The sequence below is a fragment of the Streptomyces sp. NPDC025638 genome, assembly GCF_055558775.1.
In genome coordinates, this window is the sequence record NZ_JBVHLX010000024.1 from 1 (window position 1) to 114,323 (window position 114,323).

The following is a 114,323-nucleotide window of genomic DNA, read 5'->3' on the forward strand; positions in this document are numbered from 1 at the left end:
GCGATGCGCTGGGTCGCCAAGAACGTGGTCGCCGCGGGCCTGGCCTCCCGCTGCGAGGTCCAGGTCGCCTACGCGATCGGCAAGGCCGAGCCCGTCGGTCTCTTCGTCGAGACCTTCGGCACCCACAAGATCGAGCCCGAGAAGATCGAGAAGGCGATCGACGAGGTCTTCGACCTCCGTCCGGCCGCGATCATCCGCGACCTCGACCTGCTCCGCCCGATCTACGCCCAGACCGCGGCGTACGGCCACTTCGGCCGCGAACTCCCCGACTTCACCTGGGAGCGCACGGACCGCGTGGACGCGCTGCGCAAGGCCGCGGGGCTGTAAGCCCCGAGTGCCGCCTCCCGCCGAGGTCCGGCTTCCCTTCGGGGGCCGGGCCTCGGCGTTTCACAACACGGCTGATTCACCGGCCGGGAAAATGGCTCGCGGGCGATCCGTCACGCCCTTACGGTGGGGATCTCTCGGTGCGATGACCGCGGTTACTTCGGTGGAGTGCGCTTCGTGCGTGCGGTGAAACTGGCTTTGCACAGACCGTTGTCGACTGGATCTCGGGAGAACGACGCCGCCCGGTGCGAGGGTCACGGGTACTTCAACTTCCGGAATGATTTCCACGCAGGTTCGAATCCTGCTGCCGGTCCTGGACCGGTATGGCCGAGCGGCCCAAGGCAGAAGTCAGCGCCTGACGGCGGCCGTGGCCGGGTTGATCTCGGGCGGGCGTCGGTTGTCAGTGGCTTTTGGTAAAAATGCAAGCGTGAGCAGCGAGAACGGGCAGGGGGACGGCGGGGCCGAAGCGGCGCCGCCGGAGCAGCTCGCGCTCATCCGGGAGAGCGTGCGGGGCGCCAAGGTGCCGCGGGCCAAGCCCCGGACCTGGCGCGGGGCCGCGCTCGCCAAGGAGCTGCCCGTCGCACGAGTGCTGGTCGACAAGGGCGTGCTCCACCTCGACCGGTACTTCGACTACGCCGTGCCCGAGGAACTGGATGCCGAGGCCCAGCCCGGGGTGCGGGTGCGGGTGCGGTTCGGCGCCGGCCGGCATCGCGTGCGGGACGGGCGCCGCGAGGGCGGCGGGCTCATCGACGGCTTCCTCGTGGAGCGGCGGGCCGAGTCCGACTACTCGGGGCCGCTGGCCGCGCTGGCCCAGGTGGTGTCGCCCGAACCCGTGCTGAGCGCAGAGCTCCTCGGCCTGGCCAGGGCCGTCGCCGACCGGTACGCGGGCAGCCTCGCCGATGTGCTGCAACTGGCCGTGCCACCGCGCAGCGCGCGAGCCGAACAGCGCCCCTCGCCCCCGCCACTGCCCCCGCCGGCGGCGCCCGACGCCGGGTCCTGGTCCCGGTACGAGCACGGGCCGGCGTTCGTCGAGTCGCTGGCTTCGGGCGGCGCGCCCCGTGCCGTGTGGAACGCGCTGCCCGGACCGGAGTGGAGCGAGGAGCTCGCGCGGGCTGTCGCGGCGACGCTCGCCTCGGGACGCGGCGCGCTCGTCGTCGTACCGGACGGACGGGCCGCCGCCCGGGTCGACGCGGCGCTGACCGCGCTGCTCGGCGAGGGACGCCATGCGCTGCTCACCGCCGACGCCGGGCCCGAGAAGCGATACGCACAATGGCTCGCCGTGCGGCGGGGTTCCGTGCGAGCCGTCGTCGGCACGCGGGCCGCCATCTTCGCGCCCGTGCAGGACCTCGGACTGGTCGCCATCTGGGACGACGGGGACGACAGCCACAGCGAGCAGCACGCGCCGCAGCCGCACGCCCGGGATGTGCTCCTGCTGCGCGCGGCCCTGGACAGGTGCGGCTTCCTGCTGGGCGGCTGGAGCTGCACCGTGGAGGCCGCACAGCTCGTGGAGAACGGCTGGGCGCGCCCCCTGATCGCGGGCCGGGAGCAGGTGCGGCGGGCCGCGCCCCTTGTGCGGACGGTGGGGGACGGCGACCTCGCCCGGGACGAGGCCGCCCGTGCCGCCCGGCTGCCGACGCTGGCCTGGCAGACGGTCCGGGAGGGACTCAAGCACGGGCCGGTCCTCGTGCAGGTGCCCCGGCGGGGGTATGTGCCGCGCATGGCCTGTGCCCAGTGCCGGGCGCCCGCGCGGTGCCGGCACTGTTCCGGGCCGTTGGAGGCGCGGGACGCGGGGGCGTTGCGGTGCGGGTGGTGCGGTCGCGAGGAGGGTGCCTGGCACTGTCCGGAGTGCGGCGGCTTCCGGCTGCGGGCCCAGGTCGTGGGGGCGCGGCGGACCGCCGAGGAACTGGGGCGGGCCTTTCCCGCCGTACCGGTGCGCACCTCGGGGCGGGAGCACGTGCTGGACACGGTGCCGGGGACTCCCGCGCTGGTCGTGAGCACACCCGGGGCCGAACCCGTCGCCGAGGGCGGCTATGCGGCGGCCCTGCTGCTGGACGGCTGGGCCATGCTGGGCCGTCCCGACCTGCGGGCCGGAGAGGACGCGCTGCGCCGGTGGATCGGTGCCTGTGCGCTCGTACGGCCGCAGGGGGACCGGGGCACCGTGGTGGTCGTCGCCGAGCCGACGCTGCGACCGGTGCAGGCGCTGGTGCGCTGGGACCCCGTCGGACACGCGGTGCGGGAGCTGTCCGAGCGAGCGGAGCTGGGATTTCCGCCGGTGTCCCGGATGGCCGCGGTGTCGGGCACGGCGGAGGCCGTCGCGGAGTTCCTGCACACGGTCGAACTGCCGTCGGACGCCGAGGTGTTGGGGCCCGTGCCGATGCCGGTCACCCTTCCGGGGCGACCGAGGCGGACCGGGGCGCCACCGCCCGGGGAGCACTGGGAGCGCGCGCTCGTGCGGGTGCCGCCGGGAAGCGGGGCGGCGCTGGCATCCGCGCTGAAATCGGCGCAGGCCGCGCGGATGGCGCGGGGGAGCGGGAGCGGGGAGGCCGTACGGGTGCGGATCGATCCGCCGGACATCGGGTGAGGTACGCGGAGGTCGGGTCGGGCTCGCGGACAACGGGTGAGACCCGCAGGGGTGGGATGGGGCCCGCGGACATCGGGTCGGGCTGGCGGCCATCGGATGGGACCCGCGGAGGTCGGGTGGGGCCCGCGGTCATCGGGTCGGGCTGGCGGCCATCGGGTGAGACCCGCGGAGGTCGGGTCAGGCTCACGGCCATCGGGTGAGACCCGCGGTCATCGGGTCGGGCTGGCGGCCATCGGATGGGACCCGCGGAGGTCGGGGTGAAGCCCACGGCCATTGGGTCAGGCCCACGGATGTCGGGTGAGGCCCACGGATGTCGGGTGAAGCCCTCGGCGGCGGGGTGAGGCCCGGCGTGCGGCTGCCCTCCCGGATGCCTGCCGGGAGGGCGGCGTGAGGGTGCGTCAGCCGTTGCGCGGGCTGGGGAAGGCCGTCGGCCTGGCCTCGTCGCGGAGCGTGGGGCTGCCCGCGGTGGGCTGGGTCGGCATGGAGCGGGCCGCGGGGACCGTGGGGACCGCGGGGAGGCCGGTGTTCACATTGAGCGTGCGGGTCCCGGACGGCTCCGTGGTGCGCTCGGCCTCGGCGGCCGCCTGGGCCGCGGCGCGCCGGGCGCCGTAACGGCGGTGCACCGCCTGCTTGGTGACGCCGAGTGCGGAGCCCACCGCGTCCCACGAGAAGCCGAGCGAGCGGTCGAAGTCCACGGCGGCCGTGACCAGGGTCTCGACGCTGTCCCGGAGTTCCTGCGCGAGACGCACGGTCGGGGCGGGGGCGCGTCCGTAGACGACGAAGCCCGTGGAGGGGCCGGAGCGGCGCGGGCGGTAGACGTTGCCCAACTGGGCGGTGAGCGTGCGCAGTGCGTCCACCTGGCGGCGGACCCGCTCGATGTCCCGCACCAGCAAGTGCAGGCTGGCCCGGGCCTGGGCGTCGTGGGTTGCGTGGTCGGCCATGAACAAGCCTCTCGAACCGGCGTTGAAAGGAATTGGGCCGCCGAATGCGGCCCTTTGTGGTCAACTCTTTCTTGACCAACGCGTTTGCGCTCCGCTGGTCACGGTGTGGGGGCGTACGGGCATATGCGTACGCCGGTTTGCCCACCCGTGCACCACCTGTCTCCAGTCAGGTGAAAAACCGGCGTGTGCCGTGGAGGTTGCTCGCCGTCGGCGGACTTGCGTGCGTGGTCATAGACTTGGGGGCTGCCCGCCAGTCGCCACCGCCCGAGAGGCCCGAACCCTTCCATGAAGCTCGTCTTCGCCGGTACCCCCGAGGTCGCCGTTCCCGCCCTGGACGCTCTCATCGCCTCCGGGCGGCACGAGGTGGCAGCCGTCGTCACGCGGCCCGACGCGCCGGCCGGGCGCGGGCGCAGGCTGGTCGCGTCACCCGTGGCCGAGCGGGCGGAGGAGGCCGGGATCGAGGTGCTGAAGCCGCTCAAGCCGCGGGACCCCGAGTTCCTGGAGCGGCTCGCGCAGATCGCCCCGGACTGCTGTCCCGTGGTCGCCTACGGAGCCCTGCTGCCCCGCGTCGCCCTCGACGTCCCCGCCCACGGCTGGGTCAACCTGCACTTCTCGCTGCTGCCCGCCTGGCGCGGGGCGGCGCCCGTGCAGCACTCCATCATGGCGGGGGACGAGATCACGGGTGCCTCCACCTTCCTCATCGAGGAGGGGCTGGACTCGGGGCCGGTGTACGGGACCGTCACCGAGGAGATCCGGCCCACCGACACCAGCGGCGACCTGCTCACCCGGCTCGCCTTCGCCGGTGCCGGGCTGCTCGCCGCGACCATGGACGGCATCGAGGACGGCTCGCTCAAGGCCGTGCCGCAGCCGGCCGACGGCATCACCCTGGCGCCGAAGATCACCGTCGAGGACGCCCGGATCGACTGGGCCGTCCCGGCCCTGCGCGTCGACCGGGTGGTGCGCGGCTGCACCCCGGCCCCCGGCGCCTGGACCACCTTCCGCGGCGAACGGCTCAAGCTCGTCCACGCCACGCCCGTACCGGAGCGGACCGATCTGCTGCCGGGGCAGCTGGCCGTCGGCAAGAACAGCGTGCACGTGGGCACCGGGTCCTACGCCGTGGAGCTGCTTTGGGTGCAGGCCCAGGGCAAGAAGCCGATGCGGGCGGCGGACTGGGCGCGTGGGGTGCGGATCGCGGTGGGCGAGACGCTGGGCGGCTGAAGCACGGCCCCGGCCCCTCCCGTCGGGGATTTCCCGGCGTACGTGGCGGCACCGCGCAGGCCCCCGGGACGTACGCTGGGATCTGCACCCATCCCACATCCGGAGCACCTTTTTCGTGAGTGAGCAGTCCCGGCGGCCTCGCAAGCCCGCCAAGCCCTACCGCCGTCCCCAGAAGGACCCCGTCCGCATCCTCGCGTTCGAGGCCCTGCGCGCCGTGGACGAGCGGGACGCGTACGCCAACCTCGTCCTGCCCCCGCTGCTGCGGAAGGCGCGGGAGAAGGAGGGCCCCGACAAGTTCGACGGCCGGGACGCCGCCCTCGCCACTGAGCTGGTATACGGGACACTGCGCCGGCAGGGCACGTACGACGCGGTGATCGCCGCCTGCGTCGACCGGCCGCTGCGGGAGGTCGACCCGCCGGTCCTCGACGTGCTCAGCCTCGGTGCGCACCAGCTGCTCGGGACCCGCATCCCGACGCACGCCGCCGTGTCCGCCTCCGTCGAGCTCGCGCGCGTCGTCCTCGGCGACGGGCGGGCCAAGTTCGTCAACGCCGTGCTCCGCAAGGTCGCCCAGCACGACCTCGACGGGTGGCTGGAGCGGGTCGCGCCGCCCTACGACGAGGATCCCGAGGACCATCTCGCCGTCGTGCACTCGCACCCCCGCTGGGTCGTCTCCGCGCTGTGGGACTCGCTCGGCGGCGGGCGGGCCGGGATCGAGGACCTGCTGGAGGCCGACAACGAGCGGCCCGAGGTGACCCTCGTCGCCCGGCCCGGGCGGGCCACGGCCGAGGAGCTGCTCCGCGAGGAGGCCGCCGTGCCGGGGCGCTGGTCGCCGTATGCCGTGCGGCTCGCCGAGGGCGGGGAGCCGGGCGCCGTCGAGGCCGTCCGGGAGGGCCGGGCCGGTGTACAGGACGAGGGCAGCCAGCTGGTCGCCCTCGCACTCGCCAACGCGCCGCTGGAGGGCCCGGACGAGAAGTGGCTCGACGGATGCGCGGGGCCCGGCGGCAAGGCCGCACTGCTGGCCGCGCTCGCCGCCGAACGCGGGGCCGCGCTGCTCGCCTCCGAGAAGCAGCCGCACCGCGCCGGCCTGGTGGCGAAGGCCCTGGCCGGCAACCCGGGGCCGTACCAGGTCATCGCCGCCGACGGGACCCGGCCGCCGTGGCGGCCCGGCACCTTCGACCGTGTGCTGATGGACGTGCCGTGCACCGGTCTCGGCGCCCTGCGCAGACGGCCCGAGGCCAGGTGGCGCCGCCGCCCGGAGGACCTGGACAACTTCGCGCCGCTGCAGCGCGCCCTGCTGCGCACCGCGCTCGACTCGGTGCGGGTCGGCGGGGTCGTCGGCTACGCCACCTGCTCGCCGCACCTCGCCGAGACCCGTGCCGTGGTCCAGGACCTGCTCAAGCAGCGCCCGGACACCGAACTCGTCGACGCCCGCCCGCTGCTGCCCGGCGTACCGGCCCTCGGCGACGGACCCGACGTACAGCTGTGGCCGCATCTGCACGGCACCGACGCCATGTATCTGGCGCTCATCCGCCGGACCGGCTGACCTCGGACTCGCGCACGACCGGGACCTCACCGTCCTCGTGCGCGAGCCGGTGCGGCCACCACACCTTCCGGCCGGCGTCCAGGAACAGCGCCGTGACCAGCACCGACCGTACGACGAAGGTGTCCAGGAGGACGCCGAGGGCGACGGCGAAGCCGATCTCCGCGAAGGCCACCATGGGCAGGGTGCCGAGCGCGGCGAACGTCCCGGCCAGGACCAGGCCCGCGGACGTGATGACCGCTCCGGTCGCCGCCAGGCCCGTCACCACGCCGGGCCGGGTGCCCTGGCGGGCGGTCTCCTCGCGGATGCGGGTGGTCAGGAAGATGTTGTAGTCGATGCCCAGGGCCACCAGGAACACGAAGACGAACAGCGGGAAGTCCGTCTGCTCGCCCGCGTAGTCGAAGACGTGCCGGAAGGCGAGGGCGCTGGCGCCGAGGGCCGCCGCGAAGGACAGCACCACCGTGCCGATCAGCAGCAGCGGCGCCACCAGGGACCGCAGCAGCGCGCCCAGGATCAGCAGCACGACCAGCAGGACCGCCGGGATGATCAGCACATTGTCGTGCGTGGTCGCCCGCTCCATGTCCAGCAGGGCCGCGGTGCCGCCGCCCACCTGCGCGTCGGCGCCCGGCAGCGCGTGGACGGCGTCGCGCACACGCTCGACGGTGTGCTTGGCCGCCTTGCTGTCGGACGGGTCGGTCAGGGTCGCCTCGAACAGGACCTTGCCGTCGTACGAGGGTTTCGTCCCGGGCGGGACGGTGACGCTGTCCGGCGCGACACCGCGCGTACCGGCGACCGCCTGCCGCACCTGGTCGCCCTGCGCCCGGTCCGCCACGACCACCAGCGGGTCGCCGCTGCCCGCCGGGAAGTACCGCTGCGACACCTTCTGCCCGGTGATCGAGTCGGGGGTGCCGGTGAAGGCGTCCGCGTTGCCGATGCCGTCGGCGCGGAGCTGGAGGAGGCCCAGCGAGAGGACGGCCAGCGCCAGGGCGGTGGCGCCCCAGACGACCCGGGGCCGGTGGCTGATGCCGCGGCCCATACGGGCCCAGACGCCCCGCTCGGTCGGGTCGGACGAGCCGAAGTGCGGGACGACAGGCCAGAAGATCCAGCGGCCGACGAGCAGGAGCAGGGCCGGAAAGAGCGTGAGCATGGCCAGCAGCGCGACCGCCACGCCGAGCGCGGCGACCGGGCCCAGGCCGCGGGTGGAGTTCATCTCGGCGGCCAGCAGCACCAGCATGCTCAGCACCACGGTGGCGCCCGAGGCGAGCACCGCGGGGCCCGCGCGGTGCAGAGCCAGCGCCATCGCCTCGTGCCGGTCCTCGTGGCGGCGCAGCTCCTCCCGGTAGCGGGCGACGAGGAGCAGCGCGTAGTCGGTCCCGGCTCCGAAGACCAGCACGGTGAGGATGCCCGCGCTCTGGCCGTTGACGGTCAGGCCCGCGTGCCGGGCCAGGAGATAGATCAGCGCCTGCGACGTGAACAGGGCGACGACCACCGCGACGAGGGGCACGAAGAGCAGGACCGGGCTGCGGTAGGTCAGCAGCAGCATCACGATCACGACGCCCATCGCCGAGAGCAGCAGCGTGGAGTCGATGCCCTCGAAGGCCTTGGAGAAGTCGGCGGAGGTGCCGCCCGGCCCGGTGATGTGGACCGCGAGCCCGCCCGTGCTCCTGCCCACCCGGTCGCGCAGGGTGTCGACGGCCGGGGCGAGCTCGGACCAGCCTTTGGCGTCCATCGTGATGGGCACGTAGATCTGGGCGGCCTTCGGCGCGGAAGCACTGTCGTAGACGGGTCCGCGTGTCTCGGCGCCGCGGATGCCGTGCGCGGTCAGGCCCTTGATCTCCTGGACGTCCCGCGCGATCCGCTGCTTGTCCCGCGTCGTGAGTCCGCCGTCGCGGGCGAACACGACGACCGCCGGTATCTGCTCGGGCCGGAAGTGGTTGGAGGTGTCTAGCACCTGGGTGGATTCCGCGGACCCGGGCAGCCAGGAGGCGGCGTCGTTGTCCTGGGCGTCCGTGAGCTTCTGGGCGAGTGGGCCCGCGAGCACGAGCGCCAGCAGCCAGAGGGCCACTATCAGCCACTTGCTGCGACGTCCGGTCAGGAATTTGATGAGCCCCTGGCGCACATGGCGCCCGTGGTCGTCCGATGGCGCCCCCCTCGGGCCCTGCCGTCACCTTCCCGCCTGCCCGGCAGGGCCCAGCCGCACGTAGAGCCGGTGGGCCGCCCAGCATGGCACGGCCCCGTCCGCAGGGCACCTGATTTGCAGAATGGTCTGTACCGTCGTGATCCAGCCGGGGACCGAGGCGAACATCCGTGCCCGGACATGGCAGGCTTGGGTCATGGCCGTGCAGATCAACCCCAGCATCCTGTCCGCCGATTTCGCCCGCCTCGCGGAGGAGGCGAAGGCGGTGCAGGGAGCCGACTGGCTCCACGTCGACGTGATGGACAACCATTTCGTCCCGAACCTCACGCTCGGCGTGCCGGTCGTAGAGTCCCTGGCGCGTGCGACGGACACGCCGCTGGACTGCCATCTGATGATCGAGGACGCCGATCGGTGGGCGCCCCAGTACGTCGAAGCGGGTGCCTCGTCCGTCACCTTCCACGTCGAGGCGGCCGCCGCCCCGGTGCGGCTGGCCCGCGAGATCCGCGCCAAGGGCGCGCGTGCCTCCATGGCGCTCAAGCCCGCGACGCCCATCGAGCCGTACGAGGACCTGCTCCCCGAGCTCGACATGCTGCTGATCATGACGGTCGAGCCGGGCTTCGGCGGTCAGGCGTTCCTGGACATCATGCTTCCGAAGATCCGCCGCACGCGTCAGCTGATCGAGAAGCACGGTCTCGAACTCTGGCTGCAGGTCGACGGAGGAGTCTCCGCGTCCACGATCGAGCGGTGTGCGGACGCGGGCGCCGATGTCTTTGTCGCCGGTTCGGCGGTGTACGGGGCGAACGACCCGGCAGATGCGGTACGTGCGCTCCGCGCCCAGGCGGAGACGGCCACCGCCAAGGCGTCCTGGGCATGCGACCACTGAGCCACAACGACGTGAACAGCTAAGGGAACGGCGCCCATCAGGGCGGATCAGTCGCGCCGGATCTGCAAGGATGAACGGCGAATCCAGAGTGTGAACAGCAGTGAGGAGAACGCCGTGTCGGGTATGTCGGCGGGCCGGTCAGCCATGCGGATGGGACCCGCTGAGCTGGTGCAGGCGGCGGCCATGGCCCGCCGCTTCTACCTCGAGGGCAAGTCCAAGATCCAGATCGCGGAGGAGTTCGGCGTCAGCCGCTTCAAAGTGGCCCGGGTTCTGGAGACTGCCCTCGAACGGGATCTCGTACGCATCGAGATCCGCGTGCCGGCCGAGCTGGACGCCGAGCGCTCCGACGCGCTCCGTGCCCGCTACGGCCTGAGGCACGCCGTCGTGGTCGAATCCCCGGCCGAGGCCGAGGAGACCCCCGACCCCGAGAACCTCGGCGAGGTGGCGGCCGACCTGCTCGGCGAGCTCGTCAACGAGGGGGACGTCCTCGGACTGGCCTGGGGCCGGTCCACCATCCACATGGCGGCGGCGCTCGACCGGCTGCCGCCGTGCACGGTGGTGCAGCTGACGGGCGTGTACGACGCCGGGACCGCCGAGCGCGGCTCCGTCGAGGCCGTCCGCCGCGCCGCCCAGGTGTCCGGCGGCGACGCGCACCCCATCTACGCGCCGATGCTGCTGCCGGACGCGGCCACCGCGGCCGCGCTGCGCCACCAGACCGGGATCGCCCGGGCCTTCGAGTACTTCGACAAGGTCACGGTCGCCTGTGTCTCCATCGGCTCCTGGGAGCCGGGCATCTCGACGGTGCACGACATGCTCAGCGACGAGGAGCGGGCGCACTACGCCTCGCTCGGTGTCGCCGCCGAGATGTCCGCGCATCTCTTCGACGCCGAGGGCCGACGCGTCGGCCGGGACCTGGGGGAGCGGTGCATCACGGTCAAGGCCGACCAGCTCCGTCGTATCCCCGAGGTCGTGGCGATCGCCGGCGGCCAGCGCAAGGCGTCCGCGATCGACGCGGTGCTGCGGTCGGGTCTGGTCACCAGCCTGGTGACGGACACGTCGGCGGCGGACTATCTGATGACCGCGGGCCCCACGCCGAAGCCCGCCCTGAACCGGGCGGACCCGGACGGCGCCTGAGGGCGGCCCGCGGCAGGTCATGAGGGGACGGCCGTCACAGCACCGACAGCGTGCTGCTGCGGTTCGTCCCCCGCGTGCTTTCCGATGATCATTACGACACATTCAGGACGGTGCTGAGATGACGAGCCGGCGGGTGGTGACGCTGGACCTCGGCGGGGTCGCCGACAAGGCCGCGTTCATGGACCGCTTCGCGCGGACCCTGGCCCTGCCCGACTGGTTCGGCCGCAACTGGGACGCGCTCGCCGACAGCCTCGGCGACCCCTCGTTCTGGCCGCCGGACGCGGCCGAGAACGGGCTGCTCCTCGTCGTCGGCGGCTGGCTGGAGTACGCGGCGGCCCGGCCCGACGAGTGGGCGGTGGCACTGGAGGTGTTCACCGAGGCGTCCGGCCGCGGACCCCTCCTGACGGTGGCGCTGGCGCTGGGCTGACCGGGGCCGGTTCGGCAGATCCTCCGAACGCCCTTTGACCTGCCTGGATGATTTGACCGGGCATCGCATTCCGGCCGTCATGGGACAATGAAGTACGTGCTTCTCCCCCGGGCTGACCTGTCCGGGGGTCACCTCTGATCGACTGGGATGTGCGGCACGTGCGTTTCCTCAATGACATCCAGCCCGCGTACGACCTGACGTACGACGACGTGTTCATGGTGCCGAGCCGCTCCGCGGTCGGCTCGCGTCAGGGCGTGGACCTCAGCTCCCCGGACGGCACGGGCACCACGATCCCGCTGGTCGTCGCCAACATGACCGCGATCGCGGGCCGCCGGATGGCGGAGACCGTGGCCCGGCGCGGCGGCCTGGTGGTGATTCCCCAGGACATCCCGATCGACGTCGTCACCGATGTCGTCTCCTGGGTCAAGAGCCGCCATCTGGTCCTCGACACGCCGATCGTGCTGGCCCCGCACCAGACCGTCGCCGACGCGCTGGGTCTGCTGTCCAAGCGGGCGCACAACGCCGGCGTGGTCGTCGACGAGGACGGCCGCCCGATCGGTGTCGTCACCGACCGGGACCTGACCGGCGTCGACCGCTTCACCCAGCTCACCGAGATCATGTCGACGGACCTGCTGCTGCTCGACGCCGACATCGCGCCGCGCGAGGCCTTCAACACCCTCGACGGGCACAACCGCCGCTACGCCCCGGCCGTGGACAAGGACGGCAGGCTCGCCGGCATCCTCACCCGCAAGGGCGCCCTGCGCGCCACGCTCTACACCCCGGCCACCGACGCCAACGGCAAGCTGCGCATCGCCGCCGCCGTCGGCATCAACGGCGATGTGGCGGGCAAGGCCAAGCAGCTGCTCGACGCGGGCGTCGACACGCTGGTCATCGACACCGCGCACGGCCACCAGGAGTCGATGATCAGCGCCATCAAGCTGGTGCGCGACCTCGACCCGCAGGTGCCGATCGTGGCGGGCAACATCGTCTCCGTCGAGGGCGTCAAGGATCTGATCGACGCCGGCGCGGACATCATCAAGGTCGGTGTCGGCCCCGGCGCCATGTGCACCACCCGGATGATGACCGGTGTCGGCCGGCCGCAGTTCTCCGCGGTCCTGGAGTGCGCTGCCGAGGCGAAGAAGTACGGCAAGCACGTCTGGGCCGACGGCGGTGTCCGGCACCCGCGCGATGTCGCGATGGCGCTCGCGGCCGGTGCGTCCAACGTGATGGTCGGCTCGTGGTTCGCGGGCACCTACGAGTCGCCGGGCGACCTGCAGCAGGACGCCGACGGCCGACTGTACAAGGAGTCGTACGGCATGGCGTCCGCGCGCGCGGTGCGCAACCGCACGTCGGAGGAGTCGGCCTACGACCGTGCCCGCAAGGCGCTGTTCGAGGAGGGCATCTCCACCTCCCGGATGTTCCTCGACCCGGTCCGTCCGGGCGTCGAGGACCTGATCGACTCGATCATCGCGGGCGTCCGTTCCTCGTGCACCTACGCCGGCGCGGCCTCCCTGGAGGAGTTCGCCGAGAAGGCCATCGTCGGCATCCAGAGCGCGGCGGGCTACGCCGAGGGCGAGCCGCTGCACGCCAGTTGGAGCTGAGTCGGCACCCTGCTTCCACGCGGCCCCCGTCCTCCCGGCACCCGGGAGGACGGGGCCGTCGGCGTCTGTGTGAACCGTGCTTCCGAGGCCTGTGCGCAACGCTCGAAAGCCATGGCGCAACAAATGGACACGCTCCACGGATGAACGCAATGATCTTGCGGGTATGCGCAAGGTTGCTGCATTACGCCCGTAAAGCCCTGGCTCATAGGGTGCTGCGCTGTACGTGGTGTGGCGGGGACCCCGCTCGGTGGGTTCCTGCCCTCGCAGGAATGCCTCCGGTCCCCGCCACCCTGAGTGGCAGCGATAAGGAGCCAGCGCGTGCTCGACCAAGGCGCACCCCCGCAGAACCGTAGAGAGACCGCATCAGCATCCCCGGGCGTTGCCGCGGGCCTCATGCGTCGCAAGCCCGTGGAAAGCCTGGTCGCGGAGGGCGGCCAGGGCGAGGGAGGCACGCTCCGGCGCTCCCTCGGCCTGTGGCAGCTGACGATGATCAGCATCGGTGCCACGCTCGGCACCGGCATCTTCGTCGTCCTCGGCGACGCCGTTCCGGAGGCCGGTCCCGCGGTCACCCTGGCCTTTGTGATCGCCGGTCTCACGGCGCTGTTCTCGGCCCTGTCGTACGCCGAGCTGGCGGGCAGCATCCCGGTCGCCGGCTCCTCCTACTCGTATGCGTACGCAACGATGGGTGAGCTGGTCGCCTGGGTCTGCGGCTGGTGCCTCGTGCTGGAGTACGGCGTGTCGGTGGCCGCGGTCGCCGTCGGCTGGGGCGAGTACCTGAACGAGCTGCTGGACGGCACCATAGGCGTCACCATCCCGGCCGCCCTGTCCTCGGCGCCCGGCGAGGGCAACGGCATCATCAACCTGCCCGCCCTGATCGTCGTTCTCCTGGCGATGGTGTTCCTGCTCGGTGGCGCACGTGAGTCCGCCCGGGCCAACACGATCATGGTGTGCGTGAAGATCGCCGCCCTGGTGCTCTTCTGCTCCATCGGTTTCATGGGCTTCAAGTCCGGCAACTACGCCGACTTCATGCCGCTCGGCATGGCCGGGGTCAGCGCCGCCGGTGCCACGCTGTTCTTCTCGTACATCGGCTTCGACGCCGCCTCCACCGCCGGTGAGGAGGCGAAGAACCCCAAGCGGGACCTTCCGCGGGCGATCATGCTGTCGCTGATCATCGTGACCGCGCTGTACGTGCTCGTCGCGGCCGTCGCCGTCGGCGCCTGGAACTGGAAGAAGTTCGACGGCTCGGAGGCCACCCTCGCCGCGATCATGAACGATGTCAGCGGCCAGACCTTCTGGGGCACGCTGCTCGCCCTGGGCGCGGTCATCTCCATCGCGAGCGTGGTGCTCACCGTGCTCTACGGCCAGACCCGCATCCTGTTCGCGATGTCCCGCGACGGTCTGGTGCCCAAGGCGCTCGGCAAGGTCCACCCGAAGACCGGTGCCCCCCGCCTCAACACGGTGATCGTGTCCCTGTTCTGCGGTGTGCTCGGCGCGCTCATCCCGCTGGGCAAGCTCGTCGACGCCACCAGCATCGGCACGCTGTTCGCCTTCGGGCTGGTCAACATCGCGGTCGTCATCCTGCGGTACCGGCGGCCGGAGCTGGAGCGCACGTTCAAGGTGCCGTTCGGGCCGGTTCTGCCGGTGCTGGGCTTCCTGTTCTGCGCGTACAACATGTTCAGCCTCGACACCGTCACATGGGTCGTCTTCGGGTGCTGGATGGCTGCCGGACTCGTGTTCTACTTCCTGTACGGCTACCGCCGTTCCCGACTCGCAACACCTGAGAGCTGATCAACCCACTGTGCTGAACGATCTCGACGAACGCATCGTGCACGCCCTCGCCGAGGACGCCCGCCGCTCCTACGCGGACATCGGGCAGTTGGTCGGCCTGTCCGCGCCCGCCGTGAAGCGGCGCGTGGACCGGCTGCGGGCCACCGGAGCCATCACCGGTTTCACCGTACGGGTCGACCCGGCGGCGCTCGGCTGGGAGACCGAGGGGTTCGTCGAGATCTACTGCCGGCGCAACACCTCGCCGGAGACCATCCAGCGGGGTCTGGAGCGCTACCAGGAGGTCGTGGCCGCCTCCACCGTCACCGGTGAGGCGGACGCGGTCGCCCAGGTCTTCGCCTCCGACATGCGCCACTTCGAGCGCGTGCTGGAGCGGATCGCGGGGGAGCCGTTCGTGGAACGAACCAAGTCCGTCCTGGTGCTCTCGCCGCTGCTGCGGAGATTCTCCTCGGGTTCGCCCACCTGAGCCGCGCTATGCGTAGCGGCGGCCGACCGAGGTGAGGAGGCGGCGTACGGCCAGGGCGTGGCCGCCGGTACCGATGACGGCGAAGCGGTAGAGCGTGCCGAGGGGGCCGGGGAAGCGGGCCCGGGTTTCGGCTCGTAGCAGGGTGTGGCCGGGGCCGGCCGCGTCCAGGTGGAAGACCAGGGCGTAGGTCGAGAAGCGGTGGCGTCCGGCGAGGACCAGTTCGCGGCCCGGGCGCGCGGAGACCACCCGGAACCCGGCGAACACCGAGCCCTCGGCCGGTGGGCGGCGTGGCCCGGACACCGTGTGATCGGCGGCGCCGACCAGGCGTGCGTAGCCGGTTGCGCGCGGGCGGGAGAACGAGTGGTCCAGGACGTCGCCGAGACCGCGCCAGACGGCGTCGGGCTGCGCCGCGACGAGGGTCGTGTGCTCGTCGACGAACGGCAGTGCGGCGATCGCGGCGGGCTTCATTCGGGCTCCCCTCAGTCGGCCGTCTTGCGGGCCAGGGCGTTGCTCCCGATCGAATTGTGCACACTGAAGCTCACGGCGTCCGAGCGGTAGCGGTCGTCCGACCACTCCACCGGGCGCCCTTCACGGGTCGTCGTCACCCTGCGGACCCGCAGCAGGGGGCTGGTGCGGCGGATGCCGAGCAGCTCGGCGTCCTGGGCGCTCGCCGCCACCGCGTCGATGACGTGCTCGCCGTAGGCGAAGACCAGGCCCGTGTCCTCGAAGAGCCGCTGGGTGACGGACGGGCAGTCCGGCTCGATGGCCTCGACGGCCGGGGCGATCCAGTCGGCGTACACGGTCCGCTCCAGCAGGACCGGCTCGCCGTCCAGACCGCGCACCCGCAGGACGTGCAACACGGGCGTCCCCGCGCGCAGTTGGAGGCGGACGGCGTCCTCCTTGGTCGCCGGGCGGTGCTCCTGCGCGACGACATGACCCGTCGCCTCACGGCCCATCGCCCGTGCCCACTGCGCGAAGCTGCGCAGTTCCTCGAAGCTCTGGCTGCGACGGCTGGCCAGCACCACCCTGCGGGCGCCCTGGCGGGAACCGATGAGTCCCTCGGTGGTGAGGGTCGCGACGGCCTGGCGCAAGGTGCCGCGTGAGACGCCGTACTGCGCGGCGAGTTCCGTCTCCGAGGGCAGCCGACTGCCGACTGTGTACTCCTCGCGGTCGATCGCCCGTCGCAGTTCATCGGCGATCTCCTCGTGTCGCGCAGTCATGCTTCCCCTCTGAGTAGATCGCTGTGCACAGCGTGACCAGCCTAATCGAGACCTGAGCGTGATCTGAAACGGTCTGGATTGTGCACACAACAAGCGGTCAAAGTTTCTCCGTGGTTTACAGACAGGACACCCGGAGCGGGCGTACTGTGACGCAACTTGTTCAGACAAGTTGTCGTCGTCTCACCTCCCCGCTCGTGTGCACCCCTGGAGTGACCGTGACAGTGTTCCTGCCGCGAACCGCCGTTCTCAGCGGTGGCCTCGCCGTAGCCGCCGCACTCGCCCTCAGCGCCTGCGGCGCCGCCCCCGACAACGCGTCGACCACCGCCGACGGCAAGAACGCCGCAACCGCCACCTCCGCCGCCGACCTCGGCGGCATGGACGCGCTGGTCAAGGCCGCCAAGAAGGAAGGCACCCTCCACGCCATCGCCCTGCCCCGCGACTGGGCCAACTACGGCGCCCTGATCGACGGCTTCCAGAAGAAGTACGGCATCAAGATCGAGGTCGAGAGCCCCGACGGCTCCAGCCAGGACGAGATCAACGCCGTGACCTCCCGCAAGGGCCAGGACCGGGCCCCCGACGTGCTCGACCTCGGCAGCTCCTTCGCGCTCAGCGCCGCCCAGCAGGGCCTGCTCGCGCCGTACAAGGTGGCCTCCTACGGCGACATCCCGGCCGCGCAGAAGGACGCGCAGGCCCGCTGGTACAACGACTACGGCGGCTACATCTCCATCGGCTGCGACGCCAAGCGCGTCAAGAACTGCCCGACCACCTTCAAGGACCTGCTCAAGCCGGAGTACAAGGGCCAGGTCGCCCTCAACGGCAACCCCACCAAGTCCGGTTCGGCCTTCGGCGGCGTCTACGCGGCCGCCCTCGCGAACGGCGGCTCGTTCGACGACATCCAGCCCGGCCTCGACTTCTTCGGCAAGCTCAAGAAGAACGGCAACTACACGCCCGTCGAGTCGACCCCGGCCACCGTCGAGAAGGGCGAGACGCCGATCAGCATCGACTGGGACTACCTGAACGCCGGCTACGCCGAGGAGTTCAAGTCCAAGGGCGTGGACTGGAAGGTCGCGGTGCCCACCGACGGCCAGTTCTCCCAGTTCTACTCCCAGGCCATCAACAAGGACGCCCCGCACCCGGCGGCCGCCCGCCTGTGGCAGGAGTACCTCTACAGCGCCGAGGGCCAGAACCTGTGGCTCAAGGGCTACGCCCGCCCGGCCCTGATGACCTCCCTGGACAAGGCCGGCACCCTCGACAAGACGGCCGCCGCCAAGCTCCCGAAGGTCTCCGGTACGCCCGCCTTCCCGACCGAGGCCCAGCAGAGCAAGGCCAAGACGGTCATCGCGCAGGGCTGGTCGAAGGCCGTCGCCGGATGACCACCGCTCTCACGAGGGTGGACACGGCGCCGCTCGCTTCGCAGAAGCGGCGGCGCCGTGCCCCCGGCTGGCTCGCCGTCGTCCCGCTGCTCGTGTTCACCGCGATCGCCTTCGGGATCCCCGCCCTCGCCATGCTGAACGGCGCCTTCACCGTCAAGGACCAGACGACGGGCGCCAGTTCGTACACCGCCGAGAACCTGACCACCTCGCTGCAGGGGCCGTACCTCACCGCCCTGGTCGGCAGCGTCAAACTGTCCGCCGTCTCCGCCGCCCTCGCCACGCTGCTCGGGCTGCCGCTCGCCCAGGCCGTCGTGACCTCGCGGTCGCGCGCGCTGCGCGAGGCCGTGCTCACCGCCTCCGGCGTCCTCGCCAACTTCGGCGGTGTCCCGCTGGCCTTCGCCTTCGTCGCCACCCTCGGCAACGCCGGTGTGCTGACCGTGCACCTGGGACTTACGGACAAGGGCTGGGACCTCTACAGCTTCTGGGGTCTGGTGCTGGTCTACCTCTACTTCCTGATCCCGCTGATGGTCCTGACCATCACCCCGGCCCTGGACGGCCTGCGCTCCCAGTGGCGCGAGGCCGCCCGGAACAACGGCGCCACCACCGTCCAGTACTGGCGGCACGTCGCCCTGCCGGTGCTCGCGCCCTCCCTGCTCGGCGGCCTCGTCCTGCTCTTCGGCAGCGCCTTCGCCGCCTACGCCACCGCCGCCGCGATGGTCGGCAGCGCGGTCCCGCTGGTCACCCTGCAGATCGCCGACGCCATCTCCGGCAACGTGCTGGTCGGGCAGGAGAACGTGGCACTCGCCCTCAGCCTCGACATGGTCCTGGTCGCGGGTGTGGTGATGGCCGTGTATCTGCCCCTGCAACGACGGAGCGCCCGATGGCTCGACGCCTGACCCCCTGGCGGTGGGCCGTCCTCGGCCTGGCCGCGCTCTACTTCCTGGTCCCGCTGGGCGCCTCCGTGATCTTCACGGTGGACGTGCCCGGGCAGGGTGTCACCTTCGACGCCTACACGCAGATCGTCTCCGCCGACGGGTTCGTCTCCAGCCTGCTGCTCTCCCTGGAGCTGGCCGCGGCCACCATCGCCGTCGTCCTGCTGCTGATGGTGCCCGCCGTGGTCGCGCTGCGGCTCGGCGCGCCCCGGCTGCGGCCGGTCGTCGAGGTGGTGTGCTCGCTGCCGCTGGTCGTGCCGCCGATCGCGTTCGTCGCCGGGATCGCGACCGTCCTGAAGTGGGGTCCCGACCACCTGTCCCGGACCCCGCTGTTCCAGACGTTCGTGGCGATCCAGAACCCGAGCTTCCCGGTCGTGCTGGTCCTCGCCTACGTCGTGATGGCGCTGCCCTTCGTGTACCGGGCGCTGGACTCCGGGCTGCGCGCGATCGACGTCCGCACCCTCGTCGAGGCCGCCCGCAGCTGCGGCGCCTCCTGGCCGCAGGCCCTGGTCCGGGCCGTCCTGCCCAATCTGCGCGGGGCGCTGCTGAACGCGGCCTTTCTCACGCTGGCGCTGGTGCTCGGCGAGTTCACCGTGGCCCGGCTGCTGGGCTTCCAGCCCTTCGCCGTGTGGATCTACAACGTCGGCGGCTCGCAGGCCCAGCTGTCCGTCGCCGTGTCCGTGCTGAGCCTGCTCGTCACATGGGCCCTGCTCCTCGCGCTCGCCGGTGCCGGCGGGCGTACCCGAACCGCTTCGTCCCGGGGATGAACCAATGACCGCCACCACGCTCGACACGACCGTCACGGAGAAGGCCGCCACGGTCGAATTCCGTGGCCTTCGCCGGGAGTTCGGGTCTACCGTCGCCCTCGACGGACTCGACCTCGCCGTGCGGCCGGGCGAGTTCCTCGCGCTGCTCGGCCCGTCCGGCTGCGGCAAGACCACCGCGCTGCGCATGCTCGCCGGGTTCGAACACCCGGACTCCGGCGCCGTGCTGGTGGACGGCGAGGACGTCACCCACGTCCCGGCCCACCGCCGTGACGCCGGGATGGTCTTCCAGTCGTACAGCCTCTTCCCGCATCTCAACGCGGTCGACAACGTCGCCTTCGGGCTGCGCATGCGCAAGGTGCGTACGGCCGAACGGCGTTCGCGTGCCGCCGAGTTGCTGGAGCTGGTCGGCCTGGGCGACAAGGGGGAGCGGTTCCCGCACCAGCTCTCCGGCGGCCAGCAGCAGCGCATCGCGCTGGCCCGCGCGCTCGCCCTGCGCCCGCGCGTGCTGCTGCTCGACGAGCCGCTGTCGGCGCTCGACGCCAAGGTACGGCTGACCCTGCGCGAGGAGATCCGCAGACTCCAGCAGGAACTCGGCATCACCACACTCTTCGTGACGCACGATCAGGAGGAGGCGCTGTCCGTCGCCGACCGGGTCGCCGTCATGCGCGCCGGACGGCTCGAACAGTGCGCCGCCCCCGCCGAGCTGTACGGCCGGCCCGCCACCGCCTTCGTCGCCGAGTTCGTCGGCACGATGAGCCGCATCCCGGGCGTCCTGAAGGACGGCTCGGTCGAGGTGCTCGGGCAGCGGCTGCAGGTGGACGGCGAGGGGCCTGCCGTGACCGAGGTCGACGTGCTGGTGCGGCCCGAGGCCGTCCGGGTGGCCGCGGACGACGAGGGCACCGCGCGCGTCGTCGCCACGGCCTTCCTGGGCGCGGTCGTCCGGGTGAGCGTCAGGCTCGCCGACGGCACCGAGGCCAAGGCCGACCTGCCCGCGCACGAGGCGGCCGGACTCGGCGCCGGAGCCGCGGTGAGCGTGTCGCTGCCGGAGCGCCCGGTGCTCGTGGCCGAGCGAAGCGACCGGTAGCGGACGCACCGACCGGTCGGCGCAGTTGTCAGTTCTGTCAGTGAAGAAAGAGAGAAACGTGACCCCCCACCCCCGACTCCCGCTCCAGGCCGTTCTGTTCGACATGGACGGCACGCTCGTCGACACCGAGCGACTGTGGTGGGAGGCGGTGGAGCAGGTCGCCGGACGCCCGCTGACCGAGGCGGACCAGCCGGAGGTGCTCGGCCGTGCCGTCGAGGACACCGCCGAGTGGCTCGGCGCGGCCACCGGCAGGCCGGCCGACGGCATCGCACGGGAGCTGCACCGGGAGTTCGTCGCCCGGGTCCGCACCGGCATCGTGCCACGCCCCGGCGCGCTCGACCTGCTGGACGCCCTCGCCCGCGACGGCGTGCCCACCGCCCTGGTGACCGCGTCCCCACGCGCGGTCGCCGACACCGTGCTCGAAGCCCTCGGCGCCGGCCGCTTCGCCGCCTCCGTCACCGCCGACGACACTGGCCGCACCAAGCCCGCCCCGGATCCCTACCTCGCCGCCTGCCGCGCGCTCGGTGTCGACCCGGCGGCCTGCGTGGCGGTCGAGGACACCAGTACCGGTGTCAGTTCGGCGGAGGCGGCCGGGTGCGCCGTCCTCGCCGTGCCGTCCCTCGCGCCGATCGAGGCGGCGCCCGGCCGGACCGTACGCGACAGCCTCGTCGCAGTCACCCCGGAGGATCTGCGAGACATGGTCGGATACGAACTGCGCGTCATGACCTGGAACCTGTGGCTCGGCGGCAGCCCGGTCGACGACCACCGCGCCAAGCAGCTCAAGGCGATCCTGGAGAGCGGCGTCGACGTGGTGGGCCTCCAGGAGACCGGCGGCACCGCGGCCCAGGAGCTCGCCGACGCGCTGGGCTGGCACCACCACCGGGCCGGGGAGAACCTGGGCGTCATCAGCCGCCACCCGGTCACCGCCCGCTTCGGCGACCCGGACGTCGGCTTCTACGGCGCCGCCGGGGTCCGGATCGAGATCGCTCCGGGCCGCGAGGTCGACGTCTGGACCGCCCATCTCCACTACACGCCGTACGGTCCCTACGAGTCCGCCTTCGACGCTCTCCCGTCGGACGTGCTCGTCGCCCACGAGGAGGTCCGGCTCGCGCAGATGCAGGACGCCCTGGACCGGATCGCCGAGTCGAACGCCGACGGCGTGCCCGTCGTCCTCGTCGGCGACTTCAACTGCCCCTCCCACCTGGACTGGCCCGACGTCGAGTGGCCGGTGACGAAGGCGGCGGAGCGGGCGGGGCTGCGCGACTCCTACCGGGAGGCCCACCCCAACCCGGACACGGCCCCCGGCCACACCTGGTCCCCGATCCATCCGGTGCACGAGGACGGCAGCGGCCGGCCCGAGCCGCAGGACCGGATCGACTACGTCCTGCACCGGGGGCTGACGGTGCTCGCCTCCCGGACGGTGGTCAGCGGAATCCCGCGCCCCTGGCCCGACGTCGCGGGCAACGACTGGCCCTCGGACCACGCCGCGGTGGTCACCAGGTTCTCGGTGCCCGGGAACTGAGCCGGGGCCACCCGGGAACTGAGCCGCGGTCACCAGGGAACTGCCCCGGGGTTACCCGGGGCAACCATTGCGGTGCAGGTGGCGATCCCGTAGGTTGTGCCGGACTTTCTACTGACTGGTAACACCGGCAGGTATTCCATGCGCTGGCCCGTCGGCCGTCCCACCACCGTCCGCACCCGGATCGTGGCACTCGCACTCGCTCCGGTCGTCGCCCTGATGGCACTGTGGAGCTTCGCCATGGTGTCCGTCACCGGGGAACTGCGTGCGCTGATCCGGCTCCAGGGGGTGTACGAGGACTTCGGCACCCCCGTGGACACGGCGATCGGCCAGATCCAGATCGAACGGCGGCTCTCGGCCACCTACCTGGGCGCGGGCCACGACACGGCCGCCGCCGGGAACCTGCTGGCCCAGCAGCGCCGCACCGACCGCGCCGTGAGCGCCATGCGCGACGCGATCCGGGACGGCGACCGCAGCCGGCTCAGCGACCGGCAGCGGGAGACGCTCGACGCGATGCTCCACGCCACCGACGGACTGGACGAGCTGCGGGACCGCGTGCTGGCCCGGCGGATCTCCTGGGACCGGGCCGTCACCGAGTACGGCGCGCTCGTCGAGCCCGGCTTCGACGTCCAGTCCACGCTCACCGCCCTGCAGGCCGGGCAGCTCGCCCGGGAGGCGCAGGTCGTCATCGAGCTGGTGCGGGTGCGGGAGTTCGTCTCCCGCGAGGACGCCCTGGTCGCCGGGGCACGGGCCGCGGGGACGCTGTCCGACCGGCAGTACGACACCCTGACCGCGACGATCGAGGACCGGCGGGTCTTCGAGCGGACGTATGTGCCGGACCTGCCGTCCGACTCGCGCGCCCTGTTCGAGGAGTTCCAGCGCGGCGACCTGTACCGCTCGCTGCTGCGGGGCGAGGACGCGCTGCTGCGGGCCGGTCCGGCACACGCCGGGGAGGCCGTCGCCGCCGGCACCTGGCGGACGACCAGCGACCGGGCCGTCAAGCGCTATATGCAGCTGTGCACCCGCTCCGCCGAGAACTCGGCCGCGCGCGGGCGGGCGTTCGCCTACCAGGAGCTGACCAAGGCGGTCGTCGTCGCGGTGGCCGGGCTGGCCGCCGTGGGAGTGTCCCTGTGGTTCGCGGTGCGCGGCGCCCGGCGGATCTCCCGCCGCCTGGAGACGCTGCGGGACACCGCCGACGTGCTGACCACCCGGCAACTGCCGGACGTGATGCGACGGCTGAGTGCCGGTGAGGACGTGGACGCGGTCGCGGAGGCACCGCCGCTGGCCGCCGACGAGGTACGGGCCGACGAGATCGGCCAGGTCGGCCGGTCCTTCAACGCCGCGCGCCTGGCCGCCGTCGAGGCGGCCGTCAAGCAGGCCACCCTGCGGCGCGGGCTGTTCGCGGTGCTCCTCAACATCGCCCGCCGCAATCAGGCGCTCGTCCATCGCCAGCTCAAGCTCGTCGACACGCTGGAGCGGCGCACCGAGGATCCGGACATCCTGCGCCAGCTGTTCCGCATCGACCACCTGACCACGCGTATGCGCCGGCACGCGGAGAGCCTGATCATCCTGTCCGGCGCGGTGCCAGGGCGCAGATGGCGACGTCCGGTGCCGGTCGCGGACGTCGTGTCGGCCGCGGTGGGCGAGATCGAGGACTACACGCGCGTGGTGGTCCCGCCGATGGCCGAGGTCGGGGTCGCGGCGGACGCCGTCGCCGACGTGGTGCATCTGATCGCCGAGCTCCTGGAGAACGCCACGGTGTTCTCGCCGCCGCACACGCAGGTCACCCTGCGCACCGGCCGGGCGTCCGGCGGCTTCGTCCTGGAGCTGGACGACCGGGGCCTCGGCCTCGACCCCGACCAGCTCGCCGACGCCCATCGGACCCTCACGGACCCCGACGCGTTCGACCCGACCCGGCACGACCGGCTCGGCCTGTACGTCGTGGGCCGCCTCGCCGCCCGCCACGGCATCCAGGTCACCCTGCGGGACTCGCCGTACGGCGGCACGACCGCGGTGGTACTGCTGCCGTCGACGCTCCTGGCGGAGCTGGAGCCCGAGGCAGGCGACGGGAGCGCGGAGCCGGACACGCCGGTACGCAGCCTGCCGTCACGGCGCGGATCGGGCGCCCCCGGCCGCGCGGAGCGGCCACGGGCAAAGGTCACGGCGCCCCAGCACGGTCGAGCCGACGGCCACTCGGCGGACGCCGACCGGGCGGAGGACGGCCGGACGCGGGCTTCGCTCGCCGAGCACGGCCGGGTGCAGGACCTGACGGCCGAGCCCGGTCGGGTGATGCGCCTGGTGACGGAGGGCGGCCAGGTGAGCGGGCCGAGGGAGGGCGCAAGCCCTGCTCCCGACGCGGGCGCTCCCGCTCCCGACGCGGGCGCTCCCGCTCCCGACGCGGGCGCTCCCGCCCTGCCCACCCGCGTTCGGCAGGCCTCGCTCGCCGCACCGCTGCGCGATGACCCGCCGCCCCGAGATGCCGCCCCGGAGCGTGAGGTCGACGCCGAGGAGATGCGGGCGGTCTTCGGCGCCTTCCAGCGCGGCCTCGAACGGGGCCGCAAGGGCCTGCCCACGACCACAGACGCCGACGAAGGGACGGACGCCGACGATGCACGGTGACGAGACGACACACGGTGACGCACAGACCCATGAGCACCGGGCCGGAGCACCCGACGCCGGCCTCGGCTGGCTGCTCGACGACCTCGTGGCCAGGACCGAACACGTCCGCCAGGCCGTGCTCCTCACCGCGGACGGCCTGCCGCTGAGCGCCTCGGAGGGCATGCGCAGACGGGACATCGAGCACCTCGCCGCCGTCTGCTCCGGCTTCCACAGCCTGGCCCGCTCGGCGGGGGAGCGGTTCGAGGCCGGAGAGGTACGGCAGACGATGGTGATGCTCGACGACGCCTACCTCTTCATCACCCCGGCCGGCCACGGCAGCCGCCTGGCCGTGCTCAGCGAGGTGCAGACCGACGTCGGACAGCTGGCCCACGAGATGGCGCTGCTCGTCCGCCGCCTCGGCCGCCACCTGGACGCCGCCGCACGCTCGGCCACCTGATCCGGCCGTGAGCGACGACCACTGGTACGAGGACGAGACCGGGTCGATGGTGCGCCCCTACACCGTCACCCGGGGCCGCACCCGGCCCTCGGAGCGGCACACCATCGACCTGATGTCCCGGGTCACCGTCCTGGACACGGACACGGCACAGCCGGGCGTCGACCACGCCCGCACCGCCCTGCTCGACCTGGTGCGCCGCGGCCCGCGCCCGGTCGTCGAGCTCGCCGCGGACGCCGACCTGCCCCTGACCGTCGTACGCGTGCTGCTCGGCGATCTGGCCGAGGCCGGGCTGGTGCGCATCGACGAGCCGCGCCGTCTGCCGGTCTCCGGACCCGCGGCCGACCCGGAGCTGCTCCAGGAGATCGTCGAGCGACTGCGCGAGCTCTGACACCGACGGCGTTCGTACGGCGCCCACATCGGGGCGTATGCGCAGGTCAGGCCGCCGGGCCGGTGCCAGTGGGCCAGGATCGCCCGGATCCGTGGCCCGCGGGCACGCAACGAATCGCCGCTCGGTGCCGGGTGCACGCAATGAACCGCTCACCGGCGCGCAACGGCTCCTCCTTGTCCGGCCGAGTCCGCCGAACGTACCTTCTAACTGGCCCCCAAACCCCTCCGTACCGGTGAGGAACACGCATGCGCACCGCCCTGCTCCAGAGCTCCGGCCGCCCCGGCTCGACCGTCGAGAACCTCAAGGTCCTCGACGAGGCCGCGGGCCGTGCCGCCGCCGCGGGCGCCGCGCTGCTCTCCACGCCGGAGATGTTCCTCACCGGGTACGCGATCGGCGACGACATCGGCCGCCTGGCCGAGCCCGCCGACGGCGACTCGGCCGACGCGATCGCCGACCTCGCCGGCCGGCACGGTCTGGCCATCGCCTACGGCTACCCGGAGCGCGACGGCGACACGGTCCACAACTCCGTCCAGCTGATCTCCGCGGACGGCACCCGCCTCGCGAACTACCGCAAGACCCACCTCTTCGGCTGCTTCGAGCGCGACCACTTCACCCCGGGCGACCAGCCCGTCGTCCAGGCCGAGCTGAACGGCCTGACCGTCGGCCTGATGATCTGCTACGACGTCGAGTTCCCGGAGAACGTCCGCGCCCACGCCCTGGCCGGCACCGACCTCCTCGTCGTGCCGACGGCGCAGATGCATCCGTTCCAGTTCGTCGCCGAGTCCCTCGTCCCGGTGCGGGCCTGGGAGAACCAGATGTACGTGGCGTACGTCAACCGGGTCGGTCCGGAGGGCGAGTTCGAGTTCGTCGGACTGTCCGTCCTCGCCGGTCCCGACGGAGTCGCCCGCACCCGGGCCGGCCGCGCCGAGGAGCTCGTCCTCGCCGACGTCGACCCCGCCTTCCTGGCCGCCTCCCGCGAGGCGAACCCGTATCTGCGGGACCGCCGCCCCGGCCTCTACGGGTCGCTCGTCTGAACCTCCCGACCCCACGAACACCTCTCCCCCGAACCTCCCCCAGAACTTCCCCCGAGTTCTTCCCGCGCAAGGAGTCCGTACCCCATGACGTCCACGGTGCCCAACGCCGTCCAGCACGCCGACGAGCAGCAGCCGCCGATCACCATGTTCGGCCCGGACTTCCCGTACGCGTACGACGACTTCCTCGCCCACCCGGCGGGCCTCGGCCAGGTCCCCGCGACCGAGCACGGCACCGAGGTCGCGGTCGTCGGCGGCGGTCTGTCCGGCATCGTGGCCGCCTACGAGCTGATGAAGATGGGCCTCAAGCCCGTCGTCTACGAGGCCGACCAGCTCGGCGGCCGGCTGCGCACCGTCGGCTTCGAGGGCTGCGACGAGTCGCTCAACTGCGAGCTGGGCGCGATGCGCTTCCCGCCGTCCTCCACCGCCCTCCAGCACTACATCGACCTGGTCGGCCTGGAGACCAAGGCCTTCCCCAACCCCCTTGCCGAGGCGACGCCTTCGACCGTCGTCGACCTCAAGGGTGAGTCGCACTACGCCGAGACCATCGACGACCTGCCGCAGGTCTACCGTGACGTCGCCGAGGCCTGGAACAAGTGCCTCGACGAGGGCGCCGACTTCTCCGACATGAACCGCGCCATGCGCGAGCGGGACGTGCCGCGCATCCGCGAGATCTGGGCGAAGCTGGTCGAGAAGCTCGACAACCAGACCTTCTACGGCTTCCTCTGCGAGTCCGAGGCCTTCAAGTCCTTCCGGCACCGCGAGATCTTCGGCCAGGTCGGCTTCGGCACCGGCGGCTGGGACACCGACTTCCCGAACTCCATCCTGGAGATCCTGCGCGTCGTCTACACCGAGGCCGACGACCACCACCGCGGCATCGTCGGCGGCTCCCAGCAGCTGCCGGTGCGGCTGTGGGAGCGCGAGCCGGAGAAGATCGTGCACTGGGCCTACGGCACCTCGCTGAAGACCCTGCACGAGAACGGCGAGCCGCGCCCGGCCGTGACCCGGCTGCACCGCACCGCGGGCAACCAGATCACGGTGACCGACGCGAACGGCGACATCCGCACCTTCAAGGCGGCCATCTTCACTGCCCAGTCCTGGATGCTGCTGTCCAAGATCGCCTGTGACGACTCGCTCTTCCCGATCGACCACTGGACGGCCATCGAGCGGACCCACTACATGGAGTCCTCGAAGCTCTTCGTGCCGGTGGACCGGCCGTTCTGGCTGGACAAGGACGAGGAGACCGGCCGGGACGTCATGTCGATGACGCTCACCGACCGTATGACGCGCGGCACCTACCTCCTGGACGACGGTCCGGACAAGCCCGCCGTCATCTGCCTCTCCTACACCTGGTGCGACGACAGCCTGAAGTGGCTGCCGCTGTCCGCGAACGAGCGGATGGAGGTCATGCTGAAGTCGCTCGGCGAGATCTACCCCAAGGTCGACATCAGGAAGCACATCATCGGCAACCCGGTGACCGTCTCCTGGGAGAACGAGCCCTACTTCATGGGCGCGTTCAAGGCCAACCTGCCCGGCCACTACCGCTACCAGCGCCGCCTGTACACCCACTTCATGCAGGACCGGCTGCCCGAGGACAAGCGCGGCATCTTCCTGGCCGGCGACGACATCTCCTGGACGGCCGGCTGGGCCGAGGGTGCCGTCCAGACCGCGCTGAACGCGGTCTGGGGCGTCATGCACCACTTCGGCGGCACGACCGACGCGGCCAACCCGGGCCCGGGTGACGTCTACGACGAGATCGCGCCGGTCGAGCTCCCCGAGGACTAGGAGAGGACTGGGGCAGGACCGGGCCAGGACCAGGCCCTGTCCTACACCCCGGCGTCCTACACCCCGGCCGCGCGGGCCTTCTCGTAGACCTCCGCCGCGACCTCCTTGAGCTCCTGAGCGTCCCGCGCGGAGTCCTGGAGGTCGACGAGGATCTCCTCCAGGCCGATCGCCGCGTGCGCGACCAGGTCCTCCACGATCTGGTCCGCGTTGCCCTGGAAGGGGCGGCGGTCGGGGCCGTCGTAGGGCTTGGCCGAGTAGGCGGCGTTCACCCGCAGGACCGTCTGGACCGGCTCCTTGCGCCCGCGCTCGGCCGCCAGGTCCTGCAGTTGGGCCCACTGGGCGGCGATCTGCTCGACGCCCATGCCCACCGGCAGCCAGCCGTCGGCGTGGTCGACGAGCCGGGTCAGCGCCCGCTTGTTGCTCGCGGCCAGCAGGATGGGGATCGGCCGGGCGGGCTTGGGCCCGACCACGGCCGACTCGATCTTGGTGAGCCGGCCGTCGTAGCGCACCGGGTCGGGGCCCCACACCGCGCGGCAGACCTCGATGGTCTCGTCGAGCACCTTGCCGCGCTCCGCGATCGGCCGGATGCCGGCGGCCGCGTACTCGTCCAGCGACCAGCCCGTGCCGAAGCCGGCGATCACCCGGCCGCCGCTCGCCGCGTCCAGTGTGGCGAGGGATTTGGCCAGCTGGAACGGCTGGTGCAGGGGCGCGACCAGCACGCTCGAACCCAGCCGGACGCGCTCGGTCGCCGCGGCGGCGAGCGTCAGCGTGACCAGCGGCTCGGCCACACCGCGGTAGGAGTCCGGCCAGGGCATGCCCTCGATGCCGTACAGGCCCTGGGTCGCGGGCTCCGGGAACAGGGCCCGCTCGTACACCCACAGACTGTCGTATCCGATCCCCTCGGCGGTGCGTGCCACATCTGGCACGTCCTTGCCGAGGGCGTACTGCCGATTCTGCGGAAGGCTGAGTCCGAGCCTGGTCGCCATGTGCCGAGTGCTCCTTCGCGATCGGTTTCAGCTTCAACCTACAGTGATCACCGCGGAGTTCCGGTGAGGCGTGGCGGGGATGGCCGGATCGGGTCGCGTCAGTCGGCGAGCGGGGTCAGCAGCATGCGCCCCGCGAAGCCCACGGCCGCGTCGAGTCGCTCGGTGAACTCCTCGGCGACGTCCTCGAACCGGCGCAGCGCCCACAGGGCCCGCGCCGCCGACCAGGTGGCCTCCCGGGCGCGCTCCAGGCTCCACGAGCCCAGCAGATGGGTGAGCGGGTCGGCGATCTGGAGCAGATCGGGGCCGGGCATCAGATCCTCGCGGATGCGCTCCTCCAGCGATACGAGGAGGTCGCCCACGCGGTCGAACTCGTCCTCCAGATCGGCCGGTTCGCAGCCGAGCGTACGACAGGTGTCCACGACGGCGAGCGCCAGATCGTGGCCGATGTGCGCGTTGATGCCCGCGAGGGCGAACTGCAGGGGTCGTACACCGGGATGGCGGCGGAGCTGGAACAGCGGGCGCCAGCAGGCAGGCGGACGGCGGTCGTCCGCGACCGCGTCCACGGCGGCGAGATACCGCTCCGCGAACCGCACGTCCAGCGCTGTCGCCGCCCGCGAGTCCGCGAACTGCCCCGCGTCCAGGCGCCGTTCGACCTCCTCGGTGACGGACAGGTAGACGCGGTTGAACACCGCGACCCCGTCCCGCTCGGGCAGGGCGGAGTCCAGGGCGCGCATCCGGGCGACGACGGTGTCGACGGAAGCGGTGAAGTGTTCCAACTGCGCCATGGGGGAAGAGTCCCAGCCCTGGGCCGACCGGCGTGCCGACGGGCCCGGTGCTTCCCCACAACGGGGGAACGCCCGCGGGCCGCAGGCTCGGCCGCACCCCCACCCTGAACACCGGCGAGCGGCGCATCGACGCCTACCTGTGGGTGAAGCCGCCGGGGGAGTCGGACGGCTGCAGGGCGGCGGCCGGGACGTTCACCCCGTCGTACGCCTACGAACTGGCGCGGTCGGTCTCCTCGTCGTAGGACGACGTGCCCTCGTCCAGCAGGGGCTCCTGGACCTTGAGGTGGGCGGGTGCCATGAGGCGCAGTGCGTGGTAGCCGGTGATGACCACCAGCGTGCCCAGCGCGATACCGCTGAGGGAGAAGTCGGCGGTGAACTTCATGGTGACGTTGCCGACGCCGATGATGATGCCCGCGGCGGCCGGTACGAGGTTCAGCGGGTTGCGCAGATCGACCCGGGCGTTGGTCCAGATCTGCGCTCCGAGCAGGCCGATCATGCCGTACAGGATGACGGTGATGCCGCCGAGGACACCGCCCGGGATCGCGGCGACGACCGCGCCGAACTTGGGGCAGAGGCCGAAGAGGAGCGCGAAGCCGGCGGCGGCCCAGTACGCGGCGGTCGAGTAGACGCGGGTCGCGGCCATCACGCCGATGTTCTCGGAGTACGTGGTGTTGGGCGGGCCGCCCACCGCGGTGGACAGCATCGACGCCACGCCGTCGGCCGAGATCGCCGTGCCGAGCTTGTCGTCGAGCCGCTCGCCGGTCATCTCGCCGACCGCCTTGACGTGTCCGGCGTTCTCGGCGACCAGGGCGATGACGACCGGGAGCGCGACCAGGACCGCGGACCACTGGAAGGACGGGCCGTGGAAGGACGGCAGCCCGATCCAGTCGGCCCTGCCGACACCGGAGAGGTCGAGCCGCCAGTGATCGGTGAGCCTGCCGCTCGCGTCCACCGAGTGGATCTTCCCGAAGATCTGGTCGAAGGCCCAGGAGATGCCGTACCCGAAGAGCAGGCCCAGGAAGATCGCGATGCGGGACCAGAATCCACGCAGACAGACGACCGCCAGACCGGTGAACAGCATCACCAGCAGCGCCGTCCACTGGTCCTGCGGCCAGTACGTGGACGCGGTCACCGGGGCGAGGTTGAAGCCGATCAGCATCACGACCGCGCCGGTGACGATCGGCGGCATCGTGGCATGGATGATCCGCGCTCCGAAGCGCTGCACCGCGAGCCCGGCCAGGAACAGCGCGACGCCGACCACGAAGACCGCGCCGGTCACGGTCGCGCTCGTGCCGCCCTGCGCGCGGATCACCGCGGCCACGCCCACGAAGGAGAGCGAGCAGCCCAGATAGCTGGGGATCCGGCCGCGGGTGGCGAGCAGGAAGATCACGGTCGCGACGCCGGACATCATGATCGCGAGGTTGGGGTCCAGTCCCATCAGGACGGGGGCCACGAAGGACGCGCCGAACATGGCCACCACGTGCTGGGCGCCGAGTCCCGCCGTGCGCGGCCAGGAGAGCCGTTCGTCGGGGCGTACCACCGCTCCGGGCTCGGGCGTGCGCCCGTCGCCGTGCAGCTTCCAGCGGACGCCGAGGTTCATGTGGGACTTCGCTTTCTCTGTACGTGAAGACGGTACGGACCATTGTCAGGGGTACCTGGTGGTTCTACGCTCACACGGTCCTACTCATGAACTGCGTTCACATTTATGATCGGAGTGTCTTGATGAGTGGAAGACCCCGTGTGGCCCTGATCATGGCCGCCATGGCGGCTTTCGCGGCCATGGCCGTCCCCTCCGCCTCCGCACGCGCGGTCCCGAAGACCCCGGACACCGCAGTCCTCGACGGCGCCCGGCTCCAGGAGGCCCGGACCCGGCTGGACCACGGCGACCCCCGGCTGCGCGCCGCGCTGGAGAAGCTGACCGCCCGCGCCGACGCCTGGCTCGGCCAGGGCCCCTGGACGGTGGTCGACAAACCCAGGCCCGCCCCAGGCGGCGACGTCCACGACTATCTGAGCCAGGCCCCCTACTGGTGGCCCACCCGCACTCCGACGGCCGACAACCCATGGGGCTGCCCCTACGTCCAGCGCGACGGGCAGCGCAATCCCGAGGTGGACAGCGGCACCGACCGCCAGGACGTCGAGAAGGTCTTCGACTCGACGTACGACCTCTCGCTCGCCTGGTACTACACGGGCAGGCGGGAGTACGCCGAGAAGGCCGGGCAGGTCCTGCGCACCTGGTTCCTCGACCCGGCGACCCGGATGAACCCCAACCTGAACCATGCGCAGTTCATCCCGTGCAAGTACGACGGCAGGGCCATCGGCATCATCGACTTCTCGCAGTCCTACACCAGCGTCGTCGACGCGCTCGCCGTACTCGCCACCGGCGCCCCCGGCTGGACGGCCGCCGACCGCACCGGCATGGGGCGATGGAACTCCGACTTCCTCGACTGGCTGAGGAACAGCGACTTCGGCAGGCAGGAGAGCGCGGCCGGCAACAACCACGGCACCTTCTACGACATGCAGCTCGCCGCCCTCGCGTACGCGACCGGCGACAAGGCCCTCGCCCGGCGCACGGTGCTCGACGCGCGCGCCAGGCGCATCGATCCGCAGATCGCGGCCGACGGCAGCCAGCCGCAGGAGCTGGCGCGCACCCGGAGCTGGCACTACTCGACCTTCGACCTGGTCGCGTACACCCGGCTCGCGGCCATCGGACGGCATGTGGGCGTGAACCTCTGGGCCTACCGGGGGCCGGACGGCCAGAGCCTGTTCAAGGCCCTGGACTATCTGCTGCCCGCGGCCACCGGGGCCGCCGCCTGGCCGCACCCGGAGCTGGAGTTCCACCGGTACGCGGCGAGCGACGTCGTCCACGCGGCCGCCGACGCGGGCGACGCGGCGGCGAAGAAGGCGGTCCCGAAGCTGGAGACGCCACCCGGCGGCGACCTCTGGCCGCTGCGGCCCGCCGCCGAGCAGCTGGACTCGATCGCGGGCTGACCAGGGGGCCTTCCCGACCGGGACTCCTGAGCGCTCGCTTAGGATGGGGTGTCCCCACCGCCCCACCCGCACGCTCAGGAGTCCCTCCCGTGACCGCCGAAGCCCCGATCGCCCCCGCCTTGTCGTACGGCCGGCTGATACCCGTCACCGTCCACTTCGACGACCTCGACGCGCTCGGACTGCTGCACAACGCCCGCTATCCGCTGATGGTCGAGCGCGCCTGGACCGAGCTGTGGAACGAGTACGGCATCCGCTTCGACGGCGACTGGGAGGCCGCCGGCGACGCCTGCAACGCGGTCAAGGAACTGCGGATCGGCTACGAGGCACCGGTGACCAGGCCGGGTACCTACGCCGTCCACCTGTGGCTGGAGCGGCTCGGCAACACCGGCCTGACCTACGGCTTCCGCTTCTGCTCGGCCGACGGAGCGGTGACCTACGCCCACGGCACCCGGGTCCTGGTGCGGCTGGACGCGGCGACGCTGCGCCCGGCGCCGTGGAGCGAGGGCTTCAGGGCCGCGGGTCGGGAACTGCTGCGGCCCGCGCACTGACCTCGGTCCTGCCGCCGCGCCCGCCGACCCGGAGCACGCCCGCGAAGACCACGAGTCCGCAGGCCAGCGCGGTGACTAGGGCGAACGACACCACCAGGCTCGTCGCCTGCGCCACCCCGCCGATCAGGCTGGGCGCGATCAGGCCCGAGGTGTAGGTGATGGTCGCCACGCCCGCTATGGCCTGACTGGGGTTCGGTCCGCTGTGTCCGGCCGCCGCGAAGCACAGCGGTACGACGACCGCGATCCCGAGGCCCATCAGCGCGAACCCGGCCATCGCCACGGCGGGATGGCCCGCGACGACGATCAGCAGCCCGCCGACGACGGTGAGAACGCCCCCGGTGCGCACGGTGCGGACCGCGCCGAACCGGTTCACCACCGCGTCCCCGGCGATCCGGGCCACCGCCATGGTCAGCATGAATCCGGTCGTCGCCACCGCCGCCAGGCCGGCCGAACTGTCCAGCCGGTCGCGCAGGAACACTGCCGACCAGTCCAGGCTGGCTCCCTCGGCGAACACCGCGCAGAAGCCGACCGCGCCGATCAGCAGCGCCGACCTGGGCGGCAGCGCGAACCTCGGCGGCGGCTCCTCGTCCTCGGCGGGCTGAACGTCCAGGACCCGGCCGGCGGCCAGGATGCCGAGTGCCGTGAGTGTGGCCGCCGCGAGGGCGAAGTGCAGGCGCGCGTCGGATCCGAGGTGGGCGGCGAGGGTGCCGGCCGCGGAGCCGATCAGCGCGCCCGCGCTCCACATGCCGTGCAGCCCGGACATGATCGACCTGTCGAGCAGCCGCTCCACCTCGACGCCGAGCGCGTTCATGGCCACGTCGGCCATGCCCGCGCTCGCCCCGTAGACGAACATGGCGAGGCACAGCGTGTACAGGTTCGGCGCCAGCGACGGAAGGACAAGGGACAGCGTCCACAGGACGATCAGCCCGCGCAGGGCGGTCCGGCTGCCGAAGCGGTGACTGATCCGGCCCGCCAGCGGCATCGAGCACGAGGCGCCGAACGCCGTGAAGGCCAGCGCGAACCCGAGCTGCCCCGCCCCGAGCGAGGCGTGGTCCTGGATCCATGGCACGCGGGTCGCGAACGAGCCGGTGACGGCGCCGTGCACGGCGAACACGGCCGCCACGGCGTACCGGGCGCGCCTCACCTCACGCTGGTCGAAGACCACGTCACTCATGTTGCAGCCCCTCCCCGGATGGGTGTCACCCCGCTGGTACCCGCTGTAAACTATCAGGGACCCTTCCTGATAGATAGGCACTATGCGGCCGGGCACGGAGCGCCGGTCTGGGAGGATTCGCGTCATGCCCGCATCACCGAGCACCGCCCGGGCCATCAACGACCGGCTCGCGCTGCGGCTGTTGCAGCGCGAAGGCCCACTGACGGCAGGCCAGTTGAAACAGCTGACCGGGCTGTCCCGGCCCACGGTCGCCGACCTCGTCGAACGCCTCACCGCGTCCGGCCTGATCACGGTCGTCGGGGAGGCGGGTGAGCAGCGCCGCGGCCCGAACGCCCGGCTGTACGGCATCGTCGCCGACCGGGCCCATCTGGCCGCGCTCGACGTCCGCACCGCGAGCGTGTCCGTGCTGGTGTCCGACCTGCTCGGCCGGGTGCTCGCCGAGGCCGCCGGGCCGATCGGCGGGGACACCGGGACCGGGCCCGCGCTGGAGCAGGCGACGGCGCTGGTGGAACGGGCGGTGAAGGAAGCCCAGGTCGAACGCCTGCACACCGTCGGGATCGGCGCGCCGGGGCTCATCGACCCCGCCACCGGGGAGCTCCGCGACTCGGCGGGCCTGCCCGCCTGGCACCGCCGGCTGGTCGCCGCGCTCCAGGAACGCTTCCCCGAGGCCCGCGTCAGCGTCGAGAACGAGACCAACCTCGCCGCCCTGGCCGAGCAGCAGGAGGGCGTGGCCCGGGACCGCGACACCTTCGTCCTCCTCTGGCTGGGCCACAGCCCGGGCGCGGCCGTCGTCCTCGACGGCAGACTCCGCCGCGGGGCCTCCGGCGGCACGGGCGAGATCGGCTTCCTACCGGTCCCGGGCACCCCGGCCCTCCCCTCCGCCACGGACTGCGAGGGCGGCTACCACTCACTGGTCGGATCGACGGCAATCGCCCAACTGGCGACCGACCACGGGCTGTGGGACAGCACCGCAGACCCGTCCGGGCCGGGCGCGGTGGCGGGGTTGGTGCGGGGGTTGGTGGAGATGGTCGGGGATGCCGCCGGCCGTGGCGCCGACGGTGCGGGCGCGGATGGCGGTGAGGGCCACGCGACCTCCGGCCGCGGGGAAGGCGGCGCGGAGCGCCTGCTCTCGGCCCGCTCTGCAGGTGATCGCGGCGGCGGCGGTGGCGTGGGTCTCGGCGTCTCGGCCTGCGGTGAGGGTGGTGAGGTCGGTGATGTGGGTCGCGTGGCTTCCGGCGTTGGCGGCGTGGGTGACGGGAGCGGCGGTGCGGGCCGTGAGGCCGTAGGTCGTGGTGAGGGTGGTGAGGTCGGGGACGGAGGCTGTGGTGTCCCCTCCGTGGCTGTGGACCGTGTGGCCGCCGCTCGTTTTCTCGATGACCTTGCCGAGCGGATTGCCCTCGGTGTGGCCTCCGTCGTCGCCATCCTGGATCCGGGGTGCGTGGTCCTCGGCGGTGAGGTCGGGAAGGCCGGGGGAGGGGTGCTCGCCAGGCGGGTGGAGGAGCGGATCCGTCGGATGTCGCCGCTGGTCACCGAGGTGCGGGCGAGTGGTCTCGGTGGCTCGGCCGTACTGCGCGGCGCCCTGCTGACAGCGCGGGAGCGGGCCCAGGACGAGCTCTTCGCACCGCCGGAGCGGTAGCCCCGGGCCCGCTGCCCTCACCTGCCGCTGCCGCTGCCGCCGCCGTCCCCGAACCGGCCGGCCAGATACTCCTCGAACGTCCCCTTGCCCACCGCCCGCTCGGGCGTGAGGTGGCCGCCGTTCCGGAAGGCCCGGGCCGTTCTGCCGGGCAGGGGGAGCGACACCACCGGGCGGCGCCGACCGGTCGCCTTCAGATAGGCGCGGGCCAGGGAGTCGAGCGTCCGTACCTCCGGTCCGCCCATGTCCGCGACCCGTCCGGCGGGCGCCCCGGCCGCCAACTCGGCCAGCCGGTCCGCCACTTCGGCCACCTCGATCGGCTGGTCCGAGATCCCGGCCGGAAGCAGCATCACGGGCGGCTTGGCCAGTGTCTGGAACAGCTGCGCCGGCAGATCGTGGAACTGCGTCGCCCGCAGCACCGTCCAGCCCAGCCCCGACTCCTCGACCAGCTTCTCCACGGCGAGCTTGGACTTGTAGTAGCCGAGAGGCACCCGGTCGATGCCGACGATCGAGATGTAGACGAGATGGCGGACACCGGCCCGCCGCGCCGCCGCGATCAGGTTCCGTGCCGCTCCCTCGTCGCCCTTCGGCGAGCTCGCGCAGTGCACGACGGTGTCCACGCCCGCGACGGCCGTGTCCAGGCCGGCCCCGCCTTTGCGCAGGTCGACGGCGTAGGGCTGAGTGCTCCGGCTGAGCACCCGCACCTCGTGCCCGCCGGCGCGCAGCCGCTCGACGACGAGCCGGCCGAGGGTTCCGGTGCCGCCGGTAACCAGGATCGTGGTCATGCTGTTGAGCCTTTCGGACGCCGTGCGCCCCGGGGTGGAGCGCCCTTCGTCAGCTGAGACCGGACAGCCCCCGCGAGATGTGACAGTCCCGCGGAACATTTTCAGGAACGTGCCAGCTGACGCCGTACGAAGTCCAGCTTGTCCGGGTTCACCACGGCCCGCGCGTGCGCGATCAGCCCGTCCCGCAGCTCGAAGCAGACGACACCGACCAGCGAGTCGCCGTCCCACACGACCAGCGCGCTCGCGCCGTTGACCTCGGCCGCCGTGTAGGAGAAGCCCGCCGTGAACCGCACGGCCCCGCCCGCCAGGAAGCGCAGGACCTTGTCACGGCCCTCGATCGGCCGCCGGGCCGCCGAGACCTTGCCGCCGCCGTCGCTCCACCAGGTCACCTCGGCCGCGAGCAGTTTCTCCAGGCCGGCCAGATCGCCGTCGCGGGACGCCGTGATGAACGAGGCGACGAGCTTCTCCTGCTGTTCGGGAGCCGGATCGAAGCGCCCCTGTGGTGCCGCCACCCGCTGCACCGCCCGCCGGTACAGCTGACGGCAGTTGGCCTCGCCCAGGTCCAGCAGGCCGGCGATCTCCCGGTGTCCGTAGCCGAACGCCTCCCGCAGCACGTACACCGCCCGCTCGGTCGGCGTCAGCCGCTCCAGCAGGACCAGCATGGCCATCGACACCGCGTCCCGCTGCTCCGCCGACTCCAGAGGCCCGAGGGCGCCGTCGGAGGTGATCACCGGCTCCGGCAGCCAGTCCCCGACGTACTGCTCGCGCCGGGCGCGGGCCGAGGTCAGCCGGTTGAGGCAGAGGTTGGTGACCGTTCTGGCCAGCCAGGCCGACGGATGCTCGATGTGCGTGCGGTCCGCGCCGTCGAAACGCACGAACGCGTCCTGGACCGTGTCCTCGGCCTCCTCGGCGGAACCGAGCATCCGATAGGCCAGACCGAACAGGCGTGGTCGGTGGGCCTCGAATTCCTCGGCGATCGGCGTCGTCGTCATGCGCTCACCCTGCCAGAGCGGCCGGAACGGCAGCAGCGCGCGGCGACCCGGCGGCGGGCAAGGGCCGTCGTCACCGCCGCCGGGCCCGCCCGAACACTAAAAGGACTAGACCATTCAGTCAATGGGTTGCACACCAGGATCCGACGGATCGTCAGCGGACCGTGGAAGTCCAGGGATACGGTCTGTGAGCCACCCCACACGCCTCGTCTGTATGGATGACGATCGGGCGTGGCACACTGGCCCTGTACCAGAAGCAGCGCACTCCGGGGTCGGTGAAAGTCCGAACCGGCGGTTACAGTCCGCGACCCGGTCGCTTCCAGCGGCCGGTTGACCAGGTGAAATTCCTGGACCGACGGTTAAAGTCCGGATGGGAGGCAGTGCGCGGCGGGCGGGCATGCACCTGTGCGCGCCGCCGTATCTGGGCTCGTCCGCGGTTGGACGGGTCCCTTTCGGCGTCGGCAGAGCTCACGGTCTTGCTCACCCGTACATTCTGTCGTCATCGACAGGCCCCGGAGTCCGTGCCCCAATGTGGCAGGAGGACCCGGGAAGTGTTCACCGGAATCGTCGAAGAGCTGGGTGAAGTCACCGCCGTCGAGAACCTCGGCGACGCCTCCCGCTTCCGACTGCGTGGCCCCGTAGTGACCGAGGGCGCGCAGCACGGCGACTCCATCGCCGTGAACGGGGTCTGTCTCACCGTCGTGGAGCACGAGGGCGACGAGTTCACCGCCGATGTCATGGCCGAGACCCTGGACCGCTCCAGCCTGGGCGTCCTCACCGTCGGCTCCCGCGTCAACCTGGAGCGCCCCACCGCCGTCGGCGCGCGCCTCGGTGGGCACATCGTGCAGGGGCACGTGGACGGCACCGGCCGGGTACTGGAGCGCAAGCCCTCCGAGAACTGGGAGATCGTGAAGGTCTCGCTGCCCGCGGACCTCGCCCGCTATGTCGTCGAGAAGGGCTCCATCACCGTCGACGGCATCAGCCTCACCGTCGTCGAGGCCGGCCCGGACTACTTCACCGTCAGCCTCATCCCCACCACCCTCGCCCTGACCACGCTCGGCCTCAAGCAGCCCGGCGACCCGGTCAACCTCGAGGTCGACGTCATCGCCAAGTACGTCGAGCGGCTGCTCGCGGCCGGTCAGGGGGCAGAGCGGTGAGCTGGCTGAACTCCGAGGCGTTCGTCCTGTTCGGCCAGCACATCATCTGGTCGGACATGGCCGGCAACATCCTCGGCCTCATCACGCTCGCCCTCGGCTGGCGCCGCTCCCTGCTGACCTGGCCGGTGCAGTTCCTCTCCGGCCTCGTCCTCTTCGCGGCCTTCTACGGCCACCTCGCGGGCAGCGCCGGCAAGCAGGTCGTCGTCATGGCCGTCGCGCTCTACGGCTGGTGGCAGTGGAACCGGAACAAGGGCCGGACCGAGGACGGCGGCGACGGCCACATCACCCCGCGGTTCGCCACCTGGCGCGAGCGCGCCGCGATGGCCGCCGCCGCGGCCGTCGGCACCGTCGCGGTGGCCCTGCTCTTCAAGGCGTACCCGACCCTGTCCTGGGACCCTTGGCCGGACGCCTACATCTTCGTCGGCACCGTCGTCGCCATGTACGCGCAGGCCCGCGGCATGGTCGAGTTCTGGATCGCCTGGCTGCTCGTCGACCTGGTCGGCGTGCCGCTGAACTTCGCCAACGGCTACGCCTTCTCCGGCTTCGTCTACGTCATATACGGCGCACTCGTCCTGTGGGGCATGCGCGACTGGTGGCTGCGCTCCCGCAAGGACGCGCGGCCCGTCCTGGAAGGAGCGCCGGCATGACTGCCCGCCCGTCACCCACCACCACCCTGAACGGGGCGCTGCGCGCCACCCCTTCGATCCCGCCGCTGCTCTACAGCACCGACTCCCCCGAGCACATCGAGGACTTCAGGCTCGACTCCGTCGAGCAGGCCATCGCCGACATCGCCGCCGGCCGCCCGATCGTGGTCGTCGACGACGAGGACCGGGAGAACGAGGGCGACCTCGTCATCGCCGCCGAGAAGGCGACCCCCGAGATCATCGCCTTCATGATGAGCGAGTGCCGCGGACTGATCTGCGCGCCCATGGAGGGCGAGGAACTGGACCGGCTGCGGCTGCCGCAGATGGTCGAGGACAACACCGAGTCGATGAAGACCGCGTTCACCGTCTCCGTGGACGCCTCCGCCGCCCACGGTGTGAGCACCGGCATCTCGGCCTCGGACCGTGCGACCACGCTCCAACTGCTGGCGAGCGGCACGGCGGAGCCCACCGACTTCGTGCGCCCCGGCCATGTCTTCCCGCTGCGCGCCCGGCCCGGTGGGGTCCTGGTCCGCAACGGCCACACGGAGGCGGCCGTCGACCTCGCCCGCCTCGCGGGCCTGCGCCCGGCCGGCGCGATCGTGGAGATCGCCGGCGAGGACGGCCGCATGCTGCGCCTGCCCGAGCTGATCCCGTTCGCCCGCAAGCACGGCCTGACGATCATCTCCATCGAGGATCTGATCGCCTACCGCCGCGGCGCCGAGCCCACCGTGCGCCGTGAGGCCGAGGTCCATCTGCCCACCAAGCACGGCGCGTTCACCGCGTACGGCTACCGCGCCACCGCCGACGGCGTCGAGCACGTCGCCCTCGTCCACGGTGAGATCGGCGACGGCGAGGACGTCCTCGTCCGCGTCCACTCCGAATGCCTCACCGGCGACGTCTTCGGCTCCGCGCGCTGCGACTGCGGTCCCCAGCTGGACGCCTCGCTGGAGCGCATCCAGGAGGAGGGCCGGGGCGTGGTGGTCTACCTGCGCGGGCACGAGGGCCGCGGCATCGGGCTGCTGTCCAAGCTGCGCGCCTACGAACTGCAGGAACAGGGCCACGACACCCTCGACGCCAACCTCGAACTCGGCCTGCCCGCCGACGCCCGCGACTACGGCGCGGGCGCGGAGATCCTGGCCGATCTCGGCGTGCGCAGCCTGCGGCTGATGACCAACAACCCCGACAAGACCGAAGCGCTGCTGCGCCACGGACTCAAGGTCACCGGGCGCGAGCCGATGCCCGTACAGGCGGGCGAGCACAACCTCCGCTACCTGCGCACCAAGCGGGACCGGATGGGTCACGACCTGCCCTGGCTGGACACACCTACCGTGACAGCTTCCGTGGCCGCGTCCGCGGCCACCTGTGGCAACCAGTAAGAACAGCACTGAGGAGAGACGTGAGCGGCAAGGGTGCACCGGAACTGTCCGTACGCAACGCGAGCGACCTGCGGGTGGCCGTCATCGCGGCGCAGTGGCACGAGAAGGTGATGGACGGTCTGGTGGACGGCGCCCTGCGCGCCCTGCGCGACCTGGGGATCGACGAGCCGACCCTGCTGCGGGTCCCCGGCAGCTGGGAGCTCCCGGTCGCCGCCAAGGCCCTCGCGGGCCGCGGCTACGACGCGGTCGTCGCGCTCGGCGTCGTCATCCGCGGCGGCACCCCCCACTTCGACTACGTGTGCCAGGGCGTCACCCAGGGCCTGACCCAGGTCTCCGTGCAGACCGGCGTCCCCGTCGGCTTCGGCCTGCTCACCTGTGACAACGAGGAGCAGGCCCTGGACCGGGCGGGTCTGGAGGGCTCCAACGAGGACAAGGGGCACGAGGCGGTGACGGCGGCGGTGGCGACCGCGATCACCCTCCGCTCAGTATCTGAACCCTGGCACTAGGGGATCGCCTGAACCGCGTAGGGTGGGGCCATCATGTCCAAGAAGACGTTCGAGGAGCTCTTCACCGAGCTCCAGCACAAGGCCGCCCACGGCGATCCCGCCACGTCCCGCACCGCCGAACTGGTCGGAAAGGGCGTCCATGCCATCGGTAAGAAGGTCGTCGAGGAGGCCGCCGAGGTCTGGATGGCCGCCGAGTACGAGGGCAAGGAGGCGGCAGCCGAGGAGATCTCCCAGCTGCTGTACCACGTCCAGGTGATGATGGTCGCCCGCGGGATCTCGCTGGACGACGTCTATGCCCACCTCTGAGCCGTAAGAGCACTTCGCGCACCGTACGCACGAACAGCACCCCGTACGCACGAACAAAGGAAGCCGACCTCATGCTGCGCATCGCCGTCCCCAACAAGGGTTCACTGTCCGGCCCTGCGGCGGAGATGCTGCATGAGGCCGGCTACCGGCAGCGCCGGGAGTCCAAGGAACTGCGGATCGTCGACCCGGCGAACGATGTCGAGTTCTTCTACCTCCGCCCCCGCGACATCGCGATCTACGTGTCCTCCGGCCGGCTCGACATCGGCATCACCGGCCGCGATCTGCTCGTGGACTCCGGCGCCAACGCCGAGGAGATCCTGCCGCTCGGCTTCGCCCGCTCCACCTTCCGCTACGCCACCAAGCCCGGCACGGCCAAGAGCGTCGAGGACCTGAACGGCCTGACGGTCGCCACCTCCTACGAGGGCATCGTCGCCAAGCACCTGGCCGACAACGGCGTCGACGCCTCCGTCGTCCACCTCGACGGCGCCGTCGAGACCGCCATCGAGCTGGGGGTCGCCGAGATCATCGCGGACGTCGTGGAGACCGGCACCTCGCTGCGCAACGCGGGCCTGGAGGTCTTCGGCGAGCCGATCATGACGTCCGAGGCGGTGGTGATCCGCCGCACCGGTGCCGACGCCGAGGAATCCAAGGTCCAGCAGTTCCTGCGCCGCCTCCAGGGCGTCCTGGTGGCCCGGACCTACGTGATGATGGACTACGACTGCCGCGTCGAACAGCTGGAGAAGGCCGTCGCCCTCACCCCGGGCCTGGAGTCCCCCACCATCTCCCCCCTGCACAACGAGGGCTGGGTCGCCGTCCGCGCCATGGTCCCCGCCAAGGACGCCCAGCGGATCATGGACGACCTGTACGCCATCGGCGCCCGGGCCATCCTGACCACGGCCATCCACGCCTGCCGCCTCTGATCCCGGGAGGCCGCGCACCGATGTCCGACCAGACCCCCCTTCCCACCCTCCCCGTCACCTTCCGGCCGGGCCGCACCCGTGCGATTCTGCTCACAGCCGGCATCGCGATCTTCGTGGTCGTCTCGGGCGTCGCCCTGCTGCTGGAGCAGCTCGGCCCGGGGGAGCGGCTCAGCTTCATCCTCACCGGCGGCCTCATCTTCTGGGTGCTGGCCCTGCTCGCCCGGGTGAAGGTCGTCGCCGACGAGTCCGGCGTCACTGTGGTGAACATCGCCAGCAAACGGCACCTGGAATGGGCGGAAATCCTTCAGGTGAACCTTCGCCCCGGCGACCCCTGGGTGTTCCTGAACCTCAGCGACGGCACCAGCCTGCCCGCGCTCGGCATCCAGCCGGGCGTCGCCAAGCAGCGCGCCATCGCCGACGCGCGTACGCTGCGGGCGCTCGCCGAGGCCCGCGCCATACACGATCCCGGGCAAGATCGGGGCTGACTCGGGGTCGTCCACCCTGCCGCATCGGCCCGTGTCTTGATTAATCTGGTGGCGGAGGCGTTTACGTTGCGCCTCCGCCCCTGTGGCGCCGGCCGGCGCGCAGGGGTTCCTGCTACCCGAGGAGTGACTCCCTCCAGCGATGGACGGATCGTCCTGTAGTACCTGCGCCGCCCCCTCCCGACATAGCGCGGAGGCGGCGGCATCATGACCATCCCCCTGCTGCTCCTCGGAGCGGCGTTCCTGCTGATCCTGGCCAACGGATTCTTCGTGGCGGCCGAGTTCGGCCTGGTGACGGTCGAGCGACCGGAAGCCGAGAAGGCCGCGGCCGAGGGCGACAAACGCGCCCGTACGGTCGTCGAGGCCCTCAAGGAGCTGTCCTTCCAGCTCTCCGGCACCCAGCTCGGCATCACCATCACCTCCCTCGTCGTCGGCATGCTCGCCGAACCGGCCCTCGCGGGGCTCCTGAGCGGCCCGTTCGCCGCGATCGGCGTTCCGGACGGGGCGGTGTCCGGCGTCGCCGTGGTCGTCGGCATGCTGCTCGCCTCGGCGATCCAGATGGTGATCGGCGAACTCGTACCCAAGAACTGGGCGGTGTCCAAGCCCCTGCAGGTCGCGCGGTTCGTCGCCGGCCCGCAGCACCGCTTCTCCCGGCTGTTCCGCCCGGTGATCTCCGGCCTGAACACGGTCGCCAACCGGCTCGTGCGCGCCCTGGGCGTGGAACCCACCGAGGAGCTGGCCTCCGCCCGCACCCCCGGCGAGCTCGTCTCGCTGGCCCGGCACTCCGCCCAGGCCGGCGCCCTGGAGCAGGACACGGCCGATCTCTTCGTACGGACGCTGTCCCTCGGCGAGCTGACCGCGCAGCACGTCATGACCCCGCGCGTGAAGGTCAGCGCGCTCCAGGACTCGGCCACCGCCGAGGACGTGGTCAATCTGACCCGGGCCACCGGCCTGTCCCGCTTCCCCGTCTACCGGGAGAAGATCGACGAGATCGTCGGCATGGTCCACCTCAAGGACGCCCTGGCGATCGCGTCGGGCGACCGGCTGCGTACCCCGGTCGGCCGTATCGCGAGCAAGGCGCTGCTGGTGCCCGAGACGCTCCCCGTACAGCCGCTGCTCGCGCGTCTGCGCAGCGAGCAGCCCATCGCGGTCGTCGTCGACGAGTACGGCGGCACGGCGGGCGTGGTCACCCTGGAGGACATCGTCGAGGAACTCGTCGGCGAGGTCCGCGACGAGCACGACCGGCCGGACGCGCCCGAACTCGCCGCGGCCCCGCCGCAGGACGGCAGGCCCGCCTGGGACGTCGACGGCAGCGTCCGGGTCGACATCCTGCAGCGCATAGGCCTGGACGTGCCCGAGGGCCCCTACGAGACCGTCGCCGGCCTGGTGGCCGATCTGCTCGGCCGTATCCCGGCGCCCGGCGACAAGGCGGAACTGCCCGGCTGGCGGCTGTCGGTGCGCCAGGTCGGGCACTACCGCGCGGAGCGGGTCCGGCTGGTCCGGACGGCCGCGACGGTGAACGTCATGGAGGCCGTGCGATGAGCGTGCTCCAATTGGTCTTCGCCATGCTGCTCGTGCTCGCCAACGGCTTCTTCGTCGGCGCCGAGTTCGCGCTCGTGTCCGTGCGCCGCAGCCAGATCGAACCGCTCGGCACCGCACGGGCCCGCCAGGTGCTGTACGGCCTGGAGCGGCTGCCGCAGATGATGGCCGCCGCCCAGTTCGGCATCACCGTCTGCTCGCTGACCCTGGGCGCGGTCGCCGAGCCCACGGTGGCCCATCTGCTTGAACCCGTGTTCGAGGCGATTCATCTTCCCGACGGCGTGATTCACCCGCTCGGGTATGTCATCGCCCTCGCCGCCGTGGTCTTCTTCCACCTGGTCATCGGCGAGATGGTGCCGAAGAACCTCGCGATGGCGGCGCCGGAGAAGGCCGCGCTGTGGCTCAGCCCGGGGCTGGTCGCCTTCGCCCGCGTCTGCCGGCCGATCACGGTGGCCCTCGGCGCCTGCGCCCAGGGCATCCTGCGGCTCTTCCGCGTCGAGCCGAAGGACGAGGTGGAGGCCGTCGTCACCAGCGAGCAGCTCAACCGGCTGCTGGAGGACTCCGGCCAGGCCGGCCTCCTCGCCCCCGAGGAGCAGGAGCGCCTGGAGGACGCGTTGGAACTGGGCTCGCGCCCGGTCACCGATGTGCTGCTCAGGCGTGAGTCACTGGTGACGGTGACTCCGTCGGTCACCGCGGGGGATATCGTCCGGCTCACCGCCCGGACGGGGTACTCGCGCTTCCCCGTGGCCGCGGAGAAGGGCGCCTTCATGGGCTACGTGCACGTGAAGGACGTACTGGACCTGGAGGACTCGGACCGGGCCGTACCGCAGCACGTCTGGCGGCCCATGACCACCCTCCGGTGCGAGCTGCCGCTCGACGACGCGCTGACGGTGATGCGGCGCGCCGCGACGCACCTGGCCCAGGTGGCCGACGCGTCCGGCAAGGTACTCGGCCTGGTCGCGCTGGAGGACGTACTGGAGCTCCTGGTCGGCGAGGTCCGCGACCCGGCCCACCGCGCGACCCCGGAACCGAGGGTGACAGAACCCCGAGCAAGCGACGAACCGGAGGAGGCACTGGCCGGCTGAGCGCGTCCGGCGGGGCCTGGGTGTCGCGGGTGACTGCGGCCGCCTGAACCTGCGGTTCCGCCGGGGCTGCGGGCGCGTGCCGGCCGTGGGCCGGTGCGGTTCGCGGATGTGCGTGGGCCCTGGGGGTAACGGTGCGTGCCGGCCGATGGGTCTGTGGGCGCCGCTGGGCCGTACGGGCCGGCGGGCGCGTGTGCGGTCGCTTCGTGGATTCCCGGGGGGCATACGGACGCGTGTTGGCCGCGGGCCCGTGCGGTTCGCGGCTGCCTGGGCCCTCCACGGCCCCGACGGTATCGGAGTGCTGCTGGACGCGGTGCAGGGGCGGGCCGGTCCCGGGTGCCGTCGGCCGACCAGGGGCCCGAGGCTGATCGACCACGAAGATCCACCTCGCCTGTGCCGGTGCCCGTCGGCCACCGGCCGGCCCAGGCCCCGTGCGCCGCGGGTCCCCGGGGTCCCCGCGCCTGCGGGCCGCCGGTCTCGTGGCTCCCCGTGGCCCGCGGAGGGGCGGACCACGGGGTCGCGTCACATGGCCGACGGGTCCTGTGGGCCCCGGCCCGACAGGACCTCCCCGTATGCCTGCATCAGGTCCGGGAGTCGGAGGGTCGCCAGGTCGTCGCGGGACAGCACGCCGGGGTAGGTCGACAGACGCAGATCCCGGTAGGCGCAGCTCTTCTCGTACAGCGTCCGCAGGAACCGCCCGTTCCCCAGCTCGTCGATCCACCCCTGGTCGACGACGTGCCCGGCGATGGACCGCAGCTCGTCCAGGGCCTCCTCGTCCCACACGTCGCCGTTCTCCGCGGCGAGCACCTCACCGATCGAGGTGAGTTCGAGGGGCCGGTACGAGGGGAAGTCGACGCGGGTCGTGAAGCGGGAGGACAGGCCCGGGTTGGCGGCCAGCAGACGGTCCATGCCCTCCGGGTAGCCGGCCAGGATCACCACCAGGTGGTCCCGGTTGTCCTCGGCCCGCTTGAGGAGCACCTGCAGGGCCTCGTCGCCGTATGCGTCGCCCTTGCCGTAGCCCGAGTTGGAGAGCGAGTACGCCTCGTCGACGAACAGCACACCGCCGATCGCGGAGTCGATCAGCTCGTTGGCCTTGACCGCGGTCTGGCCCAGGTACTCGCCGACGAGGTCCGCCCGCTGGGCCTCCACCAGATGGTCGCCGCCGAGCAGGCCGAGGGCGTAGAAGACACGTCCCAGGATGCGGGCCACCGTGGTCTTGCCGGTGCCCGAGGGGCCGGAGAAGACGAAGTGGCGCTTCGGCGGCTGCACCGGCAGCCCCTGCCCGGCCCGCAGCCGCGCCATGTTCAACTGGGCAGAGAGCGCCTTGACCTGGCGTTTGACGGGCTCCAGCCCCACCATGCGCTCCAGCTCGGCGAGCGCCTCCTCCAGCAGCGCGGGGTCGGTGGGCCCGGCGGGCAGGGGTGAGGGTACGACGGTCTTCTCCCGCACCACCGGGTCGCTCACCGACGACAGCGGACCGACGGCCGGCAGATCCGGCTCCGGGAACCGCAGGTCTCGGGCCTCGGTGCCGAAGAGCGGATCGAGCACATCGGGACCGTCCACGCTGTCCTGCCCGGCGCCGGTGAGCGTGATCGCCGCGAGGCCGGCCGCGTCGTCGTACCCGTCGCCCTCGGCGATCGCGGCCAGCCGGGCCGAGGTGTCCATGAACGCGGGGTCGACCCGGTGCACGGCCCGGTACAGCGGCAGCGCCGCCGCACTGCGCCCCGTGCCCTCGTGGGCCCGGGCCAGCCAGTACCGCAGCTCCTTGCGCTGGGGCTGTTCGCTGCGGCACCGCATCAGGGCCGCCGACAGCAGCGGCTCCGCCTGCCCGTACATCTCCAGCCGGACCCGTGCCATGCCGCCGAACAGGCCCGCCTCGATGCCGAGCATCGTGTCGTCGAGCAGCGTGTCGGTGTGCCGGACCAGCTGCTCCCAGTCCTTGACCAGATAGGCCCGGCAGGCGTGCAGAAAGCGGACCTGCGGGTCGGTGTCCACGGGCGGGAGTCCGGCGAGCGCCCGGTCCAGCTCCGGGACGTGGCGGCCGTCCAGCCAGTGCGAGGCGTGCGCGAGCAGCAGGTCGCGCGGGCTCTCCAGCACTGGCTGCACCCACCAGCCCAGCCAGTACCAGGAGTTGAGCGTGCGGCGGTGGCGGGCGCGCTGCTCCCCGAAGCGGTCCCGGTGCCGGAACATCCTGAGCAGCGCGGTCGTCGTGTCGACGCGCAGCGCGTGCAGCCCGAGCCAGCCGTCGGCCATGCCGGGATCCATCCGCACCGCGGTGCGGAACTCCTCCTCCGCCTGCGGATAGGCGCCCATCGTGTAGGCGTCCACGCCTCGCAGCCAGGCGAGGTCGGCCGGGGCCTCGGGGCCCTGCGTGCCGAAGTCCATCACGTCCCCCACAAACCGCGCCCCCATAGGTTCACCACCGGGCAGTCGCCCGACGGCCGCCGTGGTCGAACCGCTGTGCCGCGGACCGGAGTTGAAGGTGCGCGAAGCAGCCGTACGAAGGTCGCACCGAGGGCATCGTACCTGCGGGCCGGGTGCCCGCCGAAGGGTGCCGCACGGGCCGTTTGACGAGGTGGGAGCAGACGGGGCGCACAGGGTTCGGTGACCGAGGGTGAGCGAATCGGTGCGCGTGGCTTCCGGAAAACGGGCTCTGGGCAGAACGAAGCCCCCGATCACGGGGGAACAACCGGGGGCTTCGCGTCCATGGGGCGGCTCCAATGACCGCTCATTGAGAACGTAAGTCCTGTACGGCCCCCCGGTCAAGCCGAGTTGAGGCAGTCGAACAAGTTCCCAGGAAGGGTCTTCACAAGTTCAGCACACAGCGGACGGTCCGTCACGGTGGGTGACTTCCTGGTCCGGTCCAGTGGTACCACCAGGGCCCGGCAGCACCTCGTACCCCTTCTGTGACTGCAGTACCAGAAGGTCGGCGTACGGCCGTGAGGGGTCCTCGGCGAAGTGCCGGTGTTCCGCCCGGACCCACCTGGCCCAGAAGTCCCGCTGCTCGGCTCCGTCCCGCAGGCGGCCGCGTGTCCAGGAGTCCTCGTGGGGCATTTCCATCCACAGCAGTCGCGCCAGATGCGGACGCAGCGCCCGGCGGCCGGCGCCGACGCCCTCGATCAGGATCACGGGCGTGGGCGGCAGCGCACGGGGCGGGCCGAAGGCGTGGGCGCGCCAGTCGTAGGGTGCGTACGATGCGGTCTCGCCGCGGCCGAGCGGTTCGATCACCTGCGCCAGCAGGCGCCCGGTCCACTCGAAGAGCTCGTCGTGGCTGGCGATGTCGTCGAGATGCAGCACCGGCGCCCCGCCCAGCGCGGCGGCCAGGCGGCCGGTGAACGTGGACTTCCCGGAGCCGGCGTGCCCGTCGACGGCGATCAGGCGGACCGGTCCGCAGGACGGGGGGAGTTCGCTCAGGCGGGCGGCGAGGTCGTGAATGGCGATTCCCGAGGTGTGATGCGGTGTGGGGTGTTTTCCGGAAACATTCTAGTAGCGGCGTATAGCGGCCGGGGCGCTGGGTGGAAAAACGTATCACCTTGAACTACTCGCCAGTCGGCCGCCAATCGTTTCATCAATATTCTGAATCGGCTGACCGATATGTCGAATTCGCCGTATCCGGTGTGCCCGGCGCTGAGTAAGGTGCCTGGTGCGCAACTGCGATGCGTCGTAACGGGGACGGACAGGGGAAGATGGCCGCGGAGTTATTCGAGGGGCAGTATGTGTGGCATCCGGCGGCCGACGACCGTGTCCTCGCGAGCGTATGCGTCGACGTACGCGCCGGAAGATATCTGAGTGCCCACGAGGCCCTGACCGAGACCCGCACAGACTTCGGCCTGCGCGCCCACCGCTCCCTCGTCGTGGCCTCCGAGGCCGCCGGCACCGACCTCGTCGAGCGCTGGCTCGCCGAGGAACCGACCCCCGAAGCGGCCCTGATGTGGGCCCGGGTGGCCGTACTGCGCGCGATCCGCGCCGCCGACGCCCATGACGAGCGGGCCGAGGCCCTGGAACGGATCGCGCTGGCCGCCTGCGACCGGGCCGCCGTCATGGCCCCCGCCGACCCCACGCCCTGGGTCGCCAAGCTGGCCATGACCCGGCTGCACCGCCTGCGCGATCCCGCCCCCAACGGCCTGCTCACCGCCCCGCCCGGACCGTGGCGGCTGTTCGCGCACATCCTGACGCTCGACCCGTTCAACCGCGAGGCTCACCACCGCTTCCTCTCCTTCTTCTTCACCCGCCACGGCGGCTCGGTGAACGCGGCCTGGGACGTGGCCGCCTTCCTCAGCCAGCGGGCCCCCGCCGACTCGCCGCTGCGGCTGCTTCCCCTCGTTGCCCTGGTGGAGAGCTACAACCCCACCCAGTTGCTCGCCGACCGCGTCTGGGAGCAGCCCCAGTGGCGCTCCACCGCCCTCGCGATCTACCACAACTGGCTGCCGACGGTGGCCGGTTACCGCTTCACCCCGGTGCTCGACCTGGCTTACCTCGCACACGCGCTGGTCATGGCCCAGTGCGAGTTCGAGGCTCGGGCGGTCTTCACGGCGATGGGGCCGTACGCCTCGCGCATGCCCTGGAGCGTCTTCGGCGAACCCGAGGAACAGCTCTCCCGGGCCCGGCGCCTATGCGGCCTGCCCGTGCCGGGTGCCGCCTGACGTCCCGCTCGTCCCCTACTGAGAGAAAGGTCGATCAGTGTCAGAACGGATATCGACTCCACGGGCCAGGGCTCGTGGGGGAGAAGGCCCGATCGTGCTCGACGACGATGCGACCCTGCATGCGATGGGTTATCCGCGGAAACTCACCCGCCGATTCCAGGCGTTCGACAATTTCGCGATCTCCTTCACCATCATCAATATCCTCTCGGGTATTTTCTCGTCCTTCGGCTTCGGTATGAACGCGGGTGGCCCCCGTGTTCTCGTCTTCGGCTGGATCGGCGTTTCCGTCATGGTGCTGTTCATCGGTGCCGCCATGGCGGAGGTCGCGTCGGCCTATCCGACGAGCGGGGCGCTGTATTTCTCCGCCGGTAAACTCGCCAAGCGGCACAAGGGCGCCTGGTCCTGGTACACGGGCTGGCTGAACTTCGTGGGCCAGATCGGCGGCACCGCCGCCACCGGATACGCGGCCGCCACCTTCATCCAGGCCTTCATCGCCCTGCAGTGGTCGTCGTACGTGCCGACCGCGCATCAGACGGTCCTGATCACGGCCTTGGTCATCGTGCTCCAGGGGCTCGCCAACACCTACACGGTCCAGCTGGTCGCCATCCTGAACCGGATTTCCGTGTGGTGGCTGCTGATCGGACTCGTGGTGATCGTGAGCACACTGATCGTGATGCCGGACCACCACCAGTCGGCGTCGTTCGTGACGCATTTCGTGAACAACACCGGTTTCACCAACGGACTTTACGGCGGCATGCTCGGCCTGCTGGTCACCAGCTGGACGTTCACCGGCTTCGACGGCAGCTTCCACATGTCGGAGGAAACGGTGCGCGCGACGGTCAACGCGCCGAAGGGGATCACTCGTTCGATAGGTTATTCGGCGATCACCGGCCTGATCCTGATGCTGGCACTGGTCTACAGCATTAGCGACTACGACAAGGTCGCGGGCTCGTCCGCGCCGCCCGTGCAGATTCTCATCGACGGGCTCGGCATGGGCTGGGCCAAGGCGCTGCTGCTGGTCGTGATCGGCGCGATGCTCTTCTGCGGCCTGGCCAACCTCACCAGCAACACCCGGCAGATCTTCGCCTTCTCCCGGGACGGCGCCATGCCCGGCTCGCGCCTGTGGCACTCGGTCTCGCCCCGCACCCGTACCCCCGTGAAGGCCGTGTGGCTCGCGGTGGCCTGCTCCCTGGCCCTGGTGCTGCCGGGCTGGTGGTCGCACACCGCGTTCACCGCCATCGTCAGTGTCAACGTTGTCGGGCTCTTCCTCGCCTACGCAGTGCCGATCTTCCTGCGGCTGCGGCTCGGCGACGAGTTCCAGCACGGGCCCTGGCACCTGGGCCGCTGGGGCCGGCCGATCGGCTGGCTGGCGGTGACCTGGATCGTGCTCAGCAGTGTCCTCTTCATGCTGCCGCAGGCCTCGCCGATCACCGTCGACTCCTTCAACTACGCGCCGATCGCGCTCGCCGTCGTCCTGATCGTGGCCACGGTGTGGTGGTTCGCCACCGCCCGCCGCCGCTTCCAGGGGCCGGTCAGCTACGGCCGTCCGGACGAGGTCGCGGCGATGGACCTCATCTGACCCACGCGCCACGGATTCCGGCGCACGTCACCAGCGTGCGCCGGGACCGTGCGGCCCACCCGGGTGCTGCCAGTGGGTGAGACCAATATTCATGGGCGTGGCATGGGCCGAAGTGCTGGCAGGGGCATGGCGTCTCGGCCATAGTTGGCGCACTGCTGCCACTCGGACACCGGGGGTCATCCGCCCATGAGCAGAGCCGAACAGCCGTCCCGCAGAACCGTTCTGGCCGCGGCGGTCGCCGCCGCGGTGGCCGGTGGCACGGGCCCTGCGGCCGCCGTGACCGCCTCCACGCACGACACCGACGACGCGGGCCCCACCCGCCTTGTCGACAACCGTGCCTGGATCACCTACAGCGACTGGCGCTCCGGCAGCTGCAAGGGCGTCCGGGCCGTCGCGGGCAGCCGCCCGGCCGTGATGATCGCCACCCCGGCGGGCACCGTGGACTACCCGGACCCGCACACCGGCACCACGGCCGCCTGGGAGTACGCCACCTGGACCTCGCCGGTCCACCGGCTGAGCGTCCCCGCCACCGAGGCGATCGCCTCCTGGAACGCGCACACCCCGGCCGGCACCTGGCTCCAGGTCGAGCTGACCGGCACCTACTCCGACGGCACGGCGACGCCCTGGTACGTGATGGGCCGCTGGGCGGCCGGCGACCAGGACATCAAGCGGACCTCGGTGGACGACCAGACCGACGGCAAGAGCACCATCTGGACGGACACCTTCGCCATCGACGACGCCTCCACCGGCCTGCGCCTGGTGTCGTACCGGCTGCGGCTGACCCTGTACCGCAGGCCGGGCACCAAGCTCACCCCCACCGTCTGGCGGCTCGGCGCCATGGGCTCCGACATCCCCGACCGCTTCACCGTCGCGGCCTCCACGCCGGGGCTGGCCCAGGAACTGAGCGTCCCGCGCTACTCCCAGGAGATCCACAAGGGGCAGTACCCCGAGTACGACAACGGCGGCGAGGCCTGGTGCAGCCCCACCTCCTCGCAGATGATCATCGAGTACTGGGGCGGCCGGCTCACCCCCGAGCAGCTCGCCTGGGTCGATCCGTCGTACGCCGACCCGCAGGTGTGCCACGCGGCCCGGTACACCTACGACTACCAGTACGCGGGCTGCGGCAACTGGCCGTTCAACGCCGCCTACGCGGCCACCTTCGACGGCCTCCAGGGCGTGGTCACCCGGCTCGGCTCGCTCACCGACCTGGAGATGCTGATCGCGGCCGGTATCCCGGCCATAACGTCCCAGTCCTTCCTCAAGACCGAGCTGACGGGCGCCGGTTACGGCACCTCGGGCCATCTGATGACGGTGATCGGCTTCACCGCCGAGGGCGATGTGATCGCCAACGACCCGGCCTCGCCGAGCGACGAGGCGGTGCGGCGGGTGTACCTGAGGAGGGAGTTCGAGAACATCTGGCTGCGGACCAAGCGGTACAACGCCAGCGGCAAGGTCGTCTCCGGTACGGGTGGCGTCTGCTACCTGTACTTCCCGGCACATCCGAGCCCGCGCCGGCGCAAGGCCCTTGCGGCGGTGGGGGTGCGCTGACCGTGTGACCAACGTCTCCGCCGCACAAGCCGTCGCGGGTGGCAAGGTGGACAGATCGGTGGGGGGAATCCACCTGTACGTCCGACCTCAGCGAGACACCATGACCGCACACTCAGCCACCGCCACCCGCGTCCGCACCGGCGGGCCCAAGGACGACGGCCCGAAGATCGTCGAGCACATCCTGGGGTGGGTCCTGGTCGCGGTCGTCGCCATGCTCGTCACCCGGCTCGGACTGCTGTGACCTGACGCTGTGACCTGACACATTGCCGACCTGACATACTTCGGGTGTCCCGCCGCCCGTTGAGACCAGGGTCTGAATTGAATATCAGTCAACAGCCTGCCGCCGTCCGCCCCCGGGCGCGCGGAACCGAGCGCTCTGTGGCGCGTCGGGCAGAACTCATCGGCATCGGGCGGAAGTTGTTCTCCGACACGTCGTACGACGCGCTCTCCATGGACGACATCGCCCGGCAGGCGCACGTCGCCAAGGGGCTGATCTACTACTACTTCCAGTCCAAGCGCGGCTACTACCTGGCGATCATCCACGACTCCGTCGCCGACCTGGTCACCTTTGCCGCGAGCGGCCTCGAACTGGCGGCCGTGGACCGCGTCCACCGCACCATCGACAGCTATCTGCGCTACGCCGAGCACAACCAGGCCGCCTTCCGGACCATCGTCAGCGGCGGCGTCGGCTTCGACGCCGAGGTGCACGCCATCCGGGACGGTGTGCGCGAGGCGATCGTCGGCACCATAGCCGAGGGTGCCTACGGCCGCAGCGACATCGCGCCGCTGGCCCGGATGGGTCTGCTCGCCTGGGTGTGCAGCGTCGAGGGCGCCACCCTCGACTGGATGGACCACGCCGAACTCTCCCGCGACACCATGCGCGAACTGCTGGTGAAGACGCTGGGCGGAGCCCTGCGCGCCATCGAGGAGCTGGACCCGTCCTACCCGGCTCCGCGGCCCGCCCGCCGGGAGGACTGACACCGACGGGACGGAGGCCGCCGCCTCCGCCCCGAGCCGATGGCGCCGGTGCCCGGCTAGTCGATCGCCTTGATCAGCTCACCGTTGGCGGTGTCCCCGCTCAGCTCCCAGAAGAAGGTGCCGCCCAGGCCCTGCTGGTTCTTGTACGTCATCTTCGTCCCGATGGTCGACGGGGTGTCGTAACTCCACCAGTTGCTGCCGCACTTGGCGTATGCGGTACCGCCCACGGTGCCGGTCGCCGGGCACTTGGACTTGAGCACCTTGTAGTCGTCGATGCCCTGCTCGTACGTCCCGGCCGCCGGCCCGGTCGCGGTGCCGCCCGGTGCCGCCTGGGTGACGCCGGTCCAGCCGCGCCCGTAGAAGCCGATGCCCAGCAGCAGCTTCGAGGCCGGGATGCCCAGGCCCTTCAGCTTCGCGATGGTCGCCGACGTGTAGTAGTTCGCCTTCGGGATGCCGGAGTAGGAGTTCAGCGGCGAGTGCGGGGCCGTCGGGCCCGTCGGGTCCCACGCGCCGAAGTAGTCGTACGTCATCGGGTTGTACCAGTTGACGTACTGCGCCGCCCCCGCGTAGTCCGCCGCGTCGATCTTGCCGCCGCTGGTGGCGTCGGCGGTGATCGCCGCGGTGACCAGCGCGCTGCCGCCGAACTTGGAGCGTAGCGCCGCCATCAGGTTCCGGAAGGCCGCCCGGCCGCTGGTGTCACAGGTGTTGCCGCAGGCGTTCGGGTACTCCCAGTCGATGTCGATGCCGTCGAAGACACCCGCCCACTTGGAGTTCTTCACCAGGTCGTAGCAGGACTGGGCGAACGCGGCGGGGTTGCGCGCGGCCTCGCCGAAGCCGCTGGACCAGGTCCAGCCGCCGAAGGACCAGAGGATCTTGAGTCCGGGGTGCTTCTTCTTCAGCTTGAGGAGCTGGTTGAAGTTGCCGCGCAGCGGCTGGTCCCAGGTGTCGGCGACGCCGTCCACCGCCTCGGCCGCGGTGTAGGCGCGATCGGTCGCCGCGTAGGAGTCGCCCATCGCGCACTTGCCGCCGGTGACATTGCCGAAGGCGTAGTTGATGTGGGTCAGCCGGGTGGCCGAACCGGACGTCTCGATGTTCTTGACGTAGTACTTGCGGTCGTAGGTGCCCCATTCGGTGAAGTAGCCGACGACTTTCGAGCCTGCGGCCTTCGGGGCGGCGGGGGCCGCGGCGGTGGCGGTGCCCGCGCCGGCCAGCAGTCCGGCGCCGAGGACGGCGCAGCACGCGGCGGACACGAGCGCCCGGAATCGGGTGCGGGGAGGGTGCATCGGGTGTCTCCTCGTGGGGGAGAGGGGAACGCGCGCCGATTGGCATGAACGCGGTGAAGCGTTGGTTCGAGAGATTAGGAGGACTAGACCACTTGGTCAATGGTTCGGACCAATTTCGGGTCCGCGGAAGCCTGGGGTGGACTTCTTGAAGTAAGCGGTCGTTAACTGGTGACGGGAGGTCGCTGATCGGGCATACTCACAGCGCAGAGCCGCTGGTCAGCAGCCTCCGAGACCCGGAAGCGCGCGCAGCGGCCGAACCCGTGGAAGACCAGGCGGCGCCGCCGGACCCCAGGCGCACGTCGCCGATGTGCCCGAACAGGGAGGAGACCGTCGCCATGTCCGACCGCGCCCCGCAGCCGGTGGAGCGTCAGCTGCCCACCGACGAGGCCAGGGATCTGATCTCACTCGTCCGCGACATCGCGCAGCGAGAGATCGCCCCGAGGGCGGCAGAGGAGGAGGACGCCGGACGCTTCCCCCGCGAGGTCTTCAGCCTCCTTTCGGACTCCGGCCTGCTCGGCCTGCCGTACGACTCCGAGTACGGCGGCGGCGACCAGCCGTACGAGGTCTACCTCCAGGTCCTCGAAGAGCTCGCCACGGCCCGGCTCACCGTCGGCCTCGGCGTCAGCGTGCACACCCTGTCCTGCTACGCGCTCGCCGCCTACGGAACCAAGCAGCAGCAGGTCGAGCACCTGCCCGCGATGCTGGGCGGCGGACTGCTCGGCGCGTACTGCCTCTCCGAGCCGGCCTCCGGCTCCGACGCCGCGTCCCTGCGGACCAAGGCGGTCCGGGACGGCGACGACTGGGTGATCAGCGGTACCAAGGCCTGGATCACCCACGGCGGGATCGCCGACTTCTACACCGTGATGGCCCGCACCGGCGAGGACGGCTCCCGCGGCATCTCCGCGTTCCTGGTGCCCGGGGACGCCGAGGGGCTGAGCGGCGCGCTGCCCGAGAAGAAGATGGGCATGAAGGGCTCGCCCACCGCCCAGGTCCACTTCGACGGCGTACGCGTCCCCGACGACCGGCTCATCGGCGAGGAGGGCCAGGGCTTCGCCATCGCCCTGTCCGCGCTCGACTCCGGCCGGCTCGGCATCGCGGCCTGCGCGATCGGCCTGGCCCAGTCGGCGCTGGACGAGGCGATCGCCTACGCCACCGAGCGGCGCCAGTTCGGGCACCCGATCTCCGACTTCCAGGGCCTGCGGTTCATGCTCGCCGACATGGCCACCCAGATCGAGGCGGGCCGGGCGCTGTACCTCGCGGCGGCGCGGCTGCGCGACGCGGGCCGGCCGTTCGCCAAGCAGGCGGCGATGGCCAAGCTGCACTGCACGGACACGGCGATGAAGGTGACGACGGACGCCGTGCAGATACTCGGCGGGTACGGCTACACCGCCGACTTCCCCGTCGAGCGCTATATGCGCGAGGCCAAGGTCCTGCAGATCGTCGAGGGCACGAACCAGATCCAGCGGATGGTCATCGCCCGCCATCTGGCAGGCCCCGAGAGCCGCTGAACCGGTCGGGCGACGCCGCGGGGGTGGCTCAGCGGTCCATGAGTTCGCTGAAATACCCCTGCCTGACCGTGGGGGCCGCCAGTTTGATCCACTCCGGATCGTGGCGGCCCGGCAGGGTGCGTCCCCGGTCGGCCCAGGCACGCATCAGCGCGCGGTAGATGGGCGGGTCCTGGGGCTGAGGCGGCGGAACCGATCCTGCAGGCGGGGGCACGAAGAGAAGGCGCTGACGCCCGGTCCCCGAGTACGTGACGGTCATGCCTGGGCAACGCCGGGGTGGCCGGACAGGTCACCGGTGCGCCGAATCGTGCGTGAGTTCACGGACGTCCGGTCGCACCTCTGGCCACCCCCAGCGGTCCGACGTACCGCCAGGCGCACTTCCTCGAGGGGCCCGCCGGTGGTTGACGACCGTCCCGTACCGCTCGACGCATACCCGGTGCACCAGGTCCCGCTGTCCATGAAGCATGTGGCGACCGGTGACCGGAACGCGTACGACCGCTGCATCTTCCATGTCCTCGACCACGAGGGACGTGCCCTGCTCATTCTCGGGCTCGGGGTCTACCCGAACGCCGGGGTGATCGACGCGTACGCGACCCTGCGCACCGGGGACACCCTGCACGCCGTACGGGCCTCGGACGCGCTCGGCGACGACCGGATGCGGCTCGCCGTCGGACCGCTGCGCATCGAGGCCGAGGAGCCCCTGCGGCGGTTCCGTCCGACCTGCGAGGACTCCCTCTCTGCGGCTCGCGGCGGACCCGGCGGCGTACACGGTGTTCCCCGAGTACGACAAGGTCCGCCAGTACCGCACGATGCGCCTGGTGGCCGATCGCTCGGACCTTCCCGTGCCGAAGGCGCTCTGGCTGGAGGAGGACCCCGGACCGCTCGGCGCGCCGTTCTTCGTCATGGATTGGGTCGAGGGACGTGTGCCACCCGACGTCATGCCCTATACATACGAGGGCAGTTGGCCGCACGCGGCGACCGACGCCGAGCGCGACCACCTGGAGGCGGCCTCCGTCGCACTCCTGGCCCGACTGCACGACCAGGTCCCGGCCGGGGAAGCCGCGTTCCTTGCCCTGCCCGGCGACGGCGACCCGCTCCACAACCACCTCGCGTCCCAACGCGCCTACTACGCATGGGTAGTCGGCGGCCCGGCCCGCTCACCGCTCATCGAGGCCGCCTTCGACCGGCTGGCCGAACTGTGGCCGCACGAGCCCGGCGCATCCGTGCTCAACTGGGGCGACGCACGCGTCGGGAACGTCGTTTACGACGGCTTCGACCCCGTGGCCGTCCTCGACTGGGAGATGGCGGCACTCGCCCAGCGCGAGGTGGACCTCGGCCGGACCGTCCATCTGCACCGCTTCTTCCACGACCTCACGGTCGCATCCGGCCAGTGCGGACTGCCCGGCTTCCTGCGCCGCGAACGCGTCGAGGAACGGTACGCGCGGCTGACCGGCCACACCCCGCGCGACATGGACTTCTACACCCTGTACGCCGCCCTGCGGCACGCGATCGTCATGCTGCGGGTCGGCTACCGCCAGGCGTACTTCGGTGAGGTCGCCGTCCCGGCGGACCCGGACACACTGATCCTGCACCACGGCAGCCTGCGTGCCATGGTGCAGGGCAGCTACTGGGACTGAGCGAGGCCGTGCGCGGAGCCGGTCGGCTCAGGCGGCGGCCTGGCGGCGCATCGCCGGTACGCGCATCGGGCGCGAGCCCGGGCCGCCGACGTGCGAGAAGGGCTGCGTCCGCCAGTTCAGGCCCTGGGGAAGCGTCAGCACGACGGCGGTGCCCTGCTCCTGCTGCCCGAGGGACTCCCCCGCGGGGCGGGCGTCGGCCGCGGCACGGCCCGTGCCGGCGCACACCGTCAGCCCGAACGGGTTCCACGGCGAGGCGCACAGCGCGTGCTCCGGCAGGACGTCCTCGTCCGCCAGCAGGGCGATGGGCTGCGCGCAGTCCGGGCAGATCACCCGGTACATCTCGAAGGTGTCGTAGTCGTCGGCGTCCTCGGTGTCGTAGGCGTCGGGTTCGACGCCCTCCGGCTCGGGCTCGACGACCAACTGCGGGCGCTTGGGCGCGGTACGACCAGGGCGCTTGGGATTCTGCATGGGATTCTCCCCCTCGGGCTGGGCCGTGAAGGCACTGCGGCCTCGACCACAGCAAGCACTTCCCGTCCCCTCTGGGCGGTAATCACGAGTGCACCACGGAGCGCGCTCAAGCGCTGTGGCGTTCGTCACATGCCAATTGCAGGTGCCCGGTGCGGCGGGTTTGTCCCTCGGACGGAGCACAGCCTGCGCTCCAGGACATCACGAACCGGCCATGACCTGGGCTGCTCGGGTATCCGAGGAGGTCAGGCGCACTGTAGGTTCTTGCGCCATGGAGGAGCTGGACCGTCAGATCGTGCAGCTGCTCGTCAAGGACGGGCGGATGAGCTACACAGACCTGGGCAAGGCCACGGGGCTGTCCACGTCGGCCGTGCACCAGCGGGTGCGCCGGCTGGAACAGCGTGGCGTCATCCGCGGCTATGCCGCCGTCGTCGACCCCGAGGCGGTCGGGCTGCCCATGACCGCGTTCATCTCGGTGAAACCGTTCGACCCCAGCGCCCCCGACGACATCGCGGACCGCCTCGCCGACGTCCCCGAGATCGAGGCCTGCCACAGCGTCGCGGGCGACGAGAACTACATCCTCAAGGTCCGCGTGGCCACCCCGCACGAACTGGAGGAACTGCTCGCCCGGCTGCGCTCGCTGGCGGGCGTGTCGACGCGCACGACGGTGGTGCTCTCCACGCCGTACGAGGCACGGCCGCCGATGATCTGAGAGGCGCCCCGAGTGCGGTGCGGGTCGCCTCGCGCGAGACACTGTTCGGCATGAGTGAGCGCCCCGCCGACCCGAAGACCGTTCTGCTGCGCCGCGGGGAGGTCCACAGTCCCGCGGACCCCTTCGCCACCGCGATGGTCGTGGAGCGCGGCCAGGTGGCGTGGGTCGGTTCCGAGGGGGCCGCCGACGCCTTCGCGGACGGTGCCGACGAGGTCGTCGACCTGGACGGTGCCCTCGTCACCCCGGCCTTCAGCGACGCCCACGTCCACACCACGTCCACCGGCTTGGCCCTGACCGGTCTCGACCTCTCCGGCGCGCCGTCCCTCGATGCGGCCCTGGCCCTCGTACGGGACTTCGCCGCCGCCCGCCCCGACGACCGTGTCCTGCTCGGTCACGGCTGGGACGCCGCCCGCTGGCCCGGCGGCCGCCCGCCGACGCGCGCGGAGCTCGACGAGGCCACCGGTGGACGCCCGCTCTACCTCTCCCGTATCGACGTCCACTCGGCGGTCGTCACGACGGCCCTGCTGGACCTGGTCCCCGGTCTCGTCGTCCGCGACGACGCCCCGCTCACCAGCGACGACCACCACGCCGTACGCGCCGCCGCGCTCGGCGCCCTGGCACCCGCCCAGCGCGCCGAGGCCCAGCGGGCCGCTCTCGCGCACGCCGCCTCCCTGGGCATCGGGTCCGTCCACGAGTGCGGCGGCCCCAAGATCTCGTCCGAGGACGACTTCACGAGCCTGCTGCGGCTCGCCGCCGAGATGCCAGGCCCCAGGGTCGTCGGCTACTGGGCCGAGCAGGGCGACGAGGGCGTCGCCAGGGCACGGGAACTGGGCGCGCTCGGCGCCGCCGGAGACCTGTTCGTCGACGGCGCCCTCGGCTCGCACACCGCCTGTCTGCACCAGCCGTACGCCGACGCCGGCCACACCGGCACCGCCTACCTCGACGCGGACGCCGTCGCCGCGCATGTCGTGGCCTGCACCGAGGCGGGCCTCCAGGCGGGCTTCCACGCGATCGGCGACGCCGCCGTGACCGCCGTGGTCGAGGGCGTGCGCGCCGCCGCCGACAAGCTCGGCCCGGCCCGCGTCCGCGCCGCCCGGCACCGTGTCGAGCACGCCGAGATGCTCACCCCCGAGACCATCGCCGCCTTCGCCGAGCTCGGCCTGACGGCTTCTGTGCAGCCCGCCTTCGACGCGCTGTGGGGCGGCGAGGACGGCATGTACGCCCAGCGCCTGGGCGCGGAGCGGGCCCGGCTGCTGAACCCCTTCGCGGCCCTGCTGCGGGCCGGCGTCCCGCTCGCCTTCGGCTCCGACAGCCCGGTCACACCCCTCGACCCGTGGGGCACGGTCCGTGCGGCCGCCTTCCACCGGACACCGGAGCACCGCGTCTCCGTACGCGCCGCCTTCACCGCGCACACGCGCGGCGGCTGGCGGGCCATCGGCCGCGACGACGCGGGCGTCCTGGTGCCCGGAGCGCCCGCCGACTATGCCGTGTGGCGCACCGACGAACTGGTCGTCCAGGCCCCCGACGACCGCGTCGCCCGCTGGTCGACCGACCCTCGTTCGGGTACACCTGGGCTGCCCGATCTGACGCCGGGCAACGACCTCCCGGTCTGCCTGCGCACCGTGGTGGGCGGACGGACCGTGTTTGTACGGCCGGGCGAGTGATCTCCCGGGGTGGCGCGGTCGGGATCGGCCGCCGCCGCCCCGTCGCGCGACCTGCGCATCCTCCGCACCGACCGGGTCTTCGGGGGTGTTTTCGCAGGTCAAACGGGTGTTGACAGTCAGCCGCAGGCGGCCGGTAGGTTCGGCCGAGTCCACCACCGGACGCCCGACCGGAGAACCTCCGCGCACTCGTCGCAGCGCCGCTGGGTCAGGGACGGTGTGCCGCACCGGGGCATCGTCACTGGGATCCAGGCTCAGCGCCCGCGCCGACGAGGGAATGTTCCGGCCGGTCGGGGAGGTGTGACCCGGATGGGGCCCGGACGCTCAGTAGACAACGGCTTCAGGTCGACCCGCAGCCAGCGGGTCCCAGGTCGGCCCGAAGGGTGCCGGGCCCCCATCCGCAGCGCGCACAGTAGCCGAAAAGAGCCTTCTTACCCCGCTCTTGTGGAATCGACACCACCATACGAACGAGCTGTCACGTCGGCGCAGGCCGCGGCCACTATGGTGGGACCCCTGCGTACGACATGAAGGGGCAGCAGTGAACGACGGCGACGGGACCCTCGCGGCACAGGCCCAGGGGAGGCAGTTCGGCCCGCTCGGCACGGCCTTGGTGATCATCCCGACCTACAACGAGGCGGAGAACATCAAGTCCATCGTCGGCCGGGTCCGCAAGGCCGTCCCCGAGGCGCACGTTCTCGTGGCGGACGACAACAGCCCCGACGGCACCGGCAAGCTCGCCGACGAGCTGGCCGCCGAGGACGACCACGTCCAGGTGCTGCACCGCAAGGGCAAGGAGGGCCTCGGCGCCGCCTACCTCGCGGGCTTCCGCTGGGGCCTCGACAACGGCTACGGCGTCCTCGTCGAGATGGACGCCGACGGCTCCCACCAGCCCGAGGAACTGCCGCGCCTGCTCACCGCCCTCAAGGGCGCCGACCTCGTGCTCGGTTCCCGCTGGGTGCCCGGCGGCCGGGTCGTGAACTGGCCCAGGTCCCGCGAGTTCCTCTCGCGCGGCGGCAGCACCTACTCGCGCATCATGCTCGACGTGCCGATCCGCGACGTGACCGGCGGCTACCGCGCCTTCCGCCGCGAGACCCTGGAGGGCCTCGGGCTCGACAAGGTGGCCTCGCAGGGGTACTGCTTCCAGGTCGACCTGGCCCGGCGCGCGGTCAGGGCCGGCTACCACGTCGTCGAGGTGCCGATCACGTTCGTGGAGCGGGAACTCGGCGACTCCAAGATGAGCCGTGACATCGTCGTCGAGGCCCTGTGGCGGGTCACGGCGTGGGGCCTGGGGGAGCGGGTCGGCAGGATCACGGGCAAGGGCAAGCAGGCATAGCCCGGTCCCCGGGACCTCACAGGCCCCGCTGATCGCCCCCTTATCCCGCACTGAGCCGGGCCCAGGCACACTGGGAGAATGACGACTGGTGCTCCGACCTCTTCGCCCTCCACCCGGCCCCGGCGCTCGCGGCTGCGCAGGTTCCTGCCGCTGGGCGTGGCCGCGTGGCTGGTGCTGGAGATCTGGCTGCTGACCCTGGTCGCGAACGCGGCGGGCGGCCTCACGGTGTTCCTGATCCTGCTCGCGGGCTTCGTCGCCGGCTCCGTGGTCATCAAGCGGGCCGGCCGACGCGCCTTCAAGAGCCTCAACGAGGCGCTGCAGCGCGGCGGCTCCCCGGAGCGCGGCGGCGGCAACGGCTTCATGATGCTCGGCGGCCTGCTGCTGATGATCCCGGGACTGCTCTCCGACGCGGCCGGCCTGCTGCTTCTGATCCCCCCGGTGCAGAAGGCACTGAACAGCTACGCGGAGCGCACCTTCGACCGCAGACTCCGCCGGGCCACCCCCGGCTCGCTGGGCGACGCCTTCCAGCAGGCCCGCATCCACCGCCCCGACGGCAAGATCGTCCAGGGCGAGGTCATCAGGAACGACGCGGACGAGCCGGGCGACACAGCATGGGAGCAGCGCCCACCGCTGACGAGCTGACCTTTCCGGCTCCGGTCGGCAAATTCAGCCCGTCCGGCGCTGGAGGACGAGGCCGTTCAGGCCGAAGCGGGGTCTGGGGGCGCAGCCCCCAGGGCCGGCCACCCACCACACAGCCGCAGGAGAGAACGAAACCGCGGGCGCCGTACGTCGACTTCACGTACGGCGCCCGCGGTTACTCACGTGCGCTGTTGTCGCGGACCAAGCCCCGCAGGGACTACGCGCTCTTGCGGCTGTCCCGAGGGTGAACCGCGATGTTCATCGCCCCGGAGCGGAGCACGGCAAGGCGCTCCTCGAGGACCTCTTCGAGTTCCTCGCGGGTCCGCCGCTCCATCAGCATGTCCCAATGCGTACGCGCGGGCTTGGCCTTCTTCTCCTCAGGGCCATCGCCGTCCACAAGGAGTGCCTGGGCACCGCAGACCTTGCACTCCCACTCCGGCGGAATTTCCGCCTCGACCGAGAAGGGCATCTCGAAGCGGTGCCCCTTCTCGCATGCGTACTCCACGGCCTGGCGCGGGGCCAGGTCGATGCCGCGGTCCGTCTCGTAGCTGGTCACCACGAGGCGCGTACCGCGAAGAGCTCGCTCACTCATGAATCGTGCCTCCCGGGCTTGTCGCCCACAGGACAGGTGTCGCTGTCGTCGTCATCCGGTCAACGTCCGGTCGGCGGTAAAGATTCCCGTTCCGTGTCCCGTTCCGGGTCATGCGTCGCCGTCGTAGCCGCCCCTTGTTGTACCCACCGGCGCCCGGTTTGTCACATCTGCTAGCAGATGTCACCCAGCGTTTCGGCACCTTTGACGCGCAGTAACGGTACGCCTGGCAGGCCAAACGCGTACACTACCGCCCTTTCGTGTTGAGCGCTAAATCAGTGCTAGATCCTTTCCGGAACCGGGTTGCCCGCGCCCTCGATCGCCCGCCGTACCGGAACCCGCGCGAGCAGCGCGAACCCGATGACGAAGAAGGCCACCAGCGAGATGATCGCAGAGCGATAGCTGCCGGTCAGCTGGTACGTCACCCCGAACAGAAGCGGGCCCAGCCAGCTCATGCCCCGATCGCTCATCTCGTAAGCGGAGAAGTACTCGGCTTCCTTGCCGGGCGGGACCAGATGGGAGAAGAGTGACCGGGACAACGCCTGGCTGCCGCCCAGCACCAGCCCGATCCCGGCGGCCAGCACGAAGAACCAGACCGGGGCCCCGGCGGGCAGGAAGTACCCGGCCCCCAGCGTGACCGTCCAGGCGACCAGCGATCCGAGGATCGTGCGCTTCGCGCCATAGGTCCGGGCCAGCCGCCCCATCGTCAGCGCGCCCGCCACCGCGAGCACCTGCACCAGGAGCACGGCCCCGATGAGCGTCGACTGCCCGAGCCCCAGCTCCTCGGAGCCGTAGACCGATGCCTGGGAGATCACCGTCTGGATGCCGTCGTTGTAGATGAGGTACGCGAGCAGGAAGGCGAGCGTCAGCGGGTGCCGGCGCATGTGGCGGACGGTCGCGACGAGCTGCCGCAGCCCGGCGGAGGTGGCCCCCGCCTCCGCCCCTGCACCCGCTCCCGTCGCCGTCGCCATCGAGCGGCGGTCGCGCAGCCGTCGCAGCGGTACGAGCGTGAAGGCGCCCCACCACAGGCCGGCCGCGGCCAGGCAGATGCGGACCGCCGTCGTCTCGGAGACGCCGAAGCTGTCGTGCGCCGAGTACAGGACGAGGTTGGCGACCAGGACCAGTGAGCCCGCCGCGTAGCCGAAGGCCCAGCCCCGTGAGGAGACCGCGTCGCGCTCCTCGGGCGGGGCGATCTGCGGCAGGTAGGCGTTGTAGAGCATCATCGCCACGGACTGCGCCGCGTTCGCGACGATCAGCAGCAGCCCGCCCAGCAGATACCGGTTGCCATGGAGGAAGAACATGCCGGTCGTCGCCGCGGCGCCGGTGTACGCGGCCGCCGCGAGCAGCGGCTTCTTACGGCCGCTGCGGTCCGCCGCGCTGCCCACCAGGGGCATCACCACGACGGCCAGGATCACCGACAGGGACACCGAATAGGCGAAGAAGGAACCCGCCCGGACCGGGATGCCCAGCGGATGCACAAAACCGTCCGCGTCCGCCGCGGATTCGGCCACCGATGTGAGGTAGGGGCCGAGGAACACGGTCAGCACGCTCGTCGAGTAGACGGAGCACGCCCAGTCGTAGAAATACCAGCCGCGCTGCTCGCGCCGCCGTTCGACGGCCTCGTCGGCCGCCCCCACCCGCACGGTCTCGGTGCTCACCCGTGCCCTCGCTTCCCCGCAGAAGTGCCGTGCGAAGGCTCGTGCCGTGCCCCGGGGCGCTCAGACCCAGACGCCCCGGTCCTCCATGACCTTGCGCAACGTGTCGATGTGATCGGTCATGATGCCATCGACTCCCAGGTCGAGCAGTCGGTGCATCCGCTCGGGTTCGTTGATCGTCCACACATGGACCTGCAACCCGAGCGCATGGGCCGCGCGCACGAAGCGGTGGTCGACCACCGGGACGCCCGACTGTGACTCGGGCACCTGTGCGGCGACCGCCGACCGGCGCACCGCGGCCGGCAGCCCCCAGGAGCGCAGCCGCAGGCTGAGCACGCCGCGGACACCGAACGACGTGGCGAGGCGCGGCCCGGCCAGCCGCTGGGCGCGCAGCACCCGCGCCTCGGAGAAGGAGCCCACGCACACCCGGTCCCATGCGTCGGTGCGCTCGATCAGCTCCAGCAGGGGCCGCAGGGCCGGCTCCGCCTTGGCGTCCACGTTCCAGCGCACGTCCGGGAAGGTCTCCAGCAGTTCCTCGAAGAGCGGCACCGGCTCGCGCCCCGCCACGCGCGCGTGCCGTATGTCGTCCCAGGGGAGGTCACCGATCCGGCCCGCCCCGTCGGTGACCCGGTCGAGGCTGTCGTCGTGGAAGGCGACCAGCTTGCCGTCGGCGGTGGCGTGCACATCGGTCTCGATGTACCGGTAGCCGAGTTCGACCGCGCGCCGGAACTGCGCCACGGTGTTCTCCAGGCCGTCGGCGGCCCCGCCCCGGTGGGCGAAGGGGATGGGGCCGGGATGGTCGAGGTACGGGTGGCGTATGAGCGTGGTCACGGACGCAGTATCACCCTTTCGGGTGTACCGCTGGCAACGACCGTGCTGCCTTCCGATGCCGACGGGACCACGAAGACCCGCAGGAACAGCTGGGCCAGCGGGCCGATGGACAGCGCGTACAGCAGCGTACCGACATTGACGTTCCCGCCGAGCGCGAAGCCGGTGACCACGACCGCCACCTCGATCCCGGTCCGCATCAGCCGGACGGAACGGCCCGTACGGCGGTGCAGCCCCGTCATCAGACCGTCGCGCGGGCCCGGGCCGAGGCCGGCCGAGATGTAGAGGCCGGTCGCCGCGCCGTTGAGCACGACTCCGGCGAGCAGCAGGGGGATCCGCACCGCCAGGGAGTGCGCCTCGGGGAGCAGGGCGAGCGTGCCGTCCATGGCGATGCCGACGACGAAGACATTGGAGACGGTGCCGATCCCCGGGCGCTGGCGCAGCGGGATCCACAGGAGCAGCACCGCCGCGCCCACGACGATCGACACGACGCCGATGGTCAGCCCCGTGAGCTCGGCGAGCCCCTGGTGCAGCACGTTCCAGGGCTCCAGGCCCAGGCCCGCCTCTACGAGAAGGGCGGAACTCGCGCCGTACAGCGCGAGCCCTCCGTACAGCTGGATCAACCGTCGCCCGAGATGGCCCTGCGTGGACAAGACGTGCCCCCCTGGTGTGGTGGTAGTGGCCTGACGCATGACACCCTGTGGCTTGCGAAGGAACGGCATCCATGGCCAATTCGGGGAAGGTGGACTGATCTTCATGGTGCAGTGGACCTCGGCGGTGGGTGCCGCACAGCTCGGCCGGTTGCTCAACTCCCAGCAGGAGCGCCCGGCGGGTCCGGGCACCCGCCGCCCGCCCGCCTACCGCGCGCTCGCCGACGGCATCCGGCTGCTCGTGCTGGAGGGCCGGGTGCCGGTGGCCGCCCGGCTGCCCGCCGAGCGGGAGCTGGCGCTCGCTCTCTCCGTGAGCCGCACCACGGTCGCGGCGGCCTACGAGGCGCTGCGCACCGAGGGCTTCCTGGAGTCACGGCGCGGCGCCGGCAGCTGGACGGCCGTACCCGCCGGGAACCCGCTGCCCGCGCGGGGCCTTGAGCCGCTGCCGCCCGAGGCGCTGGGCTCCGTCATCGACCTGGGCTGCGCAGCGCTGCCCGCCCCCGAACCCTGGCTCACCCGGGCCGTGCAGGGCGCGCTGGAGGAGCTGCCGCCGTACGCCCACACCCATGGCGACTACCCGGCCGGACTGCCGGCCCTCCGCGCGATGATCGCCGAGCGCTACACCGCGCGCGGGATCTCCACCATGCCCGAGCAGATCATGGTGACGACCGGGGCGATGGGCGCCATCGACGCGATCTGCCATCTCTTCGCGGGCCGCGGCGAGCGCATCGCCGTCGAGTCCCCTTCCTACGCCAACATCCTCCAGTTGATGAGGGAGGCGGGCGCCCGGCTGGTGCCGGTCGCGATGGCCGAGGGGCTGTCCGGCTGGGACATGGACCGCTGGCGGCAGGTGCTGCGGGACGCCGCGCCCCGGATCGCCTATGTCGTCGCCGACTTCCACAACCCCACCGGGGCGCTGGCGGACGAGGACCAGCGGCGCCGACTGGTGGACGCGGCTCGCTCGGCGGGCACGGTGCTCGTCGCCGACGAGACGATGAGCGAGCTGTGGCTGGACGAGGAGTTCGCGAACGGACCGATGCCGCGCCCGGTGTGCAGCTTCGACCCGGCGGGCTCCACGGTGATCACGGTCGGCTCGGCGAGCAAGGCCTTCTGGGCGGGCATGCGCATCGGCTGGGTGCGCGCGGCACCGGATGTGATCCGCAGTCTGGTCGCCGCGCGCGCCTATGCCGACCTGGGCACCCCCGTACTGGAGCAGCTGGCCGTCAACTGGCTGTTCAGTACGGGCGGCTGGGAGCAGGCGGTCGACCTGCGGCGCGGTCAGGCCCGCGAGAACCGCGACGCGCTGGTGGCGGCGGTACGGCGGGAGCTGCCCGGCTGGGAGTTCGAGGTGCCCAAGGGCGGCCTGACGCTGTGGGTGCGCGCGGGCGGTCTGTCGGGCTCGCGGCTCGCGGAGGCCGGGGAACGGGTCGGGGTCCGTGTCCCGTCCGGCCCCCGCTTCGGGGTCGACGGCGCCTTCGAGGGGTATGTGCGCCTGCCGTTCACCGTGGGGGGAGCGGTGGCCGAGGAGGCGGCGGCGCGCCTGGCCGCGGCGGCCCGGCTGGTCGAGGCCGGGGCGACCGGCGGGACCGAGCCACCGCGGACGTTCGTCGCGTAGGTCTGCGCGGTCAGGCCTGCTCGGCGGCCACGGCCTCCACCGGCACCGGCTCGACCCCGGTCTCCACCGGCCGCGTGGGTTCGGCGTCCGCCGGCGTCGTGCGTGCGGGCAGCAGTGCGAGCACCGCCTGCCGGTCGGTGTCGCTCGCGGCGTCGTCGTACGGGTCGGGGGTGGACGGGACCTGGAGCCGGTGGACGGGCCCGTTGCCCAGGCGGGCGTAGCCGCGCCCCGGCGGGACATGGGTGAGCGGCGTCGTGTGCGGCGGCGCCCCGAGCACCGCCTCCAACTGCTCCGGCGCCGCCGGGCCGAGCACGACGCGCGCGCGCGTGTGCTGCCGTACCGGCTCGCTCAGCGCGTCCGCGCTGTCGAACTGCTCGGCCACGACGACGGTCACATGGGCCGCACGGCCGTGTCGCAGTGGAACCTGGAGCAGGGCCTGCGGGTCCTTGCGGCCGTCCGCGGCGGCGAGATGGCTGAAGACGCTGGGGCGGTCCAGCAGGATCCACAGCGGCCGCTTGGCGTCGTCCGGTGTCGGCTGTCCCGCCTGCCGGGCCCGGTTCGCCGCGATGAGCCGTCGCTCCGTCTCGTGCGCGGCCCACTCCAGGCTGGCCTGTGCCCCGGTCAGTCCGCACTCGACGGCCAGGACCCCGTTCCGGCCGGTGAGGCAGGCGTACTCGCCGGTGCTGCCGCCCTCGACGATCAGTACGTCGCCGTGCTGGAGCGCCTGGAGGGCGACGCAGCGCAGGAGTGTCGAGGTGCCGCTTCCGGGCTGGCCGACGATCAGCAGATGCGGCTCGGTGGAGCGGATGCCGGTGCGCCAGACGACGGGCGGGACGTCGCGCTGTTCCTCGCCGTAGTCGAGGGGAAGCGTGCGTTGGACCTCGGAGGGGTCGGTGAAGCCGAGCACGGTTTCGCCGGGGGCGGTGACGAAGTGCTGGGCGGCGATGTCGGTGGGCAGGGGAGCGAGGACGGTGACGGTGAGCTGGTTGCCCTCCTCGTCCCAGGCGAAGTGGTACTCGCGGCCGCGTCCGGCCTTCGCGGCGAGCAGATGCTCGATGCGCGCGCGGGCCTCGGCCTCCCCGTCCGGGAAGTACGCCGGGTAGCGGATGACCAGGTGGGACACCCGTCCCGCGTCGTCGAACTCGATGGCGGAGAAGGACTTCTCCCACTCCCCGCCGTGGGTGTACTGCGGTGCCGGGTCGTCGGGGTGCGAGAAGTAGGGCACCAGCGATTCGTACAGCGAATTCAGCCGCTGCACCTGGGACTCGTCCGGGCCCGCGGGCTCGGGCTCGGCCCGCCCCCGGCCCTGCCAGGCTGCCGCCGCCATCAGCGTGATGACGGCGAGCAGCGGTCCGTACGGCATCAGCGCCACGACCAGGACGATCGAGGCCGCCAGGAACAGCAGCGGCCCCCGTTTGTCCTTGGGCGTGTCCGCCCATTTGCGCCGCCCGGCCGTGGCCAGCCGGCGCAGTCCGCGGGTGACGGTGATCAGCGGATGGAGGACGTCGGTGGCACTGTCGGCCGCCGTCCGGGCCAGCTCCCGGCTCCGGGCGATCTGTGCGCTGCCGTTGCTCAGGATGCGGGGGAGGGGGCGCCGGGCCACTGCTGTCTCCTGTTGGTGCGTACGGGCGTGAGGGGCGGCGTCAGAACTTGATGCCGCCGAGCAGGCTCGCCAGGCTCTCGCCGCCTGCCTTGATGCTCGGGGCGATGGCCGTGCTGGCGAGGTAGAAGCCGAACAGTGATGAGACACAGGCGTGCGATGCCTTGAGGCCGTCCTTCCGGAAGAAGAGAAAGACGATGATGCCGAGCAGGACGACGCCTGACATGGAGAGAATCATTTGAGGTCTCCTGGTGTCGAGGGGGACAGTCACCATGAGTTCTTCCAGGATCACAGCATGTATCCATACGACAAAAGGTGCAACTGGGTGTTTTTCACCCGTTTTCCCTCTCTTGGTGGAACGATCCGGCCCGCTGGAGCAGCGCTCATGGCCTCGGACGACCGGGACCATGGCGTCCGATGACCGGCACTCTTGAGCCCGGTGGCCTTCGCGGCGATCTTTACCTCGGGCAGATCGGGTCATGTGCCGCGGAAGCCAGTACGCTGGCGATTCACTCGTACGGCGGCAACCGCTCGCTGCCGTACGCTCCCTCAGTCCCGAAGTTCACAGGAGAGGCGGTCCGTCCGATGACACAAGCCCCCGACCCCGAGGTCGTGGAGCTGGCGACCAAGATCTTCGATCTGGCCCGCCAGGGCCGGACCGAGGCGCTCGTGGCGTACGTCGACGCGGGCGTTCCGGCCAACCTCACCAATGACCGCGGGGACTGTCTGGTGATGCTCGCCGCGTACCACGGTCACGCCGACGCGGTGCGTGAACTGCTCGACCGGGGCGCCGAGGCGGACCGGGTGAACGACCGGGGTCAAACCCCGCTCGCCGGGGCGGTGTTCAAGGGCGAACAAGAAGTGATCAAGGCTCTTCTCGAAGGCGGCGCCGACCCCACCACGGGTACTCCGTCGGCCATCGACACAGCGCGTATGTTCGGCAAGAAGGAACTCCTGGAATTGTTCGGCGCACAGTGATCCGAACGTCCTGATCAGGTACGACACAAAAAACGGGGGAGGCGGTAAAGGGCCGCCGGAAATACGGTCGCGGCAGGAGAAACCCGCGAGTCATCATGACGTCGTGATTCACGGACGTGATGGCAGGGCAGGTGTTGCCGCACCGCGCGGACCGTGATGCGGTCCGCATGGGCCACTGACGAGAGGCAGAGAGAAATGGTCAGCAGCAAGCAGAAGACGGCGGGCGCCCCGACGTTGTGTCACGCGGCCAGGTAGTGCGTGTTCCCCGGTTGCGTCGACGCTTGATGTGAGGCTGTTTCCCATGTTCGATCCGGTCATAGCGCCCAGCGGTACGCTGCTCGGCCTGCTCCAGCGGGGCCGCGGTGACGGCACGCTGCACGCGCTCACCGCCCCGCGTGCCGAGGCGCTCGCGGCACTGCACCACTGTGTGCTCCGCGACCCCCGCCACGACTGGCAGGTGGAGAACCGCTCCCTCTACTACGCCCGGCTCTACCTCGACCTCGACGGAGAACTGGACGCCGTCGAGGCCCACCTCTTCGACCCCGAGGACGTGCTCGACTCCGACGAGTCCCGCACCGGTCTCGCGCTCGCCGTCCTCGGACACCTCGCCTCGTACGGCAGGCGGGACGCCCTCGAACTGCTGCGCAGGTACGCGGCCATCGGTTCCAACTGGGCCTGGGCACTCGACGAACTCGCCCTGCGGGACGACGACGCGGGCCTGCGCGCCCTCGCCGCACCCGTGCTGGCCCGCTTCGCCACCGACGCGGAGGGCGAGGGCGAGCTGGCCGCGGCCGTGCGGGACGCCTTCGAGCCCCGGCCCTGGCGGCTGTGGGCCGAGGATCCGCGTGAATCCGTCGCCACACGCGTGCGTGCCGCCCAGGAGACCGGCTGCTTCGACCGCTGGCAACGCCAGATGCGACCGAGCGGGCCCCGTCCGGGGTGGAGCGTGCAGGCGGTGTTCGAATGGGCCCAGCAGGGCGTCGAACGCGGTGCCGCCCTCCATGTCCCGGCCGCCCGCTGCCTCGTCGCCGTCGCGGGTCCCGAGGACCGTCCGGAGATCGTCCGGGCCGCCCGGGAGGGCGGCGAGGGCGCCCGGTGTACCGCCCTGCGGTACTTGGCCGACAGCAATGACCGCGAGGCCCTCGACCTGATCGAGGCCGCGGTGACCGACGGCACGACACCCGTCGTGGAGGCCGCCGTCGACGCCTTCGAGCGGATGCGCAGTATCGCCGCCGTCGACCGGGCCCGCGGCTGGGCCCACCGGCCCGACGCCCTCGGCGCCGCCGCCGGACGCATGCTCGCCTGCCGCGGCGGAACCCAGGACAGCGACCTCGTCCTCGGCGCGCTCCGCGAGGCCGTACGGGGCGAGGGCCCCGACGCGCCGACCCTGTGGACCCTCGTCGAAGGCACCGGACGCCTCGGCATCGTCTGTGCGGCGCCTGTTCTGCGCCATATTTATCGCGAGACGGCCTCGTCGCACCTGCGCGGCCGCGCCGCCCGCGCCTTGGCCGCCACCGACCCCTCGTTCCCCGCGGGCTTCGCCGTCGAATGCCTGTGGGACTGCGAGGAGACCACCCGCGAAGTCGCCGCCCGGCACGCCGAGACCGGCGACGCCCGGGTCGTCGAACAGCTGCGCCGGCTGGCCGCGGATCCGGCCGAGGAGGACGAGGTCCAGACAGCCGTACGCAGTCGGATCACGCCCGACGGGCCGGTCTCATGAACACGAGGTGACTCGCGGGTCAGGAGGGCATGGACACGGTCTGACCTGCTCGGGTGTGCAGCGCAACGCTCATGGGACGTTTGTCGTCCGGAAAGATCCACGTTGACGCGGCCACGTCCAGTGCGGCGAGAACACCGGTATGCGTGTCGTCATCGTGACCGAATCCTTTCCCCCCGATGTGAACGGCGTGGCCCACTGCGCGCTCCAGACCGCCCGGCACCTCGTCGACCGCGGTCACGCTCCCCTCGTCGTCGCCCCGGCCCCCGCTCCCGGGAACAAGCCCGACGCCTCGGCGCCGTGCCCCGTCATCCATGTCCCCTCCCTCCCGCTCCCGGGCTACCCCCAGGTCCGCGTCGCCCTGCCCAGCAGGCGCCTCGCCGCGGCACTCATCGAGCACCGCGCCGATGTCGTGCACCTGGCCAGCCCCTTCATCCTCGGCGTCCGCGGCATGGCGGCCGCCGCCCGGCTCGGTGTCCCCGCCGTGGCCGTCTACCAGACCGATCTGGCCGGATACGCCCGTACCTACGTGGGCGCCGGCGAGGCGGCGGCCTGGCGGCGCATCCGCTCCGTCCACTCCGCCGCCGACCGCACCCTCGCCCCCTCCAGCGCGGCCATGCACGATCTGGAGGCGCACGGTGTGCCCCGGGTCAAGCTGTGGGCGCGCGGTGTGGACACCGTCCGTTTCCGTCCCGACCACCGTGACGAAGCGCTGCGGCGCGAACTCGCCCCGAACGGCGAGCTGATCGTCGGCTACGTCGGCCGGCTCGCCCCCGAGAAGCAGGTCGAACTCCTGGCCGGTGTCTGCGGCCTGGAGGGCGTGCGGGTCGTGGTGGTGGGCGACGGACCCAGCCAGGAGCACCTGCCCGAGGCCCTGCCCGGCGCGGTCTTCCTGGGGCGCCGCACCGGCGACGAACTCGCCCGGATCTTCGCCTCGCTGGACGTCTTCGCGCACACCGGCCCCTTCGAGACCTTCTGCCAGACCGTCCAGGAGGCCATGGCCAGCGGCGTGCCGGTGGTCGCCCCGGCCGCCGGCGGCCCGCTCGACCTGGTCGACCACGGCCGCACCGGGTTCCTGGTGCCGCCGCGCGACGCGGACGCCGTACGGGACGCCGTGCGGGCCCTGGCCGCCGACCCGGCGCTGCGTGCCGACTTCGGAGCCACCGCGCGGGCCACGGTCGAGGGCCGCACCTGGGCCGCCGTCGGCGACCAGCTGATCGCCCACTACGACGATGTGCTCGCCGGGCGCCGGGCGGTGGTGGCGGCATGACCACCGACTCCCTGCGCATCGTGCGGCTCGCCAACTTCGTCGCCCCCGCCTCGGGCGGCCTGCGCACCGCGCTGCGTGAGCTGGGCAAGGGCTTTCGCACCGCCGGCCACGAGCCGGTGCTGATCGTGCCGGGCGAGCGGCACACCGACCAGGACACCGAGCAGGGCCGGGTCATCACCCTGCCCGGCCCGCTGCTGCCGGGCACCGGTGGCTACCGCGTCCTCACCGACAAGCGGCGCGTCGCCGCCCTCCTTGAGGAGCTGGGCCCGGACCGCCTGGAGGTCTCCGACCGGACGACGCTGCGGTGGACCGGCAGGTGGGCCCGCCGGGCCCGGGTCCCCGCCGTGATGGTGTCCCACGAGACCGCCGACGGTGTGCTGCGCACCTGGGGCCTGCCGGAGAACCTGTCCCGCCGGGCCGCCGACTCCCTCAACATCCGTACGGCCCACACGTACTCGCGGGTCGTGTGCACCACGGAGTTCGCCGAGCGGGAGTTCGTGCGCATCGGCGCGCGCAACGTCGTACGGGCTCCGCTGGGCGTCGATCTGATGGAGCGGCACCCCGCCCTGCGGGACCCGGGTCTGCGGGCCCGGCACGCGCGCCCGGACGAGGCCCTGCTGGTGATGTGCTCCCGGCTGTCCGTGGAGAAGCGGCCGGGCACCGCGCTCGACGCGCTGGACGCGCTGCTGCGGCGCGGGCGGCGGGCGGTGCTCGTGGTGGCCGGGGACGGACCGCTGCGGGCGCGCCTGGAACAGCGGGCGCGCGAGCGCGGGCTGCCGATCACCTTCCTCGGGCATGTGTCCGACCGGGGTGCGCTGGGCGCCCTCCAGGCCTCCGCCGACGTGTCCCTGGCGCCCGGGCCGGCCGAGACCTTCGGGCTCGCCGCCCTGGAGGCCATGGCGTGCGGTACGCCCGTGGTGGCGAGCGCGTCGTCCGCGCTGCCCGAGGTGATCGGGTCCGCGGGCGCCACGGCGGCCGACCACGGCGAGGCCTTCGCCGACGCGATCGAGGGGCTCCTGGAGCGGGCCGAGCCCGGGCGCCGGGAGTCGGCACGCGCGCGGGCGGAGTGCTTCGGGTGGGGAACGGCGGTGGAGGCGTTCCTCGCGGCGCACGATGCGCCGGTGCTGTCCCGCGGTGCGGGCGAGGGTACGGACGGGCAGGACAGCCCGGCACCGTCCCGTCGCGTCGTCCCGGAGGGCGTCGTATGAGACCCGTCCGCTTCGTGGCCCTCGGTGACTCGCTGACCGAGGGCGTGGGGGACCCCGCCGGTGACGGGTGGCGCGGCTGGGCCGCGCTGCTGGCCTGCGGGCTCTCGGAGAACCCGGTCGAGTTCACCAACCTCGCGGTCAGCGGGGCACAGACGCGCGACGTCCTGGAGCGCCAGACCCCGGCCGGACTGGAGCTCGGCCCGGACGTCGTGTCCGTCGTCATCGGTGTCAACGACACCCTGCGCTGCACCTTCGACATCCACGCGGTGGCCGCGCGGCTCGACAAGGTCTACGCGGCCTTCACCCGACAGGGCGCGGTCCTGCTCACGGCCTGCCTGCCCGACCCCGGCGCGATGCTGGGGCTCCCGGGTGCCCTCGCCCGCCCGCTGGCCCGGCGGCAGCGGGCGGTCAACGCGGTCGTGCACGCGCTGTCCGACCGCTACGGCGCCGTCCACCTGCACGCCTCGGAGGGCCTCTGGCTCACCGACCGCGCCATGTGGAGCGCGGACCGGCTCCATCCCGGCGAGCGCGGCCACCGGCAACTGGCCCTGCGCTTCCACGCGCTGCTCGCCGACGCGGGCTTCGCGACCGGGACCACGCCCTCGCCCGAGCCGGAGTTCGCGGCACCCACCAAGTCGGCGAGCCTGTGGTGGCTGGCCACCGCCGGCACCGCCTGGGTGGCCAGGCGCTGCACCGACCTGCTGCCGCAGCTGCTGAGGCTGGCCGCCGACGAGATGCGGCACCGCGCGCGGGGCACCAGCGCCCGCCTCGACCTGCGGACGTCCGCCGCGGTGTCGGCCGCGCTGGCCGCCCTGTCCGTCGCGGAGCAGCCGGACGCGGCGTGACGGCTCAACGGCGGCGTACGGGCACGAAGCGGACCGGGGTGCCCGGCACCGCCTGCGCGGCCGCCGGGAGGTCGGCGGCGCGGACCACCGCGATCACCGGGTAGCCCCCGGTGGTCGGGTGGTCCGCGAGGAAGACCACCGGGCGGCCGTCCGGTGGCACCTGGACCGCGCCCAGCACCATGCCCTCACTGGGGAGTTCGCCGGGAACGGCCCGCTCCAGCGCGGGCCCCTCCGTGCGCAGCCCGATGCGGTTGCTCGCCGACGACACCCGGTACGTGCGCGTGGTGAAGTCGCGCAGGGCCCGTGGCGTGAACCAGTCGTCGCGCGGGCCCGGCGTCACGCGCAGGACGAGTTCGGCCGGTGGCCGCGGCTGCGGGGCGGCGTCCACGCGCGCGTGCGAACCGACGGGAGTGCCCAGCGGCAGCACCGCGCCGTCCGTGAGCGGCGCCGGGCCGAGGCCGGACAGCAGATCCGTGGAACGGCTGCCGAGGACCGGCTCGACGGCGATGCCGCCGGAGACGCCCACGTAACCGCGAACTCCGGCAACGGCCGTGCCCACCTCCAGCACCTCCCCGGCCGGCACCACGACCGGGGTGCCCCAGGCGACCGGCCGCCCGCCCACCGTGACGGGGCACGGGGCACCCCCGACCGCCACGGTGACCGCCGAACGGGGCCGTACGGCACAGCCGTTGAGGGTGGTCTCCAGGACGGCGGCGTCGGGCGGGTTGCCGACCAGCCGGTTGACGAGCGCCGCGGCGGGTGCGTCGAGCGCTCCGGAACGGGGCACACCGAGGTGGGCGTACCCGGGCCGCCCGCTGTCCTGCACGGTGGTCAGCGCACCAGCCCGTACGACGACGAGCGCGCGGTCGGTCATGCGTCGTCCGCCGGTACGGAGTCGCCCACCGGCGCGGAGCCGCCCGCCGGTATGAAGTCGTCCGCCGGTATGAAGCGGACGCGCGTCCCCGGTGACAGCAGCGCGGCCGGCACGCGCGCGTGGTCCCACAGGACCACGTCCGTCGTCCCGATCAGCTGCCAGCCGCCCGGCGACGAACGCGGATACACACCCGTGTACGGGCCCGCGAGCGCCACGGCACCGGCCGGCACGGCGGTACGCGGAGTGGCCCGGCGTGGCACGTCGTAGCGGTCCGGGAGACCGGTGAGGTAGCCGAAGCCGGGCGCGAAACCGCAGAAGGCGACGGTGAATTCGGTGGCGGCGTGGATGTGGGCCACCTCCTGCTCGGACACCTTCCAGTGCGCGGCGACCTCGGCGAGGTCCGGGCCGTCGTAACGCACGGGGAGCTCGATCGCCGCACGCGCGCGTGGAGGTGTGGGCGGTACCTCGGAGGCGGTCAGTTCGGATGCCCAACGGACCGGGTCGTCGAGGCCGTCGAGGAGGACCGTACGGGCCGCCGGGACGATCTCGCGGACCGCCAGGGAGCCCTCCGCGCGGCGGCGCAGCAGCTCCGCGTGCAACGCCTGGGCCTGCGCGTCGGACGACACCTCGACCAGCAGGCCGCTGTCGCCGACGGGCAGGGCCCTCATGCGAAGGCCTCCACCCGGACGCCCGCCTCCACCAGCCGCGCGCGCACGCGGCGGGCCAGTTCCACGGCACCCGGGGTGTCCCCGTGCAGACACAGCGAGCGGGCGCGCACCTCGATGCGCGTGCCGGAGCGCGCGTTGACGGAGCCGGAGCGCGCCAGATCCACCGAGCGCTCGACGACCGCCTCCGGGTCGCTGACGACCGAGCCGTCCTGCCCGCGCGGCACGAGCGTCCCCTCGTCGGTGTACGCGCGGTCCGCGAACGCCTCCGCGACGGCCGGCAGCCCCGCCTTCTCCGACAGCTCCAGCAGGCGCGAGCCGGGCAGCCCGAGGACGGTGAGCGAGGCGCCGGCCAGGAGCACTCCGTCGATCACCGCCCGGGCCTGCTCCTCGTCGTGCACGACCCGGTTGTAGAGCGCGCCGTGCGGCTTCACATAGGCCACGCGCGCGCCCGCCGCGCGCGCGAAGACCTCCAGGGCGCCGATCTGGTACGCCACTTCGGCCGCCAGCTCGGCGGGCGGCACCTCCATCGCGCGCCGCCCGAACCCCGCCAGGTCCCGGTAGGAGACCTGTGCGCCGATCGTCACACCGCGCTCGGCCGCCAGCTCGCACACCCGGCGCATGGTGGCCGCGTCCCCGGCGTGGAAGCCGCAGGCCACGTTGGCGCTGGTGACGACGGACAGCAGCTGTTCGTCGTCGGTCAGCCGCCAGCGGCCGAAGCCCTCGCCGAGGTCGGCGTTCAGATCGATCGCGGTCATGGAACCGTGTGCCTCCGGTCTTCGTGTCGTGCTGTCAGGCGACGCGGTACTGCTCGTCGCGGGCGTCCGTGAGGAACATCTGGCCGGGTGCGTGGGTGAGGGCGAACGGCGGACGCGAGGCCATCACCGCCGCCTGGGGCGTCACCCCGCAGGCCCAGAACACCGGGATGTCGTCCGGCCCGGCAGTCACGGGGTCGCCGAAGTCGGGGCTGCCGAGGTCGTCGATGCCGAGCGCCGAGGGGTCGCCGCAGTGCACGGGGCTGCCGTGCACCGCCGGGAACAGACTGCTCTCCCGGATCGCGGTGGCCAGGTGCTCCGGTGGCACTGGACGCATGGACACCACCATGGGCCCGCTCAGCCGCCCCGCGCGACGGCACTGCCGGCCGGTCACGTACATCGGGACGTTGCGGCCCTGCTCGACATGGCGGATCGGGACGCCCGACCCGGCGAGCGCCCACTCGAAGGTGAAGCTGCAGCCGATCAGGAACGACACCAGGTCGTCGCGCCAGTGGGCCAGCACGTCCGTCGGTTCGTCCACCAGCTCCCCGTCCCGCCACACCCGGTAGCGGGGCAGATCGGTGCGCAGGTCCGCCCCCTCGGCCAGGACCGTGGTCCAGGAACCGGCGTCCGTGACGTCGAGGACCGGACAGGGCTTGGGGTTGCGCTGGCAGAACAGCAGCATGTCGTAGGCCCAGTCGGCGGGCACCGAGATGAGGTTGGCCTGGGTGTGGCCCGCCGCGATCCCGGCCGTGGGTCCCGCCAGGCCCGCCCGGAAGCGGGCCCGCGCGGTTTTCGCGCTCCACGCGTGCGCGTGCTCGTCGACAAGGGTCAGGGGACGGTCCTGCGTACGGTCCACCGCGGTCACGCCAGTTCCTTCCCGCGCGTCTCCGGCAGCCCGAGGAGCGCCAGGGCCGCGATGCCGTATCCGATCGCACCGAAGACCAGCGCGCCGCCCACGCCCCAGCTGTCGGCGAGGAAGCCCACCAGGGTCGGGAAGACGGCGCCCACCGCGCGGCCGGTGTTGTAGGTGAAGCCCTGCCCGGTGCCGCGGACCGCCGTCGGGTACAGCTCGCTCAGGAAGGACCCGAAGCCGCTGAAGATCGCCGACATGCAGAACCCGAGCGGGAAGCCCAGCACGAGCAGCAGGGTGTTGGCGCCCTGGGGGATGTTCGCGTAGGCCAGGATGCACAGGGCCGAGAGCAGCGCGAAGAGCCAGATGTTGCGACGGCGGCCCAGCCGGTCGGTGAGGTATCCGCCGGTCAGATAGCCGAGGAAGGCGCCCGAGATCAGGAAGGTCAGATAGCCGCCGGTGCCGACGACGGACAGGCCGCGCTCCGTCTTGAGATACGTCGGCACCCAGGTCGCCAGGGTGTAGTAGCCGCCCTGGACGCCGGTCGAGAGCAGGCCCGCGAAGACCGTCGTGCGCAGCAGACCCGGGGACTCTGCCGTGCCGGGCCGGAAGATCGCGGTGAACGAGCCTCGCTGTGCGCTCTGTTCGCGGGCGGCCGTCGCCTCCGGGGCGTCGTGCACCCGGCGGCGCAGCCACACCACCAGCAGCGCGGGCAGCGCGCCGGTCCAGAACATGATGCGCCAGGCCAGGTCGTCGCCGGTGAAGGAGAAGACCAGGGTGTAGACGACGGCGGCAAGTCCCCAGCCCACGGCCCACGAACTCTGGATCGCGCCGAGCGTACGGCCCCGGTGCTTCGCGCTCGCGTACTCGGCGACCAGGATCGCGCCGACCGCCCACTCGCCGCCGAAACCGAGCCCCTGGAGGGCGCGGAACACCAGCAGCGTCTCGTAGTCGGGCGCGAAGCCGCACGCCACGGTGAACACCGCGTAGGTGATCACGGTGATCATCAGTGCCCTGACCCGGCCGACCCGGTCCGCGAACACGCCCGCCACGGCGCCGCCGATCGCGGAGACCACCAGGGTGACGGTGGTGAACAGACCGGTCTGGCCGCTGTCCAGACCGAAGTACGCCGCGAGCGCGACCATGCTCAGCGGCAGGGTGAAGTAGTCATAGGAATCCAGGGCATATCCGCCGAAAGCGCCCGCGAAGGCGCGGCGGCCACCGGGGCCGAGGGCGCGCAGCCAGCCCAACGCGCCGTCTTCGGGGCCGCGTTCACCCCTGTCGTGCCGGGTGCCGGAGGACAGGGCCTGGGGTGGAGGGGTCGAGCTCATGAGCACCTCGCAGATGAGGGACGGAGGGTGCGGGAACTGAGCTGTGCCGTGAGTCGAGCGGTGGAGAAGCCGTGCCGTGCGGAGCACCGTAGAGGATCGTTCAACGATCCTTCAATACCCATGTTGTTTCGTTCTTGTGTCTGCGGTTGAATTCCGGGCATGGCAGAGCAGCTGACGGGACTGGCCGACGACCGCGCCCTTCTGGGCCGTACCAGCACCGCCGAGCGGGTCTCGGACATCCTCAGAAGCCGCATCGCGGACGGCTATTTCCCGCCAGGGACCCGGCTGTCGGAGGACAGCATCGGAGGGGCGCTCGGCGTCTCCCGCAACACCCTGCGCGAGGCGTTCCGGCTGCTCACCCACGAGCGCCTGCTCGTCCACGAACTCAACCGGGGCGTCTTCGTCCGGGTCCTGACCGTCGAGGACGTCGAGGACATCTACCGCACCCGCGCCCTCGTCGAGTGCGCCGTAGTACGCGGGCTGGGCGAGCCGCCGTACGTCCTGGACGGGCCGGCCTCGGCGGTGACGGAGGGACAGGTGGCCGCCGTCGAGAATGACTGGAAAGGACTGGGTACGGCCAACATCCACTTCCACCGGGAACTGGTCGCCCTGGCCGGCAGCGAACGCACCGACGAACTGATGCGCAGCGTCTTCGCCGAGTTGCGGCTGGCCTTCCACGTCGTGGACGATCCGCGCCGGCTGCACGAGCCCTACCTCGCCCGCAACCGCCTGATCCTCCAGGCGCTCCAGGCGGGGGACCGGCGCGAGGCGGAGAAGCTCCTGGAGACCTATCTCGCGGACTCGCTCGAACGGGTCGTCGAGGTGTACCGGAGGCGGGTCGGGGAGGACGTCCGGGGCGACGGCTGACGTCCCGGCCGGGCGACGGCTGAAGGTGCGGCCGGGGAACGGCTGAAGGTACGGCCGGGGTGACGGCCGAGGACCCGGCCCGGGTGAGCGCCGAGGTCGTCTCGCGCTGCTGTGACGGCCGTCGCTTCTGCGCCGTTTGGGTCGTTGTCAGACCGAGGACCTAGTCTGTGCACCGTGACTTCGCCTGCATCGACGGACAGCGTTCCGCCCCAGTTCAGCGCGGGGCCGCGCCCGGCTCCGGGCCCGGCCGCCGACGAGGGACTGGCGCGGCGGCTGCGCGCGCTCGCCTGCACGGCGCCGCTGCACGACCTCGACGCACGCAAGGCGAACCTGGCGGGCGAGTACTCGGTGTACGGCATGGCGGAGGTGGCCCTGGCCGCCATCGACCTCGTCACGCTCAACATGGACTTCGACACGGGCGCCGACCACGAGCAGATAGTGGCCAGGCTCATCCCGCGCATCGCCGCCCAGGCCCCGCGGCGGCCCGTCGTCGAGCACGAGCGAGTGGCCCGCTGGGTCCTGGAGAACCTGATCAACGTCGGCAGCGTCGACCGCGGCTTCCGAGCCGTGTACGGCACGTTCGCGCCGGACGGGACCTATGTCCGCCGTGACTACGACTTCAAGCTGATCGAGGAGGTCCCCGGCCCCGGCGGCACCGTCTATCTGCGGACGACGGACGAAGCGGTCAACGTCCTGGTCGGCGCGCTCGACACCGACGTCACCAGCGCCCAGATCGCCGCCGAGGTCAAGCTGGAGGTCCTGATCAACCGCGGCCGTCTCGCCGACGCCCAGCTCGCCGCGGAGCAGGCCAGGTACCGGACCGTGCAGTACTCGGAGACCCTGCGCCGGGCCCTGGAGGCGACCCGGCGCAACGTCCGGGCCGTGGACTGGCTCAACGCCGTTCCGGACATGATCGCCGAGGCCCTGGACCACGTCGCCGACCGCTATCGCCACGAGAACGCCATCCTCACCAACATCCGCAAGGCCCGCGACGAGACCGAGGACCCCGAGCACAAGCGCCGCGCCGCCGAACTGGTCGACATCGTCAAGGACTGCATCCGGCGGCACACACAGCTGCAGGCCCGGCTGCTGGAGGCGGGCCCCCTGTTCCGCGCCGAGCAGGACCGGCAGGCCTTCGCCACCCCCATGACGACCTCGGGGATAGACCTCTACGGCCACCTCGTCGCGCCGGTGCTGCCCCTGCCCCTGGAGCAGGCGATCCGGGTCACGGACGCCTTCTTCGCGCGCGGAACCGGGCTGCGCACGCCCGCTTCGGTACGGGTCGCGGACCTCGTCGACCTGCTCCTGACACCGCCGGTGGAACGGGAGCACCTGGGCGCGGAGATGCCCGAGCCCGACCTCATCGCCACGCCGGACGACAGCCGGTTCAGCGACGATCAGCTGGCGGCCGCGAAGGAACTGCTGGATCTGCCCGCGGACGCGCCGAGAAGACTGTCCGGACTGCTCGCCGAGGCGCGCCGGCAAGACCCCGACCTCCCTTACCTGGTGGCGCTGCTCGCGGTGCACGCGGCCAGCCCGGCGGTCGGCACGGCATACCGGCAGGGCGAGGAGAAGCTGCTGTTCGCCGTGGACGACGGCACCGAGCTGGACGATCCCGAGTTCGGCGGCGCCGACCTCATCGTCGGCACCGCCCTGCTGGACGCCGCGGGGATGGCGGCGGACCGGACGGAGGCGGCGTGAACGGAGCCGGCCGACGTACGTACGAGTGTGAGAGCAACAAGGAGCTGGAGCCGTGACCGAGCACGTCGACTGGAGCGAGCCCGAGCCTGCCGCCGCGCCGGCCGGCGCCGCCGTCACGCCCGCCGATGCCGCCGACGCGGCGCGGCTCGTCGCCTTCGGACTCCAGCCCAAGCTGCAGCCCGCGCGCGACCAGGAGTACACCGAACTGCTGCGCCGGTACCGCGAGGACCCGCCCTTCGCGCGGCTCGCGGACGCCGTTGCCGCCGGGCTCGGACTCATCGTGCTGGAAGTGTCCCCGCGCGCGGGGATGGCCGTGACGGCCGCCGAGGACTCGGTGTTCGCCGTCCGCATGGGCGACTACGCGCGTCGCGCGTCCACCGACGCCGGGGACCGGTTCCTGCACGGACTCGCCCATCTCGCCGTCGCCGCCCTGGCGTTCCCGCGGCCCGAGGACCTCGCCGACGACGGGTACATCGGCCGGATCACTGTCAACGGCGTCGACGCCTTCGTCCGGCAGGCCTGCCGGCGCCTGGAGGAGCGGGCCGACGAGCGGGGCGAGAACACCGACCCGGCCACCGACGCGCCCGGTCTGGAGACCGCCTGGCGGATCTGGGCCAGACGCAGCGCGGCCGGCGCCACCAAGGACGCGCGCCGGCTGGCCGGTTCGACGACCGGCATCGTCGGCAAGGCGGCCGCGTTCCTCACCGACTCAGGGTTCCTGCAGCGCACGGGCGACGACAACGGCGGCACCTACCGCACGACGGCCCGCTACCAGCTCCAGGTGCGCGACATGGCAGGCAGCGCCGCGCTGGCCGAACTCCTCGACCTGGGCGTCGTCCCGGTCACCGACGGCACCGCGAGCCTGCTGCCCGCCGAGAACACCGAGGATCTGGAGCTCGTCGCCGAGGCCGGGCTGCCGTTCCACTCCTGAGGCTCGCGCAGCACCCGAAGCCGCCAAAGCCTCCGAACCCACCGTTCCTTCCGAAGAATGACGACGAGAGTCCGCCATGTACGAGCTGTCCCGGGTCCGCCTCTACTCCATCGGGCCCGCCGGTGCGCGCTACGCCGACACCGTGCTTGACCTGCGGGGCGTGGGCGAGCCGGTGCCCGACCCTGCCCCGACGCAGGCGGAGTTCTTCGAGGAGGAGCCCGTCGGCCCACCGCGCCGGCCAGCTCCGGCCGGCGTGCTCTTCCTGGAGAACGGCGGCGGCAAGTCGGTCCTGCTCAAGCTGATCTTCTCGGTGATGCTGCCCGGTCACCGCAACACCCTCGGCGGCGCCAGCTCCGGCGTGCTGCGCAAGTTCCTGCTCGCCGACGACTGCGGACACGTGGCACTGGAGTGGCAGCACACCCTCACCGGCGAGTGCGTGGTCGTCGGCAAGGTCAGCGAATGGCGCGGCCGGCAGGTCTCCAACGACCCCCGGAAGTTCGCCGAGGCCTGGTACTCCTTCCGGCCCGGCCCCGGACTGAGCCTCGACAACCTCCCCGTCGCCGAGTCCACGGTCGTACGCCCGCCCGTCGAGGGCGCCTCCGGCGCGCAGGGCCGCCGCCGCACGATGAAGGGTTTCCGCGACGCCATCACCGAGGCCGGGAAGGCATACCCGCACCTGGAGGTGCACTGGGAGGAGATCCACGACCGCTGGATCGAGCACCTCGGTGACCTCGGCCTCGACCCCGAACTCTTCCGCTACCAGCGGGAGATGAACGCCGACGAGGGCGAGGCGGCCGGTCTCTTCGCGGTGAAGAAGGACTCCGACTTCACCGACCTGCTGCTGCGCGCGGTCACCGACACCCGTGACACCGACGGGCTCGCCGACCTGGTCGGCGGCTTCGGCAACAAACTGGGCCGACGGGCCGAGCTGATCGCCGAGCGGGACTTCACCGCCGGGTCGGTCGATCTCCTCGGCCGGATCGTCGAGGCCGCGGAGGCCCGCTCTCGCGCGCGTGACATCCACGCGGGAGCCGAGCGCCGTACGCGCACGCTCGCGCGGCGGCTGTCCGCGCGGGGCGTACGGGAGCGGGTGCGCGCCGCCGACCTGGCCCAGCGGGTCACGGCCGCCGCGTACGCCGTCACGCACTCCGAAGGCGCGCGGGAGCGCAGTGCGCTGATCGCCGCCGAACTCGCCTACCGGCACGCCTCGTTGGCGCTGGCCGCCGGGGAGAAGGCCACCACCGCGCAGAAGCGCGAGCTCGCCGACGCGCGCACGCTGCACTCCGCGTGGCAGGCCGCCGAGGCCGTGCTGCGCCACCGTGCCGCCGCCGACCGCGTCGCCCGCGTGGCCGCCGCCATCCAGGAGGCCGAACGGGACGCGGCGCCCGCGCTCGCCGCCCGGGCCAAGGCCGCCGTCGATCTCGTACGGGCCCTGCACGCGGCCGCGGAAAGCGCCGAGACCCTCGCCAACGAGGGGGAGGAGCGTTCCGCCGCCCTCCAGGAGGTCGGCGAGTCCGCGTACCGCGACTCGACCGCCGCCGCCACGGAGGCACAGCGCGCCCGCAGCGAGGCCGGACATCTGCGCCAGCGCCTGACCGAGGTCGGGCAGGAGACCGCCGAGGCGGTGCGGGCGGGCTGGCTCGACGACAGCGCGCCCGACGCCGACCCGGCCCGCGCCGCCCTCGCGGCCAGCGACGCCGAGAAGACGGCCGTCGCCGCCTGGGACACGGCTCGCGAGGCCGCCCGGAAGGCGACGGAGCACGCGCGCGAAGCGGCTTCCGCGGAGGCCCGCGCGGAGCTGACGGCGGCCCGGGCCGCGGACGCGGCGACGGCGGCGGAGCGGACGTACGAGGCGGAGCGCCGCCTCGCCGAGGCACTGGCGGAGGAGGAGCGGCTGGGCGAGCTCCTGAGTCTGCCGGGAGCCTTTGGAGCCGCGCGCGCCGGGGTGCCCGGCCCCCGGGCCGGAGCCGACGCCGGCACGGCGCGGGGCGGGGGCGCGACGACCGGCTCGTCCCCCGAGGCCGACGGCTCCCGCGCCACCCACGACCTCGCCGAAGGCCCCATGGCCCCGGAGGACCTGGACCGCTTCGCGGACGAACTGCGCGTACTCCTCGACGACACCGTCTCCTCCGCCGAACGCCAGCTCTTCGACCTGCGCACCGCCGCGGCGGACGACGCCCGGATCCTCGGCGCGCTCGGTGACGGCGGACTGCTGCCGCCCGGCCCGGACGTGCTGGCCACCGTCGAGTTCCTGGGCGAGCACGGCATCCCCGCGCTGCCCGGCTGGCGCTATCTCGCCCAGGCCGTCGACCCGGCCGACCACGCGCGCGTGCTCGCCGCCCGTCCGGAGCTGGTCGACGGCGTGATCATCACCGACCCGGACACGCACGCGCGTGCCCGTGAGGCGCTCGGCGAGGCGGCGCTGCTGCCGCGCTCCGCCGTGGCCGTGGGCACGGCGGCCGCCCTGCTGGCTCCCACCCCGGCCGCCGACTCGACCGCCGGCGACGTGTTCCTCGTACCGCCGAACCCGGCCATGCACGACGAGCACGCCGCCGACGAGGAGCGGCAGGCGCTGCGCGCGCGGGCGACCGAGCGGGACGAGGAGATCCGGACGCTGGCCGCCCGGCTCGGCAAGGACCGGGAGCTGGCGGCCCGTCTGGCCGCGTGGCGTACGGGCTGTCCGGCCGGGCGGCTCGTGGAGCTGGCGGAGGCCGCGCGCACCTCGCGCGCGTTCGCCGAGGAGTCCGAGGCCGAACTGACCGAGGCGCGGACCGTACGGGCCGAGGCCGACGAGGCCGCCGCCGAGGCGGCGCACGCGCGCGACGAGCGGCAGGAGGCCGCCCAGAAGGCCCGGCGGGCCGCCGACGCCCTCGCCGGACTCGCCTTCCGGCTCCGCGAGCGCTCCGGCTGGCAGGTCCGACTGCGCGAACTCGCCGACGAGGCCACCGAGTCCGAGGCCCGCGCCCAGATCTGCCTGGAGCGGGCCCGCGCCGCCGACGAGGACCGACGTGCCGCTCAGCGAGCCGCCGACGACGCCCGGCGCACCGCCCGTGCGCTGCGCGCCGAGCGCTCCGAGATCGCCGGCGCCCCCGACGACGTTCCCCAGGACGACTCGGAGGGCCCCAAGACCCCCCTGCCCGCGCTCCGTGAGGCCTACCGGGCCGCCTCCCAGGTGTACGAGAAGGTCGGCGTCGGTGCCGACCTGCGCGCCGAACAGGCCCGCGCCGAGAGTGACGAGAGTGCGGCCCACGCCGAACTGGACCGGCTCAGCAACAAGGTGCGGACCCGCGCCGGGCAGCTGCTTCAGTCGCCCGACGGATCCGACGGCCCGTCCCGGCAGGCCGCCGCCGCGCGCGCGGAGGAGCTGGTGCAGCTCCTGGAGACCCGTATGTCGACCGCGAGCGAGCAGCTCGGACGGCTGCGCGGCGAGGCCGAGCGGCATGCCCCGGAGGACGGTGAGGCGCACACCGAGCTGCCCGAGGAACTGCTCCCGCGCGACGCCGAGCACGCACAGGCGCTGTTGCGCACCGCCACCGCCGAACTCACCTCCCGCACCGAGGCGTTGGCCCAGGCACGCGAGGCGCACGCCGAACTGCTTCAGGCACACCGGGCCGCCGAGGACGCGGCAGGCGGCTTCGACGAGATCGCCGCGATGCTCCGCGACCTGCTGCGCGAGCACACCGTGGAGGAGGAGCAGGAAGAACCGGAGCCGTACCCCGGCAGCCTGGAGGAGGCCCGCCGGTCGGCCGCCGAGGCCCGCCGCTCGCTGCGCGGCTGCGCCGCCGACCTGTCCGCCGCCGAGTCCTCCGTGCGCGAGGCGAGCGACGTCCTGGTCCGGCACGCCAACTCCACCCGCTACGAGCAGGTCCGCACCCCCGCCCGTCAGCAGATCCGCGAGCTGCCGGCCTCCGCGCTGCCCGAGCACGCCCAGAAGTGGGCGGCCGCCTTCGCGCCCCGGCTCCGCGTCCTCACGGACGAACTGGCGCAGCTGGAGCGCAACAGGGACTCGATCGTGGACCGGCTGCGGGGGCTCGTCGAGTCGGCCCTCGCCACCCTGCGGTCCGCGCAGCGGCTGTCCCGGCTGCCCGAGGGGCTGGGCGAGTGGTCCGGCCAGGAGTTCCTACGCATCCGCTTCGAGGAGCCCGACCAGGCGACGCTGGCCGAGCGGCTGGGCGAGGTCATCGACGAGGCCACGCGCGCGGCGGTGAAGAAGAACTCCGACCTGCGGCGCGACGGCATGTCCCTGCTGCTGCGCGGTGTCGCCGCGGCACTCCAGCCCAAGGGGATCGCGGTCGAGATCCTCAAGCCCGACGCCGTGCTGCGCGCCGAGCGCGTCCCCGTCGGCCAGATGGGCGACGTGTTCTCCGGCGGCCAGCTGCTCACCGCCGCCATCGCCCTGTACTGCACGATGGCCGCGCTCAGGAGCAACGACCGGGGCCGGGACAAGCACCGTCACGCCGGCACGCTGTTCCTGGACAACCCCATCGGACGCGCCAACGCCACCTATCTGCTGGAGCTCCAGCGAGCCGTGTCGGATGCACTCGGTGTCCAGCTCCTCTACACCACAGGCCTGTTCGACACGACCGCACTGGCCGAGTTCCCGCTGGTCATCCGACTGCGCAACGACGCCGACCTGCGCGCCGGTCTCAAATACATCAGCGTGGAGGAACACCTCCGCCCGGGACTGCCGCAGCCGCCCCGGGCGGAGGAGGCGGTGCACAGCGAGATCACGGCGACACGCATGTTCAAACGCCCGGCGTCTGCAACCCCCTGAGCGTTGAACTCCCTTTACTCTCAGGTAAGTTCAGATTCGGCCAGTTGTCCGAAGAGAGGAACGTCGCCTTGCGCACGCCCAACCGTCGTCTGACGACCCTCCTCGGTATAGCCGCGGCCTCCGCGTCGGTGCTCGTCCTGGGTACCGCCCCGGCACAGGCCGCCGGCAGCGTCTTCGAGGCCTACAACTCCCTCACCTCTCCGAGTGCGAAGACCGAGTTCGCCCAGGACGGCGAGATCCTCACCGCCCTCGACATGGAGAAGGACGGCCACGGCACCGCCGCCCAGTGGCGCTACAACTCGAGCTCGCCCACCCACTCGTACTACAACGGCAACGGCTATGCCGTCCCCAAGAACTGGGACCTGTCCTTCGCGGAGGGCACCACCCTGCAGATCCGCGCCTGCCTGCAGGACACGTCCAGCGGCACGCCGTACAGCTGCGGCGGCTGGGAGTACGCCAAGGCCTGAGCGTCCGAGGACGGCGAAGGGGGCGGGTCCTCGGGCTCGCCCCCTTCGCGTCGACCTCGGCTGCTCCCTCAGGGGTGCGACAGCTGTCCGGTGCCGCCCCGGCGCCTTATCCGTTCCCGCTCCCGCTCGTCGGCCCGTGCCTGCCGCCGGGCGGCGCGCCGCTCACGCCGCAGCGAGCGTGCCGTGCTGCTCGGCTCCGACACCACGCCGTTGCGCTGGTTCCACACCTGGCGGGTCACCCAGATGTCGACCACGCCCCAGGTGGCGACCACGGTGCTGGCCACACTGCTGATCACCATCGGGAACGCCAGCCAGGACCCGGCCATCGTGCACAGGAACGCCACCATGGCCTGAATCAGTGTCACGGCGCTGATGAGCACCGCGCGCACGGCCGACGTCCGCACCGGATCGGGCATCCGGCGCCGCCGCGCCGGCTCCTCTACCCACAACGGCCGATAACGCGGCTGTGGCTGCGCCTCGGCAAACTCCGCGGCACGCCGCTGCGACGGAATGTCGCGATCCGGTGCCTTCGGCCCCCGCCGCGCCGTCGAGCGCGCCTTCACACCGTCCTCGGGCGCCTCGCGCCGCTCCGCCGTGCCCATCAACGTGTCACTCCCCACCGCCGGCAGACCGCTCGCTCCGGTGTTCCAAAACACCGGCTCCCCAGTGGCTGCCCGGCTTGCGCTGTTTTACGCGGCCGAGTTGCGTGATGCGGCTCATGTGGCCGATTCCGCACCCATCTCCCGTAGATATGGACGCACGACATGCCGAGAAGATTCCCAACTGGGGAAAAATTCCGGCCAACCGGGCCGCCGGTTCTGCCTGGTTCGCTGCTGACGCAACGGACGGATTCGGGGTGGCAATCTCCCGCAATGCCCGGACAACTCGCCATGTCCCGTCGGCAATGCGGAGGATCAGCTTCCGGACACGTCTTCGAGTTGGCAGCGTGACGGTAGTAGGCTCGCGCCGTTTGTTGACGCACATGTGTACCCCCACACCGGAGGGGGGCGAGCTGGGGGAGGACATGCGCTTTCGCGGGAAGTCGATCCGCCGGAAGATCGTGGCGCTGCTTCTCGTGCCGCTGGTGTCCCTGACCGCCATCTGGGGCTTCGCGACGGTACTCACGGGACGGGAAGCCACTCAGCTGTTCCGCGTCTCCGACATCATGGAACGCATCGGCTATCCCACCGAGGACACCGCCCGTGTCCTGCAGCAGGAACGCCGCCAGACCCTGGTCTACCTCGCCGACCCCCGGGCCTCCGACGCCCTCCTGGCCCTGCGCCGCACCCGGACGGCCACCGACAAGGCCATCGCCAAGATCCGGAAGAACGCCAAGGACTCCGACGTCCGCGGAGCCATGGACGGCGACGACAGCGATCGCGTCACCGTCGTCCTCGACGCCTTCGACAGCATCGACTCCCTCAGGCGCGGCGTCGAGGAGGGCACGGTCACCCGCGCCCAGGCCCTCGACCGCTACAACCGGATCGTCGATCCCTGCTTCTCCCTCCTGGCGAACCTCGACGGCATCGACGACGTCGAGATGGACAAGGAGGCCCGCGCCCTCGTCAACATCACCCGCGCCCGCGAACTCCTCTCCCGCGAGGACGCGTTGCTCGGCTCCGCCCTGGTGGTCGGAAAACTCTCCCGCGACGAGACCCGCAGCATCTCCGACCTCGTCGCCCAGCGCACCCTGCTGTACGACATCGGCCTGCCGCTGCTCCCCGCCGCCGAGCGTGACCGCTATGAGCGCTTCTGGAAGAACGCCACGACCGCACCACTGCGCGTGGCCGAGCAGGAGGCCATCGCCACCAAGTCCGGCACACCGCGCGGAGTCAGTGCCCAGACCTGGGACAGCACCGCGGGCAACGTGCTCGACGAACTGCGCACCCTCGACGACCAGGCCGGCGACCGCTACCAGAGCCGCACCCGTCCCGTGGCCGTGGGCGTGATCGTCCAGGCGCTCGTCGCTGGGCTCCTCGGTCTGATCGCCCTCCTGCTCTCCGTCGTCCTGTCCGTCCGCGTCGGCCGCGGTCTCATCAAGGACCTGCGGCAGCTGCGCCTGGAGGCGCACGAGGCGTCCGGTGTCCGGCTGCCCAGCGTGATGCGCCGGCTGTCCGCGGGCGAACTGGTCGACGTCGAGACCGAGGTACCCCGCCTGGAGTACGACAAGAACGAGATCGGCGAGGTCGGCCAGGCCCTCAACACCCTCCAGCGCGCCGCCGTGGAAGCCGCCGTCAAACAGGCCGAACTGCGCTCCGGCGTCTCCGAGGTCTTCGTCAACCTCGCCCGTCGCAGCCAGGTGCTGCTGCACAAGCAGCTCACCCTGCTCGACACGATGGAGCGCAGGACCGAGGACACCGACGAACTCGCCGACCTCTTCCGCCTCGACCACCTCACCACCCGTATGCGCCGGCACGCCGAAGGCCTGGTGATCCTCTCCGGCGCCGCCCCGTCGCGGCAGTGGCGCAAGCCCGTACAGCTGATGGACGTCGTCCGCGCCGCCGTCGCCGAGGTCGAGGACTACGAGCGCATCGAGGTCCGCCGGCTGCCGAGGATCGCCGTCACCGGCCCGGCCGTCGCCGACATCACCCACCTGGTGGCCGAACTCCTGGAGAACGCGACGGTGTTCTCCCCGCCGCACACCGCTGTCCAGGTACTGGGCGAGCGGGTCGCCAACGGCTTCACCCTCGAAATCCACGATCGGGGCCTCGGCATGGCCGCCGAAGCGCTGCTGGACGCCAACCTCCGGCTCGCCGAGACACCCGAGTTCGAACTCTCCGACACCGACCGGCTCGGACTCTTCGTGGTCAGCCGCCTCGCCCAGCGCCAGAACGTCCGCGTCTCGCTGCAGCCGTCTCCCTACGGGGGCACCACGGCGGTCGTCTTCATCCCCGACGTGCTGCTCACCGACGACGTTCCCGACACCAACGGAATCGGCTTCCGCCTCGACCGGGACCGGCCCTCGAAGGAGGCCGAACTGGAGCAGAGCCGCGTCGGCGCACTGGCCCAGATACCCGTCCAGCTGCCCGGCGTGCCGTCCTCGCTCCTGGACGGGCCGGTGGAGCTGGAGGCGCCCGTCGACCTGGATGCCCTCGACGACTTCCCGGGCGCCCTCGGCGACGAGGACAGCGAACGCGGCGGGATCTTCCGGCCCCGTCGCTCCGTCGCCCGCACGGACGACGACGCCCCGGCCCGGCTGGGTGAGCGCCATCAGCGGCCCTCCGATGTCACGGACCGGTTCGCGGCCGACGACAGCCCGAGCGGTCCCGTGCCGCTGCCCCGGCGCCGGACGCCCAAGCTGGTGAGTTCGCACGGCAAGCCCGTCACCGACCAGGGCTCCCGCCGCGAAGAAGCGGCCGGGGAGGCCCCGACGGGCCCGCGCCGCTCCGAGCCGGACGGCCTGGCACCGCTGCCGTCCCGCCGCCGCGGCGAGGCATCCCCGCGCCCCGCAGCCGGACTCACCGACCGCGTGGGATCCCCGGCCGTCGGCCACGGCGAACCGTCCGAGCCTCCCGCGCTGCCCCGCAGGGCCCGGCCTCCCGCGATCGCCCCCGGCGGCCCGGGCGACACCACTGCCCCCACGGGCAGCACACGCCAGGGCACCGAACCCGGCACGGGAGCACTGCCCAAGCGCGTACGGCAGGCCAACCTGGCCCCGCAGCTGCGACGCGAGCCCGAACAGCGGGCCGGCCGGGAGACCGACCCTGCCGAGCGCGACGCCGACGAGGTCCGCAGCCGCATGGCCTCGCTCCAGCGCGGCTGGCAGCGCGGCCGCAAGGAGAACGCCGCGGGCGACGGGGCCCGGAACGGCACAGCACCAGGAACCACTAAGGGGGACGGTCGATGACCGCACCGAAGGCGACCGACCACAGCGCGACGCACCGGATTGAGCTCAACTGGCTCCTCGACGAGCTTGTCGACCGGGTCGCCAGCATCCGCAAGGCCGTCGTGCTCTCCGGCGACGGCCTGGCCACGGGCGTGTCCAAGGACCTGACGAGGGAGGACAGCGAGCACTTGGCCGCCGTCGCCTCGGGATTCCACAGTCTCGCCAAGGGCGTGGGCCGCCACTTCGAGGCGGGCAACGTGCGGCAGACGGTCGTCGAGCTCGACGAGGCCTTCCTGTTCGTGACGGCCGCCGGCGACGGCAGTTGCCTCGCCGTCCTTTCGGACGCGGAGTCCGACGTCGGCCAGGTCGCCTACGAGATGACACTGCTGGTCAAGCGGGTCGGTGTGCATCTGGGCACCGCTCCGCGCACCGATCTGCCCGCCGGTGGGTAGTGGGATGACATGAGCGGAGAGGGTCAGGGAAGAAGCCACTGGTTCGACGACGAGGCCGGACCGGTCGTCCGGCCGTACGCCATGACGCGCGGCCGCACCACCAGTGCGGCCCAGCACCGCCTCGATCTGATCGCGGTGGTCGTCACCGAACCCCATGCGGACGACCCGGAAGCGGACCGGACACTGTCTCCGGAACACGTGGACATCGTCGAGCTCTGCCGCAACGCCCCGCAGTCGGTCGCCGAGCTCTCCGCCGAACTCGATCTGCCGGTCGGAGTGGTGCGGGTGCTCGTCGGAGACCTCGTGCACGGGGAACTCGTCCATGTGACGCGACCCGTACCGCCGGCCGAGCTGCCGGACGAGAGTATTCTGCGCGACGTGATCAACGGCCTCCGGGCGCTGTAGCGGGCGCGGAAGCGGAGTAGTGACGTGACAGGCTGGCAGTTCTGGGTCGACCGAGGCGGCACCTTCACCGACATCGTCGCGCGCCGCCCGGACGGCCGGCTGCTCACCAGCAAACTGCTGTCCGACGACCCGGCCCGGTACGCCGACGCGGCCGTCGCCGGAGTGCGCGCGCTGCTCGACGGCTCCCACGAGCCCGTCGAGGCCGTCCGCATGGGTACGACGGTGGCCACCAACGCCCTGCTGGAGCGCAAGGGCGAGCGCACCCTCCTCGTCATCACCCGCGGCTTCCGCGACGCCCTGCGCATCGCCTACCAGAACCGCCCCCGCATCTTCGCCCGCCGCATCGAACTGCCGGAGCTGCTCTACGAGCGGGTCGTCGAGGTCGACGAGCGGATCGCCGCCGACGGCACCGTCCTGCGCGCACCCGACCTGGACGCTCTCGCGGGCCCGCTGCGGCAGGCGTACGACGACGGAATCCACGCCGTCGCGATCGTCTGCATGCACAGCCATCTGCACCCCGGCCACGAACGGGCGATCGGCGAACTCGCTGCCCGTACCGGCTTCCCGCAGATCTCGCTGTCCAGCGAGGTCAGCCCGCTGATGAAACTCGTCCCGCGCGGGGACACCGCCGTCGTCGACGCCTACCTGTCGCCCGTACTGCGCCGGTACGTCCAGCACGTCGCCGATGAACTCCAGGGCGTGCGGCTGATGTTCATGCAGTCCAACGGCGGGCTCGCGGAAGCCGGACAGTTCCGCGGCAAGGACGCCATCCTGTCCGGGCCGGCCGGTGGCATCGTCGGCATGGCCCGCATGTCGCAGCTCGCCGGATTCGACCGCGTCATCGGCTTCGACATGGGCGGCACCTCCACCGACGTCTCGCACTTCGCGGGAGAGTACGAACGCGTCTTCACCACGCAGATCGCCGGCGTCCGGCTGCGTGCCCCCATGCTGGACATCCACACCGTGGCCGCCGGAGGCGGATCCGTCCTGCACTTCGACGGATCCCGCTACCGCGTGGGCCCGGACTCGGCGGGCGCGGACCCGGGCCCCGCCTGCTACCGCGGCGGCGGCCCGCTCGCCGTCACCGACGCCAACGTCATGCTCGGCCGCATCCAGCCCGCCCACTTTCCCCAGGTGTTCGGCCCCGACGGCGACCAGCCGCTGGACGACGCGCTTGTCCGCGACCGCTTCACCGCCCTCGCGAACGAGATCCGCGAGCGGACCGGGGACGACCGCACCCCGGAGCAGGTCGCCGAGGGCTACCTGCAGATCGCCGTCGCGAACATCGCCAATGCCGTGAAGCGGATCTCCGTCCAGAAGGGCCACGACGTCACCCGCTACGCCCTCACCACCTTCGGTGGCGCGGGCGGTCAGCACGCGTGCATGGTCGCCGACTCCCTCGGCATCCGCACCGTCCTCGTGCCTCCCATGGCCGGTGTCCTCTCCGCGCTCGGCATCGGCCTCGCCGACACCACGGCCATGCGCGAGCAGTCCGTCGAGGCCTCCCTGGAGGCGGCCGCCATGCCGGGCGTCCGCAAGACGGCCGACGACCTGGAGGCCGCGGCCCGCGCCGAACTCCTCGCTGAGGACATCCCCGAGGACCGCATCAGGATCACCCGTCGTGCCCAGCTCCGCTACGACGGCACGGACACCACCCTCACCGTCGAGCTGACCGAGCCCGACACCATGAGCCGCGCCTTCGAAGAACGTCATCGCGCCACGTACTCCTTCACGCTCGACCGCCCGATCGTCGTCGAAGCCCTCTCCGTGGAAGCCACCGGCATTACCGAACCCCCCGATCTGTCCGCCCTCGCCACCTACGAAGGCCGCACCGCCCCGTCCGAGACCGTCCGGCTCCACACCGGTGGCGCCTGGCGCGACGTCCCCCTCCACCGCCGCGAGGACCTGCCCCCCGGCGAAACCGTCACCGGCCCCGCGATCATCACCGAGGCCGGCGCCACGACCGTCGTCGACGACGGCTGGCGGGCCGTGACGACCGACGACGGGCATCTGGTCATGGAACGCGCGGCGATTACGCAGAGTTCCGATCTCGACACAAAAGCCGATCCCGTTCTCCTTGAGGTCTTCAACAACCTGTTCATGTCCATCGCCGAACAGATGGGCGCCCGGCTGGAGTCCACGGCCCAGTCCGTCAACATCAAGGAACGCCTGGACTTCTCCTGCGCCCTGTTCGACCCGGACGGAAACCTGGTGGCCAACGCGCCCCACATCCCCGTCCACCTGGGCTCGATGGGCACCAGCGTCAAGGAGGTCATCCGGCGCCGCGGCGACTCGATGCGGCCGGGCGACACCTACGCCGTGAACGACCCCTACCACGGCGGCACCCACCTGCCCGACGTCACCGTCATCACGCCGGTGTTCGACACCGAGGGTGACCGGATCCTCTTCCACGTCGCCTCCCGCGGCCACCACGCCGAGATCGGCGGCATCGCCCCTGGCTCCATGCCCGCGAACAGCCGCACCCTCGATGAGGAGGGCATCCTCTTCGACAACTGGCTGCTCGCCGAGAACGGCCGCTTCCGCGAGGCCGAGACCCTCCGCCTGCTGACCGAGGCGCCGTACCCCTCCCGCAACCCGAAGACCAACCTCGCCGACCTGCGCGCCCAGATCGCCGCCAACCGCAAGGGCGTCGACGAGGTCGCCCGCATGATCGAGGACTTCGGCCTCGACGTCGTCCAGGCCTATATGCGACACGTCCAGGACAACGCGGAGGAAGCGGTGCGCCGCGTCATCGACGCCCTGGACGACGGCGAGTACGCCTACGAGACCGACTCCGGCGCCGTCATCCGGGTACGCGTGCGCGTGGACCGCGCCAACCGCCGCGCCACGATCGACTTCACGGGTACGGCCGCGCAGCTCGGCACCAACTTCAACGCCCCCTTCTCGGTCGTCAACGCAGCCGTCCTGTACGTCTTCCGCACACTCGTCGCCGACGACATCCCGCTCAACGACGGCTGCCTGCGCCCCCTGGACATCGTCGTGCCGCCCGGCTCGATGCTCGCGCCCGAGCCGCCCGCCGCCGTCGTCGCGGGCAACGTCGAGACCTCGCAGGCCATCACCGGCGCGCTCTACGCGGCGCTCGGCGTCCAGGCCGAGGGGTCCGGGACCATGAACAACGTCACCTTCGGCAACGAACGCCACCAGTACTACGAGACAGTCGCCTCCGGATCCGGCGCGGGAGACGGCTTCGCCGGCGCGAGCGTCGTCCAGACCCATATGACCAACTCGCGGCTGACCGACCCGGAAGTCCTGGAGTGGCGGCTGCCCGTGCAACTCGACGAGTTCGCGGTCCGGCGGGGGAGCGGCGGCGCGGGACGGTGGGCCGGCGGGGACGGCGCGGTGCGCCGCATCCGGTTCCACGAGCCCATGACCGTCTCCACGCTGTCCCAGCACCGTCGGGTCCCGCCGTACGGCATGGCGGGCGGCGACCCCGGCGGCCTCGGTGCCAACCGGGTGGAGCGGGCCGACGGCACGGTGACCGAACTCGGCGGAAGCGACTCGGCCGACGTCGGCCCGGACGACGTACTCGTCATCGAAACCCCGGGCGGCGGGGGCTACGGCCGGCCGTCACCCGACCCCCATCAAGCAGGAGAAGAGATCGATGATCTTCGGGCGTTCTGAGCGTGGCAAGCCCCCGGTCGAGCCCGTCACGCTCAAGATCCTGGTGGCCGGCGGCTTCGGCGTGGGCAAGACCACCCTCGTGGGCGCGGTCAGCGAGATCAGGCCGCTGCGCACCGAGGAACGGCTCACCGAGGCCGGGCGCCCGGTCGACGACACCAGCGGTGTCGAGGGCAAGCACACCACGACCGTGGCCATGGACTTCGGCCGCATCACCCTGCGCGAGGACCTGGTGCTGTACCTCTTCGGCACGCCCGGGCAGGAGCGGTTCTGGTTCATGTGGGACGAACTGTCCGAGGGCGCGCTGGGTGCTGTCGTACTCGCCGACACCCGGCGCCTGGAGGACTGTTTCGCGGCCGTGGACTACTTCGAGCGGCGCTCCATACCCTTCCTCGTCGGTGTCAACTGCTTCGAGGGAGCCCCCCGTTATCCGGCCGAGGACGTTCGCCAGGCCCTCGACCTCGACGACGACGTGCCCCTGGTGCTGTGCGACGCCCGCGGCCGCGAGTCGGTCAAGGAGGTGCTCATCGGAGTCGTCCAGCACGCGATGGCATACGGGGCGGACCGCCGCCAGACGGTTACCACCTGACGCACGGGCACGGCCCGTACCCCCGCCGACCGGGGTACGGGCCGTGGTCCTTTGCGATCCCTACTGGCTTTCGCCGTCCTCCAGCCAGCCGAAGCTCTTCTCCACGGCCTTGCGCCAGTTGTGGTACTCGCGGTCACGCACCGACGCCTCCATGGCGGGCGTCCACTCCACGTCCTTCTGCCAGTGCGACTTCAGTTCGTCGAGGTCGTTCCACACACCGGTCGCGAGGCCGGCCGCGTACGCGGCGCCCAGACAGGTCGTCTCGGAGACCTTGGGCCGGATCACCGGCACGCCGAGCACATCGGCCTGGTGCTGCATGAGCAGATTGTTCTTCGTCATGCCGCCGTCGACCTTCAGGGTGGTGATGTGCACGCCGGAGTCCTGGAACATGGCGTCCACGACCTCGCGCGTCTGCCAGCTCGTCGCCTCCAGCACCGCGCGCGCGAGATGTGCCTTCGTGACGTACCGGGTCAGGCCGGTGACGACCCCGCGCGCGTCCGAGCGCCAGTAGGGCGCGAACAGGCCCGAGAAGGCGGGCACGATGTAGGCGCCGCCGTTGTCCTCGACGCTCGCCGCCAGTGGCTCGATCTCGTCGGCGGTACGGATGATTCCGAGCTGGTCGCGGAACCACTGGACCAGCGCGCCCGTGATCGCGATGGACCCCTCCAGGCAGTAGACCGGTGCCTCGCTGCCGATCTTGTAGCCCATCGTCGTCAGCAGACCGCTCTTCGAGGGCACGGGCCGGTTGCCGGTGTTGAGCAGCAGGAAGCTGCCGGTGCCATAGGTGTTCTTGGCCGTTCCGACGTCGTAGCAGGCCTGCCCGAACACGGCCGCCTGCTGGTCGCCGAGAGCGGACGCGACGGGAACACCGGCGAGTTGGCCGACGGCGGTGCCGTACACCTCCGCCGAGGACCTGATCTCGGGCAGGACGACCTCGGGCACGTTCATCGCGGTCAGGATGGACGCGTCCCACTGGAGGGTCTCCAGGTTCATCAGCATGGTGCGACCCGCGTTCGTCACGTCGGTGACGTGCCGGCCGCCGTCGGTGCCCCCGGTGAGGTTCCAGATCAGCCAGGAGTCGATGGTCCCGAAGGCGATCTCGCCGCGCTCGGCACGATCCCTGAGCCCCGGCACGCTGTCCAGCAGCCAGGCGGCCTTGGGCCCGGAGAAGTAGCTGGCCAGCGGCAGTCCGGTCTGCTCGCGGAAGCGGTCCTGGCCGTCCTTGCCGCCGAGTTGGTTGCACAGGGCGGCGGTGCGGGTGTCCTGCCAGACGATCGCGTTGTGCACGGGCTTGCCCGTGGCGCGGTCCCACAGGACCGTCGTCTCGCGCTGGTTGGTGATGCCGAGCGCGCTGAGCTGGTCGGCGCGCAGCCCGGCCTTGGCGAGCGCACCGGCCACGACGGCCTGCACCTTGGACCAGATCTCGGTGGCGTCGTGCTCCACCCAGCCCGGCTTGGGGAAGATCTGGCGGTGTTCACGCTGGTCGACGGCGACGATCGCGCCGCCGTGGTCGAAGATGATGCAGCGGCTCGAGGTGGTGCCCTGGTCAATTGCGGCAACGTACTTCTCGACGGTGTCCGTCATGGCTACCCCTTGGTCGCTGGGTCAGAAGGCTACGTTGTAGATGAGGCCCGCGAGCGCTCCGCCGATCAGTGGGCCGACGACCGGGACCCAGGCGTAACCCCAGTCGGACGTCCCCTTGTTGGGGATCGGCAGGAAGGTGTGCACGATGCGCGGGCCGAGGTCGCGCGTCGGGTTGATGGCATAGCCGGTGGGCCCGCCGAGGGAGAGTCCGATGCCGACGACGAGCAGCGAGACGATGAGCACGGTGGTGCCGGACTCGCCGAGTCCCTTGGTCAGCCCGAACGCGAGGATGGGCAGGACCAGCGACATCGTCGCGATGATCTCCGTGATGAGGTTGGCGACGGGATTCCGGATCTCCGGGATGGTGGAGAAGATGCCGAGGGTCGGAGTCGGTTCCTCCGGGGATCCCTCCTTGTGGACGTTCGCCTGGAACTGGGTGAGGTAGACCAGATAGGCCAGTACGGCGCCGAGCATCGCGCCGATGAGCTGGCCCAGCAGATACACCCAGACCTTGTCCCACTTGCCGGTGTCCACGGCGATACCGATGGTGACGGCGGGGTTGAGGTGCCCGCCGGACAGGGGAGCGGCGGTGTAGGCGCCCGCCAGCACACCGAATCCCCAGCCGAACGCGATCACGACCCACCCCGAGGCGCGTGCCTTGGAGTATCTGAGGGTGACGGCGGCACAGACCCCGGCACCGAAGAGGATCAGGATGGCGGTACCGATGATCTCGCCGACGAATATGTCTCCGTTGCTCATGGCGGCTCCTAGACGCTGGCCGGGGCCGACCCCGGTGGTCCGAGCTGGAACGGTTCCCTTGCCGACTTCAGCCGAAAGCGAGGAGGGTCCCGCGCCCCGCCCGGCGTCCGTGACGAGCGTGCCGTCGCGGTCGAATCGCCGGCGGGGAACGGGCCATGGCTCAGGAGCGGCCCGCGGTGCAGTGCCTGATAACGCCGAGAATGTACGGCGATGTCGACCGACACCGGGAAGTGTTCACCGGCGTCTTCAGACCGTCAAGGTCGTGGACGGCAACGATGACAGCCGCTCGTCCGGGCACCGTGAACCTCAACGGACGCGCAGGGGTGGCCGTTCGGCCCCGCGTCCCCCGGTCGACGGGGGCACGCCGGGGCGGCTGGTCAGCCGAGGCGCTCCACGGCCACGTACCCGGTCTGGGCGGCCCTCACCCCCGTACCCCGCCGTATTTCGTGCCCGGGCAGTCCCGCTCTTCCCAGCACCCAACTGGCCCCGCTCAGCGCCTTCGCGGCCTTCTTCAGCGGCGCCAGACACGCGGCGGCCTGCCGGTGGTCGGCGACGCTGCCCGGCATACACACGACGGTGGCGAGGGACAGCGTGACGGGACGGCCGCCCGCCGACCAGGGTGCGTCGAGCACGGCGGAGACCACCGGATCCAGCCCGTCCTCGTCGGCGAGCACCAGGAAGTCGTCCCCGCCGATGTGCCCCACGCGCGTGGTTCCGGACGCCGCGTGCTGCAGGGCTCGTGCCACCGACCGGATCAGCTCGTCGCCAGCAGCGAACCCCGCTCCGTCGTTGACCTGTTTGAAGTGGTCGATGTCCAGCCAGCTCAGCGCACATGTCCGGCCGCCCGCGAGCCACCGGTCCAACTCACCGGTGATCGCGTCCGAACCGGGCAGCCGGGTCAGCGGATTGAGCCCGGCCGCCTCCTCGACCCGGCTCTCGGCCAGCGCCCGTACGAGATCCGCGAGCCGTACGACGCCCACGCACCGCCCCTGTCGGTCGACGACCGCCACATCGTCCGAGGTACGGTCCCGGCCGCCGACCGCCACCACGTCGAGCACCTCCCAGGCGGTGGCGTCCGCGCCGACGGTGCGCGGCGTGTCCCCGAGCTTCGCGGCGGGCCGGTCGGCGTACAGGGCGTGTCCGTAGCGGCCCGACATCGACAGCAGGAACCGGGAGCGGTGCACCGACCGGACCGGCGCCCCGGCCCGGTCCACGAGCAGTACCCCGGACACGTCGGGCGAGCCGGTCAGCAGCGCACGCACCTGACCCGCCGACGCGGTGACGGGCAGAAGCGCGGCGGGCCGCACGAAATCCAGCACCGAGGGCCCCGACCGTGGAAGGGCCGCGGCGCTCGGGAATCGGGGCGGAACGTATACGTCCGACGCGGGGATCCGGGCCGGTGGTGCGAACAGCTCGCCCTGCGCCAGCTGCGCGCCGGCCGACACCGCTGCCCCGCACTGCAATTCGGTCTCCACGCCCTCGACCGCGACCAGGGCGCCGAGCTGCTCGCACAGCGTCCGCATCGCCCGCACGGCGGCCGGCCGGGTCAGCAAGGAGGCATCCAGTTTGACCAGGTCGGGGGCCAGATCGGTGAGCAGCCGCAGGGGTACGTCCCCGTCCCCGATGCCGTCCGCGCTGATCCGGAACCCTTGGCCGCGCAGCGTGGCCACCGCCTCCAGCAGCGCCTGTTGGGGCACGTGCGTGTAGGGCGGGACGATGTCGAGCGTCACCTCCCACGGCATGCGCCCGGCCTCGCGCACGGCCTCGTACAGCCGGGTGAGGCCGCCGAGGTCGGCGAGCGTGGCTGCGAACACGTTGACGTGCAACGGAAGCAGCGTCTGCTTGCGAGCTGCCGCACGGAGGGCCAACACGGCCAGGTTGCCGTCGAGTTCGGGGTCGCGACGGGCCTCGGCCAGGATGTCGCCGGTCTCCGGGCGGGCGAGTATCTCCAATGCGGCGATCCCGCCGGTCGTCAGATTGACCACCGGCTGGAAGGCGAAGCGGAGAGTGTCCGTCCAGGAGTACACGGCAGCATGATTGCGCCGCCGGGGCACGCCCAGGCCCAGTTCATAAGACGTTCACGCAGCATTCCGGGTCGATCACACAGCGTAGGATTGTCGCGCGACCCGCCAGTCACACGGCTTTCGGCATCCTCGGTCACCGCACCGCGATCACCGAGGAACCGTGCCCGAACAGCCCCTGGTTGGCCGTGATGCCCACGCGTGCTCCGGTGACCTGCCGGTCGCCCGCGGCGTCCCTCAACTGCCAGGTCAGTTCGCAGACCTGGGCGAGTGCCTGGGCCGGCACCGCCTCTCCGAATGACGCGAGCCCGCCGCTGGCGTTCACGGGTATGTGCCCGCCCAGGGCCGTCGCGCCCTCCCGCAGCAGCTTCGCGCCCTCGCTCTCGGCGCACAGCCCCAGATCCTCGTACCACTGCAGCTCCAGGGCGGTGGACAGGTCGTAGACCTCGGCCAGGGACAGGTCCTCGGGGCCGATGCCCGCCTCCTCGTAGGCGGCCCGTGCGATCGACGCCCGGAACGTGTCCTCGGGCGGCTCCACCGCCGCGGCGGAGTCCGTGGCGATGTCCGGCAGGTCCAGCACCGTACTGGGATACCGCGGCGTGACCGTGGACACCGCCCTGATCCGCACGGGTCGGTCGACGCCGTGCCGTCGGGCGAACTCCAGACTGGACAGCACCAGTGCCGCCCCGCCGTCGGAGGTCGCGCAGATGTCGAGCAGTCGCAACGGATCGGCGACCACGGCCGAGGCGGCGACCTCCTCGGCCGTGACCCGCTTGCGGTAGCGCGCATACGGGTTCAGCGCCCCCAGGGCGGCGTTCTTCACCTTGACCAGGGCGAAGTCCTCCGGGGTGTCGCCGTGCACCGCCATCCGCCGTCGCGCGTACAGCCCGAAGTACGCCGGGTTCGTCGCCCCCAGCAGCCGGAAACGCAGCCAGTCCGGATCATCGGGCCGGTCGCCGCCGGCAGGCCGGAAGAAGCCCTTGGGCGCAGCGTCCGCCCCGACCACGAGCACCGTGTCCGCGAGACCGGCGAGGATCTGCGCCCGAGCCGCGGCCACCGCCTGTGCCCCGGACGCGCAGGCCGCGTACACGCTCGTGACCCGGGCTCCCTGCCAGCCCAGGGCCTTCGCGAAGGTCGCGCCCGCGACATAGCCCGGATACCCGCCGCGCACCGTGTCCGCGCCCACGATCGAGCCGATGTCCTGCCACCTCAGGCCCGCGTCCGCCAGCGCGGCGCGCGCCGCCGCCGTCCCGTACTCGACGAAGCCGCGCCCCCACTTGCCCCAGGGGTGCATGCCCACACCGAGCACCGCCACGTCCACTGTCATGCCGTCACCCCCGTCGGCCGCCACTGCCAGGTCGTCCAGGTCGTCTCCGCGTCCTCGTGAAGCACTCCGGAGACGACCTCCACCTCCATACCCACCGTCAGATCGGCGACGGTGACGCCCGGAACCGCCCGCCCCAGCACCACGATCCGCTCGGACTCCAGCTCCACCGCGATCAACGCGTACGGCTCCCACGGAAGTTCCGGATCGCTCACATAGGGTGACGGAGGCCGGTACCGGCTGTCCGTGTACGACCAGATCCGTCCCCGTTGCGACAGGGGCACCTCCTCCAGGTCGCCGCCGGCACACACCGGATTGCGGCAGTGGATGTCCTCGCGCGGGAAGAAGACCGAGGCACAGGCCGAACACCGCGTGCCGAGGAGCCGGAATGCGTCCCCTTCGCCGGTGAACCAGCCGGAGACCGCGGGCGTGCGTGTGCGCGTCATAGCCCCTCCAGAACGCCGAATCTGACGGAACGTCAGAAGTGTGCCACGGGCAACCGTGAATCGGCAGGCCGCGCGGGCGAACCGGATGCTTGCTTCCGGCGTCGTGGTATCGGGAGGGGCGGGCGGGGCCGACGGGGGTGGTTCCGGCCGCCCCTCCTGTTTTATTCGTTTCAGCAGCGGCAGGCGAGCGGAAGACGCCGTTCCTGCGATCGGATACAGTCCGCGCGTGTCCGAAATTCAGCACCCAACCGCCAACTCCGCTCAAGGCTCGCACTGTTCGAGCTGCGGAGCGCCCTACGGAGACGGAGTCTCCGGCTGGCCCCGCACCTGTCCGGCCTGCGGGACCATCGCCTATCGCAACCCCCTGCCGGTCGCGATCGCACTTCAGCCCGTGTACGACACGAAGGGCACCGCCCTGGTCGTCATCACCCGCAACATCGCTCCCGCGCGCGGAAGCACCGCACTGCCCGGTGGCTACATCGACGACCGCGAGGACTGGCGGCAGGCAGTCGTCAGGGAACTCAAGGAAGAAACGGGCATCGACGCCGTGAGCCGCGACGTACGGCTCGTCGACGCGATGAGCTCACCCGACGGGCACCTGCTGCTCTTCGGGCTCCTTCCGGAACGACCGGCCGAGGGACTCCCGGCCTCCCACGCGACCGACGAGACCGAGGGCTGGCATCTGCTGCGCAGGCCGGAGGAACTCGCCTTCCCGCTGCACACGCTGGCCGCGCGGGCATGGTTCGAGGGCCGGTACTGAGCCCGGCGCTCACCCCAGCCCTCGTATGCGCACCGGGTAGGGCGACTCGCTCACGCCGTCCTCGCCCTCCCGCGTGACCACCACCCGCCGGCCCTCCCAGCGGGTGACGTAGCGCTCGACCTCCGGCTCGTCCCACCCGTCGCCCGCGTCCGGCACGACCAGCCCGCCGCCGGTCCGCCCACGCGCGGGCGCCCACACCTCCAGCTCCAGCGCGCCGTCGTCGCCCCGCACGGGCAGCACGGCCCCCGCGCGCGCGAGAACCGGAATCCGCGACAAAGGGGCGTCGACCAGGATCTGCCCGGGGCCCTCGTAGACGCGCCCCGTCGCCGTGTCGTACCAGCGCCCCCGGGGCAGCTGCACCGCACGCCGGTCCGCGCCCGGATCGAGCACCGGCGCCACCAGGAGGCAGTCGCCCAGCAGGAACGCGTCCTCGCAGTCGCGCAACGCCCGGTCCTCCGGCGCCCCCCACCACAGCGGCCGCACATAGGGCGCACCGGTACGGCGGGCCAGATGCGCCAGTGTCATGAAGTACGGCAGCAGACGCCGGCGTTCGACGAGCGCCACGCGCGCGTGCTCCAGTACCTCGGCACCGAACTCCCAGGGCTCCCTTCGCCCCGCCCGCAGACTCGCGTGCGTCCGGAACAGCGGCAGATACGCGCCGAGCTGGAACCAGCGCAGAAACAGCTCAGGCGACGGGCTCCCGTCGAACCCGCCCACGTCCGGTCCCGAGTACGGCACACCGCACAGCCCGAGCCCCATGACGAGCGACAGGGACGCGCGCAGCCCCGGCCATCCGGTGGCCACGTCCCCGGACCAGGTGCCCCCGTACCGCTGCATTCCGGCCCAGCCGGAGCGTGAGAACAGGAACGGCCGCTGCTGGGGGGTCAGTTCACGCAGCCCCTCGTAGCCGGCCCTGGCCATGCACAGGGCATAGACGTTGTGCGCCTCCCGGTGGTCGCCGCCGCGACCCTCCAGGGAGTGCCGCGCCGAACGGGGCAGCGTCGACTCGCCGAAGGCCGTGAAGGACGTGGGTTCGTTCATGTCGTGCCAGAACCCCGCGAAACCCTGCGCGAGCCGCTCCTCGTAGAGCCCGCCCCACCACTTCCGCACGCGCGCGTGCGTGAAGTCCGGGTAGACCGACTCACCGGGCCACACCACGCCCCGCACCGTCCGCCCCGAGGCGTCCCGCACGAAGGCGTCCACGGACTTCACGCTGTCGTACACGGCGTTGCCCGGCGCGGCCTTCACCGCGGGATCGACGATCGACACCAGTCGGACCCCGTCCCGCCGCAGCTCCTCCGCGAGCCCCGGCAGCTTGGGGAAGTGCTCCTGGTCGACGGTGAACACCTGGTGCCCGTCGTAGTGGTCGATGTCCAGATGGACGGCGTCCAGCGGCAGACCGCGCTCCCGGTAGCCCGCGACGATCCGCCGCACCTCGTCCTCGCTGCCGAACCCCCAGCGCGCGTGATGGTGACCCAGCGCCCACTCCGGCGGCAGCGCGGGTGCCCCGGTCAGCGAGACCCAGGCGTGCAGCACGCGCGCCGGCGTACCCACGATCACCCAGCAGCGCAGCGGACCGCCCTCCATCCGCAGCTCGCACCGCCCGGCTCGGTCATGGCCGGAGCCGGCACCCTCCTCACCCTCCCGCAGCGTCACCGTCCCGTCCCACGAGGAGTCGTGGAACACCAGATGCGTGGCCGCGTCCGCCACCACCAACTGCACCGGCATCGTGATGTACAGCGGATCGTCACCGGGGCCGAAGGCATGCCCCGGGTCGGTGTTCCACAACCGGTACGTCCCGTCGCGCAACCGGAGCCCCGAGGCGCGGCCGCCCAGACCGAAGAAACGCGCGTCGGCGGCCACCTCCGAGCGCAGCATCCAGCGCGCCGTGCCACCGCCGACCGGCTCCCACCACCGCGGGGGCAGATCCCGCCGCAGCGTCACGCCGCCGGGCGTGCACACCTCGACCGCACCGTGCCGCGAGACCACGACCGTCGCCCGCTCCGCCACGACGCGCCAGCCGCCGTCCTTGTCCGGCTCCAGCACCGCCCGCGGATCAGGCTCGGGACAGTGCCCCGCGAGCGCGTACGACGGCTCGGGGCCCGCCCCGTCCCAGCCCCAGAAGACGGCCCCGTTCACGGCGACCACGATCCGCAGCTCGGAACGGCTGAAGCGGATGACACCGCCCCCCGGCCCGGGCTCCGCCCCCCGTACCGGCCCGGGCACACGCGCGCGCTCGACTCCGCGCGGCGGCAGCCCTGCGGCGTCGGCACGCCTCCTGCGCCACGCGGCCCGTACGGTACGCAAACCCTGAGCCGCCCCCGTCGAACCGACCACCTTCACCGAACGCACCAGGTCACGACCGTCCATGCTGTTCACCCTGCCACTGACCGCCCCACGCGTGCGTGTCGTTCAACTGCCGTTCACCCGTGCTAGGACCACATCTTCACGACACGGACTATGTGGGGGGCACCCTGGTGTAGAAGTCGATCACATGGCATCGTCCCTGTCAGCCGCGTCACGCGCACAACCCAGCCCGTGCGCGACCGACGCCCACAACGCGCACAGTCCGGGAGCCGCCCCATGTCGACCGCGAACCCCCTGCCGCTCTGGCAACCAGATCCGGAGCGAATCGCCCAGGCACGCATCACCAGGTTCCAGGCCTGGGCCGCCGAGCACCACGGCGCCCCCGCCGAAGGCGGCTACGCGGCCCTTCACCGCTGGTCCGTCGACCAGCTGGACATGTTCTGGAAAGCCCTCACGGAGTGGTTCGACGTACGGTTCTCCACGCCCTACGCGCGCGTGCTGGGCGACCGCTCGATGCCCGGTGCGCAGTGGTTCCCCGGGGCGACCCTGAACTACGCCGAGCACGCCCTGCGCGCCGCCGAGACCCGCGGAGACGAACCAGCGCTCCTGTACGTCGACGAGACCCAGGAGCCGATCCCGGTGACCTGGTCCGAACTGCGCCGCCAGGTCGGCTCCCTGGCCGCCGAACTGCGCGCCCTCGGCGTACGCCCCGGAGACCGTGTCAGCGGTTACCTCCCGAACATCCCCCAGGCCGTCGTCGCCCTCCTCGCCACGGCGGCCGTGGGCGGCGTGTGGACCTCCTGCGCGCCCGACTTCGGCGCCCGCAGCGTCCTGGACCGCTTCCAGCAGGTCGAGCCCGTGGTCCTGTTCACCGTCGACGGCTACCGCTACGGCGGCAAGGAGCACGACCGCCGCGAGATCGTCACCGAACTGCGCCGCGAACTGCCCACCCTGCGCGCCGTCGTCCACATCCCGCTCCTCGGCAGCACCGCACCCGACGGCGCCCTGGAGTGGTCCGCCCTGACGTCCGCCGACACGGAGCCCGTCTTCGAACAGGTCCCGTTCGACCACCCCCTGTGGGTGCTCTACTCCTCGGGCACGACCGGCCTGCCCAAGGCCATCGTCCAGTCCCAGGGCGGCATCCTCGTCGAGCACCTCAAACAACTCGGCCTGCACTGCGACCTGGGCCCCGAGGACCGTTTCTTCTGGTACACCTCGACCGGCTGGATGATGTGGAACTTCCTCGTCTCCGGCCTGCTCACGGGCACCACGATCGTCCTGTACGACGGCAGCCCCGGCTACCCGGACACCGGCGCCCAGTGGCGGATCGCCGAACGCACCGGAGCCACCCTGTACGGCACCTCGGCCGCGTACGTCATGGCCTGCCGCAAAGCGGGCGTCCACCCGTCCCGCGACTACGACCTCTCCAAGGTGCAGTGCGTCGCCACGACCGGCTCGCCCCTGCCGCCCGACGGGTTCCGCTGGCTGCACGACGAGGTCCGCGACGACCTGTGGATCGCCTCCGTGAGCGGCGGCACGGACGTGTGCTCCTGCTTCGCGGGAGCCGTACCGACGCTCCCGGTGTACATCGGTGAACTCCAGGCACCCAGCCTGGCCACCGACCTGCAGTCCTGGGATCCGAGCGGCAGCCCCCTCGTCGACGAGGTGGGCGAGCTGGTGGTCACCAACCCCATGCCCTCGATGCCGATCCGGTTCTGGAACGACCCGGACGGCAGCCGCTACCACGACAGCTACTTCGACACCTACCCCGGCGTCTGGCGCCACGGCGACTGGATCACCGTCACCTCACGGGGCTCCGTCGTCATCCACGGCCGCTCCGACTCCACCCTCAACCGCCAAGGCGTGCGCATGGGTTCGGCCGACATCTACGAGGTCGTCGAACGACTCCCCGAGATCAAGGAATCCCTGGTCATCGGCATCGAACAGCCCGACGGCGGCTACTGGATGCCGCTCTTCGTGCACCTCGTCCCGGGAGCCGTCCTCGACGAGGCACTCCTGAACCGCATCAAGCAGGCCATCCGCGAACAGCTCTCGCCGCGCCACGTCCCCGACGAGGTCATCGAGGTGCCCGGCGTCCCGCACACCCTCACCGGAAAGCGCATCGAGGTCCCGGTCAAGCGCCTGCTCCAGGGCACACCCCTGGAAAAGGCGGTCAACCCCGGCTCCATCGACAATCTGGACCTGCTGGACTTCTACGAGGACCTGGCCCGCAAGCGCGCCTGACCTCCCCACACGATCCGGTCGGTCTCCACGGGCGGCCTCGGACTCACCCAGCAGCGGCGAAGTCCGAGGCCGGCCCGAGCGACCCCCGTTGTCAGTGCCCCCGATTACTGTGAGTGAGCATTGATCGACTGCGCACAGGGGGAAACATGGCGCACACCGACCACCAGACCATGCGACGCGTTCTGCGCCGCGAGATCGCGGGCACCATCGGCCTGCTGACCGACGAGCACGACTTCCGCGCCATGCGGCGCTACCGCAGCTTCACCTTCGACGACCACACCACCTATCTCCAGCAGATGGAGGCCCTGCTCAGGATTCGCGCCGCACAGGGCAGCCACACCACCCTGGCCCTGTTCGACCCCGAGGAATACGCCGACTTCTGCGCGGAGACCGGCCTCGACCCCGACGCCCCGACAAGCCGCGCCCGCTTCACGGCGGAACTGGCCGCCACGGGCGCCACCGTCCCCTATGAGGGCCAGGCGCTCGAGGAACTCGTGCCGGCCCTCGTCGACGAGGCCGTCCGACAGGCCACATGGGAGTACGCGAGCACCTTGCTGGCCCGCCTCGGCCCCTGCCCCACCTGCGGCGAGGACATCGGCCGAGCCGCCTTCAGCCACGCCGCCGAGCTCCTCGCCCGCATCATCGAAACGGCCTCACCCGGCGACCGGCACCTCGTCTGCAGCGTCTCGGGCCCGCCGGAAACCCTCGTCTCCGTCCTCCATGCCGACCAGGACACTGACGGCGACACACACCTGGACGAGGCGGAGGCCCTCGAATTCACCACCGTCCTCGCCCTGGGCATCGCCACCCACAGCCCCGGCGGACTCGTCATGCGCACCAGCGCCCCCGGGACCACCGACCGGATCTACGGCTGGCGCCTGCGCGGAGACGGCCTCGAACCCCTCACCGCGGGCGAGGTCTTCGACGCCTACTGCACCGACATCGAATCCGGCGACCTCATCGCCCCCGAATCCGGCGTCGACTACTGCGCCCCACCCGATCTCGGAGAAGGGGACACGACACCCGGACACCGCCACTGAACACACCAGGGGCGCCCCACCCGCAAGCGGAGCGCCCCTGAACGAACCACCGTCGGTGGCCGCCGTGCCTACTCGCCGGACAGCACCGCCTGGGCCGCGTTGCGCGCCTCTTCAGCGCTGTCCGCCGCCCGCGCGGCCGACGCGGCGCGCTCGCACTGTGCCAGCGTGTACTTGGCCAGCGTCGCCCGGACATAAGGAAGGGACGCCGCACCCATGGAGAGGGAGGTGACCCCCAGACCCGTCAGCACACAGGCCAGCAGCGGGTCGGACGCGGCCTCGCCACACACACCACAGCTCTTGCCCTCGGCCTTCGCGGCCTCCGCGGACAGTGCGACCAGGTCGAGCAGCGCGGGCTGCCACGGGTCCTGCAGCCGCGACACCGCACCGACCTGCCGGTCGGCGGCGAACGTGTACTGCGCGAGGTCATTGGTGCCCAGCGACAGGAACTCGACCTCCTGCAGGATCGAGCGCGCCCGCAGAGCGGCCGACGGGATCTCCACCATGGCGCCGAACTTCGCCCGCAGCCCCGCCTCGCGGCACGCATCGGCGAACGCCTTCGCGTCGGCCCGGTCGGCCACCATCGGGGCCATCACCTCGAGGTAGACCGGCAGCCCCTCCGCGGCCTTCGCCAGCGCGGTCAGTTGCGTGCGCAGGATCTCGGGGTGATCGAGGAGCGTCCGCAGACCCCGCACGCCCAGCGCCGGGTTCGGCTCGTCCGCCGGAGTCAGGAAGTCCAGCGGCTTGTCCGCACCCGCGTCCAGCACACGCACGACGACACGGCCCTCGGGGAACGCCTCAAGGACCTGTCGGTAGGCGTCGACCTGCTTCTGCTCCGACGGCGCGTTCTTGCTGTCGTCCAGAAAGAGGAACTCGGTGCGGAAGAGACCGACACCCTCGGCGCCCGCCTCCAAGGCGGCCGGCACATCGGCCGGACCGCCGACGTTGGCCAGCAGCGGCACCTTGTGCCCGTCGGCGGTGGCACCCGGCCCGGTCGAGGCCGCCAGCGCGGCCTTGCGCTCCGCCGCCGCGGCCTGGAGCTGCGCCTTCTTCTCCTCGCTCGGATTGACGAAGATGTCACCGGTGCTTCCGTCGACGGCGATCACCGTGCCCTCGGCGAGCTCACCGGCACCCGGCAGCGCCACCACGGCCGGCACGCCGAGCGCCCGCGCCAGGATCGCGCTGTGGCTGGTCGGCCCGCCCTCCTCGGTGACAAAACCGAGCACCAGGGTCGGGTCGAGCAGAGCCGTGTCGGCAGGCGCGAGGTCACGGGCCACGAGCACATAGGGCTCGTCGCTGTCCGGGACACCCGGCATGGGAACCCCCAGCAGCCGGGCGACAATACGATTCCGTACGTCGTCGAGGTCGGCCACGCGACCGGCGAGGTACTCACCGGCCGCCGCCAGCAGCTCCCGATACGCGGCGAACGCGTCGTACACGGCACGCTCGGCCGTGCTGCCGACGGCGATTCGCCGATCCACGTCCGCGATCAGCTCGGGGTCCTGGGCCATCATGGCCTGCGCCTCGAGCACCGCCTGGGCTTCGCCGCCCGCCAGATTGCCGCGCGCAATCAGGTCCGCCGCCACAGCTTCCACGGCCTGGCGGGCGCGCCCCTGTTCGCGCTCCGCCTCCTCCACCGGTATCTGCTTGGCAGGCGGCTCCAGCACCGCCGTTCCCATGTGCCGAACCTCGCCGATCGCCACACCGTGGCTCACGCCGACGCCTCGCAGCCTTGTCTCCATCTCACCTGTCTCCGATAGTGCGGCGGGTCCCGCCGCCGCGGTGGTTGTCCTACTGGCCGTCATACGACGGCACCGACGTCACTTCCAGTCGAAGAGACTGTCGCCGGCCTTCACATCGCCGTCGTCACGGAGACCGGAGAGGGACTCGGCAGTGGCTTCCAGCGCCACGATCGGGCAGACCGGGGACTTCCCGGCGGCCTCGACGGCGGCGGGGTCCCAGCGCACGATGGCCTGACCACGCGTCACGGTGTCGCCCTTGCCGACGAGCAGTTCAAAGCCCTCGCCGTTGAGCTGCACGGTGTCGATACCGAGGTGGGTGAGCACCCCATGTCCCTGCTCGTCGACGACCACGAAGGCGTGCGGATGCAGGGAGATGATGATTCCGTCCACCGGCGCCACGGCCTCGGACGGCTCACGCACGGGGTCGATCGCCGTGCCCGGGCCGACCATGGCCCCGGCGAAGACCGGATCCGGCACGGATGCCAGTCCGATGGCGCGTCCTGCAAGAGGGGACGTCACGGTGGTCATGGCAAGCCTCCCAGGGTGGAGCTGCGTATATACCGTCGCGGGTGAGCCCGGACGGGGCGCTGAGCAGCAGCGTATGACAGATGAACAACGGGTTCCGGATGAAAGCTATCAGCTAGTGGTCTAGACCACCAGTCCAACCGATTTGCACGCGCTTCAGGGCCCCGTGTACAGTCGTACCCCTGCTTGAGACCGAGTGACGCGACCTGTCGCCCTCACTCAGCAGCACCCAACTTGTCAGATCCTAATCTCAGGGTCTCCTTCTGCATGTCTGCGGAATGGTGGTCAGAGAGACGGAAAAACACTGATAGAGTTTGGAACACCGAAGGGAAGCGCCCGGAGGAAAGCCCGAGAGGGTGAGTACAAAGGAAGCGTCCGTTCCTTGAGAACTCAACAGCGTGCCAAAAGTCAACGCC

At 71.7% G+C, this 114,323-nt stretch carries 95 protein-coding genes, 3 pseudogenes and 1 riboswitch; of the genes and pseudogenes, 64 read left to right on the forward strand and 34 right to left on the reverse strand.

Annotation, left to right across the window (positions count from 1 at the left end; genetic code table 11):
• Together ACZ4EG_RS40690 and ACZ4EG_RS40695 are read left to right on the forward strand one after the other, a co-directional pair.
• Positions 1 to 327 (forward strand): methionine adenosyltransferase domain-containing protein (locus ACZ4EG_RS40690; RefSeq protein ID WP_467794203.1); only part of this gene is annotated, 327 nt, incomplete at its 5' end.
• Positions 328 to 751: 424 nt separating this feature from the next.
• A complete protein-coding gene (locus ACZ4EG_RS40695) occupies positions 752 to 2,905 on the forward strand; it encodes a primosomal protein N' (RefSeq protein WP_467794204.1) in 2,154 nt (717 codons plus the stop codon).
• Between the two features lie 398 nt (positions 2,906 to 3,303).
• Here ACZ4EG_RS40695 and ACZ4EG_RS40700 read toward each other — a convergent pair whose 3' ends face one another.
• Positions 3,304 to 3,846 (reverse strand): hypothetical protein, encoded by a 543-nt coding sequence (locus ACZ4EG_RS40700; RefSeq protein WP_467794205.1) that lies wholly within the window; start codon positions 3,844 to 3,846, stop codon positions 3,304 to 3,306.
• A gap of 285 nt (positions 3,847 to 4,131) precedes the next feature.
• On the opposite strand from ACZ4EG_RS40700, the gene fmt reads away from it, so the two are divergent.
• Both fmt and ACZ4EG_RS40710 read left to right on the forward strand, forming a co-directional pair.
• Positions 4,132 to 5,064, forward strand: a complete 933-nt coding sequence (gene fmt / locus ACZ4EG_RS40705) for a methionyl-tRNA formyltransferase (protein ID WP_467794206.1) — start codon at positions 4,132 to 4,134, stop codon at positions 5,062 to 5,064.
• Positions 5,065 to 5,179: 115 nt separating this feature from the next.
• The gene (locus ACZ4EG_RS40710) at positions 5,180 to 6,607 is read left to right on the forward strand and encodes an RsmB/NOP family class I SAM-dependent RNA methyltransferase (protein ID WP_467794207.1); all 1,428 of its coding nucleotides are present in this window, start codon (positions 5,180 to 5,182) and stop codon (positions 6,605 to 6,607) included.
• Here the strand turns inward: ACZ4EG_RS40710 and ACZ4EG_RS40715 are convergent.
• Positions 6,588 to 8,723, reverse strand: coding sequence for an MMPL family transporter (locus ACZ4EG_RS40715; protein WP_467794208.1), 2,136 nt, complete (start codon positions 8,721 to 8,723; stop codon positions 6,588 to 6,590). The genes ACZ4EG_RS40710 and ACZ4EG_RS40715 overlap by 20 nt on opposite strands.
• A 214-nt stretch (positions 8,724 to 8,937) precedes the next feature.
• On the opposite strand from ACZ4EG_RS40715, the gene rpe reads away from it, so the two are divergent.
• The 6 genes from rpe (at position 8,938) to ACZ4EG_RS40745 (ending at position 15,037) form a co-directional block, all read left to right on the forward strand.
• Positions 8,938 to 9,624 carry a ribulose-phosphate 3-epimerase gene (rpe, locus tag ACZ4EG_RS40720; protein WP_467794209.1) on the forward strand — a complete coding sequence of 229 codons (687 nt, stop codon included), beginning with the start codon at positions 8,938 to 8,940 and terminating at the stop codon, positions 9,622 to 9,624.
• 90 nt (positions 9,625 to 9,714) lie between these two features.
• Entirely contained in the window at positions 9,715 to 10,758 is a 1,044-nt protein-coding gene (locus ACZ4EG_RS40725; protein ID WP_453558017.1) for a sugar-binding transcriptional regulator, read from the forward strand.
• 118 nt (positions 10,759 to 10,876) lie between these two features.
• Complete coding sequence (locus ACZ4EG_RS40730) at positions 10,877 to 11,185, forward strand: barstar family protein (RefSeq protein ID WP_390712450.1); 309 nt, start codon at positions 10,877 to 10,879, stop codon at positions 11,183 to 11,185.
• Between the two features lie 158 nt (positions 11,186 to 11,343).
• The gene (locus ACZ4EG_RS40735) at positions 11,344 to 12,786 is read left to right on the forward strand and encodes a GuaB1 family IMP dehydrogenase-related protein (protein WP_467794210.1); all 1,443 of its coding nucleotides are present in this window, start codon (positions 11,344 to 11,346) and stop codon (positions 12,784 to 12,786) included.
• A 318-nt stretch (positions 12,787 to 13,104) separates the two neighbouring features.
• The gene (locus ACZ4EG_RS40740) at positions 13,105 to 14,574 is read left to right on the forward strand and encodes an amino acid permease (RefSeq protein ID WP_467794211.1); all 1,470 of its coding nucleotides are present in this window, start codon (positions 13,105 to 13,107) and stop codon (positions 14,572 to 14,574) included.
• A gap of 10 nt (positions 14,575 to 14,584) precedes the next feature.
• Positions 14,585 to 15,037: an Lrp/AsnC family transcriptional regulator gene (locus ACZ4EG_RS40745; RefSeq protein WP_205385847.1), complete on the forward strand. Its 453-nt coding sequence runs from the start codon at positions 14,585 to 14,587 to the stop codon at positions 15,035 to 15,037.
• Positions 15,038 to 15,043: 6 nt separating this feature from the next.
• Here ACZ4EG_RS40745 and ACZ4EG_RS40750 read toward each other — a convergent pair whose 3' ends face one another.
• Both ACZ4EG_RS40750 and ACZ4EG_RS40755 read right to left on the reverse strand, forming a co-directional pair.
• A complete protein-coding gene (locus tag ACZ4EG_RS40750; RefSeq protein ID WP_467794212.1) occupies positions 15,044 to 15,505 on the reverse strand; it encodes an SRPBCC family protein in 462 nt (153 codons plus the stop codon).
• Positions 15,506 to 15,516: 11 nt separating this feature from the next.
• Positions 15,517 to 16,257 carry a GntR family transcriptional regulator gene (locus tag ACZ4EG_RS40755; RefSeq protein ID WP_453558010.1) on the reverse strand — a complete coding sequence of 247 codons (741 nt, stop codon included), beginning with the start codon at positions 16,255 to 16,257 and terminating at the stop codon, positions 15,517 to 15,519.
• A gap of 215 nt (positions 16,258 to 16,472) precedes the next feature.
• Between ACZ4EG_RS40755 and ACZ4EG_RS40760 the strand changes: the two genes are divergently transcribed.
• From ACZ4EG_RS40760 to ACZ4EG_RS40805, 10 genes are all read left to right on the forward strand, one after another.
• Entirely contained in the window at positions 16,473 to 17,630 is a 1,158-nt protein-coding gene (locus ACZ4EG_RS40760; RefSeq protein WP_453558008.1) for an ABC transporter substrate-binding protein, read from the forward strand.
• On the forward strand, positions 17,627 to 18,526 hold the full coding sequence (locus ACZ4EG_RS40765; RefSeq protein ID WP_453558006.1) for an ABC transporter permease: 900 nt from the start codon (positions 17,627 to 17,629) through the stop codon (positions 18,524 to 18,526). The genes ACZ4EG_RS40760 and ACZ4EG_RS40765 overlap by 4 nt, the downstream gene beginning before the upstream one ends.
• Complete coding sequence (locus tag ACZ4EG_RS40770; protein ID WP_467794213.1) at positions 18,511 to 19,329, forward strand: ABC transporter permease; 819 nt, start codon at positions 18,511 to 18,513, stop codon at positions 19,327 to 19,329. The genes ACZ4EG_RS40765 and ACZ4EG_RS40770 overlap by 16 nt, the downstream gene beginning before the upstream one ends.
• Positions 19,330 to 19,333: 4 nt before the next feature.
• Positions 19,334 to 20,413: an ABC transporter ATP-binding protein gene (locus ACZ4EG_RS40775; RefSeq protein WP_453558002.1), complete on the forward strand. Its 1,080-nt coding sequence runs from the start codon at positions 19,334 to 19,336 to the stop codon at positions 20,411 to 20,413.
• A 58-nt stretch (positions 20,414 to 20,471) separates the two neighbouring features.
• Positions 20,472 to 21,935 carry an HAD-IA family hydrolase gene (locus tag ACZ4EG_RS40780; protein WP_467794214.1) on the forward strand — a complete coding sequence of 488 codons (1,464 nt, stop codon included), beginning with the start codon at positions 20,472 to 20,474 and terminating at the stop codon, positions 21,933 to 21,935.
• Between the two features lie 138 nt (positions 21,936 to 22,073).
• Positions 22,074 to 24,551, forward strand: coding sequence for a sensor histidine kinase (locus ACZ4EG_RS40785; protein ID WP_467794215.1), 2,478 nt, complete (start codon positions 22,074 to 22,076; stop codon positions 24,549 to 24,551).
• Positions 24,541 to 24,987, forward strand: a complete 447-nt coding sequence (locus tag ACZ4EG_RS40790) for a roadblock/LC7 domain-containing protein (RefSeq protein WP_453557996.1) — start codon at positions 24,541 to 24,543, stop codon at positions 24,985 to 24,987. Before ACZ4EG_RS40785 ends, ACZ4EG_RS40790 begins: the two co-directional genes overlap by 11 nt.
• A 7-nt stretch (positions 24,988 to 24,994) precedes the next feature.
• Positions 24,995 to 25,375 (forward strand): DUF742 domain-containing protein, encoded by a 381-nt coding sequence (locus ACZ4EG_RS40795; protein ID WP_453557994.1) that lies wholly within the window; start codon positions 24,995 to 24,997, stop codon positions 25,373 to 25,375.
• A gap of 245 nt (positions 25,376 to 25,620) precedes the next feature.
• Complete coding sequence (locus ACZ4EG_RS40800) at positions 25,621 to 26,409, forward strand: carbon-nitrogen hydrolase family protein (RefSeq protein WP_453557992.1); 789 nt, start codon at positions 25,621 to 25,623, stop codon at positions 26,407 to 26,409.
• Between the two features lie 84 nt (positions 26,410 to 26,493).
• Positions 26,494 to 28,191: a flavin monoamine oxidase family protein gene (locus ACZ4EG_RS40805; RefSeq protein ID WP_453557990.1), complete on the forward strand. Its 1,698-nt coding sequence runs from the start codon at positions 26,494 to 26,496 to the stop codon at positions 28,189 to 28,191.
• A 56-nt stretch (positions 28,192 to 28,247) separates the two neighbouring features.
• Here ACZ4EG_RS40805 and ACZ4EG_RS40810 read toward each other — a convergent pair whose 3' ends face one another.
• A complete protein-coding gene (locus ACZ4EG_RS40810) occupies positions 28,248 to 29,177 on the reverse strand; it encodes an LLM class F420-dependent oxidoreductase (protein ID WP_467794216.1) in 930 nt (309 codons plus the stop codon).
• Positions 29,178 to 29,275: 98 nt separating this feature from the next.
• Entirely contained in the window at positions 29,276 to 29,962 is a 687-nt protein-coding gene (locus ACZ4EG_RS40815) for a DUF5995 family protein (protein ID WP_467794217.1), read from the reverse strand.
• A gap of 71 nt (positions 29,963 to 30,033) precedes the next feature.
• On the opposite strand from ACZ4EG_RS40815, the pseudogene ACZ4EG_RS40820 reads away from it, so the two are divergent.
• Positions 30,034 to 30,204 (forward strand): annotated as a pseudogene (locus ACZ4EG_RS40820) (glycoside hydrolase family 6 protein); the annotation flags it as partial.
• On the opposite strand, the gene ACZ4EG_RS40825 reads toward ACZ4EG_RS40820, so the two are convergent.
• Positions 30,171 to 31,562, reverse strand: a complete 1,392-nt coding sequence (locus tag ACZ4EG_RS40825; protein ID WP_467794218.1) for a uracil-xanthine permease family protein — start codon at positions 31,560 to 31,562, stop codon at positions 30,171 to 30,173. The pseudogene ACZ4EG_RS40820 and the gene ACZ4EG_RS40825 overlap by 34 nt on opposite strands.
• Positions 31,563 to 31,684: 122 nt before the next feature.
• Between ACZ4EG_RS40825 and ACZ4EG_RS40830 the strand changes: the two genes are divergently transcribed.
• On the forward strand, positions 31,685 to 32,950 hold the full coding sequence (locus ACZ4EG_RS40830) for an alginate lyase family protein (protein ID WP_467794219.1): 1,266 nt from the start codon (positions 31,685 to 31,687) through the stop codon (positions 32,948 to 32,950).
• 89 nt (positions 32,951 to 33,039) lie between these two features.
• Positions 33,040 to 33,498: an acyl-CoA thioesterase gene (locus ACZ4EG_RS40835; protein WP_467794220.1), complete on the forward strand. Its 459-nt coding sequence runs from the start codon at positions 33,040 to 33,042 to the stop codon at positions 33,496 to 33,498.
• Here ACZ4EG_RS40835 and ACZ4EG_RS40840 read toward each other — a convergent pair.
• Positions 33,458 to 34,672 (reverse strand): MFS transporter, encoded by a 1,215-nt coding sequence (locus ACZ4EG_RS40840; protein ID WP_467794221.1) that lies wholly within the window; start codon positions 34,670 to 34,672, stop codon positions 33,458 to 33,460. The two genes, ACZ4EG_RS40835 and ACZ4EG_RS40840, sit on opposite strands and share 41 nt — an antisense overlap.
• Positions 34,673 to 34,796: 124 nt before the next feature.
• Here ACZ4EG_RS40840 and ACZ4EG_RS40845 point away from each other — a divergent pair, with 124 nt between their 5' ends.
• Positions 34,797 to 36,308 (forward strand): ROK family transcriptional regulator, encoded by a 1,512-nt coding sequence (locus ACZ4EG_RS40845; protein ID WP_467794222.1) that lies wholly within the window; start codon positions 34,797 to 34,799, stop codon positions 36,306 to 36,308.
• Positions 36,309 to 36,325: 17 nt separating this feature from the next.
• Here the strand turns inward: ACZ4EG_RS40845 and ACZ4EG_RS40850 are convergent, their stop codons facing one another.
• Positions 36,326 to 37,090, reverse strand: a complete 765-nt coding sequence (locus tag ACZ4EG_RS40850; protein WP_467794223.1) for an SDR family oxidoreductase — start codon at positions 37,088 to 37,090, stop codon at positions 36,326 to 36,328.
• Between the two features lie 101 nt (positions 37,091 to 37,191).
• The gene (locus ACZ4EG_RS40855) at positions 37,192 to 38,082 is read right to left on the reverse strand and encodes an RNA polymerase sigma-70 factor (protein ID WP_467794224.1); all 891 of its coding nucleotides are present in this window, start codon (positions 38,080 to 38,082) and stop codon (positions 37,192 to 37,194) included.
• Between the two features lie 254 nt (positions 38,083 to 38,336).
• Positions 38,337 to 38,467, forward strand: a riboswitch (FMN riboswitch).
• Positions 38,468 to 38,630: 163 nt separating this feature from the next.
• On the opposite strand from ACZ4EG_RS40855, the gene ACZ4EG_RS40860 reads away from it, so the two are divergent.
• From ACZ4EG_RS40860 to ACZ4EG_RS40900, 9 genes are all read left to right on the forward strand, one after another.
• Positions 38,631 to 39,236, forward strand: a complete 606-nt coding sequence (locus ACZ4EG_RS40860) for a riboflavin synthase (RefSeq protein ID WP_467794225.1) — start codon at positions 38,631 to 38,633, stop codon at positions 39,234 to 39,236.
• Positions 39,233 to 39,883 carry a nicotinamide riboside transporter PnuC gene (pnuC, locus tag ACZ4EG_RS40865; protein ID WP_363296884.1) on the forward strand — a complete coding sequence of 217 codons (651 nt, stop codon included), beginning with the start codon at positions 39,233 to 39,235 and terminating at the stop codon, positions 39,881 to 39,883. Before ACZ4EG_RS40860 ends, pnuC begins: the two co-directional genes overlap by 4 nt.
• The gene (locus tag ACZ4EG_RS40870) at positions 39,880 to 41,256 is read left to right on the forward strand and encodes a bifunctional 3,4-dihydroxy-2-butanone-4-phosphate synthase/GTP cyclohydrolase II (RefSeq protein ID WP_453557968.1); all 1,377 of its coding nucleotides are present in this window, start codon (positions 39,880 to 39,882) and stop codon (positions 41,254 to 41,256) included. Before pnuC ends, ACZ4EG_RS40870 begins: the two co-directional genes overlap by 4 nt.
• A gap of 20 nt (positions 41,257 to 41,276) precedes the next feature.
• Positions 41,277 to 41,762, forward strand: a complete 486-nt coding sequence (gene ribH / locus ACZ4EG_RS40875) for a 6,7-dimethyl-8-ribityllumazine synthase (RefSeq protein WP_363296886.1) — start codon at positions 41,277 to 41,279, stop codon at positions 41,760 to 41,762.
• A gap of 33 nt (positions 41,763 to 41,795) precedes the next feature.
• Complete coding sequence (locus ACZ4EG_RS40880; RefSeq protein WP_007491392.1) at positions 41,796 to 42,068, forward strand: phosphoribosyl-ATP diphosphatase; 273 nt, start codon at positions 41,796 to 41,798, stop codon at positions 42,066 to 42,068.
• 71 nt (positions 42,069 to 42,139) lie between these two features.
• Positions 42,140 to 42,988: an ATP phosphoribosyltransferase gene (gene hisG, locus ACZ4EG_RS40885; protein WP_453557964.1), complete on the forward strand. Its 849-nt coding sequence runs from the start codon at positions 42,140 to 42,142 to the stop codon at positions 42,986 to 42,988.
• 20 nt (positions 42,989 to 43,008) lie between these two features.
• Positions 43,009 to 43,473, forward strand: coding sequence for a PH domain-containing protein (locus tag ACZ4EG_RS40890; RefSeq protein WP_453557962.1), 465 nt, complete (start codon positions 43,009 to 43,011; stop codon positions 43,471 to 43,473).
• Positions 43,474 to 43,677: 204 nt separating this feature from the next.
• Complete coding sequence (locus ACZ4EG_RS40895; RefSeq protein WP_467794226.1) at positions 43,678 to 45,012, forward strand: hemolysin family protein; 1,335 nt, start codon at positions 43,678 to 43,680, stop codon at positions 45,010 to 45,012.
• Complete coding sequence (locus ACZ4EG_RS40900) at positions 45,009 to 46,094, forward strand: hemolysin family protein (protein WP_467794227.1); 1,086 nt, start codon at positions 45,009 to 45,011, stop codon at positions 46,092 to 46,094. The genes ACZ4EG_RS40895 and ACZ4EG_RS40900 overlap by 4 nt, the downstream gene beginning before the upstream one ends.
• Before the next feature lie 519 nt (positions 46,095 to 46,613).
• Here the strand turns inward: ACZ4EG_RS40900 and ACZ4EG_RS40905 are convergent.
• Positions 46,614 to 48,476 (reverse strand): AAA family ATPase, encoded by a 1,863-nt coding sequence (locus ACZ4EG_RS40905; protein WP_467794228.1) that lies wholly within the window; start codon positions 48,474 to 48,476, stop codon positions 46,614 to 46,616.
• 429 nt (positions 48,477 to 48,905) lie between these two features.
• Positions 48,906 to 49,526, reverse strand: a complete 621-nt coding sequence (locus tag ACZ4EG_RS40910; RefSeq protein ID WP_467794258.1) for a uridine kinase family protein — start codon at positions 49,524 to 49,526, stop codon at positions 48,906 to 48,908.
• 251 nt (positions 49,527 to 49,777) lie between these two features.
• On the opposite strand from ACZ4EG_RS40910, the gene ACZ4EG_RS40915 reads away from it, so the two are divergent.
• The 5 genes from ACZ4EG_RS40915 (at position 49,778) to ACZ4EG_RS40935 (ending at position 54,839) form a co-directional block, all read left to right on the forward strand.
• Positions 49,778 to 50,734 (forward strand): hypothetical protein, encoded by a 957-nt coding sequence (locus tag ACZ4EG_RS40915; protein ID WP_467794229.1) that lies wholly within the window; start codon positions 49,778 to 49,780, stop codon positions 50,732 to 50,734.
• 37 nt (positions 50,735 to 50,771) lie between these two features.
• Positions 50,772 to 52,313 carry an amino acid permease gene (locus tag ACZ4EG_RS40920; RefSeq protein ID WP_453557952.1) on the forward strand — a complete coding sequence of 514 codons (1,542 nt, stop codon included), beginning with the start codon at positions 50,772 to 50,774 and terminating at the stop codon, positions 52,311 to 52,313.
• A 186-nt stretch (positions 52,314 to 52,499) separates the two neighbouring features.
• Positions 52,500 to 53,861 (forward strand): peptidase C39 family protein, encoded by a 1,362-nt coding sequence (locus tag ACZ4EG_RS40925; protein ID WP_453557950.1) that lies wholly within the window; start codon positions 52,500 to 52,502, stop codon positions 53,859 to 53,861.
• Positions 53,862 to 53,961: 100 nt separating this feature from the next.
• Entirely contained in the window at positions 53,962 to 54,102 is a 141-nt protein-coding gene (locus ACZ4EG_RS40930) for an SCO1431 family membrane protein (RefSeq protein WP_390712483.1), read from the forward strand.
• A 77-nt stretch (positions 54,103 to 54,179) separates the two neighbouring features.
• A complete protein-coding gene (locus tag ACZ4EG_RS40935; RefSeq protein WP_453557948.1) occupies positions 54,180 to 54,839 on the forward strand; it encodes a TetR/AcrR family transcriptional regulator in 660 nt (219 codons plus the stop codon).
• Positions 54,840 to 54,895: 56 nt separating this feature from the next.
• Here the strand turns inward: ACZ4EG_RS40935 and ACZ4EG_RS40940 are convergent, their stop codons facing one another.
• Entirely contained in the window at positions 54,896 to 56,122 is a 1,227-nt protein-coding gene (locus tag ACZ4EG_RS40940) for a glycoside hydrolase family 18 protein (RefSeq protein WP_467794230.1), read from the reverse strand.
• A 335-nt stretch (positions 56,123 to 56,457) separates the two neighbouring features.
• Between ACZ4EG_RS40940 and ACZ4EG_RS40945 the strand changes: the two genes are divergently transcribed.
• The 3 genes and pseudogenes from ACZ4EG_RS40945 to ACZ4EG_RS40955 form a co-directional block, all read left to right on the forward strand.
• On the forward strand, positions 56,458 to 57,630 hold the full coding sequence (locus ACZ4EG_RS40945) for an acyl-CoA dehydrogenase (RefSeq protein ID WP_390731589.1): 1,173 nt from the start codon (positions 56,458 to 56,460) through the stop codon (positions 57,628 to 57,630).
• Positions 57,631 to 58,024: 394 nt separating this feature from the next.
• A pseudogene (locus ACZ4EG_RS40950) lies at positions 58,025 to 58,360 on the forward strand (hypothetical protein); the annotation flags it as partial.
• Positions 58,347 to 59,264: pseudogene (locus ACZ4EG_RS40955) on the forward strand (phosphotransferase family protein); the annotation flags it as partial. The pseudogenes ACZ4EG_RS40950 and ACZ4EG_RS40955, both read left to right, overlap by 14 nt.
• Before the next feature lie 27 nt (positions 59,265 to 59,291).
• Here the strand turns inward: ACZ4EG_RS40955 and ACZ4EG_RS40960 are convergent.
• Positions 59,292 to 59,732: a hypothetical protein gene (locus tag ACZ4EG_RS40960; RefSeq protein WP_453557944.1), complete on the reverse strand. Its 441-nt coding sequence runs from the start codon at positions 59,730 to 59,732 to the stop codon at positions 59,292 to 59,294.
• 268 nt (positions 59,733 to 60,000) lie between these two features.
• Between ACZ4EG_RS40960 and ACZ4EG_RS40965 the strand changes: the two genes are divergently transcribed.
• From ACZ4EG_RS40965 to fxsA, 4 genes are all read left to right on the forward strand, one after another.
• Positions 60,001 to 60,441 carry an Lrp/AsnC family transcriptional regulator gene (locus ACZ4EG_RS40965; protein WP_263206489.1) on the forward strand — a complete coding sequence of 147 codons (441 nt, stop codon included), beginning with the start codon at positions 60,001 to 60,003 and terminating at the stop codon, positions 60,439 to 60,441.
• A 50-nt stretch (positions 60,442 to 60,491) separates the two neighbouring features.
• On the forward strand, positions 60,492 to 62,105 hold the full coding sequence (locus ACZ4EG_RS40970; protein WP_467794231.1) for an amidohydrolase: 1,614 nt from the start codon (positions 60,492 to 60,494) through the stop codon (positions 62,103 to 62,105).
• Between the two features lie 535 nt (positions 62,106 to 62,640).
• Positions 62,641 to 63,435, forward strand: a complete 795-nt coding sequence (locus ACZ4EG_RS40975; protein WP_453557939.1) for a polyprenol monophosphomannose synthase — start codon at positions 62,641 to 62,643, stop codon at positions 63,433 to 63,435.
• A 78-nt stretch (positions 63,436 to 63,513) separates the two neighbouring features.
• Entirely contained in the window at positions 63,514 to 64,077 is a 564-nt protein-coding gene (gene fxsA / locus ACZ4EG_RS40980; protein WP_453557937.1) for an FxsA family membrane protein, read from the forward strand.
• Between the two features lie 214 nt (positions 64,078 to 64,291).
• Here fxsA and ACZ4EG_RS40985 read toward each other — a convergent pair whose 3' ends face one another.
• The 4 genes from ACZ4EG_RS40985 to yczE all read right to left on the reverse strand — a co-directional run bounded on the left by ACZ4EG_RS40985 (position 64,292) and on the right by yczE (position 67,838).
• Entirely contained in the window at positions 64,292 to 64,666 is a 375-nt protein-coding gene (locus ACZ4EG_RS40985) for an RNA polymerase-binding protein RbpA (RefSeq protein ID WP_003977404.1), read from the reverse strand.
• A gap of 278 nt (positions 64,667 to 64,944) precedes the next feature.
• Entirely contained in the window at positions 64,945 to 66,321 is a 1,377-nt protein-coding gene (locus tag ACZ4EG_RS40990) for an MFS transporter (RefSeq protein WP_467794232.1), read from the reverse strand.
• A 60-nt stretch (positions 66,322 to 66,381) separates the two neighbouring features.
• A complete protein-coding gene (locus ACZ4EG_RS40995) occupies positions 66,382 to 67,149 on the reverse strand; it encodes a glycerophosphodiester phosphodiesterase (RefSeq protein ID WP_467794233.1) in 768 nt (255 codons plus the stop codon).
• A complete protein-coding gene (gene yczE, locus ACZ4EG_RS41000) occupies positions 67,146 to 67,838 on the reverse strand; it encodes a membrane protein YczE (protein ID WP_453557933.1) in 693 nt (230 codons plus the stop codon). The genes ACZ4EG_RS40995 and yczE overlap by 4 nt, the downstream gene beginning before the upstream one ends.
• A gap of 64 nt (positions 67,839 to 67,902) precedes the next feature.
• On the opposite strand from yczE, the gene ACZ4EG_RS41005 reads away from it, so the two are divergent.
• Positions 67,903 to 69,411, forward strand: a complete 1,509-nt coding sequence (locus ACZ4EG_RS41005; protein WP_453557931.1) for an SCO1417 family PLP biosynthesis transcription factor — start codon at positions 67,903 to 67,905, stop codon at positions 69,409 to 69,411.
• A gap of 10 nt (positions 69,412 to 69,421) precedes the next feature.
• On the opposite strand, the gene ACZ4EG_RS41010 is transcribed toward ACZ4EG_RS41005, so the two are convergent.
• Both ACZ4EG_RS41010 and ACZ4EG_RS41015 read right to left on the reverse strand, forming a co-directional pair.
• Positions 69,422 to 71,014, reverse strand: a complete 1,593-nt coding sequence (locus tag ACZ4EG_RS41010) for an ATP-binding protein (RefSeq protein WP_467794234.1) — start codon at positions 71,012 to 71,014, stop codon at positions 69,422 to 69,424.
• Positions 71,015 to 71,054: 40 nt separating this feature from the next.
• Positions 71,055 to 71,249, reverse strand: a complete 195-nt coding sequence (locus tag ACZ4EG_RS41015) for a hypothetical protein (RefSeq protein WP_235455802.1) — start codon at positions 71,247 to 71,249, stop codon at positions 71,055 to 71,057.
• A gap of 347 nt (positions 71,250 to 71,596) precedes the next feature.
• Between ACZ4EG_RS41015 and ACZ4EG_RS41020 the strand changes: the two genes are divergently transcribed.
• From ACZ4EG_RS41020 to ACZ4EG_RS41040, 5 genes are all read left to right on the forward strand, one after another.
• The gene (locus ACZ4EG_RS41020; protein ID WP_467794235.1) at positions 71,597 to 71,989 is read left to right on the forward strand and encodes an ankyrin repeat domain-containing protein; all 393 of its coding nucleotides are present in this window, start codon (positions 71,597 to 71,599) and stop codon (positions 71,987 to 71,989) included.
• A gap of 301 nt (positions 71,990 to 72,290) precedes the next feature.
• Positions 72,291 to 73,709, forward strand: coding sequence for a HEAT repeat domain-containing protein (locus tag ACZ4EG_RS41025; protein ID WP_467794236.1), 1,419 nt, complete (start codon positions 72,291 to 72,293; stop codon positions 73,707 to 73,709).
• A 139-nt stretch (positions 73,710 to 73,848) separates the two neighbouring features.
• Positions 73,849 to 74,976, forward strand: coding sequence for a glycosyltransferase family 4 protein (locus tag ACZ4EG_RS41030; RefSeq protein ID WP_467794237.1), 1,128 nt, complete (start codon positions 73,849 to 73,851; stop codon positions 74,974 to 74,976).
• A complete protein-coding gene (locus ACZ4EG_RS41035) occupies positions 74,973 to 76,184 on the forward strand; it encodes a glycosyltransferase (RefSeq protein ID WP_467794238.1) in 1,212 nt (403 codons plus the stop codon). The genes ACZ4EG_RS41030 and ACZ4EG_RS41035 overlap by 4 nt, the downstream gene beginning before the upstream one ends.
• A complete protein-coding gene (locus ACZ4EG_RS41040) occupies positions 76,181 to 77,029 on the forward strand; it encodes an SGNH/GDSL hydrolase family protein (RefSeq protein WP_467794239.1) in 849 nt (282 codons plus the stop codon). Before ACZ4EG_RS41035 ends, ACZ4EG_RS41040 begins: the two co-directional genes overlap by 4 nt.
• A 4-nt stretch (positions 77,030 to 77,033) precedes the next feature.
• On the opposite strand, the gene ACZ4EG_RS41045 is transcribed toward ACZ4EG_RS41040, so the two are convergent.
• Genes ACZ4EG_RS41045 through ACZ4EG_RS41065 form a run of 5 tightly spaced genes read right to left on the reverse strand, consistent with a single transcriptional unit; the run spans position 77,034 to position 81,507 of the window.
• Positions 77,034 to 77,903 (reverse strand): 5-oxoprolinase subunit C family protein, encoded by an 870-nt coding sequence (locus ACZ4EG_RS41045; protein WP_467794240.1) that lies wholly within the window; start codon positions 77,901 to 77,903, stop codon positions 77,034 to 77,036.
• The gene (gene pxpB, locus ACZ4EG_RS41050) at positions 77,900 to 78,571 is read right to left on the reverse strand and encodes a 5-oxoprolinase subunit PxpB (RefSeq protein ID WP_453557916.1); all 672 of its coding nucleotides are present in this window, start codon (positions 78,569 to 78,571) and stop codon (positions 77,900 to 77,902) included. The genes ACZ4EG_RS41045 and pxpB overlap by 4 nt, the downstream gene beginning before the upstream one ends.
• A complete protein-coding gene (locus ACZ4EG_RS41055; protein WP_467794241.1) occupies positions 78,568 to 79,326 on the reverse strand; it encodes a LamB/YcsF family protein in 759 nt (252 codons plus the stop codon). Before ACZ4EG_RS41055 ends, pxpB begins: the two co-directional genes overlap by 4 nt.
• 34 nt (positions 79,327 to 79,360) lie before the next feature.
• Positions 79,361 to 80,182, reverse strand: a complete 822-nt coding sequence (locus ACZ4EG_RS41060) for a putative hydro-lyase (protein WP_467794259.1) — start codon at positions 80,180 to 80,182, stop codon at positions 79,361 to 79,363.
• 5 nt (positions 80,183 to 80,187) lie between these two features.
• Positions 80,188 to 81,507: an MFS transporter gene (locus ACZ4EG_RS41065; protein WP_467794242.1), complete on the reverse strand. Its 1,320-nt coding sequence runs from the start codon at positions 81,505 to 81,507 to the stop codon at positions 80,188 to 80,190.
• Positions 81,508 to 81,666: 159 nt separating this feature from the next.
• Here ACZ4EG_RS41065 and ACZ4EG_RS41070 point away from each other — a divergent pair, with 159 nt between their 5' ends.
• The 5 genes from ACZ4EG_RS41070 to ACZ4EG_RS41090 all read left to right on the forward strand — a co-directional run bounded on the left by ACZ4EG_RS41070 (position 81,667) and on the right by ACZ4EG_RS41090 (position 90,247).
• The gene (locus ACZ4EG_RS41070) at positions 81,667 to 82,374 is read left to right on the forward strand and encodes a GntR family transcriptional regulator (protein ID WP_263206442.1); all 708 of its coding nucleotides are present in this window, start codon (positions 81,667 to 81,669) and stop codon (positions 82,372 to 82,374) included.
• Positions 82,375 to 82,548: 174 nt separating this feature from the next.
• A complete protein-coding gene (locus ACZ4EG_RS41075; RefSeq protein WP_467794243.1) occupies positions 82,549 to 84,075 on the forward strand; it encodes a hypothetical protein in 1,527 nt (508 codons plus the stop codon).
• Positions 84,076 to 84,127: 52 nt separating this feature from the next.
• Positions 84,128 to 85,006 (forward strand): hypothetical protein, encoded by an 879-nt coding sequence (locus tag ACZ4EG_RS41080; RefSeq protein WP_363296920.1) that lies wholly within the window; start codon positions 84,128 to 84,130, stop codon positions 85,004 to 85,006.
• Between the two features lie 76 nt (positions 85,007 to 85,082).
• Positions 85,083 to 89,780: a hypothetical protein gene (locus ACZ4EG_RS41085; protein WP_467794244.1), complete on the forward strand. Its 4,698-nt coding sequence runs from the start codon at positions 85,083 to 85,085 to the stop codon at positions 89,778 to 89,780.
• Between the two features lie 68 nt (positions 89,781 to 89,848).
• On the forward strand, positions 89,849 to 90,247 hold the full coding sequence (locus tag ACZ4EG_RS41090; protein ID WP_467794245.1) for a hypothetical protein: 399 nt from the start codon (positions 89,849 to 89,851) through the stop codon (positions 90,245 to 90,247).
• A gap of 68 nt (positions 90,248 to 90,315) precedes the next feature.
• On the opposite strand, the gene ACZ4EG_RS41095 is transcribed toward ACZ4EG_RS41090, so the two are convergent.
• Complete coding sequence (locus ACZ4EG_RS41095) at positions 90,316 to 90,849, reverse strand: hypothetical protein (protein ID WP_453557902.1); 534 nt, start codon at positions 90,847 to 90,849, stop codon at positions 90,316 to 90,318.
• A gap of 422 nt (positions 90,850 to 91,271) precedes the next feature.
• On the opposite strand from ACZ4EG_RS41095, the gene ACZ4EG_RS41100 reads away from it, so the two are divergent.
• The 5 genes from ACZ4EG_RS41100 to ACZ4EG_RS41120 are packed head-to-tail and all read left to right on the forward strand — an operon-like array spanning position 91,272 to position 99,158.
• The gene (locus tag ACZ4EG_RS41100; protein ID WP_467794246.1) at positions 91,272 to 94,094 is read left to right on the forward strand and encodes a sensor histidine kinase; all 2,823 of its coding nucleotides are present in this window, start codon (positions 91,272 to 91,274) and stop codon (positions 94,092 to 94,094) included.
• Positions 94,091 to 94,525, forward strand: a complete 435-nt coding sequence (locus ACZ4EG_RS41105) for a roadblock/LC7 domain-containing protein (RefSeq protein WP_467794247.1) — start codon at positions 94,091 to 94,093, stop codon at positions 94,523 to 94,525. Before ACZ4EG_RS41100 ends, ACZ4EG_RS41105 begins: the two co-directional genes overlap by 4 nt.
• 9 nt (positions 94,526 to 94,534) lie before the next feature.
• Entirely contained in the window at positions 94,535 to 94,930 is a 396-nt protein-coding gene (locus ACZ4EG_RS41110; protein WP_363296925.1) for a DUF742 domain-containing protein, read from the forward strand.
• Positions 94,931 to 94,954: 24 nt separating this feature from the next.
• The gene (locus tag ACZ4EG_RS41115) at positions 94,955 to 98,572 is read left to right on the forward strand and encodes a hydantoinase B/oxoprolinase family protein (protein WP_467794248.1); all 3,618 of its coding nucleotides are present in this window, start codon (positions 94,955 to 94,957) and stop codon (positions 98,570 to 98,572) included.
• Complete coding sequence (locus ACZ4EG_RS41120; protein ID WP_363296927.1) at positions 98,553 to 99,158, forward strand: GTP-binding protein; 606 nt, start codon at positions 98,553 to 98,555, stop codon at positions 99,156 to 99,158. The genes ACZ4EG_RS41115 and ACZ4EG_RS41120 overlap by 20 nt, the downstream gene beginning before the upstream one ends.
• A 60-nt stretch (positions 99,159 to 99,218) precedes the next feature.
• Here ACZ4EG_RS41120 and glpK read toward each other — a convergent pair whose 3' ends face one another.
• From glpK to ACZ4EG_RS41145, 5 genes are all read right to left on the reverse strand, one after another.
• Positions 99,219 to 100,742: a glycerol kinase GlpK gene (glpK, locus tag ACZ4EG_RS41125; RefSeq protein WP_467794249.1), complete on the reverse strand. Its 1,524-nt coding sequence runs from the start codon at positions 100,740 to 100,742 to the stop codon at positions 99,219 to 99,221.
• A gap of 21 nt (positions 100,743 to 100,763) precedes the next feature.
• Positions 100,764 to 101,501 carry an MIP/aquaporin family protein gene (locus ACZ4EG_RS41130; RefSeq protein WP_453557893.1) on the reverse strand — a complete coding sequence of 246 codons (738 nt, stop codon included), beginning with the start codon at positions 101,499 to 101,501 and terminating at the stop codon, positions 100,764 to 100,766.
• 377 nt (positions 101,502 to 101,878) lie between these two features.
• Positions 101,879 to 103,528, reverse strand: a complete 1,650-nt coding sequence (locus tag ACZ4EG_RS41135; RefSeq protein WP_467794250.1) for an EAL domain-containing protein — start codon at positions 103,526 to 103,528, stop codon at positions 101,879 to 101,881.
• Positions 103,529 to 103,658: 130 nt separating this feature from the next.
• Complete coding sequence (locus ACZ4EG_RS41140; RefSeq protein WP_467794251.1) at positions 103,659 to 104,849, reverse strand: lipid-transfer protein; 1,191 nt, start codon at positions 104,847 to 104,849, stop codon at positions 103,659 to 103,661.
• Positions 104,846 to 105,292 (reverse strand): Zn-ribbon domain-containing OB-fold protein, encoded by a 447-nt coding sequence (locus ACZ4EG_RS41145; RefSeq protein ID WP_467794252.1) that lies wholly within the window; start codon positions 105,290 to 105,292, stop codon positions 104,846 to 104,848. Before ACZ4EG_RS41145 ends, ACZ4EG_RS41140 begins: the two co-directional genes overlap by 4 nt.
• Positions 105,293 to 105,518: 226 nt before the next feature.
• Between ACZ4EG_RS41145 and ACZ4EG_RS41150 the strand changes: the two genes are divergently transcribed.
• On the forward strand, positions 105,519 to 106,052 hold the full coding sequence (locus tag ACZ4EG_RS41150) for an NUDIX domain-containing protein (protein ID WP_467794253.1): 534 nt from the start codon (positions 105,519 to 105,521) through the stop codon (positions 106,050 to 106,052).
• 9 nt (positions 106,053 to 106,061) lie between these two features.
• Here ACZ4EG_RS41150 and ACZ4EG_RS41155 read toward each other — a convergent pair whose 3' ends face one another.
• Positions 106,062 to 108,422, reverse strand: a complete 2,361-nt coding sequence (locus ACZ4EG_RS41155) for a glycoside hydrolase family 31 protein (protein ID WP_467794254.1) — start codon at positions 108,420 to 108,422, stop codon at positions 106,062 to 106,064.
• A 213-nt stretch (positions 108,423 to 108,635) separates the two neighbouring features.
• Between ACZ4EG_RS41155 and ACZ4EG_RS41160 the strand changes: the two genes are divergently transcribed.
• Positions 108,636 to 110,603 carry an acetoacetate--CoA ligase gene (locus tag ACZ4EG_RS41160; RefSeq protein ID WP_467794255.1) on the forward strand — a complete coding sequence of 656 codons (1,968 nt, stop codon included), beginning with the start codon at positions 108,636 to 108,638 and terminating at the stop codon, positions 110,601 to 110,603.
• 146 nt (positions 110,604 to 110,749) lie between these two features.
• Positions 110,750 to 111,643, forward strand: a complete 894-nt coding sequence (locus ACZ4EG_RS41165; RefSeq protein ID WP_467794256.1) for a hypothetical protein — start codon at positions 110,750 to 110,752, stop codon at positions 111,641 to 111,643.
• A 68-nt stretch (positions 111,644 to 111,711) separates the two neighbouring features.
• On the opposite strand, the gene ptsP is transcribed toward ACZ4EG_RS41165, so the two are convergent.
• Complete coding sequence (gene ptsP, locus ACZ4EG_RS41170) at positions 111,712 to 113,382, reverse strand: phosphoenolpyruvate--protein phosphotransferase (RefSeq protein WP_453557878.1); 1,671 nt, start codon at positions 113,380 to 113,382, stop codon at positions 111,712 to 111,714.
• Between the two features lie 78 nt (positions 113,383 to 113,460).
• A complete protein-coding gene (locus tag ACZ4EG_RS41175; RefSeq protein WP_467794257.1) occupies positions 113,461 to 113,910 on the reverse strand; it encodes a PTS sugar transporter subunit IIA in 450 nt (149 codons plus the stop codon).
• Positions 113,911 to 114,323 lie beyond the last annotated feature (413 nt).

Bases quoted from the DNA above. Each gene is read 5' to 3' on its own strand.
- ACZ4EG_RS41035 (WP_467794238.1), top strand. From the start codon at position 74,973: ATGACCACCGACTCCCTGCGCATCGTGCGGCTCGCCAACTTCGTCGCC.
- rpe (WP_467794209.1), top strand. From the start codon at position 8,938: ATGGCCGTGCAGATCAACCCCAGCATCCTGTCCGCCGATTTCGCCCGC.
- ACZ4EG_RS40775 (WP_453558002.1), top strand. From the start codon at position 19,334: ATGACCGCCACCACGCTCGACACGACCGTCACGGAGAAGGCCGCCACG.
- ACZ4EG_RS40730 (WP_390712450.1), top strand. From the start codon at position 10,877: ATGACGAGCCGGCGGGTGGTGACGCTGGACCTCGGCGGGGTCGCCGAC.
- ACZ4EG_RS41030 (WP_467794237.1), top strand. From the start codon at position 73,849: ATGCGTGTCGTCATCGTGACCGAATCCTTTCCCCCCGATGTGAACGGC.
- ACZ4EG_RS40845 (WP_467794222.1), top strand. From the start codon at position 34,797: ATGCCCGCATCACCGAGCACCGCCCGGGCCATCAACGACCGGCTCGCG.
- ACZ4EG_RS40970 (WP_467794231.1), top strand. From the start codon at position 60,492: ATGAGTGAGCGCCCCGCCGACCCGAAGACCGTTCTGCTGCGCCGCGGG.
- ACZ4EG_RS41025 (WP_467794236.1), top strand. From the start codon at position 72,291: ATGTTCGATCCGGTCATAGCGCCCAGCGGTACGCTGCTCGGCCTGCTC.
- ACZ4EG_RS41070 (WP_263206442.1), top strand. From the start codon at position 81,667: ATGGCAGAGCAGCTGACGGGACTGGCCGACGACCGCGCCCTTCTGGGC.
- ACZ4EG_RS40890 (WP_453557962.1), top strand. From the start codon at position 43,009: ATGTCCGACCAGACCCCCCTTCCCACCCTCCCCGTCACCTTCCGGCCG.
- pxpB (WP_453557916.1), bottom strand. From the start codon at position 78,571: ATGAGGGCCCTGCCCGTCGGCGACAGCGGCCTGCTGGTCGAGGTGTCG.
- ACZ4EG_RS40805 (WP_453557990.1), top strand. From the start codon at position 26,494: ATGACGTCCACGGTGCCCAACGCCGTCCAGCACGCCGACGAGCAGCAG.
- fxsA (WP_453557937.1), top strand. From the start codon at position 63,514: ATGACGACTGGTGCTCCGACCTCTTCGCCCTCCACCCGGCCCCGGCGC.
- ACZ4EG_RS41145 (WP_467794252.1), bottom strand. From the start codon at position 105,292: ATGACGCGCACACGCACGCCCGCGGTCTCCGGCTGGTTCACCGGCGAA.
- ACZ4EG_RS40895 (WP_467794226.1), top strand. From the start codon at position 43,678: ATGACCATCCCCCTGCTGCTCCTCGGAGCGGCGTTCCTGCTGATCCTG.
- ACZ4EG_RS40945 (WP_390731589.1), top strand. From the start codon at position 56,458: ATGTCCGACCGCGCCCCGCAGCCGGTGGAGCGTCAGCTGCCCACCGAC.
- ACZ4EG_RS41040 (WP_467794239.1), top strand. From the start codon at position 76,181: ATGAGACCCGTCCGCTTCGTGGCCCTCGGTGACTCGCTGACCGAGGGC.
- ACZ4EG_RS40790 (WP_453557996.1), top strand. From the start codon at position 24,541: ATGCACGGTGACGAGACGACACACGGTGACGCACAGACCCATGAGCAC.
- ACZ4EG_RS40770 (WP_467794213.1), top strand. From the start codon at position 18,511: ATGGCTCGACGCCTGACCCCCTGGCGGTGGGCCGTCCTCGGCCTGGCC.
- ACZ4EG_RS40810 (WP_467794216.1), bottom strand. From the start codon at position 29,177: ATGGCGACCAGGCTCGGACTCAGCCTTCCGCAGAATCGGCAGTACGCC.
- ACZ4EG_RS40785 (WP_467794215.1), top strand. From the start codon at position 22,074: ATGCGCTGGCCCGTCGGCCGTCCCACCACCGTCCGCACCCGGATCGTG.
- ACZ4EG_RS40870 (WP_453557968.1), top strand. From the start codon at position 39,880: ATGACTGCCCGCCCGTCACCCACCACCACCCTGAACGGGGCGCTGCGC.
- ACZ4EG_RS40840 (WP_467794221.1), bottom strand. From the start codon at position 34,672: ATGAGTGACGTGGTCTTCGACCAGCGTGAGGTGAGGCGCGCCCGGTAC.
- ACZ4EG_RS40915 (WP_467794229.1), top strand. From the start codon at position 49,778: ATGGCCGCGGAGTTATTCGAGGGGCAGTATGTGTGGCATCCGGCGGCC.
- ACZ4EG_RS41055 (WP_467794241.1), bottom strand. From the start codon at position 79,326: ATGACCGCGATCGATCTGAACGCCGACCTCGGCGAGGGCTTCGGCCGC.
- ACZ4EG_RS40940 (WP_467794230.1), bottom strand. From the start codon at position 56,122: ATGCACCCTCCCCGCACCCGATTCCGGGCGCTCGTGTCCGCCGCGTGC.
- ACZ4EG_RS40985 (WP_003977404.1), bottom strand. From the start codon at position 64,666: ATGAGTGAGCGAGCTCTTCGCGGTACGCGCCTCGTGGTGACCAGCTAC.
- ACZ4EG_RS41065 (WP_467794242.1), bottom strand. From the start codon at position 81,507: ATGAGCTCGACCCCTCCACCCCAGGCCCTGTCCTCCGGCACCCGGCAC.
- ACZ4EG_RS40850 (WP_467794223.1), bottom strand. From the start codon at position 37,090: ATGACCACGATCCTGGTTACCGGCGGCACCGGAACCCTCGGCCGGCTC.
- ACZ4EG_RS40930 (WP_390712483.1), top strand. From the start codon at position 53,962: ATGACCGCACACTCAGCCACCGCCACCCGCGTCCGCACCGGCGGGCCC.
- ACZ4EG_RS40965 (WP_263206489.1), top strand. From the start codon at position 60,001: ATGGAGGAGCTGGACCGTCAGATCGTGCAGCTGCTCGTCAAGGACGGG.
- glpK (WP_467794249.1), bottom strand. From the start codon at position 100,742: ATGACGGACACCGTCGAGAAGTACGTTGCCGCAATTGACCAGGGCACC.
- hisG (WP_453557964.1), top strand. From the start codon at position 42,140: ATGCTGCGCATCGCCGTCCCCAACAAGGGTTCACTGTCCGGCCCTGCG.
- ACZ4EG_RS40855 (WP_467794224.1), bottom strand. From the start codon at position 38,082: ATGACGACGACGCCGATCGCCGAGGAATTCGAGGCCCACCGACCACGC.
- ACZ4EG_RS41105 (WP_467794247.1), top strand. From the start codon at position 94,091: ATGACCGCACCGAAGGCGACCGACCACAGCGCGACGCACCGGATTGAG.
- ACZ4EG_RS40925 (WP_453557950.1), top strand. From the start codon at position 52,500: ATGAGCAGAGCCGAACAGCCGTCCCGCAGAACCGTTCTGGCCGCGGCG.
- yczE (WP_453557933.1), bottom strand. From the start codon at position 67,838: ATGCGTCAGGCCACTACCACCACACCAGGGGGGCACGTCTTGTCCACG.
- ACZ4EG_RS40825 (WP_467794218.1), bottom strand. From the start codon at position 31,562: ATGAACCTCGGCGTCCGCTGGAAGCTGCACGGCGACGGGCGCACGCCC.
- ACZ4EG_RS41085 (WP_467794244.1), top strand. From the start codon at position 85,083: ATGTACGAGCTGTCCCGGGTCCGCCTCTACTCCATCGGGCCCGCCGGT.
- ACZ4EG_RS41155 (WP_467794254.1), bottom strand. From the start codon at position 108,422: ATGGACGGTCGTGACCTGGTGCGTTCGGTGAAGGTGGTCGGTTCGACG.
- ACZ4EG_RS41160 (WP_467794255.1), top strand. From the start codon at position 108,636: ATGTCGACCGCGAACCCCCTGCCGCTCTGGCAACCAGATCCGGAGCGA.
- ACZ4EG_RS40880 (WP_007491392.1), top strand. From the start codon at position 41,796: ATGTCCAAGAAGACGTTCGAGGAGCTCTTCACCGAGCTCCAGCACAAG.
- ACZ4EG_RS41130 (WP_453557893.1), bottom strand. From the start codon at position 101,501: ATGAGCAACGGAGACATATTCGTCGGCGAGATCATCGGTACCGCCATC.
- ACZ4EG_RS41165 (WP_467794256.1), top strand. From the start codon at position 110,750: ATGGCGCACACCGACCACCAGACCATGCGACGCGTTCTGCGCCGCGAG.
- ACZ4EG_RS40755 (WP_453558010.1), bottom strand. From the start codon at position 16,257: ATGACTGCGCGACACGAGGAGATCGCCGATGAACTGCGACGGGCGATC.
- ACZ4EG_RS41100 (WP_467794246.1), top strand. From the start codon at position 91,272: ATGCGCTTTCGCGGGAAGTCGATCCGCCGGAAGATCGTGGCGCTGCTT.
- ACZ4EG_RS41005 (WP_453557931.1), top strand. From the start codon at position 67,903: ATGGTGCAGTGGACCTCGGCGGTGGGTGCCGCACAGCTCGGCCGGTTG.
- ACZ4EG_RS41175 (WP_467794257.1), bottom strand. From the start codon at position 113,910: ATGACCACCGTGACGTCCCCTCTTGCAGGACGCGCCATCGGACTGGCA.
- ACZ4EG_RS40700 (WP_467794205.1), bottom strand. From the start codon at position 3,846: ATGGCCGACCACGCAACCCACGACGCCCAGGCCCGGGCCAGCCTGCAC.
- ACZ4EG_RS41020 (WP_467794235.1), top strand. From the start codon at position 71,597: ATGACACAAGCCCCCGACCCCGAGGTCGTGGAGCTGGCGACCAAGATC.
- ACZ4EG_RS40815 (WP_467794217.1), bottom strand. From the start codon at position 29,962: ATGGCGCAGTTGGAACACTTCACCGCTTCCGTCGACACCGTCGTCGCC.
- ACZ4EG_RS41095 (WP_453557902.1), bottom strand. From the start codon at position 90,849: ATGGGCACGGCGGAGCGGCGCGAGGCGCCCGAGGACGGTGTGAAGGCG.
- ACZ4EG_RS40900 (WP_467794227.1), top strand. From the start codon at position 45,009: ATGAGCGTGCTCCAATTGGTCTTCGCCATGCTGCTCGTGCTCGCCAAC.
- ACZ4EG_RS40960 (WP_453557944.1), bottom strand. From the start codon at position 59,732: ATGCAGAATCCCAAGCGCCCTGGTCGTACCGCGCCCAAGCGCCCGCAG.
- ACZ4EG_RS41015 (WP_235455802.1), bottom strand. From the start codon at position 71,249: ATGATTCTCTCCATGTCAGGCGTCGTCCTGCTCGGCATCATCGTCTTT.
- ACZ4EG_RS41140 (WP_467794251.1), bottom strand. From the start codon at position 104,849: ATGACAGTGGACGTGGCGGTGCTCGGTGTGGGCATGCACCCCTGGGGC.
- ACZ4EG_RS40800 (WP_453557992.1), top strand. From the start codon at position 25,621: ATGCGCACCGCCCTGCTCCAGAGCTCCGGCCGCCCCGGCTCGACCGTC.
- ACZ4EG_RS40905 (WP_467794228.1), bottom strand. From the start codon at position 48,476: ATGGACTTCGGCACGCAGGGCCCCGAGGCCCCGGCCGACCTCGCCTGG.
- ptsP (WP_453557878.1), bottom strand. From the start codon at position 113,382: ATGGAGACAAGGCTGCGAGGCGTCGGCGTGAGCCACGGTGTGGCGATC.
- ACZ4EG_RS41045 (WP_467794240.1), bottom strand. From the start codon at position 77,903: ATGACCGACCGCGCGCTCGTCGTCGTACGGGCTGGTGCGCTGACCACC.
- ACZ4EG_RS40750 (WP_467794212.1), bottom strand. From the start codon at position 15,505: ATGAAGCCCGCCGCGATCGCCGCACTGCCGTTCGTCGACGAGCACACG.
- ACZ4EG_RS41120 (WP_363296927.1), top strand. From the start codon at position 98,553: ATGATCTTCGGGCGTTCTGAGCGTGGCAAGCCCCCGGTCGAGCCCGTC.
- ACZ4EG_RS40830 (WP_467794219.1), top strand. From the start codon at position 31,685: ATGAGTGGAAGACCCCGTGTGGCCCTGATCATGGCCGCCATGGCGGCT.
- fmt (WP_467794206.1), top strand. From the start codon at position 4,132: ATGAAGCTCGTCTTCGCCGGTACCCCCGAGGTCGCCGTTCCCGCCCTG.
- ACZ4EG_RS40765 (WP_453558006.1), top strand. From the start codon at position 17,627: ATGACCACCGCTCTCACGAGGGTGGACACGGCGCCGCTCGCTTCGCAG.
- ACZ4EG_RS41110 (WP_363296925.1), top strand. From the start codon at position 94,535: ATGAGCGGAGAGGGTCAGGGAAGAAGCCACTGGTTCGACGACGAGGCC.